Annotated in this window: 85 protein-coding genes, 8 tRNA genes, 2 rRNA genes and 6 pseudogenes (2 of these 101 running past the window's edge); 51 read left to right on the top strand and 50 right to left on the bottom strand. The window is 39.2% G+C overall.

Annotated elements, in window-relative coordinates; translation table 11 throughout:
- From QAP06_RS02550 to pheS, 10 genes are all read right to left on the bottom strand, one after another.
- Positions 1-426 carry the 5' portion of a UDP-2,3-diacylglucosamine diphosphatase gene (locus QAP06_RS02550; protein WP_286466278.1) on the bottom strand. Its footprint begins 333 nt before the window's first position, so 426 of the gene's 759 nt are visible here — the first part of the coding sequence; its start codon is at positions 424-426; its stop codon lies beyond the left edge, outside the window.
- Position 427: 1 nt separating this feature from the next.
- The gene (locus QAP06_RS02555; RefSeq protein ID WP_286466280.1) at positions 428-1,096 is read right to left on the bottom strand and encodes a YggS family pyridoxal phosphate-dependent enzyme; all 669 of its coding nucleotides are present in this window, start codon (positions 1,094-1,096) and stop codon (positions 428-430) included.
- Positions 1,097-1,118: 22 nt separating this feature from the next.
- Positions 1,119-2,969 carry a menaquinone biosynthesis decarboxylase gene (locus QAP06_RS02560; protein WP_286466282.1) on the bottom strand — a complete coding sequence of 617 codons (1,851 nt, stop codon included), beginning with the start codon at positions 2,967-2,969 and terminating at the stop codon, positions 1,119-1,121.
- 9 nt (positions 2,970-2,978) lie between these two features.
- Positions 2,979-4,553: a phosphoglycerate dehydrogenase gene (serA, locus tag QAP06_RS02565; RefSeq protein ID WP_286466285.1), complete on the bottom strand. Its 1,575-nt coding sequence runs from the start codon at positions 4,551-4,553 to the stop codon at positions 2,979-2,981.
- Between the two features lie 15 nt (positions 4,554-4,568).
- Complete coding sequence (locus tag QAP06_RS02570) at positions 4,569-5,117, bottom strand: hypothetical protein (RefSeq protein WP_286466287.1); 549 nt, start codon at positions 5,115-5,117, stop codon at positions 4,569-4,571.
- A 28-nt stretch (positions 5,118-5,145) separates the two neighbouring features.
- Positions 5,146-6,804: a 30S ribosomal protein S1 gene (locus tag QAP06_RS02575; RefSeq protein ID WP_286466289.1), complete on the bottom strand. Its 1,659-nt coding sequence runs from the start codon at positions 6,802-6,804 to the stop codon at positions 5,146-5,148.
- 120 nt (positions 6,805-6,924) lie between these two features.
- Complete coding sequence (locus QAP06_RS02580; protein WP_000403560.1) at positions 6,925-7,749, bottom strand: 4-hydroxy-3-methylbut-2-enyl diphosphate reductase; 825 nt, start codon at positions 7,747-7,749, stop codon at positions 6,925-6,927.
- Positions 7,739-9,028: a 3-phosphoshikimate 1-carboxyvinyltransferase gene (gene aroA, locus QAP06_RS02585; protein ID WP_286466292.1), complete on the bottom strand. Its 1,290-nt coding sequence runs from the start codon at positions 9,026-9,028 to the stop codon at positions 7,739-7,741. The genes QAP06_RS02580 and aroA overlap by 11 nt, the downstream gene beginning before the upstream one ends.
- A gap of 15 nt (positions 9,029-9,043) precedes the next feature.
- A complete protein-coding gene (pheT, locus tag QAP06_RS02590) occupies positions 9,044-11,338 on the bottom strand; it encodes a phenylalanine--tRNA ligase subunit beta (RefSeq protein WP_286466294.1) in 2,295 nt (764 codons plus the stop codon).
- Positions 11,338-12,324, bottom strand: coding sequence for a phenylalanine--tRNA ligase subunit alpha (gene pheS, locus QAP06_RS02595; RefSeq protein WP_286466299.1), 987 nt, complete (start codon positions 12,322-12,324; stop codon positions 11,338-11,340). The genes pheT and pheS overlap by 1 nt, the downstream gene beginning before the upstream one ends.
- A gap of 80 nt (positions 12,325-12,404) precedes the next feature.
- Between pheS and QAP06_RS02600 the strand changes: the two genes are divergently transcribed.
- The 12 genes and pseudogenes from QAP06_RS02600 to QAP06_RS02655 all read left to right on the top strand — a co-directional run bounded on the left by QAP06_RS02600 (position 12,405) and on the right by QAP06_RS02655 (position 23,259).
- The gene (locus QAP06_RS02600; RefSeq protein WP_001100331.1) at positions 12,405-12,719 is read left to right on the top strand and encodes a histidine triad nucleotide-binding protein; all 315 of its coding nucleotides are present in this window, start codon (positions 12,405-12,407) and stop codon (positions 12,717-12,719) included.
- A gap of 18 nt (positions 12,720-12,737) precedes the next feature.
- Entirely contained in the window at positions 12,738-14,060 is a 1,323-nt protein-coding gene (locus tag QAP06_RS02605) for an aminotransferase class V-fold PLP-dependent enzyme (protein WP_286466300.1), read from the top strand.
- Between the two features lie 25 nt (positions 14,061-14,085).
- Positions 14,086-14,676: a DUF3972 domain-containing protein gene (locus QAP06_RS02610; protein ID WP_286466305.1), complete on the top strand. Its 591-nt coding sequence runs from the start codon at positions 14,086-14,088 to the stop codon at positions 14,674-14,676.
- Between the two features lie 102 nt (positions 14,677-14,778).
- Positions 14,779-17,143: pseudogene (locus QAP06_RS02615) on the top strand (molybdopterin guanine dinucleotide-containing S/N-oxide reductase).
- Positions 17,144-17,303: 160 nt separating this feature from the next.
- Positions 17,304-17,792, top strand: a complete 489-nt coding sequence (locus QAP06_RS02620) for a hypothetical protein (RefSeq protein ID WP_286466309.1) — start codon at positions 17,304-17,306, stop codon at positions 17,790-17,792.
- A 10-nt stretch (positions 17,793-17,802) separates the two neighbouring features.
- Complete coding sequence (gene guaA, locus QAP06_RS02625; protein ID WP_286466312.1) at positions 17,803-19,329, top strand: glutamine-hydrolyzing GMP synthase; 1,527 nt, start codon at positions 17,803-17,805, stop codon at positions 19,327-19,329.
- 84 nt (positions 19,330-19,413) lie between these two features.
- Positions 19,414-20,163 carry an HpaA2 protein gene (gene hpaA2, locus QAP06_RS02630; protein ID WP_286466319.1) on the top strand — a complete coding sequence of 250 codons (750 nt, stop codon included), beginning with the start codon at positions 19,414-19,416 and terminating at the stop codon, positions 20,161-20,163.
- Between the two features lie 183 nt (positions 20,164-20,346).
- A tRNA-Pro gene (locus QAP06_RS02635) sits at positions 20,347-20,424 on the top strand.
- A gap of 67 nt (positions 20,425-20,491) precedes the next feature.
- Positions 20,492-20,568, top strand: a tRNA-His gene (locus QAP06_RS02640).
- A 59-nt stretch (positions 20,569-20,627) separates the two neighbouring features.
- Positions 20,628-20,704, top strand: a tRNA-Arg gene (locus QAP06_RS02645).
- An 18-nt stretch (positions 20,705-20,722) separates the two neighbouring features.
- Positions 20,723-20,799, top strand: a tRNA-Arg gene (locus tag QAP06_RS02650).
- A gap of 588 nt (positions 20,800-21,387) precedes the next feature.
- On the top strand, positions 21,388-23,259 hold the full coding sequence (locus QAP06_RS02655) for a mechanosensitive ion channel family protein (RefSeq protein WP_286466329.1): 1,872 nt from the start codon (positions 21,388-21,390) through the stop codon (positions 23,257-23,259).
- Between the two features lie 2 nt (positions 23,260-23,261).
- On the opposite strand, the gene cfaS is transcribed toward QAP06_RS02655, so the two are convergent.
- Positions 23,262-24,431, bottom strand: coding sequence for a cyclopropane fatty acid synthase (gene cfaS, locus QAP06_RS02660; protein WP_286466334.1), 1,170 nt, complete (start codon positions 24,429-24,431; stop codon positions 23,262-23,264).
- 168 nt (positions 24,432-24,599) lie between these two features.
- Here cfaS and metG point away from each other — a divergent pair, with 168 nt between their 5' ends.
- Genes metG through speA form a run of 6 tightly spaced genes read left to right on the top strand, consistent with a single transcriptional unit; the run spans position 24,600 to position 31,835 of the window.
- Positions 24,600-26,552 (top strand): methionine--tRNA ligase, encoded by a 1,953-nt coding sequence (gene metG, locus QAP06_RS02665; RefSeq protein ID WP_286466335.1) that lies wholly within the window; start codon positions 24,600-24,602, stop codon positions 26,550-26,552.
- On the top strand, positions 26,553-27,560 hold the full coding sequence (locus QAP06_RS02670; protein ID WP_286466343.1) for a ferrochelatase: 1,008 nt from the start codon (positions 26,553-26,555) through the stop codon (positions 27,558-27,560).
- Between the two features lie 3 nt (positions 27,561-27,563).
- Positions 27,564-28,349 (top strand): tRNA 5-methoxyuridine(34)/uridine 5-oxyacetic acid(34) synthase CmoB, encoded by a 786-nt coding sequence (cmoB, locus tag QAP06_RS02675; RefSeq protein ID WP_286466348.1) that lies wholly within the window; start codon positions 27,564-27,566, stop codon positions 28,347-28,349.
- Between the two features lie 21 nt (positions 28,350-28,370).
- Positions 28,371-28,799: a hotdog domain-containing protein gene (locus QAP06_RS02680; protein WP_001158316.1), complete on the top strand. Its 429-nt coding sequence runs from the start codon at positions 28,371-28,373 to the stop codon at positions 28,797-28,799.
- 4 nt (positions 28,800-28,803) lie between these two features.
- Complete coding sequence (locus QAP06_RS02685) at positions 28,804-29,973, top strand: glycosyltransferase family 4 protein (RefSeq protein ID WP_000237281.1); 1,170 nt, start codon at positions 28,804-28,806, stop codon at positions 29,971-29,973.
- A gap of 14 nt (positions 29,974-29,987) precedes the next feature.
- The gene (gene speA / locus QAP06_RS02690) at positions 29,988-31,835 is read left to right on the top strand and encodes an arginine decarboxylase (protein ID WP_058338194.1); all 1,848 of its coding nucleotides are present in this window, start codon (positions 29,988-29,990) and stop codon (positions 31,833-31,835) included.
- A gap of 105 nt (positions 31,836-31,940) precedes the next feature.
- On the opposite strand, the gene QAP06_RS02695 is transcribed toward speA, so the two are convergent.
- The 4 genes from QAP06_RS02695 to QAP06_RS02710 all read right to left on the bottom strand — a co-directional run bounded on the left by QAP06_RS02695 (position 31,941) and on the right by QAP06_RS02710 (position 37,875).
- Positions 31,941-32,834, bottom strand: a complete 894-nt coding sequence (locus QAP06_RS02695; protein ID WP_286465827.1) for a hypothetical protein — start codon at positions 32,832-32,834, stop codon at positions 31,941-31,943.
- 102 nt (positions 32,835-32,936) lie between these two features.
- Positions 32,937-34,793 carry a hypothetical protein gene (locus QAP06_RS02700; protein ID WP_286466353.1) on the bottom strand — a complete coding sequence of 619 codons (1,857 nt, stop codon included), beginning with the start codon at positions 34,791-34,793 and terminating at the stop codon, positions 32,937-32,939.
- A gap of 42 nt (positions 34,794-34,835) precedes the next feature.
- Positions 34,836-36,089, bottom strand: coding sequence for a DHH family phosphoesterase (locus tag QAP06_RS02705; protein WP_286466354.1), 1,254 nt, complete (start codon positions 36,087-36,089; stop codon positions 34,836-34,838).
- Positions 36,090-36,177: 88 nt separating this feature from the next.
- Positions 36,178-37,875 carry a DUF262 domain-containing protein gene (locus tag QAP06_RS02710; RefSeq protein ID WP_286466361.1) on the bottom strand — a complete coding sequence of 566 codons (1,698 nt, stop codon included), beginning with the start codon at positions 37,873-37,875 and terminating at the stop codon, positions 36,178-36,180.
- Positions 37,876-38,857: 982 nt separating this feature from the next.
- Here QAP06_RS02710 and QAP06_RS02715 point away from each other — a divergent pair.
- From QAP06_RS02715 to mscS, 3 genes are all read left to right on the top strand, one after another.
- Positions 38,858-41,744 (top strand): 23S ribosomal RNA (locus tag QAP06_RS02715).
- Positions 41,745-41,974: 230 nt separating this feature from the next.
- Positions 41,975-42,092, top strand: a 5S ribosomal RNA gene (gene rrf, locus QAP06_RS02720).
- A 333-nt stretch (positions 42,093-42,425) separates the two neighbouring features.
- The gene (gene mscS / locus QAP06_RS02725) at positions 42,426-43,250 is read left to right on the top strand and encodes a small-conductance mechanosensitive channel MscS (protein ID WP_286466377.1); all 825 of its coding nucleotides are present in this window, start codon (positions 42,426-42,428) and stop codon (positions 43,248-43,250) included.
- Positions 43,251-43,825: 575 nt separating this feature from the next.
- On the opposite strand, the gene ftsZ is transcribed toward mscS, so the two are convergent.
- The 3 genes from ftsZ to QAP06_RS02740 all read right to left on the bottom strand — a co-directional run bounded on the left by ftsZ (position 43,826) and on the right by QAP06_RS02740 (position 48,071).
- Complete coding sequence (gene ftsZ, locus QAP06_RS02730; RefSeq protein ID WP_286466381.1) at positions 43,826-44,983, bottom strand: cell division protein FtsZ; 1,158 nt, start codon at positions 44,981-44,983, stop codon at positions 43,826-43,828.
- Between the two features lie 130 nt (positions 44,984-45,113).
- A complete protein-coding gene (gene ftsA, locus QAP06_RS02735; protein WP_286466382.1) occupies positions 45,114-46,607 on the bottom strand; it encodes a cell division protein FtsA in 1,494 nt (497 codons plus the stop codon).
- Complete coding sequence (locus QAP06_RS02740; protein ID WP_286466388.1) at positions 46,608-48,071, bottom strand: peptidylprolyl isomerase; 1,464 nt, start codon at positions 48,069-48,071, stop codon at positions 46,608-46,610.
- Between the two features lie 129 nt (positions 48,072-48,200).
- On the opposite strand from QAP06_RS02740, the gene QAP06_RS02745 reads away from it, so the two are divergent.
- Complete coding sequence (locus tag QAP06_RS02745) at positions 48,201-49,511, top strand: adenosylmethionine--8-amino-7-oxononanoate transaminase (RefSeq protein WP_286466392.1); 1,311 nt, start codon at positions 48,201-48,203, stop codon at positions 49,509-49,511.
- Positions 49,512-49,625: 114 nt separating this feature from the next.
- Here the strand turns inward: QAP06_RS02745 and gatC are convergent, their stop codons facing one another.
- From gatC to QAP06_RS02760, 3 genes are read right to left on the bottom strand one after another with little or no spacing between them, the layout of a single operon-like run.
- Positions 49,626-49,907 carry an Asp-tRNA(Asn)/Glu-tRNA(Gln) amidotransferase subunit GatC gene (gene gatC, locus QAP06_RS02750; RefSeq protein WP_286466398.1) on the bottom strand — a complete coding sequence of 94 codons (282 nt, stop codon included), beginning with the start codon at positions 49,905-49,907 and terminating at the stop codon, positions 49,626-49,628.
- A gap of 14 nt (positions 49,908-49,921) precedes the next feature.
- Complete coding sequence (gene gpmI / locus QAP06_RS02755) at positions 49,922-51,397, bottom strand: 2,3-bisphosphoglycerate-independent phosphoglycerate mutase (protein WP_286466404.1); 1,476 nt, start codon at positions 51,395-51,397, stop codon at positions 49,922-49,924.
- A gap of 12 nt (positions 51,398-51,409) precedes the next feature.
- The gene (locus tag QAP06_RS02760; RefSeq protein ID WP_286466406.1) at positions 51,410-52,492 is read right to left on the bottom strand and encodes a hypothetical protein; all 1,083 of its coding nucleotides are present in this window, start codon (positions 52,490-52,492) and stop codon (positions 51,410-51,412) included.
- Positions 52,493-52,603: 111 nt separating this feature from the next.
- Between QAP06_RS02760 and glyS the strand changes: the two genes are divergently transcribed.
- The 17 genes and pseudogenes from glyS to QAP06_RS02845 all read left to right on the top strand — a co-directional run bounded on the left by glyS (position 52,604) and on the right by QAP06_RS02845 (position 73,520).
- Entirely contained in the window at positions 52,604-54,706 is a 2,103-nt protein-coding gene (glyS, locus tag QAP06_RS02765; RefSeq protein WP_286466410.1) for a glycine--tRNA ligase subunit beta, read from the top strand.
- Complete coding sequence (locus tag QAP06_RS02770) at positions 54,696-55,991, top strand: TolC family protein (RefSeq protein WP_286466415.1); 1,296 nt, start codon at positions 54,696-54,698, stop codon at positions 55,989-55,991. Before glyS ends, QAP06_RS02770 begins: the two co-directional genes overlap by 11 nt.
- Positions 55,988-57,067, top strand: coding sequence for an efflux RND transporter periplasmic adaptor subunit (locus QAP06_RS02775; RefSeq protein WP_286466420.1), 1,080 nt, complete (start codon positions 55,988-55,990; stop codon positions 57,065-57,067). The genes QAP06_RS02770 and QAP06_RS02775 overlap by 4 nt, the downstream gene beginning before the upstream one ends.
- Positions 57,067-60,126, top strand: a complete 3,060-nt coding sequence (locus QAP06_RS02780) for an efflux RND transporter permease subunit (RefSeq protein ID WP_286466425.1) — start codon at positions 57,067-57,069, stop codon at positions 60,124-60,126. The genes QAP06_RS02775 and QAP06_RS02780 overlap by 1 nt, the downstream gene beginning before the upstream one ends.
- A 10-nt stretch (positions 60,127-60,136) precedes the next feature.
- Complete coding sequence (locus QAP06_RS02785) at positions 60,137-60,418, top strand: DUF3240 family protein (protein ID WP_286466426.1); 282 nt, start codon at positions 60,137-60,139, stop codon at positions 60,416-60,418.
- Positions 60,419-60,860: 442 nt separating this feature from the next.
- The gene (locus QAP06_RS02790; RefSeq protein ID WP_286466428.1) at positions 60,861-61,916 is read left to right on the top strand and encodes a hypothetical protein; all 1,056 of its coding nucleotides are present in this window, start codon (positions 60,861-60,863) and stop codon (positions 61,914-61,916) included.
- A gap of 1 nt (position 61,917) precedes the next feature.
- Positions 61,918-64,253 (top strand): annotated as a pseudogene (locus QAP06_RS02795) (dynamin family protein).
- Positions 64,250-65,863 (top strand): annotated as a pseudogene (locus QAP06_RS02800) (dynamin family protein). The pseudogenes QAP06_RS02795 and QAP06_RS02800 overlap by 4 nt, the downstream one beginning before the upstream one ends.
- 235 nt (positions 65,864-66,098) lie before the next feature.
- A complete protein-coding gene (locus QAP06_RS02805; protein WP_000401704.1) occupies positions 66,099-67,037 on the top strand; it encodes an NAD(P)H-dependent glycerol-3-phosphate dehydrogenase in 939 nt (312 codons plus the stop codon).
- Positions 67,038-67,050: 13 nt separating this feature from the next.
- Positions 67,051-67,947 carry a glycine--tRNA ligase subunit alpha gene (gene glyQ / locus QAP06_RS02810; protein WP_286466435.1) on the top strand — a complete coding sequence of 299 codons (897 nt, stop codon included), beginning with the start codon at positions 67,051-67,053 and terminating at the stop codon, positions 67,945-67,947.
- Between the two features lies 1 nt (position 67,948).
- Entirely contained in the window at positions 67,949-68,680 is a 732-nt protein-coding gene (locus QAP06_RS02815; RefSeq protein ID WP_286466437.1) for a GTP cyclohydrolase I, read from the top strand.
- Between the two features lie 9 nt (positions 68,681-68,689).
- Positions 68,690-69,469 (top strand): zinc ribbon domain-containing protein, encoded by a 780-nt coding sequence (locus tag QAP06_RS02820; RefSeq protein WP_286466439.1) that lies wholly within the window; start codon positions 68,690-68,692, stop codon positions 69,467-69,469.
- Positions 69,470-70,651 (top strand): lipid IV(A) 3-deoxy-D-manno-octulosonic acid transferase, encoded by a 1,182-nt coding sequence (gene waaA / locus QAP06_RS02825; RefSeq protein ID WP_286466441.1) that lies wholly within the window; start codon positions 69,470-69,472, stop codon positions 70,649-70,651.
- A 13-nt stretch (positions 70,652-70,664) separates the two neighbouring features.
- On the top strand, positions 70,665-71,393 hold the full coding sequence (locus QAP06_RS02830) for an RluA family pseudouridine synthase (protein WP_286466443.1): 729 nt from the start codon (positions 70,665-70,667) through the stop codon (positions 71,391-71,393).
- 9 nt (positions 71,394-71,402) lie between these two features.
- Positions 71,403-72,257, top strand: coding sequence for a prolipoprotein diacylglyceryl transferase (lgt, locus tag QAP06_RS02835; RefSeq protein WP_286466452.1), 855 nt, complete (start codon positions 71,403-71,405; stop codon positions 72,255-72,257).
- The gene (rdxA, locus tag QAP06_RS02840) at positions 72,254-72,886 is read left to right on the top strand and encodes an oxygen-insensitive NAD(P)H-dependent oxidoreductase RdxA (protein WP_286466457.1); all 633 of its coding nucleotides are present in this window, start codon (positions 72,254-72,256) and stop codon (positions 72,884-72,886) included. Before lgt ends, rdxA begins: the two co-directional genes overlap by 4 nt.
- A 67-nt stretch (positions 72,887-72,953) precedes the next feature.
- Positions 72,954-73,520 carry a hypothetical protein gene (locus tag QAP06_RS02845; protein ID WP_286466466.1) on the top strand — a complete coding sequence of 189 codons (567 nt, stop codon included), beginning with the start codon at positions 72,954-72,956 and terminating at the stop codon, positions 73,518-73,520.
- Between the two features lie 2 nt (positions 73,521-73,522).
- Here the strand turns inward: QAP06_RS02845 and QAP06_RS02850 are convergent, their stop codons facing one another.
- Positions 73,523-74,179 (bottom strand): CinA family protein, encoded by a 657-nt coding sequence (locus tag QAP06_RS02850; protein WP_286466468.1) that lies wholly within the window; start codon positions 74,177-74,179, stop codon positions 73,523-73,525.
- A 10-nt stretch (positions 74,180-74,189) separates the two neighbouring features.
- Positions 74,190-74,804 carry a recombination protein RecO gene (recO, locus tag QAP06_RS02855; protein WP_286466469.1) on the bottom strand — a complete coding sequence of 205 codons (615 nt, stop codon included), beginning with the start codon at positions 74,802-74,804 and terminating at the stop codon, positions 74,190-74,192.
- A gap of 80 nt (positions 74,805-74,884) precedes the next feature.
- Here recO and accD point away from each other — a divergent pair, with 80 nt between their 5' ends.
- Genes accD through QAP06_RS02870 form a run of 3 tightly spaced genes read left to right on the top strand, consistent with a single transcriptional unit; the run spans position 74,885 to position 77,243 of the window.
- A complete protein-coding gene (gene accD / locus QAP06_RS02860; RefSeq protein ID WP_000505036.1) occupies positions 74,885-75,754 on the top strand; it encodes an acetyl-CoA carboxylase, carboxyltransferase subunit beta in 870 nt (289 codons plus the stop codon).
- 13 nt (positions 75,755-75,767) lie between these two features.
- Positions 75,768-76,220, top strand: a complete 453-nt coding sequence (gene rlmH, locus QAP06_RS02865) for a 23S rRNA (pseudouridine(1915)-N(3))-methyltransferase RlmH (RefSeq protein WP_100982811.1) — start codon at positions 75,768-75,770, stop codon at positions 76,218-76,220.
- Positions 76,221-76,229: 9 nt separating this feature from the next.
- Positions 76,230-77,243, top strand: a complete 1,014-nt coding sequence (locus QAP06_RS02870; RefSeq protein WP_286466484.1) for a LapA family protein — start codon at positions 76,230-76,232, stop codon at positions 77,241-77,243.
- A gap of 377 nt (positions 77,244-77,620) precedes the next feature.
- On the opposite strand, the gene QAP06_RS02875 is transcribed toward QAP06_RS02870, so the two are convergent.
- The 6 genes from QAP06_RS02875 to QAP06_RS02900 form a co-directional block, all read right to left on the bottom strand.
- Complete coding sequence (locus QAP06_RS02875; protein ID WP_014662127.1) at positions 77,621-77,983, bottom strand: hypothetical protein; 363 nt, start codon at positions 77,981-77,983, stop codon at positions 77,621-77,623.
- Positions 77,984-78,297: 314 nt separating this feature from the next.
- The gene (locus QAP06_RS02880) at positions 78,298-79,788 is read right to left on the bottom strand and encodes a Na+/H+ antiporter NhaC family protein (protein WP_286466488.1); all 1,491 of its coding nucleotides are present in this window, start codon (positions 79,786-79,788) and stop codon (positions 78,298-78,300) included.
- Between the two features lie 125 nt (positions 79,789-79,913).
- Positions 79,914-80,001: transfer RNA gene (locus QAP06_RS02885), tRNA-Ser, on the bottom strand.
- Between the two features lie 47 nt (positions 80,002-80,048).
- Positions 80,049-80,123 (bottom strand) — tRNA-Cys (locus QAP06_RS02890).
- Positions 80,124-80,196: 73 nt separating this feature from the next.
- A tRNA-Leu gene (locus QAP06_RS02895) sits at positions 80,197-80,283 on the bottom strand.
- Positions 80,284-80,325: 42 nt separating this feature from the next.
- A tRNA-Gly gene (locus tag QAP06_RS02900) sits at positions 80,326-80,400 on the bottom strand.
- 314 nt (positions 80,401-80,714) lie between these two features.
- Here QAP06_RS02900 and QAP06_RS02905 point away from each other — a divergent pair.
- The 8 genes and pseudogenes from QAP06_RS02905 (at position 80,715) to QAP06_RS02940 (ending at position 89,826) form a co-directional block, all read left to right on the top strand.
- Positions 80,715-81,092, top strand: a complete 378-nt coding sequence (locus tag QAP06_RS02905; protein ID WP_286466491.1) for a RidA family protein — start codon at positions 80,715-80,717, stop codon at positions 81,090-81,092.
- 21 nt (positions 81,093-81,113) lie between these two features.
- Positions 81,114-82,346, top strand: a complete 1,233-nt coding sequence (locus QAP06_RS02910) for an NAD(P)/FAD-dependent oxidoreductase (RefSeq protein WP_286466493.1) — start codon at positions 81,114-81,116, stop codon at positions 82,344-82,346.
- Positions 82,347-82,385: 39 nt separating this feature from the next.
- Entirely contained in the window at positions 82,386-83,738 is a 1,353-nt protein-coding gene (locus tag QAP06_RS02915) for an alanine/glycine:cation symporter family protein (RefSeq protein WP_286466494.1), read from the top strand.
- A 6-nt stretch (positions 83,739-83,744) separates the two neighbouring features.
- Positions 83,745-84,878 carry an alanine racemase gene (gene alr, locus QAP06_RS02920; RefSeq protein ID WP_286466496.1) on the top strand — a complete coding sequence of 378 codons (1,134 nt, stop codon included), beginning with the start codon at positions 83,745-83,747 and terminating at the stop codon, positions 84,876-84,878.
- A gap of 67 nt (positions 84,879-84,945) precedes the next feature.
- Complete coding sequence (locus QAP06_RS02925; protein WP_286466502.1) at positions 84,946-85,716, top strand: amino acid ABC transporter substrate-binding protein; 771 nt, start codon at positions 84,946-84,948, stop codon at positions 85,714-85,716.
- A complete protein-coding gene (locus QAP06_RS02930) occupies positions 85,700-86,413 on the top strand; it encodes an amino acid ABC transporter permease (RefSeq protein WP_286467398.1) in 714 nt (237 codons plus the stop codon). Before QAP06_RS02925 ends, QAP06_RS02930 begins: the two co-directional genes overlap by 17 nt.
- A gap of 67 nt (positions 86,414-86,480) precedes the next feature.
- A pseudogene (locus tag QAP06_RS02935) lies at positions 86,481-88,185 on the top strand (DUF262 domain-containing protein).
- Between the two features lie 261 nt (positions 88,186-88,446).
- Entirely contained in the window at positions 88,447-89,826 is a 1,380-nt protein-coding gene (locus QAP06_RS02940) for an MFS transporter (RefSeq protein WP_286467404.1), read from the top strand.
- A gap of 145 nt (positions 89,827-89,971) precedes the next feature.
- Here the strand turns inward: QAP06_RS02940 and QAP06_RS02945 are convergent.
- The 5 genes and pseudogenes from QAP06_RS02945 to hopE form a co-directional block, all read right to left on the bottom strand.
- Positions 89,972-90,500 (bottom strand): annotated as a pseudogene (locus QAP06_RS02945) (hypothetical protein); the annotation flags it as partial.
- A 226-nt stretch (positions 90,501-90,726) separates the two neighbouring features.
- Positions 90,727-91,629, bottom strand: coding sequence for an SAM hydrolase/SAM-dependent halogenase family protein (locus tag QAP06_RS02950; RefSeq protein WP_286466504.1), 903 nt, complete (start codon positions 91,627-91,629; stop codon positions 90,727-90,729).
- A gap of 243 nt (positions 91,630-91,872) precedes the next feature.
- The gene (locus tag QAP06_RS02955; protein ID WP_100978938.1) at positions 91,873-92,217 is read right to left on the bottom strand and encodes a hypothetical protein; all 345 of its coding nucleotides are present in this window, start codon (positions 92,215-92,217) and stop codon (positions 91,873-91,875) included.
- 20 nt (positions 92,218-92,237) lie between these two features.
- Positions 92,238-93,164: a 16S rRNA (cytosine(1402)-N(4))-methyltransferase RsmH gene (rsmH, locus tag QAP06_RS02960; protein WP_286466511.1), complete on the bottom strand. Its 927-nt coding sequence runs from the start codon at positions 93,162-93,164 to the stop codon at positions 92,238-92,240.
- A 180-nt stretch (positions 93,165-93,344) separates the two neighbouring features.
- Positions 93,345-94,166: a Hop family outer membrane protein HopE gene (hopE, locus tag QAP06_RS02965; protein WP_000395385.1), complete on the bottom strand. Its 822-nt coding sequence runs from the start codon at positions 94,164-94,166 to the stop codon at positions 93,345-93,347.
- Positions 94,167-94,330: 164 nt separating this feature from the next.
- Here hopE and uvrA point away from each other — a divergent pair, with 164 nt between their 5' ends.
- Positions 94,331-97,156, top strand: coding sequence for an excinuclease ABC subunit UvrA (gene uvrA, locus QAP06_RS02970; protein ID WP_286466520.1), 2,826 nt, complete (start codon positions 94,331-94,333; stop codon positions 97,154-97,156).
- A 330-nt stretch (positions 97,157-97,486) separates the two neighbouring features.
- Here uvrA and QAP06_RS07780 read toward each other — a convergent pair.
- From QAP06_RS07780 to QAP06_RS03055, 16 genes and pseudogenes are all read right to left on the bottom strand, one after another.
- A pseudogene (locus QAP06_RS07780) lies at positions 97,487-98,134 on the bottom strand (hypothetical protein).
- A 170-nt stretch (positions 98,135-98,304) separates the two neighbouring features.
- A complete protein-coding gene (gene flgR, locus QAP06_RS02985; protein WP_286466534.1) occupies positions 98,305-99,450 on the bottom strand; it encodes a transcriptional activator FlgR in 1,146 nt (381 codons plus the stop codon).
- Positions 99,447-99,920, bottom strand: coding sequence for a hypothetical protein (locus QAP06_RS02990; RefSeq protein ID WP_286466536.1), 474 nt, complete (start codon positions 99,918-99,920; stop codon positions 99,447-99,449). The genes flgR and QAP06_RS02990 overlap by 4 nt, the downstream gene beginning before the upstream one ends.
- Positions 99,920-102,403, bottom strand: coding sequence for a DNA topoisomerase (ATP-hydrolyzing) subunit A (gyrA, locus tag QAP06_RS02995; protein WP_286466542.1), 2,484 nt, complete (start codon positions 102,401-102,403; stop codon positions 99,920-99,922). Before gyrA ends, QAP06_RS02990 begins: the two co-directional genes overlap by 1 nt.
- Positions 102,404-102,422: 19 nt before the next feature.
- A complete protein-coding gene (locus QAP06_RS03000) occupies positions 102,423-102,809 on the bottom strand; it encodes a diacylglycerol kinase (RefSeq protein ID WP_001279184.1) in 387 nt (128 codons plus the stop codon).
- Complete coding sequence (locus tag QAP06_RS03005; protein WP_286466548.1) at positions 102,802-103,830, bottom strand: hypothetical protein; 1,029 nt, start codon at positions 103,828-103,830, stop codon at positions 102,802-102,804. The genes QAP06_RS03000 and QAP06_RS03005 overlap by 8 nt, the downstream gene beginning before the upstream one ends.
- A gap of 10 nt (positions 103,831-103,840) precedes the next feature.
- A complete protein-coding gene (locus QAP06_RS03010; RefSeq protein WP_286466553.1) occupies positions 103,841-104,032 on the bottom strand; it encodes a DUF262 domain-containing protein in 192 nt (63 codons plus the stop codon).
- 189 nt (positions 104,033-104,221) lie between these two features.
- Positions 104,222-104,722 carry an acetone carboxylase subunit gamma gene (locus tag QAP06_RS03015; RefSeq protein ID WP_001873222.1) on the bottom strand — a complete coding sequence of 167 codons (501 nt, stop codon included), beginning with the start codon at positions 104,720-104,722 and terminating at the stop codon, positions 104,222-104,224.
- 16 nt (positions 104,723-104,738) lie between these two features.
- Complete coding sequence (locus tag QAP06_RS03020) at positions 104,739-107,036, bottom strand: hydantoinase B/oxoprolinase family protein (protein WP_286466565.1); 2,298 nt, start codon at positions 107,034-107,036, stop codon at positions 104,739-104,741.
- An 11-nt stretch (positions 107,037-107,047) separates the two neighbouring features.
- Positions 107,048-109,189, bottom strand: coding sequence for a hydantoinase/oxoprolinase family protein (locus QAP06_RS03025; RefSeq protein ID WP_078248065.1), 2,142 nt, complete (start codon positions 109,187-109,189; stop codon positions 107,048-107,050).
- A 208-nt stretch (positions 109,190-109,397) separates the two neighbouring features.
- Positions 109,398-110,399 carry a lipid A deacylase LpxR family protein gene (locus QAP06_RS03030; protein WP_286466571.1) on the bottom strand — a complete coding sequence of 334 codons (1,002 nt, stop codon included), beginning with the start codon at positions 110,397-110,399 and terminating at the stop codon, positions 109,398-109,400.
- Between the two features lie 124 nt (positions 110,400-110,523).
- Positions 110,524-111,888, bottom strand: a complete 1,365-nt coding sequence (locus QAP06_RS03035; RefSeq protein ID WP_286466577.1) for a TIGR00366 family protein — start codon at positions 111,886-111,888, stop codon at positions 110,524-110,526.
- 18 nt (positions 111,889-111,906) lie between these two features.
- Positions 111,907-112,530 (bottom strand): 3-oxoacid CoA-transferase subunit B, encoded by a 624-nt coding sequence (locus QAP06_RS03040; RefSeq protein ID WP_021303588.1) that lies wholly within the window; start codon positions 112,528-112,530, stop codon positions 111,907-111,909.
- Positions 112,527-113,225, bottom strand: a complete 699-nt coding sequence (locus QAP06_RS03045) for a CoA transferase subunit A (RefSeq protein WP_097694482.1) — start codon at positions 113,223-113,225, stop codon at positions 112,527-112,529. Before QAP06_RS03045 ends, QAP06_RS03040 begins: the two co-directional genes overlap by 4 nt.
- Positions 113,226-113,235: 10 nt before the next feature.
- Positions 113,236-114,411: an acetyl-CoA C-acetyltransferase gene (locus QAP06_RS03050; RefSeq protein WP_286466599.1), complete on the bottom strand. Its 1,176-nt coding sequence runs from the start codon at positions 114,409-114,411 to the stop codon at positions 113,236-113,238.
- A 281-nt stretch (positions 114,412-114,692) separates the two neighbouring features.
- Positions 114,693-115,343: the 3' portion of a 3'-5' exonuclease gene (locus QAP06_RS03055; protein ID WP_286466601.1), read on the bottom strand. 162 nt of this gene lie beyond the right edge of the window; the window shows 651 of its 813 coding nt (coding positions 163-813); its start codon lies beyond the right edge, outside the window; the stop codon is at positions 114,693-114,695.

Here is a 115,343-nt window from a genome sequence, read left to right on the forward strand (position 1 = left end):
AAATCTAGCCCAAGTGGAAGTGAGTTGCGTGATGTAAAATTCATACGCTTTAGTGGTGAATAAATCCCCATGGGCTAGTAAAAAGCGTTTGTTATCATGTTGGAATAATACGGGCTGGTTTTGGCGCTCAAAAACCACCACTTTAGAATTGAATACAAAACGCATGGAAAAATCATGGTTGCCTTCAAAGTAAAAGACTTGTGAAATTTCGCTTAAAGCATGGATTAAACCAATGATTTTTTGCTGCTCTTTGTCTAGGGGTAAATAGCCCACAAGAACATGGAAAATATCGCCCATGAAAAAGACTTGTGGGGGTTTGGCGCGTAAAAGTTCTTTAAGCGTATTGATTAAATGAGGGCTTTTAGGCAAAAAATGCGCATCAGAGATAAAAACAGCCCCGCTTTTAAGTGCATAAGATTCTAGCATCTTACTCTTTGAACAAAAAAGAGCCAATCCTCAAAAGATTCGCCCCACAAGCAATCGCTAATTCAAAATCATCACTCATGCCCATTGAAAGAATACTCGCGTTCTTTAATCGGTCAAAAAGCTTTTTGGTGGTGGTAAAGGATTTCTCAATCTCCTTTTCATCATCAACATGAGCGCCTATACACATAAGCCCCTTAAGTTTGAGATGCTTGCAAGTTTCACTGATTTGAGAATAAATTTCTAGCGTTTCTTCAGGCACCACCCCGTTTTTACTTTCCTCATACGCGCTATTAACCTGTAAAAGAGCGTTTAGATTGACGCCCAATACTTCGCAACGCTTTTCTATCTTCAAAGCGAGTTTTAAAGAGTCTAAAGAATGCAAAAGAGCGGGTTTTAAATTCAAAAGCGCATTGATTTTATTCTCTTGTAAAGAGCCTATCATGTGCCATTCAAGGGGTAAATGCTCTAAAGAGCGCATTTTAGTTTTTAAATCTTGAACTCTATTTTCTCCAAAAGCCCTTTGAGAGCAGTTGTAGTAATGTTGGATAGCTTCTAAGGAAGCGTTTTTTGAAACAGCCACGATTTTGACAATATGGTGCCTTGAATAGGCGATGCGAGCCTTTTCTATTTTGGTGATGAGAGTATCAATCCTTTGGCGGTAATCTAACATAATTCTTCTTTATGGCTATTCTTTATAGATCTTCTTTGTGCGTGCTGAAAGAATGCGTGAGATGGAATTTTTGATTTAAAGTTTCAAAATCTTTTAAAAGCCCTTTCTTTTTCAAATTTTCTATGACTTCCATGGAGCAATTGGTTTCGGTGGGCCATTCTCTAAAATGTTTATCCATAACGCCCTTATTGGTAGCGTCTATAAAAAAACAATGTTTAGAGGTGAGAATATCACGCTTAGCGTCAATATTATTAACGATGCGCCATAACAGCATGTAAGGGTTGTTTAAATCGTTGCTGATATGCTCTACAAAGATGACAATGCGTAAATGCTCTTCAAAACCGAGCAAGTTTTTAGCCAATTCAATGACGCTTTTATCTTTCTTTTCCACGCTAATGAAGCAAATGGGGTTACGGGTGTGCGGGTAGTATTGCTTCAAAAGAACGATATTGGGCATTTTATCTTGTAAAAGCGCTAGTAGGGCGTTATCGTTTAAAAGCGTGGGGTAGGGGGTATTGCTTTTAGAGGTCGCATCAATACCGAGTTTCCCCCCCATAGCGTATTCAGGGCTTGCATGATCTAAAGCGTCGCATATGCCTTGAGAGATGAGAATTTTTTCTTTAGAAAAATTTTCTAATATATACTCAATGATAGCGTTGGTGTCTCTTAGATTGGGAGCGTCTTCATTGACAAAAATCGCATGTTTGACAAAACTCATCTGCCCCACACCCCAAAAAGCATGCATGACTTGCTTGGCATGAGCGTTATAGCGCGTGTGTATTTTGGCTAAAATCAAATTATGAAACACCCCATTTTCTGGCATATAATAATCTATAAGATTGGGGGCGTTCATTTGGAGTAAGGGTAAGAACAAGCGTTCAGTCAAATACCCCATGTATTTGTCTTCTAAAGGGGGTTTGCCCACCACAGTGGCTAAGTAAATGGAATCTTTTTTATAGCTAATGGTTTTGACTTCTAAAACAGGGTAAGGCTCAATGGGGGTATAATAGCCAGTGTGATCCCCAAAAGGCCCTTCAAGCTCTAATTTTTCGCAATCCACAAACCCTTCTATCACAATATCGCAATCTTTTGGCACGCTCAAAGGATTGCTCAAGCATGGCATTACGCACGCTTTTTTTCCTCTCATAAACCCATAGAGCATGAGTTCATAAATCCCATAAGGTAAGGGGGCTGTCGCGCACCATGTGTAGAGCAAATCCCCACCAATAGCGATACTGACGGGCATTTTGACTTTAGCCTTAGCGTATTCGTGGAAAAAGAGTTGGGAGTCTTTATGGATTTGCCAATGCAAGCCTAAATGGTTTTTATCATAAACTTGCAAACGATACATGCCCAAATTCTTTTTTTTATGATCCAAGCTTTGGGTATAGACTTGCCCCATAGTGATAAAAGCCCCGCCATCTTTTTCCCAAGTTTTTAAAACGGGCAGATCCCACAAATTGACTTCTTTATCTTGCTTGATAATGAGATCTTTAGGGCGAGTGGTTTTTTTAGGGAAAATGTGTCTTAAATCCCATAAATCTTTTAAGACTTTCAAACCCTCAGTGAAATTTTTAGGAGCACTAAAGTGCAAGAACGCTTGCATGCGTTGTTGCAGGCTTTCTATGGGGGTTTTTAACAAAAGATCCAGGCGTTTGAAAGAGCCAAAAGCGTTCATTAAAACCGGCATGTCAAAGGTTTTGATCTGGCCATGTTCTTTTCTTATGGGTTGCGTGAATAAAAGGGCTTTGCCCCCATTAGGTTTTTTCGCTTCTATATAGGCTAGATGAGCGATTTCCAAATCCACTTCAAGGGGGGTGTCAATGATTTCTAATTCATCATGTTTTTTTAAAAGCTTTAGAAAATCTCGCATCCAACTACCTTAAATAACCACATAATGAACGCTTAAGCATGCAGGAATATTTTTAAGCTCTTCTAAAACTTCCAAAGAAACTTCTTCATCTACAATAATGAGTGCTAGGGCTTCTTTTTGCGTGTTACGCCCCAAACGAAAATCAGCGATGTTAATGCCATGCCTAGCGAACGCATTCCCCACACTCCCAATAACGCCTGGAATATCTGTATTCCTAAATAGAAGCATTTTACCTTTTGGCTCTATATCAATATGAAACCCATCAATCTCAGTGAGTTTTAAAATATATTCTTCAAACACCGTGCCGCTCACGCTGATTGAACCATTAGCCGCATTTAGAGTTAAAGAGAGCATGTTTTTATAGGGCGAAGCGCTTTCTTTAAGACTAACCTTAATCTCAATGCCTCTTTCTTTGGCCACAAAGGGGGCGTTAATGTAATTGATTTTATCCCCTACAACAGGTTTTAACACCCCCACTAACGCAAAGGCTACAAGGGCGTCTTTGAATTGGTTGATCTCCCCACAAAGACTAAGCTCAATTTTTTGGCACACGCCCTTATGGATTTGACTGGAAAAATAACCCAATTTTTGCGCTAAATTCAAGTAGGCTTTCGCGCTTGCATCAAAAGCTTGCATGGGTAAATTCAAAGCATGCGGGTGGCTTGAACCCCTTAAAGATTCCATAACCCCTTGAGCGGCTTGTTTGGAAATTTCTTCTTGGGATTCTAAAGTGTTCGCGCCAATATGGGGGGTCGCATAAACATTGGGCAAGTCTAAGAGCTTGTTGTGAATGCCAGGCTCTTTAGAAAAGACATCAATGCCAAGCCAACGCACTTTTTTGGTTTCTAAAGCTTCATAAAGAGCGTCTTCATTATAAAGCCCCCCTCTAGCGCAATTGATCAAAATAACCCCTTTTTTCATGCGTTCGATCTCTTTAGCGCCTATCATGTTAATGGTTTCTTTGTTTTTAGGGGTGTGGATAGTGATCATATCGCATTGCAAAATGTCTTCAAAATTTTTTGTGTAAATGACCCCTAAATCAGTGGCTTTTGAAGAAGGGATATAAGGATCATAGGCTAGAACCTCCATTTCAAAGGCTTTAGCCCTAATGCCCACCCTAGAGCCAATATTCCCAAAACCAATGATGCCTAGCTTTTTATTTTTCAATTCCGTGCCATACCAATCTTCTCTTTTCCATAACCTTTGGTGTTTGATTTGATCGTTCGCGCAAGGGAACGAACGCACCGCATTGATCAAATGCGCCATGGTCAATTCCACGGCGGCAATCGTGTTAGCGGTAGGGATATTCATCACTACAATGCCTTTTTGAGAGCAGCTTTCTAAATCAATATTATCCACTCCCACGCCCGCTCTCACGATGGATTTTAAATTAGTTAAGGGTTTTAAAAAATCGCTTGTGATAGGGGTCATGCTACGCGTGATGAGCGCATCCATGGGAGTGAGTTTTTCTAAAAGCTCATTTTTGGGGCATTTGGAATAATCATGCAAGACAATGTCTTTTTGAGCTTCTAAAATTTGAATGCCTTTAGCATGGATGGGGTCGCAAATGGCTACTTGATACATTTTTATCCTTTGAATTTAAAAAACAGCATGATAGCGTATTTTATAATAGTCTAAATCAGCTAAAAAGCGTTCTTTTTTGTTTTTATCTAAATAGATGATGAGGTTAGGTTGGTTTTTGGTGTTATCGTAAGCGTAATCAATTTGTTCTTTCTTAAGGATTTCTTTTAAGCACCACCATTGATAGTCCTTTAAATCCTTAATGATAAGCTTTGAATATTCCCTTTTTTTTTCTTCAAAAGGGATTTCAAAATGATGCTCTATAACAGGGTAATTGATAACTTCTTGCACATCAAGGTTTTGAGAAAGGGCGTTATTGCGATCTTCTTCGTTATGAGAGGCTTTTTCATTATGAGAGGTTTCATCAGGGCTATTTTCTTCTAGGTTGATGTCATGGTTTTTTGCGTCTGTTTGAGAGTAGCTTTTATTTGTTTGAGAGATCGCATTTGTTTGAGAGATCGCATGAGAAGTAGCGGGCATTTCTTTTTTAACGCTTAAAAACAAATAGGCTAAAACGCCAAGAGCGACAGCTAGGGAAATAAAAGCAACAACACTCTTAAATCTCATGCTATTCTTATGTTTTTAAAATCGCTCTTTAGAGTTTTTCTTTAAGAATATCCCCTAAAGTCATTTTATCATCGCTCGTGTTAAAAGCTTGCAATTCTTCTTTTTCTTTTTTGCGCTCTAACCTATACACAGAAGCACGCACCTTGTTGTTAGATTTTTCAATCGCAACCACCACGCATGTGATTTCTTGCCCTATTTTGATTTCATCTTTTTTCAAGGGGTTCAAATCTTCATTTTTGATGAGCACATCAATGCCATCAGCATTAATGAATACGCCAAAATCCTTAATACTCACCACTTTGCCTTGAATCACGCTATCTGTTTTATGCTTTTGAGCGAATTCTTCTGTAGGGGAAGTAACTAGGTGTTTCGCGCTCAAAGAAATCTTTTTATCTTTTTTGTTGATTTTAAGGATTTTCACTTTGATCACATCGCCAATTTTATAGTGGTCTTTGCATTTTTTATCTTTATCCCAAAAAGCGTCGTGATTGTGGAGCAAACCATCCACCCCACCCAGATTCAAAAACGCCCCAAAATCCGTTAAAGTCGCTACTTTGCCTTCTAAAACATCCCCCACTTGGTGTTTGGATTCAAAAACATCAAAAGGCTTGTTAGTGAGTTGCTTTAAAGAAACCCTTAAACGGCGATTTTTTGGATCAATGTCAATGATCTTCACATCAATCTCTTGCCCCACGCTCAAATACTTGCTAGGGTGGCTGACATTTTTATCCCAAGAGATTTCAGAAACATGCAAAAAGCCTTCAATATCATTACCAATATCCACAAACGCCCCATAATTTTCAATATTGCTCACCACCACCTTAATGGCGTATCCGGGTTTTAGCTTGTCTTGGATCTCTTCCCATGGGTCTTCTATGGTCGCTTTTATGGAGAGTGAAAGGCGTCTTTTTTCTTCATCATAAGCGATGGCTTTGACACAGACTTCATCGCCCTCTTTGTAGTATTTTTCAGGGTTTACCGGTCCTTTATGGCTGATTTCAGAATAATGGACTAAGCCCTCAACCCCCTTAACTTCTACAAAAATACCAAAAGGGGTGATCTGGCGCACAACTCCTAACACCGGCTCTGTAGCTTCTAACAATTCTTTAGAAACTTCAAGCTGTCGTTTGTCATTGACTTCAAAGAATCGTTTGCGAGAAATATTGATAGAATGGTTTTCCTTATCCACACGAATGATGCACGCTTTAATGCGTTTGCCGATATGGTTTGCGTCATTCTTTAAAGAAGAGTGCGAGCGGGAGAGAAAATACTCCACGCCTTGAGACTCCACGATATAGCCCCCTTTATTCTTGCCTACAATCTTGCCTTCAATAATGGCGTTTTCATAGTTTTCGCCTAATTCTTCAATTTTCGCTTGAATCTTTTGTTGGGAAATGGCCTTTTTGTAGGAAACGCTAGGATGTTCACCTTTTTCGGACACATGCACGATAATGGGGTCATTTTTTTGATACAGCAACTGCCCCTTTTCATCGGTGATCTCGCTCAAAGCCAAACGACCTTCTGTCTTACCGCCCACGCTCACCATGGCATAACCATCATTCTCATTGATGGAAACGATTAGCCCTTCTTTGATAGTGCCTTTTTCTAGGGTTTCTTCTTTTTTTAAGAGTTCTGCGAAGTTTTCCTCCTCGTCATTAAAGTTCTGATCATCTGGTATCTTGCTCATTGACTGCCTTACTATAAAATAAATATAAAATCCTTAGGGGTATTGTATCCTTTTTTGGCTTACAAAATCGTTTAAAAACTAACAATCAGCGGTTTTTTTAAAGAAAATTTTCAAAATGTGTTAAATCGTGCTGATTTTTTGCTTGACATTTTCTATAATCCAATCCGGCGTGGAAGCCCCAGCGGTAATCCCGCACAATTTTTTATCCTTAAACCACGCTAACTCTAATTCGTTTTCATCTTCTACCAAGTAGCTGTCTTCACAATGCTGTTTGGCGATGCTTAAGAGCTGTTTGGTGTTTGAAGAAGTTTTACCGCCCACGACTATCATAATATCCACTTCCTTACTCAAATCCAAAGCGGCTTTTTGGTTGTAAGAAGTAGCGTTACAAATCGTGTTAAAAATACGCACTTCAGTGCATCTTTCCACCAAATAAGAAGCGATTTGCAAGAGTTTTGGGGTTTGCTTGGTGGTTTGAGAAACTAAAGCCACTTTCCGTTGGAGCTTTTTTTCTTGCAATTCTTCTAAAGAATTGATGACTAAAGCCTGGTTAGTGGCATAGCTGATCACGCCCTTGACTTCAGGGTGGTTAATATCCCCAAAAAGCACGATTTGATACCCTTCTTTGCTCATGGATTCCACAATTTGCTGGGGTTTGATCACATACGGACAAGTCGCATCAGTGATTTTGACCCCCTTATTTTTCAAGTATTCTAAATCCTGCTTAGGAATGCCATGGGTTCTTATGATCACGCTCTTATTTTTAGGGATTTTTTTAGGGTCTTCTTCAATTTTCACATTGAAGTTTTTTTCCAAACGATTGATTTCTTTAGCGTTATGAATGAGCGAGCCAAAAATCAAGCTGTTTTGATTTTTTTCAGCGATTTGTATCGCTCTTTTGACGCCAAAACAAAAACCATAATCCTTAGCCATTTTAATTTCCATTGAGACTCCCTTTTTTGAATAGATTGAGTAAGCGTTTGAATTGCGGGAAAGAAATGTTTGCGCATTCTAAATTATCAATTTCTAAAGGCAATGCTAAAGTTAAAATAGCGAAACTCATCGCAATCCTGTGATCGTTAAAGCTTTGGATAAGGGGGGGTTTTTTTTGAGAAAGGCGCTGTTTTAATTGAGTTATATCTTCTAATCCCTCTATGTAAAATCCGTCTTCAAACTCTTCGCACTCAATCCCTAAAGCTTTGAAATTAGAAACAACCGCTTTAATCCTATCGCTTTCTTTAGATCGTAAATCTTTAGCGTTTTTGACCATGCTTTTGCCTTTTGCAAAAAGCATAGCGATACTTAAAGCAGGGATTTCATCAATAAGGCTGGCGATATTTTGATCAATATTAATCGCTTTTAAAGAGGCATGCTCTATATAAATATCGCCAATCATTTCTAAATCTTTGGATTGAAACGCATACTCTATGGAAGCGCCCATTTTTTTCAACGCTTCAAAAGCTTCTATGCGGGTGGGGTTGAGCAAGACATTTTTTAAAAGAAGGCGGCTTTTTGGCGTAATCGCACAAGCGAGAGCGAAAAAAAACGCGCTAGACGGATCATTAGCTATGGTAAAATCAAAGGCTTCTAGGGGTTTTTCTAGGGGTGAAATCATTAAAACGCCGTCTTGATTTTGAATATCAGCTCCCAAACTTTTAAGCATGATTTCTGTGTGGTTACGGCTAAGCTCATTTTCTTTATAGGCGCTTGTGCCTTGAGCTTGTAAGGCGCTTAAAATAAAAGCGCTTTTGACTTGAGCTGAAGCGATAGGGCTTTCATAATGGCAAGCTTTTAAGGAACTCCCTAAGATCACTAAGGGGGCGAAATGGTTATCCTCTCTCCCTAAAATTTTTGCTCCAAAAGCTTTCAAAGGCTCAATGATTCTTTTCATGGGGCGTGCGTTTAAGGAATTGTCCCCGCTTAAAACAAAAAGGCCTTTTTGAGCGCTTAAAAGCCCGCTGTATAAACGCATACTGGTGCCAGAATTGTTGCAATTTAAAATCTTGTTAGGCTCTTTTATAGTTGTTGGGGGTGTGATTTTAAAAGAATTTTTTGCGGTATTTTCCACTTTAGCCCCTAAATTTTGAGCGATTTCTAAAGAGCTTAAACAATCTTCTCCCATTAAAAAATTCCGCACGAAACAAGGCTTTTGAGCGAGCAAGCTAAAAATAACGGCTCTGTGCGAGAGCGATTTATCGCTAGCGTTAATGTCAAGCTCTATCACATGTTATCCTTTATATTATCCCTTAAGGCGAGCGTTAAATTCTTTTTCTAAAATTTCAAGCGCTTTTTGCACGGCTGAATTGACCTCTTCATCATTTAGGGTTTTTTCTAAAGAATGGATCACGCAACGCACGCTTAAGGCTATGGAATTATGGCTTTCTTTAAAAATATCAAGGGGTAGAATCTCGCTTAAATTAGGGATTTGAGCGTCTTCTAGGGCTTTTTTAATCCTGCTAAAAGCGGTATTCTCATCAATGATTAGAGTCAAATCCCTCACACTGCTAGGGTAAATGCTAAAGGGTTTTAATAGCATGGCGGGGCGTTTGAGTTTAAAAGCGTCTATCTCAGCATAATAGCTTTCAAACAAATCCAATTCCTGGATCACTTTAGGGTGGATTTTAGCGATTACGCCTATAATTTCATTATTTTGAATGATTTTAGCGCTCTGGTAGGGGTGGTTAATGGGGGTTTGAGCGGTTAGTTTTTCCAAGTTGAAATCCCCTATAACTTTTGAAACGCATTCGGCAAAAGAGTAAAAATCCCAAGCCTTGCCCTTAGCATCAGGGTAGCTTTCTTTTTTTTGTAAGCCGCTCGCTAAAAAGCCTAGTTTTTGGATCTCTTCTCTTTTAGAGTTATACACGCTCCCCTTTTCATAAAGGGCTATGCTTTTAAACCCTAAATTTTTATTCCTTAAACTAGCGTCTAAAAGCCCGCAAACAAGGCTCGTTCTTAAGGTGTTTAACTCCGTTGTGATAGGGTTTTGCAATTCTAGGGGATCTTCTAAAACTTCAAAGCCTAGTTTTTGCTGTTTTTCTTTAGAATAAAACACATAATGAATGACTTCTTTAAAACCGCAAGCGAGAGCCTTGTGTTTAAGGTTTTCAAAAAAGCGGTGCGTGTCATAATGGGGGTTTGAATTTTTGTTACTGACGCTATCAAGGGGCTTTGAAATCAAATGATCAATCCCTACAAAGCGTAAGATTTCTTCAGCAATATCTTGGATCGTTTGAATGTCATGCCTGAAATTTGGTGCCACAACCTCTAAAATTTGGGGTTTTGAGTTTGGCTCTTTTATGCTAACCTTAAAGCCTAAACTTTTTAAAATGCCTTGAATTTTTTCTTCCTCTACAGCAAGCCCCAAAATTTCGGTAATGTCTTCAAGTTTGAATTTAAGGGCGCGATCTTTTAAAGAATGTTCGGTTTGTTTGCTTTCTAAAACCGTCGCTTTCAAATGAGCACTTAAAAAATTCAAGCCGTCTGATAAATTAGGGTTGCTCCCCCTAGCGCTTCTATAAATAAGGGCATTGTCTTTTTGAAGCGTTTTATCTTTTAGAATGTGTAATTTTAAAGACAGGCTTACAGGATCAATATAGCTCGCTTCTAAAAGCAAATGCCCGCTCAAATCTTTTTGATCTTGATGTTTTATAGCGATAGTGGAGCGTTTTTGATGGTTGATATAAACGCTTTCAAGGTTATTTTCATCGTTTTTCACGCTCAAATCAATAGGGGTTGCATTCAGGCTATAAGCGTTCATTATTACCCCACTAAAATGCACGCTAAATTCTATGAAATTGTTTAGATCGTTCTCGCTTAAGGCGTTATTGTGAGCGAGCGAAAGTTTGACATTTAAAGGGGTTTTTAAAGAATGGTTGCAAACCAAATAATAAGCCAGATGCGATTCAATATTTTCGCCCGCACTAAGCGTGATCAAATCGCTTTTTGGCGTAAAATTTAAAGCCTTAATAGGTTTTAGGGGCGTGTGATAAAACGCACTAACCTCTCTGGCAATCCCTAAAACGCTCAAGCAATCCCCACGATTGGGGGTTAATGAAATCTCTAAAACATGCGTGTTGAAAGGGGCGTATTCATTTAATTCTTTCCCCAAAACCAACTCCCCAACACTCTCATCTAATTCCAAGATGCCATCATTGATTTTAGGGAAGCCCAATTCAGCGCTAGAGCAAATCATGCCACAGCTTTCAACCCCCCTAAGCTCAGTTTTAGCGATGGTTGTTGAGCCGATTAGCGCCCCATTTAAAGCGACTGGCACGAATTGGTTTGGTGCGACATTTTTAGCCCCACACACGATTGGCAACACTTCTTTGCCAATATCCACTTGACACACGCTGAGTTTTTCGGCGTTTTTATGGGGGGCTTTTTCTAAAACCTTACCCACAACCACATTTTTAGGGGCGATACAAGGGATACAGCTTTCCACTTCTAAGCCTAAGCGGCTCAAATTCTCACAGAGTTTGGCTACATCTTTAGGCGCATCTACAAAAACGCTTAAATCATTGACACTCAGTTTCATTAAAAGCTCTCCAACACCCTCAAATCAGTTTCAAAAAAACTGCGCAAATCATTGATTTGGCAAGTCAGCATAGCCAATCTTTCAATCCCCATGCCAAAAGCAAACCCGCTCATATTCTCATACCCTATGGCTTCAAACACCGCATTATTGACCATGCCGCAACCCAACACTTCTAGCCAGCCTGTGTGCGAGCAAACCCTACAGCCTTCTTGCTTGCAAAACACGCAACTAATATCCACTTCAGCGCTTGGCTCTGTGAAAGGGAAAAAGCTAGAGCGCCATCTTAATTTCACGCCACCAAAGAAATAATGCAAAAAGTCTTCGATCACGCCTTTTAAATGTGTGAAACGGATATTCCCTTTTTGATCCACGACAAGCCCTTCAATTTGATGGAACATGGGCGTGTGGGTCAAGTCATAATCGCACCTAAAGGTTTCGCCTAAACAAATCATCTTAATGGGTGGGGTTTGTTCTTGCATGGTGTGGATTTGCACGGGCGAAGTGTGGGTCCTTAAAAGCTTGTGATCTTTAAAATAGAAAGTGTCTTGCATGTCTCTTGCAGGATGGTAAGGAGGCAAGTTTAAAGCGCTGAAATTATGGAAATCATCTTCCACTAAAGAGCCGATTTCAAGCTTGTATCCTAATGGGGTGAAAAATTCAATGATTTTATTTTTAGTATAATTCAAAGGGTGAGAAGAGCTTGTTTTGATAGCGTTAAACAAGCTCACATCAATTTTTTCTTTTTTCAAGCGTTCTTCTAATTCAAGCTCTATAATAGCCTTTTTTTTCAATTCAAAGGCTCTTTCAAACGCTTGCTTATAATGGTGGATTTCTTTGGCAAAGGCGTTTTTTTCTTCGCCGTTCAGATTTTTGAGTTGGTTGAATTTATCCGCAAAAACCCCTTTTTTACCCAAAGCATTCAAGCGCACTTCTTCTAACTCTTTGCTATTAGTAACCTTTTCTAATCGCTCTATTAAGGTGTGCAATAACGATCCTTATATTTTATTTTTAAAAAGCTATAATACAACTTTAATAAAAGAAAAACCTTAAAAGGGAGCAAAAAAGCATGAATGTGTTTGAAAAAATAATCAAAGGCGAAATCCCTTGTTCTAAGATTTTAGAAAACGAGCGTTTCTTATCCTTTTATGACATTAACCCTAAAGCTAAAGTGCATGCGTTAGTGATACCCAAACAAAGCATTCAGGATTTTAACGGCATCACCCCAGAGCTTATGGCGCAAATGACAAGTTTTATTTTTGAAGTGGTGGAAAAATTAGGCATCAAAGAGAAGGGTTACAAGCTTTTAACGAATGTGGGTAAAAACGCAGGGCAAGAGGTGATGCATTTGCATTTTCATATTTTAAGCGGAGACAAACATTAAAAGCGTTGGTGGTGTTTTGTGCAAGCGTTTTTAAATAGGAGTTTTGCTCCCTTACTCAACCCTAACGAGAATCCTTTAGAGCAAGTTAAATCCAGTATTATTTTAAAAAAAGGGGTGTCTTATTTTGACTGGGGGGCTTCAGGTTTAGCGAGCGTTTTAGTGGAAAAGCGCGTGAAATCTTTACTGCCTTATTACGCGAACGCTCATTCTGTCGCTTCTAAACATGCGATTTTAATGGGCATGCTTTTAAAAGAGTGCCAAGAAAAGTTGAAGCGTTCTTTAAATTTGAGCGATGGTTATTGCGTCTTGAGTGCGGGGTATGGGGCGAGTTCAGCGATTAAGAAATTTCAAGAAATTTTAGGGGTGTGTATCCCTTCAAAAACGAAGAAAAATTTAGAGCCGTATTTGAAAGATATGGCTTTAAAGCGTGTGATTGTAGGGCCTTATGAGCATCATTCTAATGAGATTAGCTGGCGTGAAGGCTTGTGTGAAGTGGTGCGTATCCCTTTAAATGAACATGGTTTATTGGATTTAGAAATTTTAGAGCAAACTTTAAAAAAATCCCCTAACAGCCTGGTTTCTATGAGCGCGGCTTCTAATGTAACCGGACTGCTCACGCCCTTAAAAGAAGTTTCATCATTGTGTAAGAAATATAAGACCACTTTAGCTTTGGATTTAGCGAATTTTAGCGTGCATGCTAACCCTAAAGATTGCGAATACCAAACCGGTTTTTATGCGCCTCATAAGCTTTTAGGGGGTATTGGAGGGTGCGGTCTTTTAGGCATTTCTAAAGATTTGATTGACACTCAAATCGCCCCGAGTTTTAGCGCAGGGGGCGTGATTAAATACGCTAATCGCACACGGCATGAATTTATTGATGAATTGCCTTTAAGAGAAGAGTTTGGCACGCCAGGATTGTTGCAATTTTACAGGAGCGCTCTAGCGTATCAATTGAGAGATGAATGCGGTTTGGATTTTATCCATAAGAAAGAAAACAACCTTTTAAGAGTGCTCATGCATGGCTTAAAAGACTTGCCCGCTATTAATATTTATGGGAATTTAACAGCGAGTCGTGTGGGGGTAGTGGCTTTTAATATTGGGGGGATTTCGCCCTATGATTTAGCGAGAGTTTTAAGCTATGAATACGCTATTGAAACCCGGGCAGGTTGCTCTTGCGCGGGGCCTTATGGGCATGATTTATTGAATCTTAACGCTCAAAAGTCAAGCGATTTTAACGCTAAACCCGGATGGCTTAGAGTGAGCTTGCATTTCACGCATTCCATAAACGATATTGATTATTTGCTGGACAGCTTGAAAAAAGCGGTTAAAAAATTGCGTTAAGCTAAAACTATTTTTAAGGAAAAATTTGGATATTTTAGATTTGAACAAAGCGCAAGCGGTGCAACCAAATGAGCAAGAGGTAGAGGATAAAGAGCGAGAGTTAAAAGAGCCGGTGGTTTTAGAAGATTTGAGCGCTTTAGCATGGCTTGAATTAGAAGAGTTTAGCCGCCTTTCAGGGCTTCCTAAAGAAAGGATCTTGGAATTAGTGAATCTTGGTAAAATCAAGAGCAAAATAAGCCACAACAAGCTTTTAATTGATGCGAGCAGCGGGACAAACGCTTTAATCAAAAAGGTAGAAAATAATTTGATTTCTATGGATATGAACGGGCGTTCTTTAGAACCTGTGTTTATGGAAAAGACCATTAACACGATTTTAAACTTGCATGATAAGGTCATTAGCGCTAAAGATGAAACGATTTCAGCCTTTAAAAATGAAAACATGTTTTTAAAAGACGCTTTAATCTCTATGCAAGAAGTCTATGAAGAAGATAAAAAAACCATCGATCTTTTGCGAGATGAACTCAATCAAGCGAGAGAAGAAATTGAATTTATGAAGAGGAAATACCGCTTGATGTGGGGGAAAGTCGCTGACATGAGCAGCGTGAATAAAAAGTAGTTTAAATTAACGCCCATGCTGAGGGCTTATTAGCGGTAATTTTAGGTGAATCTATGTTAGAATTTGGGGTGTTTTAACAGAATGCAAGCTTGAAGGAGAACCATGTCCATTTCACGCAGAAGTATCCTAACAAAAATCCCAATCGCGCTCGCTAGTGCTAATGTTTTGAAAGCTGTTGGTGTTTTTGAAAAAGTAGAATCCATTCCGCATGCAACGCATTTTGGCCCCTTTATCGCAAAGGTTCAAAATGGAGTAATTAAAGATATTGTCCCCCAAAAGAGCGATTATAACCCTACCATGATGTTAAAAGCGATGGCAGATAGGGTGTATTCAGATAGTAGGGTGAAGTATCCTTGCGTGCGTAAGAGCTTTTTAGAAAACAAAAAAAACCACAAAGAATTGCGCGGGAGAGAAGAGTTTGTGCGCGTGAGTTGGGATGTGGCGTTGGATTTAGCGGCTAAAAAGCTTAAAGAAATCCCTAAAGAAAACATCTATAATGCCAGTTATGGCGGCTGGGGGCATGCGGGTAGCTTGCATCGTTGTCATCATTTAGCATGGCGTTTTTTTAACACGACTTTAGGGGGGGCTATTGGCGCGGCTGCAAGAATAAACCCTATGATTGTAGGGGATGGAAGTTTATTCGCAACAAACCACTCATGAAGAGATGATTAAAAATTGTAAGGTGTATGTCATGTGGGGGGCGGATTTATTCAAGTGCAACCGCATTGATTATTTTGTGCCAAACCATGTCAATGACAGCTACTACCCTAAGTATAAAAGAGCTGGTATTAAATTCATCAGTATCGATCCCATTTATACCGAAACCGCTCAAGCCTTCAGTGCTGAATGGATACCCATCCGCCCTAATACTGATGTAGCGTTAATGCTAGGCATGATGCATTATCTTTATACGAGCAACCAATACGATAAAGCGTTTATCGCTAAATGCACTGATGGTTTTGATAAATTTTTACCCTATTTGCTAGGAGAGAGCGATAATGTGCCTAAGACTTTAGAATGGGCGTCTCAAATCACTGGAGTGAGTGCAGAAAAAATCAAAGAATTAGCGGATTTATTTGTCTCTAAGCGCACTTTTTTAGCGGGTAATTGGGCCATGCAAAGAGCTCAGCATGGCGAGCAACCGGATTGGGCGTTAATTGTTTTAGCCAGTATGATTGGTCAAGTGGGCTTATCTGGTGGGGGCTTTGGCTTTTCTATGCATTATGGAGGAAACGCTCAAGCGAGCTCTGGGGCAAGAATTGTTCCTATGATTTCGCAAGGGCATAATTCTGTAAAAAGCGTTATTCCAGCATCTAGAATTTCTGAAGCGATTTTGAATCCGGATAAAGAAATTGATTTTATGGGTAAAAAACTTAAATTACCTAAAATCAAAATGATCTACAATTGCGGGACGGATTTGTTGGGGCATGAAGCTGATACAAACGAGCTGATTCGCGCTTTAAGGACCTTAGATTGCGTGATCGTGCATGAGCCTTGGTGGACGCCTACGGCAAAATTTGCTGATATTGTCTTTGCTTCCACTAGCACTATGGAAAGAGATGATATTACTTTTGGAGGGAGTTATTCTAAAAATGTGGTTTATGCCATGCGTAAGGTGGTAGAGCCTGTTTATGAATCTAAAGACGATTATGAAATTTTCAGACAGCTTGCTTTACGCATTGGGGGCAATGAAACAGAGCAGAAATTCACGGAATCTAAGAGTTACATGGAATGGATTAAGAGCCTTTATGAAAAAAGCGATGGCCCTACTTTGAAATCGTTTGATCAATTTTGGAGGGATGGCTTTGTGGAGTTTGAAATCCCTGAAAATGCGAGAAAGTTTGTGCGTCATGCGAAATTCAGGCAAGACCCTATTAATAATAAGCTGGATACAGAGAGCGGGAAAATTCAAATTTTTTCTCAAAAATGCGCGGATTTTAAATTGGCCGATTTTAAAGGGCATCCTACTTGGTTTGAGCCAGCTGAGTGGTTAGGCTCTAAAATGGCTGAGACTTATCCGTTCCATTTAATCTCTCCGCACCCAAAATACCGTGTCAATTCACAGCTTGATAACACTTGGGTTAGGAATGTGTATAAAATTCAAGGCAGAGAGCCTGTAATGATCAACGAACTAGACGCTAATAAATTAGGCATTAGGCATGGTGAAATTGTAGAAGTGTTTAACGCTAGGGGGAGGTTGTTAGCAGGAGCGTTTGTAACTAAGAATATCCGTCAAGGGGTTTTGAGTATCCAAAAAGGGGCGTGGTATGACCCAGAAGATGTCAGGGTTAGAAACCCACGATGCAATGGAGGGCATGTGAATACGCTCACTTCTTTGCGCCCCACAAGCAGCATGACACAAGCCATTTCAGCCAATACCGCCTTAGTTAATATCAGAAGACTTAGAAAGTATGAACTGGTCAAGCCCTATCATTCCATTTCAACACCAAGCATTATTGGGGCTTAAAAAAAGTGAACATACTAGCATGAGAGTGTTTTAGAAAGACTTAAACGCTAAAGACTTGACCACTAGCCAAGCTGAAGCGTAATTCTCAATTTTTATATTATAATACCCAATCAATGTGTTTAATTTCTGTTTTCAATATTGACGCTTATAAGGATAAAAGATGAATATTTTTCAAACGAGTTTGAAATGTTGCATGGGGTTGGTTTTGTCTATGGGAGTCTTATTAGGGGATTCTAAAGCTTTTAAGATTAGGGTGGATAAAAGTTTAACCCCGCCCTTTTTGAATGTGCTTTCATTAGCTTTTAAACAAGACATGAGAAAAGAGATCGTTTTTGTGGTTACCAAAAGCAACAAATTGAGTAAAAAGGTGCTTTGTGATTTTGACGCTTTTTTATTGCCTGAGGCTCTGATGAGCGGCATGCCTGAAAAAGCGCTATTCCATAAGGAGTTTTTATTCCAATCTAAAGAAAATAAAACGCTCTATGCGTTTTCGCTGATTGATACTCAATATTGCTCAAAAGGTGGAAATTACAGATACGAATTAGAAAAATTAGAACGCTGGTTTGTGCAAAAAGTGCCCGCATTGGCTGAAAGCTATAGGGTGAATTACAAGAATCAATACAATAAAACACAGATCCCACAAAAATAAAGAATGAGCGATGATTTTAGTATTAGATTTTGGGAGCCAATACACACAGCTGATTGCTAGAAGATTGAGAGAGAGCGGGATTTATACAGAAATAGTCCCTTTTTTTGAAAGCATAGAAAACATTCAAAAAAAAGCCCCTAAAGGTTTGATTTTGAGTGGGGGGCCAGCGAGCGTGTATGCTAAAGACGCTTACAAGCCTAGTGGGAAAATCTTTGATTTAAATGTGCCGATTTTAGGGATTTGCTACGGCATGCAGTATTTGGTGGATTTTTTGGGGGGGGTAGTGGTTGGTGCGAACGAGCAAGAATTTGGTAAGGCTGTTTTAGAAATCACCCAAGATTCTGTGATTTTTGAAGGCGTGAAAACCAAAAGCCTTGTGTGGATGAGTCATATGGATAAAGTCATAGAACTGCCTAAAGGCTTCACTACCCTTGCAAAAAGCCCTAATTCCCCCCATTGCGCGATTGAAAACGGCAAGATTTTTGGCTTGCAATTCCACCCAGAAGTCGTTCAAAGCGAAGAAGGGGGTAAGATTTTAGAAAATTTTGCCCTTTTGGTTTGTGGCTGTGAAAAAACTTGGGGGATGCAGCATTTCGCTCAAAGAGAAGTTGCAAGGTTGAAAGAAAAAATTGCTAACGCTAAGGTTTTGTGCGCGGTGAGTGGGGGCGTGGATTCTACGGTGGTCGCTACGCTGTTGCACAGAGCCATTAAGGATAATTTGATCGCTGTTTTTGTGGATCATGGCTTGTTGCGTAAAAATGAAAAAGAAAGGGTGCAAGCGATGTTTAAAGACTTGCAAATCCCTTTAAACACGATAGACGCTAAAGGAATCTTTTTGTCTAAATTAAAGGGCGTGAGCGAGCCTGAATTGAAGCGAAAAATCATCGGCGAAACCTTTATTGAAGTGTTTGAAAAAGAAGCCAAGAAGCACCATTTAAAAGGCAAAATTGAGTTTTTAGCCCAAGGCACTTTATACCCTGATGTGATTGAATCCGTGAGCGTTAAAGGGCCTTCAAAAGTGATCAAAACCCACCATAATGTGGGCGGACTGCCTGAATGGATGGATTTTAAACTCATAGAGCCTTTAAGGGAATTGTTTAAAGATGAGGTGCGTTTGTTGGGTAAGGAATTGGGCGTTAGCCAGGATTTTTTAATGCGCCACCCCTTTCCAGGGCCTGGACTTGCGGTAAGGATTTTAGGCGAAGTCAGCGAGAGTAAGATCAAACGCTTGCAAGAAGCGGATTTTATTTTTATAGAAGAGCTTAAAAAAGCCAATTTGTATGACAAGGTTTGGCAGGCTTTTTGCGTGCTGTTGAATGTCAATTCTGTGGGGGTTATGGGGGATAATCGCACTTATGAAAACGCTATTTGTTTAAGAGCGGTGAATGCGAGCGATGGCATGACAGCGAGCTTTTCATTTTTGGAGCATTCTTTTTTAGAAAAGGTTTCTAATCGTATCACTAATGAAGTGAGCGGTATCAATAGGGTGGTGTATGATATTACTTCTAAGCCACCAGGAACGATTGAATGGGAATGATTATCTTAAAAAATAGCACTAAAAGTGGGATTTTTTGGGTAAGATTAGGAATTGATTTTAAAGAAAAAGAAAGAAAGGAAGTTAATGAAAAAAGGTAGTTTGGCAATCGTTTTAGGATCGTTATTAGCGAGTGGGGCGTTTTATACGGCTCTAGCTGATGGAATGCCTGCAAAGCAACAGCACAATAATATGGGCGAGTCTGTGGAGTTGCATTTCCACTATCCTATTAAAGGCAAGCAAGAGCCTAAAAATGGTCATTTAGTCGTTTTAATCGATCCTAAGATAGAAGCTAATAAGGTTATCCCTGAAAATTATCAAAAAGAGTTTGAGAAGTCTTTATTCCTCCAATTGAGCAGTTTTTTAGAGAGAAAAGGCTATAGCGTTTCGCAATTTCAAGATGCTAGCGAAATCCCTCAAGACATCAAAGAAAAAGCGTTGCTCGTTTTACGCATGGATGGGAATGTGGCTATCTTAGAAGATATTGTAGAAGGGAGCGATGCGATTAGCGAAGAAAGAGTGATAGACATGTCTTCAGGGTATTTGAACTTGAATTTTGTTGAGCCAAAAAGTGAAGATATTATCCATAGTTTTGGTATTGATGTTTCAAAGATTAAGGCTGTGATTGAAAGAGTGGAATTGAGCCGTGCCAATTCTGGAGGTTTTGTCCCCAAAACTTTTGTGCATAAGATTAAAGAAACCGACCATGACCAAGCCATTAGAAAAATCATGAATCAAGCCTATCACAAAGTGATGGTGAATATCACCAAAGAGTTAAGCAAAAAACACATGGAACATTATGAAAAAGTTTCTAGTGAAATGAAAAAACGGAAGTAGTTTTAAGAAACAAAAAGCTTAAAAATCATTGAGAGCTGTTTTTAAAAAGTAGCTTTTTAAAAGGGTGGGGGAGTTGGAATTAATACAATTTTTGAGTTCCGCTTTTGATTTTAGCGGCATTTTTGAAAAATCACACTCAAAAATCAGAAAATTCAGCTATAATAGTGCTTCATGTGAAAATTTCGGGGCGTAGCGCAGTCTGGTTAGCGCACTTGGTTTGGGACCAAGGGGTCGAAGGTTCGAATCCTTTCGCCCCGACCACTTTTTTGCATAATTTATTGTTCTGTTTAAAATTCTTTGGTAGAATGTCGCTTCCTTTCATTGAATGGTGGGAGTAGCTCAGTCGGTTAGAGCATCAGATTGTGGTCCTGAGGGTCGTGGGTTCAATTCCCATCTTCCACCCCATCTCATTAAATAAGCGTTTTACCAAATTTATATTAGTCGTTTCTTTATTTGAATTGTAAGCGTTCGTAGCTCAATTGGATAGAGCACCAGACTTCGGATCTGGGGGTTAGGGGTTCGACTCCCTTCGGGCGCACCACCTAACGCTAAGTATCATGCGCTTGTAGCTCAGCTGGATAGAGCAACAGCCTTCTAAGCCGTAGGTCGCAGGTTCGAGTCCTGCCAAGCGCACCACTTTTGACATTCTTTAAAGAGGAGTTATGGATTCTTTAGAGTGGGGATTACTCATTTTTTTGATTCTTGTTTTTCTAGTAGGCATAGGATACTACATTTTTATGGTTTTTTCTTCTAAAGATTGATCATCAAAATAGCCCGATTACAAGTGATAGGGTTGGAAATCTCTAAAACACAAATCTTGCATGAAGACATTAATAAAAGCGGTTATAAAAACCTAAAAAATGAGAAATATGTAAGAATAAAAGACATGCACATTATCCGTGACTTTATCGCACCGAACAGGGAAAGCTTTTTGACTACGACCTATGCAAAATCCTACTATAAAAATATTAAATAAAGCAAGACTTGTTAAAAATTAAGGCTGTATTTTAATTGTAAAATGTAAAAATACTCAAAACACATCGCATCAAGCGACATAGCGATCTAAAAAAAGGCTCACAATTGAGCTAAAGCCCGCTTTTTAGGGATAAACAAAAAGCGTTTTCAAATTGCATGGGTAACTTTATGGGGTGAAGCGTTTCTAATTTTTGGTATAATCGCTAGAAATTGTGAGAAAAATTTTATCTTGTTTGAGTGGGGTTTCGCATGCGTTTATTATTGTGGTGGGTATTGGTATTATCGCTCTTTTTAAATCCTTTGAGAGCGGTTGAAGAGCATGAAACAGATGCGGTGGATCTGTTTTTAATTTTCAATCAAATCAACCAGCTCAATCAAGTCATTGAAACTTACAAAAAAAACCCTGAAAGAAGCGCTGAAGTCTCTCTGTATAACACCCAAAAGAATGATTTGATTAAAAGTTTGACTTCTAAAGTGTTGAATGAAAGGGATAAAATTGGCATTGATATCAATCAAAATTTAAAAGAGCAAGAGAAAATCAAAAAGCGTTTGTCTAGAAGCATTAAGGGCGATAATTTCTACACTTTCATGAAAGATAGATTGTCTTTAGATATTTTGTTGATAGATGAAATTTTGTATCGTTTTATAGATAAAATCAGGAGCAGTATTGATATTTTTAGCGAACAAAAAGATGTGGAAAGTATCAGCGATGCTTTCCTTTTGCGTTTAGGGCAATTCAAACTCTACACTTTCCCTAAAAATTTAGACAATGTCAAAATGCATGAATTAGAGCAGATGTTTAGCGATTATGAATTGCGTTTGAACACTTATACCGAAGTCTTGCGTTACATTAAAAACCACCCTAAAGAAGTGCTTCCTAAAAACCTGATCATGGAAGTGAATATGGATTTTGTGTTAAACAAAATCAGCAAGGTCTTGCCTTTCACGACCCATAGTTTGCAAGTGAGTAAGATTGCACTTGCTTTGATGATTTTAGCCTTATTGTTGGGCTTAAGGAAGTTGATCACTTGGCTTTTAGCTTTATTGCTGGATTGGATTTTTGAAATCATGCAACGCAATAAAAAAATGCATGTCAATGTGCAAAAAAGCATTGTTTCGCCGGTTTCTGTCTTTTTAGCCCTGTTTAGTTGCGATGTGGCTTTAGACATTTTCTACTACCCTAACGCATCGCCCCCTAAAGTTTCTATGTGGGTGGGTGCGGTGTATATCATGCTTTTAGCATGGTTAGTGATAGCGCTTTTTAAAGGCTATGGGGAAGCGTTAGTTACGAATATGGCTACCAAAAGCACGCACAATTTTAGAAAAGAAGTGATCAACTTGATTTTAAAAGTCGTGTATTTTTTGATCTTTATTGTCGCGCTTTTAGGGGTTTTGAAACAACTGGGGTTTAATGTTTCAGCCATTATCGCTTCTTTAGGGATTGGGGGGTTAGCGGTGGCTTTGGCGGTTAAAGATGTGTTGGCGAATTTTTTTGCTTCTGTCATTTTATTATTAGACAATTCGTTTTCTCAAGGGGATTGGATCGTGTGCGGTGAAGTGGAGGGCACGGTGGTGGAAATGGGGTTAAGACGCACCACGATCAGAGCCTTTGATAACGCTCTTTTGTCCGTGCCTAATTCAGAATTAGCCGGAAAACCCATCAGAAATTGGAGCCGTCGTAAAGTGGGAAGGCGTATTAAAATGGAAATAGGCTTAACTTATAGCTCCAGTCAAAGCGCTTTACAGCTTTGCGTGAAAGACATTAAAGAAATGTTAGAAAACCACCCTAAAATCGCCAATGGAGCCGATAGCGCTTTGCAAAACGCGAGCGATTACCGCTACATGTTTAAAAAAGATATTGTTTCTATTGACGATTTTTTAGGGTATAAAAACAATCTGTTTGTCTTTTTGGATCAATTTGCGGACAGCTCTATTAATATTTTGGTGTATTGCTTTTCTAAGACGGTGGTTTGGGAAGAGTGGCTAGAAGTCAAAGAAGACGTGATGCTAAAAATCATGGGGATTGTAGAAAAGCACCATTTGAGTTTTGCTTTCCCATCACAGAGTTTGTATGTGGAGAGTTTGCCAGAAGTTAGCCTAAAAGAAGGGGCTAAAATCTGAAATTATTGGTAGATGTATTCTTTGGTTAAGGGGAAAGTGTTATCCACGCTGTTGGTTAAAAGCAATTGGAATAAATCCGCGCTCCCTACCCTAAAGGCGGACGCGCAAGTTCTTAAATACAGATCCCACATGCGGATAAAGCGTTCATCATAGCCGAGTCTTTTCACTTGATCTAGATTGTGGTTGAAGTTGTCTCGCCAAATGTCTAAAGTCTTAGCGTAATGGATGCGTAAGCTTTCAGCCATGAGCAAGTGGAAGTCGCATTCGCTCATCACGCTCATCACTTCTCTTAAAGAGGGCAAGTAGCCGCCCGGGAAGATGTATTTATCCACCCATGCGTTAGTCTTGCCTTCAAAACAGCATAAAATGGAGTGGAGCAAAAACATCCCACCCGTTTTTAACACTTCTTTAACTTTTTTGAAATAAAAGGGCAAATTATCCTTACCCACATGCTCAAACATGCCCACGCTCACTACCTTATCAAAGCGGTACAAACGCCCGTCTAAATCCTGGTAATTCAATAATTTGATCGTTACTTTATTCTCTAACCCTAGCTCTTGGACTCGTTTGTTAGCCTGTTTGTATTGCTCGCTAGAAATGGTGATCCCCATCACTTCCGCCCCGTATTCTTGTGCAGCTTTTACAGAGAGATAGCCCCAACCACAGCCTATATCCAGCAGTTTTTCGCCCGGCTTTAGGTGGAGCTTTTTTAAAGTGTGATCTAATTTTTGGAGCTGGGCGGCATGGAGGGTGTCATCGTCTTTTTTGAAATACGCGCATGAATAGCTTAAGGTTTCATCTAGCCAGATAGAATAAAAGTCATTCCCTAGATCGTAATGTTTAGAAATGTTGGAGCTTTCTTTAAGGGGTTTTTGGATAGCTTTAGCGTTGTCATGTTTGTGCAAATGCTCATAATTGGTTTGCAAATACAAAGAATGCATCACCTCATCCATAGAGCCTTCAATATCAATCACGCCGTCCATATAAGCCTCAGCGATCGTCAAAGACATGTCTTTTTTAATATCGCTAAATTTTAAGGGGCGATGGATTTTAAGGGTGAATTTAGGCGAATGTTCGCCATTCCTATAAACGCTATTATCCCAAAAAACGACCTGATAATCGCCGTTTTTCCACTGCTTGAACATGTTTTTGAGCAAAAATTTTGAAATCATCTGTCTATTCCTTAACTTATTTTTCAATTTTTTGAGCGTTAATTATAATGAATTTTAAGCTAAAAACACCCCACAAATAAGCATAAATGCAACCTCTATTCTCTAAATTTTTAAAAGCATGTTAAAATTAAGAGATTTAAACAAATTTAAGGTAACACGATTATAAAGATGCAAAAATCACTGATCACAACCCCCATTTATTATGTGAATGATATTCCCCATATTGGCCATGCTTATACGACTTTGATTGCGGACACTTTAAAGAAGTATTACACGCTTCAAGGCGAAGAAGTCTTTTTTTTAACCGGCACCGATGAGCATGGGCAAAAGATCGAACAAAGCGCGAGATTGAGAAATCAAAGCCCTAAAGCTTACGCTGATAGCATTAGCACGATTTTTAAAAACCAGTGGGATTTTTTCAATTTAGATTATGATGGTTTTATCCGCACCACAGACAGCGAGCATCAAAAATGCGTGCAAAACGCCTTTGAAATCATGTTTGAAAAAGGGGATATTTATAAAGGCGCTTATAGCGGGTATTATTGCGTGAGTTGTGAGAGTTATTGCGCGATCTCTAAAACGGACAATACGAACGATAAAGTCTTATGCCCTGATTGCTTGAGAGAAACCACGCTTTTAGAAGAAGAGAGTTATTTTTTCAGATTGAGCGCGTATGAGAAGCCTTTATTGGATTTTTACGCTAAAAACCCTGAAGCGATTTTGCCCGTTTATCGTAAAAATGAGGTAACTTCTTTTATTGAGCAGGGTTTATTGGATTTGTCTATCACGCGCACGAGCTTTGAATGGGGCATTCCTTTGCCTAAAAAAATGAACGATCCTAAACATGTGGTGTATGTTTGGTTGGACGCTTTATTGAATTATGCGAGCGCGTTAGGGTATTTGAATGGTTTAGACAATAAAATGGCGCATTTTGAACGCGCTAGGCATATTGTGGGTAAGGATATTTTACGCTTCCATGCTATTTATTGGCCAGCTTTTTTGATGAGTTTGAATCTGCCCTTATTCAAACAGCTTTGCGTGCATGGGTGGTGGACGATAGAGGGCGTGAAAATGAGTAAGAGCTTGGGTAATGTTTTAGACGCTCAAAAAATTGCTATGGAGTATGGGATTGAAGAATTACGCTATTTTTTATTGCGTGAAGTGCCTTTTGGGCAAGATGGGGATTTTTCTAAAAAAGCGTTAATAGAAAGGATCAATGCGAATTTGAACAACGATTTGGGGAATTTGCTGAATCGTTTGCTAGGCATGGCTAAAAAATATTTCAATTATTCTCTAAAAAGCGCCAAAATCACCGCTTATTATTCTAAAGAGCTAGAAAAAGCGCATCAAATTTTAGACAACGCCAATTCTTTTGTGCCTAAAATGCAATTGCATAAAGCTTTAGAAGAATTGTTTAACATTTATGATTTTTTAAACAAACTCATCGCTAAAGAAGAGCCGTGGGTTTTGCACAAAAACAACGAATCAGAAAAACTAGAAGCCTTATTGAGTTTGATCGCAAACGCGCTTTTGCAATCAAGCTTTTTACTCTATGCGTTCATGCCAAAGAGCGCTGTGAAATTAGCGAGCGCTTTTCATGCAGAAATCACGCCCAATAATTACGAACGCTTTTTTAAGGCTAAAGAATTACAAGATATGATTTTACAAGACACCGAACCTTTATTTTCAAAAATGGAGAAAATTGAAAAGACTGAAAAAGCGGGAGAAATCCCACCAGAAAAAAACGAAAAAGAAAAAAAAGATAGAAAAGAAAAAGCCCCACTAAAACAAGAAAACTATATCAGCATTGAGGATTTTAAAAAAGTAGAGATCAAAGTGGGGCTTATCAAAGAAGCTCAAAGGATTGAAAAATCCAATAAATTACTGCGCTTGAAAGTGGATTTAGGCGAAGGTTATTTGAGGCAGATTATTTCAGGGATCGCTTTGGATTATGAGCCTGAAAGTTTGGTGGGTCAAATGGTGTGCGTGGTGGCTAATTTAAAACCCGCAAAGCTTATGGGTGAAATGAGTGAGGGCATGATTTTGGCGGTGCGAGATAGCCATAATCTGGCTTTAATTAGCCCTACCAGAGAAAAAATTGCAGGAAGTTTGATCAGCTAAATGCGATTAGGGGTGAATGAAGCCGTAGAATTGAGTTTGGGCGAATTGCAAAACACGCCCTCAATCAGCTATTTTAATTCTATTGTTTTGTCTTTAAACAAAGTCCAAAAAGGCTCTTTATTTGTAGCCAAAGATCACACTCTCATTCCTAAAGCTTTAGAGTTAGGGGCTTATGGGATTTTATATACAGGAGAATATCCTTTAAGCGATAGGGATGTGGCATGGATCAAGCTTAAAGATATAGAGCATTCTTTGAATCATTTGTTTAAATTTTGTTTGTTGAATGAGCGCGTGGTCGGGGTGCTGTTAAGCCCCATAGAATTAGAGATCGCTTCTAAAATCATCATGAGCGATTTTGTGTGGTGCTTGAAAGAGAGCCTTGAAGATTTATTCATTATAGAGGGGTGTAAAATAGCCTTTTTTGATAAATTGGAGTGGCTCCATTTGTTTTATAAGCAAGAGCGCTTGAAAGAAGATTTAAAGGAAAGCCGTTTAAGCGTTCTCAACCAATCGTTTTTTTGCAACGCTTTAGTCTATGAAAAACAAGAATACGAATTCAAAATGCCATGCATCTTTTTAGAGCCTTTAAAAAGGGTGATTCAATTGTGCGAGAAATTACAAATTGAGTTTGATTTGAATCTTTTAGGCAAAAAAGAATGCCCACTAGATCATTGCAAACCCTTTTTTGTGAATAAAAATTTAGAAATAGCCCCCTATGGTGCAACGGCAAGGGTGGTTGTCGCTGAGGCGTCAAAAGAATTGTTTGAAATGATGCTTCAAAAAGCCCTTGAGACTTTATCGTGGGGGAAAATTGTCGTGTTTTGTCGTAAAAACAGCACGGCTTTCTTTGAAAAAAATAACCCTTATTGTTACACCACTCAAAACAACTTAAAAGAGCAATTAAGAAATTTAGCGTTTAATTTCGCTTTTATTTATGGGATTAGCTCTCATCATTTAGAATCCCTTTTAAACCCCCCTCTTTTTAAAAAAACCCCCACGCTATGGTAAGTCATGCTCATTTGTAACGACAATCTCAATCCAAAAACCCTTTTAGAAGAAATCATGGCGTTAAGGCCATGGCGTAAAGGCCCTTTTAAAATTTCTCAAATCAAGATTGATAGCGAATGGGATAGCTCCATTAAATGGGATCTGGTCAAAAACGCCACTCCTTTAAAAGATAAGGTTGTGGCTGATGTGGGTTGCAATAACGGCTATTACTTGTTTAAAATGCTAGAACATGGGCCTAAAAGTTTGGTGGGGTTTGATCCGGGCGTTTTAGTCAAAAAACAATTTGAATTTTTAGCCCCCTTTTTTGATAAAGAAAAAAAAATCATTTATGAGTCTTTAGGGGTAGAGGATTTGCATGAAAAATATTCTAACGCTTTTGATGTCATTTTTTGCTTAGGGGTGCTATACCACAGAAAAAGCCCGCTAGAGGCTTTAAAAGCCTTGTATCATGCTTTAAAGATAAAAGGGGAGTTGGTGTTGGATACTTTAATCATTGATTCGCCCTTAGACATCGCCCTTTGCCCTAAAAAAACTTATGCTAAAATGAAAAATGTTTATTTTATCCCCAGTGTTGGCGCGCTAAAAGGGTGGTGCGAAAGGGTAGGGTTTGAAAATTTTGAGATTCTTAGCGTCTTAAAGACCACGCCTAAAGAACAGCGTAAAACGGATTTTATTTTGGGGCAGAGTTTGGAAGATTTTTTGGATAAAACAGATCCCTCTAAAACTTTAGAGGGGTATGACGCTCCTTTAAGGGGGTATTTTAAAATGCTTAAACCAAGCAAGCGTTAGTTTTTATAAAGGATTAAGATAGTGCAAGAATCAGTCGTTCGTGTGGATTATGACTCTTTAGAGACTTGTAAGAATTTCAAACCAAGCGTTGGCACTGAATTGGTCGTTTTAGAAAAAGATATAGCCCATGCGCGTTTCAAGGGCAATGAAAGCATGGTGTATGAAGAAAATTTTGTGCATGCCGGGTTTGTGCTGATTGCGTGCAATTATGCGGCCTTGTGCGCGTTGAATAAAAGACACAGCGTGGTGGTTTCTAATAACATCAATTTTTATGCCCCCCTAGAATTGAATCAAGAAGCGCTCATTAAAGCGCAAGTGATTCAAGATGGCGTGAAAAAAGCTGAAATCAAAATAGAGGCGTTTGTGTTAGACATTCAGGTTTTAGAGGGAATGATAGAAATCGTGGTGTTTGATAAAAAGCCTTTTAAATTCAATTTTAAAGAAGAGTAGTTCAATGGTTATTGTTTTAGTCGTGGATAGCTTTAAAGACACCAGTAATGGCACTTCTATGACGGCGTTTCGTTTTTTTGAAGCACTGAAAAAAAGAGGGCATGTTATGAGGGTGGTTGCCCCTCATGTGGATAATTTAGGGAGTGAAGAAGAAGGGTATTACAACCTTAAAGAGCGTTATATCCCCCTAGTTACAGAAATTTCACACAAACAACACATTCTTTTTGCTAAACCGGATGAAAAAATCTTAAGAAAGGCTTTTAAGGGAGCGGATATGATCCATACTTATTTGCCTTTTTTGCTAGAAAAGACAGCCGTAAAAATCGCGCGAGAAATGCAAGTGCCTTATATTGGTTCTTTCCATTTACAGCCAGAGCATATTTCTTATAACATGAAATTGGGGTGGTTTTCTTGGTTTAACATGATGCTTTTTTCGTGGTTTAAATCTTCGCATTACCGCTATATCCACCATATCCATTGCCCGTCAAAATTCATTGTAGAAGAATTAGAAAAATACAACTATGGAGGGAAAAAATACGCTATTTCTAACGGCTTTGATCCCATGTTTAGATTTGAACACCCGCAAAAAAGCCTTTTTGACACCACGCCCTTTAAAATCGCTATGGTAGGGCGCTATTCTAATGAAAAAAATCAAAGCGTTTTAATCAAAGCGGTTGCTTTAAGCAAATACAAACAAGATATTGTATTATTACTCAAAGGCAAAGGGCCTGATGAGAAAAAAATCAAACTTTTAGCCCAAAAACTAGGCGTGAAAACGGAGTTTGGGTTTGTCAATTCTAATGAATTGTTAGAGATTTTAAAAACTTGCACCCTTTATGCGCACACAGCCAATGTGGAAAGCGAAGCGATTGCGTGTTTAGAGGCTATTAGTGTGGGGATTGTGCCTGTTATTGCTAATAGCCCTTTAAGCGCGACCAGGCAATTTGCGCTAGATGAACGATCGTTATTTGAGCCTAATAACGCTAAAGATTTGAGCGCTAAAATAGACTGGTGGTTAGAAAACAAGCTTGAAAGAGAAAGGATGCAAAACGAATACGCTAAAAGCGCTTTAAATTACACTTTAGAAAATTCAGTCATTCAAATTGAAAAAGTTTATGAAGAAGCGATCAGAGATTTTAAAAATAACCCCCATCTCTTTAAAACCCTATCGTAACAAAAGGATAAAAAATGCAAGAAGTCCATGATTATGGGATTAAATTTTGGAGTAATAACGAATTTAAGATAGAAAAAGGCTTGGTTAAAGTTTGTCATGGCAAAAACCCCTCGCTTTTAGAAATCGTTCAAAGCGTGCGCGATAAGGGCTATAGAGGGCCTTTGTTGGTGCGATTCCCCCATTTGGTGCAAAAACAAATCAAAAGCCTGTTTGATGCGTTTTCTTCAGCGATTAAAGAGTATCAATACAGCGGGGCTTTTAAGGCGGTTTTCCCTTTAAAAGTCAATCAAATGCCTTCGTTTGTTTTCCCTTTAGTGCAGGGGGCTAAGGGTCTGAATTACGGGTTAGAGGCCGGGAGTAAATCTGAACTCATTATTGCGATGAGTTACACCAACCCCACAGCCCCTATCACCGTGAATGGCTTTAAAGACAAAGAAATGATTGAGCTTGGCTTCATCGCTAAAAGCATGCAGCATGAAATCACTTTAACGATTGAGGGTTTGAATGAGTTAAAAACCATTATCGCCGTGGCTAAACAAAACGAGTTTTTAGCCTGCCCTAAAATTGGCATTCGCATCCGTTTGCACAGCACTGGCACTGGCGTTTGGGCAAAGAGTGGGGGGATCAATTCTAAATTTGGTCTTAGCAGCACTGAAGTTTTAGAAGCGATGCGCCTTTTAGAAGAAAACGACTTGTTAGAGCATTTCCACATGATACATTTCCACATAGGCTCTCAAATCAGCGATATTTCGCCCTTAAAAAAGGCTTTAAGAGAAGCGGGTAACTTGTATGCAGAATTGCGTAAAATGGGCGCTAAAAATCTTAATAGCGTGAATATTGGAGGGGGGTTAGCCGTAGAATACACCCAACACAAGCACCACCAAGATAAAAACTACACTTTAGAGGAATTCAGCGCTGATGTGGTGTTTTTATTGAGGGAAATTGTGAAAAATAAGCAGGAAATAGAGCCGGATATTTTCATTGAATCAGGCCGTTATATTTCCGCTAACCATGCCGTTTTAGTGGCCCCGGTGTTAGAATTGTTTTCGCATGAATACAATGAAAAATCCCTAAAAATCAAAGAAAATAATAACCCTCCTTTGATTGATGAAATGCTAGACTTGCTTGCTAATATCAATGAAAAAAACGCCATTGAATACTTGCACGATAGTTTTGATCACACCGAGTCGCTATTCACGCTTTTTGATCTGGGTTATATTGATTTGATTGACAGGAGCAACACTGAAGTTTTAGCCCATTTGATCGTCAAAAAAGCGGTGCAATTGCTTTATGTTAAGGATCATAACGATATTTTACGCATTCAAGAGCAGGTCCAAGAGCGCTATTTATTGAATTGCTCGTTTTTCCAAAGCTTGCCGGATTATTGGGGCTTGAGACAGAATTTCCCGGTCATGCCCTTGAATAAATTAGACGAAAAGCCCACCAGGAGCGCGAGCTTGTGGGATATTACTTGCGATAGCGATGGGGAAATCGCTTTTGATTCCACAAAGCCCTTGTTTTTGCATGATATAGATATAGATGAAGAAGAATACTTTTTAGCGTTCTTTTTAGTGGGAGCGTATCAAGAAGTTTTAGGCATGAAGCACAATTTATTCACGCACCCTACGGAATTTAGCGTGGTTTTTGATGAAAAAGGTGATTATGAAGTGGAAGATATTTGCGAAGCCCAAACGATTTTAGATGTGCTAGACGATTTGGACTATGACACTAAAGAAATTGAGCGCCTTTTAAAACAAAAAATTGAAGACAACAACCAACTGGACATGGAAGAAAAGAAAGAAATCATGGGGCGCTTGTATGTCATGCTGAGCGAAAACGGGTATCTGCGCACGATTTCTTAAAGAGCGCTACAAAGGATTTAAACGACTTTAATCGCTATCAATCAATAAAAGAAAAATAAAAGAGAAAAAGAGAGAATAAAAGAGAGCCGCCCCACAGGGGGGGGGTTATTCTTTTAACTCTGCCTCCTCTTTATCTAAATTAGCGAGATGCTCATCAACCTCTTTAGTAGTTGCTAGTCCAATATTGTTAAAAATGTCTTTTAGCAAGTTTTTAGTAAGACCCGCACAGCTTAAACCATACTTATTGATACCGCCATCGCATAAGAGTTGCGCCACAAACATCGCCTCATTTTTGTTTTTAGGTAAAGTCGTAGCCCAAAAACCATCAGGAGAAAAGTCGTTAAGTTCTTTTTCAAACTCCTTATTACCCTCCGCATATCCTTTAATCACGCCACAGAATAAAGTCGTTGCAACTCTATCCAAGTTGTCAAATGTCGTAAGGTCGCATTTTTCCACATCTCGGCTTTCAATCATAGCACTCCACTCCGCGTCGCTATGCTTATTTAAACCCTCCGCATAATAAAGAGCGGTAAGAATGATAGCGACCGCTTGATTACCACTACCCTCAAAAAACATAGGAGAGAATAACGCCCCAAGCCTACTTTTTCTCTCGCTTAAAGTATAATCCTCCGCAATAATCTCAAAGCTAGTCTTATCATCAGTAGTCTTAAATCCAAAAGCGAGTTTAAACCTATCCTCTTTAGGAGTAGTAGTCCTTTCTTTAACACTCGGACCGCTCGTAACGATTTTAATCCCTTTTAACAAATCCTCTCCGCTTGTTTCAGCGTGATTATTCGCAACTTCATTCAAAGGCACTTCCTTAAACCATTTTAAGAATTTTTCGCTATTGAAAGCGTAAGTGGCTTCGTTGCCTTTTTGGCTCCTTAAGGTTACACGATTAAACCCAATATTAATGACTTTAGCCTCCACCACTTTGCCGTTGATTGTGGCTTTGACCGACGCTCCTACTTTTAACTGATTTTCGTTTTGAAAACCCATAAAATACTCCTTGATAAAAAATTTTAAAATCCGCTATAATCATCCGTTCAATGTCCTTTATCTTTTCAGCATGGCTTTTTCCTCCTTGTTGTGGTGTGAATTTTATTTAAAATTTCCATGTCTATTGCCCTTAAGATCGTTTTGAAAGCGGTAAGCGCCATTAAAAATACAGCCAGTCAATATTTCTTCAATTTGCGATAATTCCGCATTTTTTAGCGCTTCTCTGGGCACTTCAACGATCAGTTTAGTTTGCGATAATCGCACACACTCTAACGCTTCCTCTCTAGATTCAAAACTCCCCAATTCCCCAATATGGTTGAGGAACTGCTCGCTCATAGGTCTATCCATGTCAATCACAAGATCAAAGGTAACATAAAGCGACTGAACGCTCAAAGAATCCCCAACAATAAAAGTAAAATTAAGCGTGTCATCAAGCGTGTTGTGTTGGATATTGTCTATTAGCGCGTAGTTAAGCTCTAATTTTTCTACTTGCTTTATCGCTATTACGATGTCTTTAGAAAGAGAAGCGCTGATTTTTTCTAATTGCTTTAACAAATCTTTAGGCGGGATAAAACCACGATCCATATCAGCGTCTATCACGCTTAAAATCGTTCTTTTATCCACTATTTGATGACGCTTTAAATCGCTAGCGATTTTGTTGATTTGAAGGTTTTGTTTATAGCTTTGTTTTGACGCTCTCTCTTTTTCTCGCCATTTAATGACTTCCCTCTCTTCTTGTTCTATGTCCGCAACATCAAAGATTTTAGGATAACCACGATTTTGTTTCATTCTGATAAAACTTTTAATGCTCTCTTCAAGATGTTCGCGAAAATCATCAAAACCACCGCCAGATTGTGGCATATAAAGCGCTTCTATTTGAGTTTTAGCGATTTCATTAAACTCCATGCCGTTATGTTTATCAGGGTGTTTTGAAAAGAATGCGGCTAGTTTGTTTTTAAGAGCGTTGAGGGATTGTTCTAATTGATTGGGTATTGAGAATTTGATGTCTGAGAAGCTATCTTGTGTCTTGTTAAAGTCCTCACCCGGTGAAGCGTTGATTAATTCTATAGAGCCTTTGCTTCCACAATAACAGATCGCTTGTTGGTTGAATATTTGCACTAACACCAATAAATAGTCCATTAAATTAAATACAATAGTAGGCTCATTAGCGAACACCAAAAAGCTCGTTTCTTCATGGGGTAAAAAAGGATCTTGCGGGTTGTCTTTTAAAGAGTTAAGCGTTTGAACAAACCCTATAAAATCACGCTTGCTCTCTAAATACGATTGTAACTTTTTCGCTCTTTCTGTATTTTGCTTGGGGGTGTATCGGTATTTAGCGACAAACTCCTTACTAGACATAAAGTCTTTCACGCTCGCCTTAGCGTTATTTTTTAAAAATCTGTCCATAAAATGCTTCCCCAATAAAAAACAAAGCCTCCTATAAAGGTAATTATTGCCTTTAAAGAAGTCCTTAATCAAAATGGGTTTATCCCAATCCACTTTAACCGATTTGTCCTGCCAATAAAGTAAGCGCGTTCTTAACTGAGCCAGTTTATCAGTGCTAGATTGAATGCAACCGCTTTTAGCTGCCCCTATCAGTAATTTTTGCTCATCATTATTGAAATCTCTGTAAAAAGCGTCTTTAAAGGGTTTAAAGGCTGAGATGATCCCAAAGGGTAGCCCGCTTTTGATTTTCTCACACACCTTTTTAAGATCGCCGCTTTTAGCCGTTTCGTTCTTAATAGCCGAAGACTTCGTGTTAGAAACTTCAAGGGTGCTGTTTTTAGCTTTAGAGGCTTTCTCTCTCCCAATGATCTCCTTAACGAATCGCTTCGCTCCATTTTGAGCCACTTCTCTAGCCACAAAATCCTTTTCAAAATCTTGTAACAAATAGTAGTATCTGGTTGGCTTCCCGTTTTCATCATTCAATAACAATAAAAAATCATAATCCATTAACATGTCAAGTCCTTTTTTAAAATCCATCCTTAGCGTTATTTGACCTTATAAGGCTTGTAAGCTTTTTATCACTTTTTTAAAATCCTCTTTTGCAAAGCTCAACCCAAAAGCTTCCTCATGCCCGCCAGCTTGTATTAAAGGAATGGTTTTAATCTGGCTTAAAAAATCCCCATCACCTCTAGCGCTACCGCTATACCCGTCTTTATTGTCTTTATAGATACAAAGGGAGCGATTGAAAGGGTATTTTTTTAAAAAGTTATTGGCCACTAAACCGCTGATACCCCATTTAACAGAGCAGCTTTCATCTAAAAGAGCCACTAATATTTTGTTGCAAGAAAAAATTTGAGCGTTTTCTTCGCCTTCTTTCACCATTTTCTTTTTAATGTCGTTGTATCTTTTGAATTCCTTAACATTAAAGACGCTTAAGCGTGGATCGTTTATGGGATTGAAATGCTTTAAAACCAGATAATGCAAATAGCTATCATAACAACCCTTAAACTCTCTAGCCCCACTCAAACGGCTTAAAGCGTTGATGTAATTGATGCAATTAAAGCCGTATAAGTTAGAAATCTCATCTAAATCGTCTTGGGCTAAAGAAAGATCTTTGTCTTTGAAAAAGCATTGAATGCGCTCATGTTTAACTCGCACTAAATTCAAAACCATATCCAAATTATCCCCATGATCCAAATCAATGCAATCGCTTAAAAGCGTGATAGCGATCAATTCGTTTTCTAAAGGAGTGGTTTGCGTTTGAAAGATTTGACCAAAGACTAAAGCGCTTGTGAAAGCCCCGCTATAATAGTTAGCGTCTTTTTCATCATTCAGGTTAATGTAGGCGATTTTATTTTTATCAATCAAATCAACTTCAAAACTCTTATGGTGGTCTGTGATGATGCATTGTTCAAAATGTTCTAATAAGATTTTTTGTAATTCTATGTTAGAAACTAAATCTGCCCCCAAATCAGCGCTAAACAATAAGGGGTCTTTTTGAAATTGGTTTTTAATGTGATCTAGGCGGACTAATTGGTTGGTTTTAGGGTTAAAGATGCAAGGTTGAGACAATAAATCATTTATGGCTAAATCAGTGAAACCATAGCCATGCGCATTCCTTAAGGGGCTAAAGAAAAAGAAATCTTTAATACCCAATCTGTAACACATAGACATTAAAACGCTGCCAGCCAACATGCCATCACAATCATTGTCTGTATAGAAAACAATGGGGCGGTGTTGTTTGGCTTCTTTTAAGAAGTCTTTAAAAATCCTTTTCTTTGACATCTTTAATAGCTCTTTTTTAGGCATTGATCACCTCTTTGTTGTTTTGATGCTTAGCAATCTTTAATCATTCTAGATCAAAATCATCTTCACATTCCTCTTCAAATTCTTCTTCTTACCCTTCTATGTGTAAAATGGGCGTGATAATTCCATACAAAAAGTCGTATCGCTCTTGGAGAGACTTCTCATTCCACTTCCTATAGTTGCTATACAATTCTTTAGTGATGTCATAACAGCTAATCACTTTGCTTGGGTCTTTGCCGCCATAAATTTTTCTTTTTTCATCAAAATCCCCATTTAAAGCTTTTGCGTTCTTTTTGCGCTTTAAAAGGGTTAAATTCGCGATATTATTTACCCATTTTTCTCTTTTTTCTTTGTCAAAATCTGCGTTCCATTGACTGCCTTTTTTGGGCTTTTGGGGCAAAATATGCTCCACTTGGGTTTCGGCATCCATAACGATAAAATGAGGTTTCTCTTCATCTGCCATGAAATAATTAGCTAGGGCTAAGACAGGACGCACCCATTTGCTAGGATAAACAGAAGGGCTATCCCATAAGTTATAGCGGTATTGGTTAAAGGTGTTATAAGAGTCGATGTTATTCAATATAAGCTCTTTGATGGTTTTAACGCTCTTATTGCTTTTAACGTTTTTGATAATGTTGATGCTCGTTTGCTTGATGCGCGTGATCGTGCCTCCTGCAATCCAAGTTTGGTAATAATAAGACACCAAAAGCTTTTTCAAAGCGTCAAAATCAGGGTATTTGACATAAAGGGCGGTCGTTAAAATGCTGGCCCAATACCTAGAGGGGAGATACCTCAATAAATAGATGTGTCGGTCTTGTTTTTTTAGCAATGCGGTATAGGCTTTCATGAACTCGCTGACCTCATAGATGAACCCGCAAGCGTCTTTTTTGCTGTCTTTGAATACCTTTTTTAATCCCTTATCGGCTCTCTTTTTAGAAACGCTAGGATCAGCGTACTCCAAATACATGTTAAAAAAGTCTTCCAAATCAATATCTATGCCTTCAACGCTCTTGCAAGCTTCAACCAATTTGTCCCAAGTGGTTATAAAATCCTTACGCTTTTCACTATCTTGTTTGATTTCTTGCATTAAATTGGATTTTAAAATATCAATAGGGCTTAAGGGTTGGCCTCTATCGTTTAGCACTTGAAAGATTTGCATCGCGCTGTCTTGATCAAAACAAATGATCCTGGTCAACCTAATATGTTCATAAAACCACTTGACAAAATCATCCATATCGCTTATTGAACCATTTTCCACGCTCTCATTCAATAGCTCTCTAAAATAATAAGCGTTACGCAAATAAGTGTTTTCTTCAAATTTTTTATTCAACTCGCTCTTTTTAATGTTGTCTTCAAACTCCAAATGGTTTAACACCGTGTTTTCAAAAATGCTATTGTAATTTTGAGCGGTTAAGAACTTCAGACGCTCTTTTTCTTTATCGTATTTATCATAAATACTCCCTTCAATAAAATCTTTAGATTTTTGCTCTAACCTGTGTTTATAAAGCCTTAAAATCGTGCAAGCCAGAATGATAAAACTCGTTAACCGCTGTTGGCCATCCACAACATCCCATCTTTTATCTTTTGGATTTTCAGTGATCACAATAGAGCCGCAAAAATATTCATCTTCTCTATTGTTTGTATAGCTGCCCACTAAATCATCAATCAAAGCCCCTAAATGATCCTTATCCCACACATAAGGGCGTTGGTAATCGGGAACCTGATAAAAATATTCAGCATCCACTAAAATTTGATGGAGTTTTTTTAACTCCACTTCTACTTTTGCCATTATCTTCTCCTTGTATTGAATTTAACTCTGTAAGCCCCACTGATTTAAAAATGGGGCTTATGGAATCAAATGGTTTAAAAAGATTGCGGTGTGGGTTAATGAAAAGGTTAATAGTAGAGGGAATAATAAAGAGTAAAAGATTTTTAAATAGGTTTTGGTAAAAGTGATAAAAGTTATGGTAGCGTTGCTTGAATGATTGAATGATTGAATGATTGAATGATTGAATGATTGAATGATTGAATGATTGAATGATTGAATGCCATTTCTACCCCTTTTTTGAAAAAAAGATAACTCATAGTATTGTATCTAGCGGTATTCAATCAATGGTTAATGGTGCGTATTTATTTTTTAATGATGATGCGTTTTTATCTTATTTTAAATGGTGATGCGTTTGTTTTTATTTAATGATGTGTTTAATTTAATGATGCGTTTTTATTTGATGATGCGTTTATCCTAATATTAAAGCTTTATTCTCTACCCCCATATCCAATCGCTCCCCCATCATTTCCAATAACTTTTATCCATTCCTTTCCAACTCTAAAATTTCTTTCAAACTCTAAAATTTCTTTCAAATCCCAAAAACTTTAAGCAAACTTTAAGCATTGCATGTCTATAATTACATTTCGTTTTTAAAGACAAGCTTTAAAAAGTTCTTTAATTTTAACTCAAACAAGTCATAAAAGCTAAAAAGCTTTAAAGCATAAAAAGCTTACCAGCTGATAAAACTTGGTCATTAAATAAAGATTAGGGATCAAGCATTTTTAGTCTTCTTTAAAGGGTTTAACAGAACGATTATAGCAGGTTTTTAAAGAAAAACGAAGTTATTTGATTTAACATTGTTAATAGCCTATGTAAAAGTAAAGTTAAAACTACAATAACTCTGTCTTATATTCATTAAGGCAGTGGTAGCGCTGAAGAATATTCGTGCAATTGTCGTTATTCATTATAAAAGGGCGGGTTTTAAAGGATATTTTAAAATTTAAAACAAGCTTTTAAGAGCAGATGGCGGATGCCTTGCCAAAGAGAGGCGATGAAGGACGTACTAGACTGCGATAAGCTATGCGGAGCTGTCAAGGAGCTTTGATGCGTAGATGTCCGAATGGGGCAACCCAACTAATAGAGATATTAGTTACTCTAATTTAGAGAGCGAACCTAGTGAAGTGAAACATCTCAGTAACTAGAGGAAAAGAAATCAACGAGATTCCCTAAGTAGTGGCGAGCGAACGGGGAAAAGGGCAAACCGAGTGCTTGCATTCGGGGTTGAGGACTGCAACATCCAAGAAAACGCTTTAGCAGAGTTACCTGGAAAGGTAAGCCATAGAAAGTGATAGCCTTGTATGCGACAAGGCGTTTTCAGGTAGCAGTATCCAGAGTAGGCCAGGACACGAGGAATCCAGGTTGAAGCCGGGGAGACCACTCTCCAACCCTAAATACTACTCTTTGAGCGATAGCGAACAAGTACCGTGAGGGAAAGGTGAAAAGAACCGCAGTGAGCGGAGTGAAATAGAACCTGAAACCATCTGCTTACAATCATTCAGAGCCCTATGATTTATCAGGGTGATGGACTGCCTTTTGCATAATGATCCTGCGAGTTGTGGTATCTGGCAAGGTTAAGCGAATGCGAAGCCGTAGCGAAAGCGAGTCTTAATAGGGCGAACAAGTCAGATGCTGCAGACCCGAAGCTAAGTGATCTATCCATGGCCAAGTTGAAACGCGTGTAATAGCGCGTGGAGGACTGAACTCGTACCCATTGAAACGGGTTGGGATGAGCTGTGGATAGGGGTGAAAGGCCAAACAAACTTAGTGATAGCTGGTTCTCTTCGAAATATATTTAGGTATAGCCTCAAGTGATAATAAAAGGGGGTAGAGCGCTGATTGGGCTAGGGCTGCTCGCCGCGGTACCAAACCCTATCAAACTTCGAATACCTTTTATCGTATCTTGGGAGTCAGGCGGTGGGTGATAAAATCAATCGTCAAAAGGGGAACAACCCAGACTACCAAATAAGGTCCCTAAGTTCTATTCTGAGTGGAAAAAGATGTGTGGCTACTCAAACAACCAGGAGGTTGGCTTAGAAGCAGCCATCCTTTAAAGAAAGCGTAACAGCTCACTGGTCTAGTGGTCATGCGCTGAAAATATAACGGGGCTAAGATAGACACCGAATTTGTAGATTGTGTTAAACACAGTGGTAGAAGAGCGTTCATACCAGCGTTGAAGGTATACCGGTAAGGAGTGCTGGAGCGGTATGAAGTGAGCATGCAGGAATGAGTAACGATAAGATATATGAGAATTGTATCCGCCGTAAATCTAAGGTTTCCTACGCGATGGTCGTCATCGTAGGGTTAGTCGGGTCCTAAGCCGAGTCCGAAAGGGGTAGGTGATGGCAAATTGGTTAATATTCCAATACCGACTATGGAGCGTGATGGGGGGACGCATAGGGTTAAGCGAGCTAGCTGATGGAAGCGCTAGTCTAAGGGCGTAGATTGGAGGGAAGGCAAATCCACCTCTGTATTTGAAACCCAAACAGGCTCTTTGAGTCCTTTCAGGACAAAGGGAGAATCGCTGATACCGTCGTGCCAAGAAAAGCCTCTAAGCATATCCATAGTCGTCCGTACCGCAAACCGACACAGGTAGATGAGATGAGTATTCTAAGGCGCGTGAAAGAACTCTGGTTAAGGAACTCTGCAAACTAGCACCGTAAGTTCGCGATAAGGTGTGCCGCAGCAATGCGGTCTCAGCAAAGAGTCCCTCCCGACTGTTTACCAAAAACACAGCACTTTGCCAACTCGTAAGAGGAAGTATAAGGTGTGACGCCTGCCCGGTGCTCGAAGGTTAAGAGGATGCGTCAGTCGCAAGATGAAGCGTTGAATTGAAGCCCGAGTAAACGGCGGCCGTAACTATAACGGTCCTAAGGTAGCGAAATTCCTTGTCGGTTAAATACCGACCTGCATGAATGGCGTAACGAGATGGGAGCTGTCTCAACCAGAGATTCAGTGAAATTGTAGTGGAGGTGAAAATTCCTCCTACCCGCGGCAAGACGGAAAGACCCCGTGGACCTTTACTACAACTTAGCACTGCTAACGGGAATATCATGCGCAGGATAGGTGGGAGGCTTTGAAGTAAGGGCTTTGGCTCTTATGGAGCCATCCTTGAGATACCACCCTTGATGTTTCTGTTAGCTAACTGGCCTGTGTTATCCACAGGCAGGACAATGCTTGGTGGGTAGTTTGACTGGGGCGGTCGCCTCCTAAAAAGTAACGGAGGCTTGCAAAGGTTGGCTCATTGCGGTTGGAAATCGCAAGTTGAGTGTAATGGCACAAGCCAGCCTGACTGTAAGACATACAAGTCAAGCAGAGACGAAAGTCGGTCATAGTGATCCGGTGGTTCTGTGTGGAAGGGCCATCGCTCAAAGGATAAAAGGTACCCCGGGGATAACAGGCTGATCTCCCCCAAGAGCTCACATCGACGGGGAGGTTTGGCACCTCGATGTCGGCTCATCGCATCCTGGGGCTGGAGCAGGTCCCAAGGGTATGGCTGTTCGCCATTTAAAGCGGTACGCGAGCTGGGTTCAGAACGTCGTGAGACAGTTCGGTCCCTATCTGCCGTGGGCGTAGGAAAGTTGAGGAGAGCTGTCCCTAGTACGAGAGGACCGGGATGGACGTGTCACTGGTGCACCAGTTGTTCTGCCAAGAGCATCGCTGGGTAGCTACACACGGATGTGATAACTGCTGAAAGCATCTAAGCAGGAAGCCAACTCCAAGATAAACTTTCCCTGAAGCTCGCACAAAGACTATGTGCTTGATAGGGTAGATGTGTAAGCGCAGTAATGCGTTTAGCTGACTACTACTAATAGAGCGTTTGGCTTGTTTTTTGCTTTTTGATAAGATAACGGCAATAGAGCATGGATAAGTTACCACTGCCTTACTGAGTGTAAGAGAGTTGGAGTTTTATAAAGACTTTTATACGATTAAACTTTAATGAGAAACAAGATAAAATCTAACTTGTTTTAATTAAAGAGCTATTAACTACCTTCTAAAAACAGCTCCTTATAAAGAGAAAGGGGAGTTAAGGGTAAATGCGTTTTATCTTTAGCTCCCTTTTCCTTGTGCCTTTAGAGAAGAGGAACTACCCAGTTAACCATTCCGAACCTGGAAGTCAAGCTCTTCATCGCTGATAATACTGCTCTTTTCAAGAGTGGGAATGTAGGTCGGTGCAGGGATAGGGAAATGTTTTTTAGTCTTGCTTTTTATTTAATTTTATTATTGACTCATTGTTTTGTTTGTTTGGTGTTTAGTTTCAGTGTTGTTGGTTTACTTTTGGGTTTTAGGGGTTTTATTCAAAGTCTTTTAGAGATTTAAGAAAGCGAGTTTGACAATAAAATAAAATCTAAAATCATAAAATAAAATTTAAAATCCAAGGCGTTAGATTGAGCGTTTGAGTTGTGATAATAAAGTTAGTCCTAAACATGCTAACATGTCAAAACTAGCTACATAACGATAGGATAAGTTATCTTGTCGTTTCTAGCGATTTTGTGATTTGCAAGGAAAAATTTATGGATGAAATTAAAACGCTGTTAGTGGATTTTTTTCCGCAGGCAAAGCATTTTGGGATAATCTTGATCAAGGCTGTCATTGTCTTTTGTATAGGTTTTTATTTTTCGTTTTTCTTACGGAACAAAACCATAAAACTTTTATCCAAAAAGGATGAGATTTTAGCGAATTTTGTCGCGCAGGTTATTTTTATCTTAATCCTTATCATCACCACAATCATTGCGCTCAGCACGCTAGGCGTGCAAACCACCTCTATTATCACTGTTTTAGGAACGGTGGGGATTGCTGTGGCGTTGGCTTTAAAAGATTATCTTTCAAGCATTGCTGGAGGGATAATCCTTATCATTTTACACCCTTTCAAAAAAGGAGACATCATTGAAATCTCTGGCCTAGAGGGCAAAGTAGAAGCACTTAATTTTTTTAACACCTCTTTACGCTTGCATGACGGGCGTTTGGCGGTTTTGCCCAATAGAAGTGTCGCTAATTCTAATATTATCAATAGCAATAACACTGCATGCCGGCGCATTGAATGGGTTTGTGGGGTAGGGTATGGGAGCGATATTGAACTGGTGCATAAGACGATAAAAGATGTTATTGATGCAATGGATAAAATTGATAAAAACATGCCCACTTTTATTGGAATCACGGATTTTGGATCCAGCTCATTGAATTTCACCATTAGAGTTTGGGCAAAGATTGAAGACGGGATCTTTAATGTGCGCAGCGAACTCATTGAACGCATCAAAAACGCCCTAGACGCTAACCACATTGAAATCCCTTTCAACAAGCTAGATATTGCTATTAAAAATCAAGACTCTTCTAAGTGATTGGTGTGAGGCGATTGCAGTAATACTTGAATTTTAAAGGAGTAACCCACATCAAGCGATTTTAAAAACATTTTCATCGGTGCAAATAATTCCAAATGCACTATTGCGAGCGTGTTAGAAAACTCATAAGCCGATGAGCGAGAGTTTTTCACTGATGCGTGCGATCTTTTGAAAAAAGATTATCAAAGAAAGTGATGACTTGTCTGATAAAATCACTGCTACTATCAATTATTTTGATGGGACAAATATTATCTGTATTTGATGAGATGTGAAGCTCCTCAATCAAATCAAAAATGCATTGACTTCTCAAATTTATAACGGAGTTTATGAATTTACGCAAGCATGAAAGCCCTTGGTTTTTGCCAAATGAGTTTCTAGCGCTTCATTAACTATGGGGTGTTTTTGGGATAATTTCCCCCTTTAAAGCACTTTAAAATCCCCCAAACGCTCTAAAAACTAGCACACCCATTAAAATCAAAGCTTTTTAATTTATTCTAAAAAACAAATGAGAGCGAACCTAACAAACCGCTTTATTATAGCCCTATAAAAATAGGGGAGAAAAGCGAGACTTGCAATTAATCTTGCTGAATCCTCATGGTTGTGGGTATGGATAGCTCTTCTTCAGTAGGGATCTTTAAATACTCGCCATTACCCACTTTTCTTGTTTGTTTCACCATAGGCTGAGAGGGCGTAGCGATAGATTCCAAACTCGCTCCACCGCTGTTTCTTTCAGCACCGGTCGCAATGATAGTAACGCGCACATGATCAATGGGGATATTCTCGCTCGTGTGTTGGCCAAACTTCACATCAACATCTTGATGGGCTTGTTCTTGAATAAAATCGCATGCATCAGAATAAGCCATCATAGGATAATCAGGGTGGTGCTCAAAAAAGACAATAATGCTCTTAGCCCCTTCAATAGAAGCGTCATCAAGAAGAGGCGATTGGATCGCATTTTCCACCGCTGCTCTAGCAGAACCTTCGCCAGTGGCTTCACCAATACCCATTAACGCAAAGCCTTTAAAACCAAGAGCGCTCTTTAAATCGGCAAAATCAACATTGATATTACCGGGTTTAGTGATGATGGTAGAAATGCCACTCACAGCCCTAACCAAGACATCATCAACTTCCCTATAGCATTCTGTGGTGCTAGCGTTTTTTTTCATGGTGAGAAGGATTTTGTCGTTAGGGATAACCAAAATAGAATCGCTAGATTGCTCCAATTCTTTCAATCCTTCTTCAGCCCTCTTTCTTTTTTGACTCCCTTCGTATTTGAAAGGCTTAGTAACGATAGCAATCGTGAGCGCTCCCACTTCTTTTGCGATTTTAACGATAGTGGGGGTGGCTCCAGTCCCAGTCCCTCCTCCAAGCCCTGTAGAGATAATGACTAATTTGGCGTCCTTAATCGCTTCTCTGATTTCATTAGCGCTTTCTTCAGCGGCTTTTCTGCCGATATCAGGAACCCCCCCAGCGCCTAAACCTCCAGTGGATTCTTTGCCTAAAAGGATTTTAACCGGAGCGGGATTGTTTTTGAGGTGTTGGCCATCAGTGTTTGTTGCAATGGGTGTAACATCTTGATGCACGCCGTATTCAACCAGGTGTTTAATCATGTTAGACCCCCCACCTCCAACACCGATGACGACAATCTTAGCCCCTTTATAAGCTGGATCGCTTACTTCTTCAATGCTCGCTTGACCAATATTATAATTTTCCATCTCTGATTGATGAACCATAGCCACATTCCCCTTGAGATACGATTTTTGCAAATCTTAAACTTTGATAAATAGCTAAAGGATTATACCATGTTTTCTGGCTTTTGATAACTATCAAGGCGTTTTTATCGCATAAAGAAATGGCTGTATCTTAAAAGAGTTTGGAAATCTTATCAAGGAAACTTTTAAAAAAACCTTTTTGTTCGGTGGGTTTTATAGGCAAGAAGTCATCGTTTTTAGCGGTGTTTAAAGGAGCGTTAGAGGTTTTTAAATCGCTCAAATTCCTTTCTGTGGGCGATGAATGGATATGGGGGGTAGGGCTTGATTGATGGGCTACTCTTGTGTAATCATCGCTTTCATGGTAGCGGATAATCCCTTTAGAGTCTCTTTCGTAATTGGTATGCCCCCCTGCTTTGTATAAAATCAAGCCAACCACGACTGAAAAGCGAGGATCTTTCAAGTCTTCAAACATGCCCATGATATTGTATTTTTCCATAGGAGCGGCCAAACGCACGGGGTAATTAGTGAAATGGGCTTTAGCCAGCTCTTTGATCCCTTTCATTAAAGCCATCCCGCCGGTCAAAACAACGCCCCCACCCAAATGCTCTTCTAAGCCGCTATCTTGAATGCTCCTGTGGATGATTTCAAAAGTTTCTAAAGCCCTTTCCCTCATGATAGTTTGGATTTTACTAAGCGGCACTATATGGCTTTCATTGCCATCTGATCCAGTGGTAGGGATTTGGACATTTTGAGAGGGTGTTTCTTCGCCGCTTTCAAAAGAAAGATCCCCGTATTTGATCTTAACTTCTTCAGCGTAAGGGAATGGGGTGTTGAGCATGTGCGACAAATCCGTGCTTAAATGGTGGGAGCCTACGGGTAAGTATTTGTTATAGCGTATGGAATTGCCGCTATAAATCGTAAGGTTGCATGTCTCTCCGCCCATATCCACGCAAGCCACGCCCAATTCCCTTTCGTCATTAGACAAGGTGGCAATCGAGGCTGCATAAGAATTGATCACGATGTTTTCAATCTCTACCCCAGATTGGATCATGATTTTTTCTAAATTTTCAATGTTGTTTTTTTCTGTATAGATAATGTGGATAAAGACTTCCAAGCGAGTCCCGCTCATTCCTAAAGGGTCATTCACTTCTTGTTTGTCTAAAGTGAAGCGATAGGGGAGGGCATGCAAAATGTGTTTGTCGTTATCCAAGCCTGCTTTAGCACATGCGTTATTGATAGCGCGGCTGATTTCATCAATGGTTACCACATTATCTTTAGTGCTCGCTACACCGGTAACATCTCTAATGCTTTCAGTATAAGCCCCAGAAAAAGAAACGATCGCTTTAGTTTTAGGGTGGTATTCCCCAAAATGGGGCATGGGGTTGTTTTTATCGCCATCAGCATTCAAACCTGCCATTTTTTTAGCGTTATTGATCACTTCTTTAATGGCGCTAGAAGCGTGAGAAAGGCTATTGATACGCCCTCTTTTAATGGCTTTTGAAGTGATTTCTTTGGAGTCTTGATGGGCCGTGCCAATGATGCGCAAAACCCCTTCTTTAAATTCAGCCACTATCGTGCAAATCTTTCTAGAGCCTATATCAACCCCTATAACGATTTCTTTATGTTCCATGATTTCCCCTTGCATTTATTGAATGTATCTGACTATCTTATAGCGTTTTTTCAATTCTTCTATCAACGCTTTATCAAAAAAATCCGTTTTAGTGTTATTGACTAAACGCTGCATATACTGGCTTTCTTCTGCGCTAAATGAGTGGTTGAAATTTTGATCTGTGATTTGATAGAGCACTACTTTATCGCCAATAGCGATAAACCCCTTTTTTTCCTGGCGGTTAAAAAGGGTGTTGATAAACTTAGCGCTTTCTTCTTGGTTAAGCTCATTAATAGTGCCTCCAAAATTAGGGCTTACATAGCCCACGCTTTTGCCTTTAAAATCCTTAAGCTTTTCTTTAGCTAAAATTTGCAACGCCATAAGGGTTTTTTCTTGAGTCAAGCGGGTTTTAAGAGTGCTTTTAGCTTCATCAAAATTTTGCAATTCGTCTTTGGTTTGAGAGACAAGCTGCACTACAATAAAACCATCTTTAAAAGGCTCTGGTTTTAGGATTTCAAGGGGCTTGAGAGTGGCGAGTTTTTGCGTGATTTCAGCAGTATAGGGGGAGTTGTTTTCTTCAAAATCTTGCGTGGTGTAGTTTTGCGCGTTCGCTTTTTTTAGAGCGACATAACTCCTTAAGGCTTTTTCATTCGCTTTTTGCATGCTTAAATCATGCTTGACTTGCTCTTGAACGCTTTTAAAATCCTGTAATTTCCCCTCTTTATCCAAATAAGACACCTTGTTTTTATGGTAGTATTCCTCCAACTCTTTCAAATCGGATTTTTCCAAACTAGCGTCAAAATACAAAGAGCGTGTTTTAAAGCTCGTGGGCTTTTTAAAATCCTTTTTATGGGACTCGTAATATTTTTTCATCTCTTCTTCATTAAGAGAGATTTTAACATCATTAGGGTTTAGGATAAGAATGTCTAATTTGTCTTGCAATTTTGCCCAAAGCGATAGGCTAGATTGCTCCAAAGGGGTAGTGGTTTTGGGGAAGAGAGTGCTGATTTTTTGAAGGATTAAAAGCCTTTCAACGCTTTCTTCAAAATGCTTGGGGCGGTAATGGCTTTGCTTTAAGATATTTTTATACAATTCTTCATCAAAAACGCCATCTTTTTGAAAAACGCTCGTTTTTCTGATCTCTTTCGCCACTTCTTGCTTTGTAGCGCCAAGCCCTAAATCTAAAGCAAGATTTCTCAATAAGGCTTGATTGATGAGCGAATCTAGAGCGCTTTTTTCTAAATGCATGGCTTTGATTTGATCTTCAGTGAGTTCTTTAAAATTAGGGATAGACTCAGCATATGCGTCTTTAAGGCGGCGGTATTCTTGGGCTAATTCTTCTTGAGAAATCTTGATCTGTCCCACTTTGGCAGCGCTATCGCTATCTAAAGAAAAGCTGTATTGCCCCCAGCCTATCATTCCGGCGGCAATAAAAGCGATCGTGCTTATCCATATTGTAACCACTAAATACTTTCTATGATTTTGCATCCATTCAATCATAAGAACTCTAATCCCTTTTAAAAAATCAAAAATGTGAAATTCAGGTTTAAACAACCTTATAGTAAAATCAAATAACCTTATTTTAACCAAAGGTTATTAAAATTATCCTTATTATAGAGAGTTTTTAACATGAATTTTCAAGAAAATTTAGCCACTTTGGATTTGGAATATCTTTGGCACCCTTGCTCGCAAATGCAAGAGCATCAAAATTTCCCCATTATCCCCATTAAAAAGGCTCAAGGGATTTACCTCTATGATTTTAATGATAACGCTTACATGGATTTAATCAGCTCATGGTGGGTGAATCTTTTTGGGCATAATAACGCCTACATCAGCCAGCAGCTTAAAAATCAAATTGATAGTTTGGAGCATGTCCTTTTGGCTTCTTTTAGTCATAAGCCCATCATCACGCTCTCTCAAAGGCTTTGCCAGCTCACTCATATGGACAAATGCTTTTATGCGGATAACGGCTCATCTTGTATTGAAATCGCTTTGAAAATGAGCTATCACGCCCATTTTTTAAAGAATCAAACGCGCCACAAAAAGCTTTTTTTATCGCTCTCTAATTCCTATCATGGCGAGACTTTGGGAGCGTTAAGCGTGGGCGATGTGAAACTTTATAAAGACACTTACACCCCACTATTACTCAAAAATCTCACCACACCCGTGCCTAAAAACGACCATGAAATAGAAAATAGTTTGAACGCTTTAAAGCGTTTGTTGGATAAGCGTCATGAAGAAATTTGCGCTTTCATTGCAGAGCCTCTTTTGCAATGTGCAGGGAACATGCATATTTATAGCGCAAAATATTTAAAACAAGCCGTTTTATTGTGCAAGCAAAAAAATATCCACATTATTTTTGATGAAATCGCTACCGGGTTTGGGCGCACAGGAAGCATGTTTGCTTATGAACAATGCGAGATTGAGCCTGATTTTTTATGCTTGTCTAAGGGGATTAGTGGGGGGTATTTGCCTTTAAGCGCGCTATTAACCCGCAATGAAATCTATAACCAATTTTATGCCCCCTATGAAGAAAATAAAGCGTTTTTGCATTCGCACAGCTACACAGGAAACGCCCTGGCATGCGCATGCGCGAACGCCACGCTGGATATTTTTGAAAAAGAAAATGTTATTGAAAAGAACAAGGCTTTAAGCGGGTTTATTTTTAACGCACTCCAAAACGCGTTAAAACCTTTGATAGAGCAACAAGTGGTGTCTGATTTAAGGCATTTGGGCATGGTTTTTGCCTTTGAAGTCTTCATTCAAACCAAAGAGCGTTTGAGTTTGGCGGTTTTTAAAAAAGCTCTAACCAAAGGCTTGTTATTGCGCCCTTTAAACAACACCATTTACCTCATGCCCCCTTACATTATCACGCATGAAGAAATCAACAAGGCGGTTGTAGGGCTAGTGGAAATTCTTGATGAGTTAAAAAAAGGCTGAAAGCGCTTTTAAAAATAAAATAGTAAAAAGCTTGAATTGGATCAAGCGATAGCTTTTTTCTGTCTGTTTGATTTCAAAAGTTTTTAACTTGATATGAAACCTGTTCAATAAAGCCTATTCAATGATTTTAGGCACAACGAAATAATGATCCTGGCTGTGTTTGTTGTGGCTTAAAATCTCTTTGGCGATGTTAGGTTGGCTTTTGGGCTCGTCTTCTCTTAAAGGGGTGCATAGTTCTGTATCTGTTTTTAGCGCACTAGTTTTTAAAGCGAAAATGTTTTCTACAAAGCCTAAAACCTCCGCTAGATGGCCTTTAACGCTCTCTTTATGTTCGTCTTTAATCTCTAGCATGCTCAATTTTTCTAAGCGTTGCAATAGTTTATCATCAATTTGCATTCTTTTCCTTTAATTTAAAATAGGGGTTCGTCCATCGTTGCTGGGGCTTTAAGGCCCATGAGTTTTAACACGCTGCTAGCGATATTGTTTAAGGCTCCGTTTTTAATGGATTTGACTCCATCTCCTAAAACAAAACAATACACGCTCCCGGCGGTGTGGTTGGTTAAGGGGTTTTGGTTTTCATCTTTCATGCGCTCGCAATTCCCATGATCGCTTGTTAAAAGCATGGCGTAATCCAATTCTTTAGCTAGTGAAAGGATTTCCCATAAACATGCATCCACTGCTTCTACCGCTTTGACACTCGCTTCAAAATTCCCCGTATGCCCTACCATATCGCCATTAGCAAAATTCACAATGATCAAATCCGTGCCTAGTTTCATTTGCTCTAACACCGCAAGGGTTACTTCTTTAGCGCTCATTTCAGGCTTTAAATCATAAGTGGTAACTTTTGGGCTTTGGATAAGCACTCGGTTTTCATTTTTAAAAGGCGTCTCCACTCCGCCATTGATGAAAAAGGTTACATGCGCGTATTTTTCAGTTTCAGCGATATGGCTTTGGGTCAGGTTGTGTTGAGACACCACTTCAGCGAGCGTGTTTTGAACGCTTTCTTTGGGGAATAAAATAGGGTAGGGGAAAGTGTTGTCATAAGGCGTCATGGTAGCGATATGGAGTTTTTTAAAAGCTTGGCGTTTAAAGCCACTGAATTCCTTTTGGCCTAAAGCGCTCACGATTTCTCTAGCCCTATCATTCCTGAAATTGATAAAAATAAAGCTTTCATCATCTTGCATGCCGCAATAATCTTTAAAACAAGCGGGCATAATAAATTCATCAGTGATATTTTTATCGTATTGGCTTTGGATATATTCGCTAGGGCTTAAAGGCGTGTGATTAAGCCCCATTAAACTATGATACGCAAGTTCAATCCTTTCAAAGCGATTATCCCTATCCATCGCATAAAAACGGCCGCCTATGGTAGCGATTTGAATGTTTTCATTGCAGATATTTTGCATGGTTTCTAAATAAGTTAAAGCGCTTTTAGGAGCCACATCGCGCCCATCGGTGATTAAATGCAGACAGACTCTTTTACGGGATTTTTCACACTCTAAAGCTAAAGCGATAAAATGCTCAATGTGTGAATGCACGCCTCCATCGCTCATTAAACCCATAAGATGCACCATTTTGCTTTTTTGGATCGTGTTTAAAAAAGCGGGGTTGTTTTTTAATCCATCGTTTTGAAGGCTTAAAGAAATTCTAACTAAATCTTGATACAGCACCCTACCAGCCCCAATGCACATATGCCCCACTTCAGAATTCCCCATTTGCCCTTCAGGTAAGCCCACGCTCAAGCCATGCGTATCAATCAGGCTATAAGGCAAGGTTTTAAACATCAAGTCATAAGTGGGTTTTTTAGCATGGAAGAAAGCGTTATGATCGCTATCTTTACGATACCCAATGCCATCAGTGATAATCAAAAGAGTTTTTTGCGCCATTTTTAGGACTTTTTAAAGCTCTTGCATGAGAGTGATGTGGTTAGCTAAAATCGCATTCCTTTGCCCTGGAGAGCAATTTTTGCACACTTCTTTATTTTTGGAAGCATTTTTGGAAGCGGTTTTGGTGTTGCTTTTTACATTATTTTTAATATTATTTATATTATTTTTGGAGGAGCGTTTTTGGCCCACTTTAGCCGGTTTTTTGGGGCTTTTTTTAGCGGGTGTAAAATCAGTGCTGTTGGTTTGAGCCAAATACATGGGTTTATCTTTTGCTTTTTCTGGCTTACTGGTTGTTGGCTCGCTAGTTGCCTCTTGTGTTTCTTGGGATTTTTCTGCTTGGGTTTCTTCTGTTTGAGTTTCTTTGGCGCTTAAGGCTTGGGGCATGGCGTTGCCGATAGGGTCTAAATCCAGGTTGCTATTAGCGCTTTTTTGCAATTCTTGGTCATTATTAGACTGCGAATCAAAGATTTTAGATTCTTTCAAACGCCTGATCCTGTCTTGTATCTCTTCGTAATATTTTTCAGCTTCAGCGTTAGACTTTTCGCTCCTTTCCCAACGACTGCCCTTGTTGTAAGATTTAATCATGTCTTTTAGATTGTCATGGTAGCGTGTTTTCCAATAGAGCAACTCTTTTAAAGCCACTTCAGAAGCAAACGCATCGTCTTTAATGAGCAATTCCCCCATCATATTACGCAAAAAGGGGCTATCGTTATGCCCATAGCTTTTTAGAACGCTAGGGATATAAGAATGGTACACGCCCGCGCTCGGATCGGAAAAATTGATTTTATAAACCCCTGCGCATGATTCTTTCCATGCAATGCCTGCCATTTCATAGCCTAAATTTTCTTTAGAGCCGAATTGATAAGCGGCTTTTAAGACTTCTTTTTGCTTAGCGTTAAAGTCTTTAAGGTTATCGCAATTGGTCATCATGACTTTAGTAACGGGCGATTTGGGCTTGTTTTTAATCCCTTTAGCGGGCTTAGGCTCTGTTTTAGTGGGGCTTTCTGTTGCGGCTAAACTTAAAGATGCGCTTAAGGTTGCGCCTAGCCATAAGGCTTTAAAAAGGGTGTGAGTGAGTGGGGTTGAATGTTTCAAAACGCCTACCTTTTGTATTAAGAAATAAACTAAACTAAGTGTAAATTCAAGTATAATTCTAACATGATTTAGTCTTAAAAGTGATTTTGTTTTTTAGGGAGAATTGAGATTTTGCATTCAGATGAATTGTTAGTAGAGATTTTAGTTGAGGAATTGCCCGCACAAGCGTTATTGAATGAATATAAAGAAATGCCTAAAAAACTCCACGCTCTTTTTCAAAAGCGCGCTTTAGAAGTGGGAAATATAGAGATTTTTTACACCCCTAGGCGTTTGTGTTTGTTCATCAAAGATTTTCCTCTTTTAACCCAAGAAACCAAAGAGGAATTTTTTGGGCCTCCCGTTAAAATCGCATGCAACAATGAAGATAAAACGCAAGGGCTGAACGCATTGGGTTTAGGGTTTTATCAAAAATTAGGGTTAAAGGATCACCAGCATTTCCAAACAGCGTTTAAAAACAATAAAGAAGTGCTTTATCACGCTAAAATCCATGCGAAAGAGCCTACAAAAGACTTAATCATGCCCATTGTGTTAGAGTTTTTAGAGGGTTTGAATTTCGGGAAGTCTATGCGTTGGGGCAATGTGGAAAAAAGCTTTATCAGACCCATTCATAATATTTGCGTGTTGTTTAATGGGGAAAATTTTAACGATATTGAAGTCAAAGAGTATGGCTTTAAAACCAAGCAAGCCACGAGAGTGCACCGACAAGAGGGTTTTGATTTTATCCAGGTGGATAGCCCTAAAGCGTATTTTGAAGTTTTAGAAAAAAACCATGTCATTTTAGACCCTAAAAAGCGCGAAGCTAAAATCTTACAAGAAATTAAAGAGCTAGAAACAAAGCATTGCATCATCGTAGAAACAGATAGGGATCTATTAGATGAGGTTGTAGCGATCACGGAATACCCCAGTGCGCTTTTAGGGGAGTTTGACAAGGCGTTTTTAAAATTACCCAGTGAAATCATCACCACTTCCATGAAAGAAAACCAACGCTATTTTGCGGTTTTTAGTCAAAAAAGCCAAGAAAGCCCAACATTACACAACGGCTTCATTGTGGTGAGCAACGCTATCAATAAAGACAAGCAAAAAATCATTGCAGGCAATCAAAAGGTTTTAAAAGCCCGTTTGAGCGATGCGGTTTTCTTTTATGAAAACGATCTCAAAAAGCCTTTAGATAACGCTCCTTTAGAGAGCGTGGTTTTTGTGCAAGGTTTAGGGACTTTAAAGGATAAAATGGAGCGAGAATTAATCATCGCTCAATACTTGACGCAAAAATACGCTCCATCTTTAAACATGCCTTTAGAAAAATCCCTTGAATTGATTGGCCGAGCCGTTAAAATCGCTAAGGCGGATTTACTCAGTGAAGTGGTGTATGAATTTAGCGAGCTTCAAGGGATCATGGGCTATTACTACGCTTTAAAACAAAACGAAAACGAGTTAGTCGCCTTGAGTTTGAAAGAGCAGTATTTGCCCGCAAGCGAAAACGCTCCCTTGCCCTCTAGCGTTTTTAGCGCGATCGTGGCTTTGAGCTTGAAATTAGACAGCCTGTTTTCTCTTTTTAGCGCAGGTAAAATCCCTAGCGGATCTAAAGATCCTTTTGCTTTAAGGCGTTTGAGTTTTGGGCTATTGAAAATCATCGCGCATTATGGGTTAGAATTTGATTTGAAAGCGGATTTGAAAAACCTCTTTGAAAAAGTGGGCGTTTATCAAAACTTTGATTTAGAGATTTTAGAGAAGTTTTTACTGGAGCGCTTTCATAATTTAATAGATTGTAACCCTTCTATTATAAGGAGCGTGTTAAACACCAACGAGCGAGATATTGTTAAAATCATTCAAAAAGTCAAAGCCTTAAAACGCTTTTTAGACGATCCCAAGAACGCTCAAAAAAAAGAGTTGCTTTTTAGCGCTTTCAAACGCCTAGCAAATATCAACAAAGACAGAAACCCTAACGAATCAAGCGAGTTTTCCATAAGTCTTTTCAAAGAATCGCAAGAGTATGCCCTTTTTGAAGCGTTCAATACGATCAAAACAAGCGCTTTTGAGAGTTTGGATAGTAAAATAGAGGCTTATTTTGGTTTGCATGTGCCTTTAGAAGAATATTTTAAAAGCGTGCTGGTCATGGATAAAGATATAGAAATCCAAAAAAATCGTAAAAATTTCTTGTGGGGCGTGTATCAAAGTTTCTTAGAAATTGGGGATATTAAAGAAATTGCGATTTAATTTTTTCAAACGCAAAGTCCAGCGTTTTTGTTTGGGGGTAACTTTTTTAATAAGCGGTGCGGGTGTGCTTGATGCGAAAATCTTTACCCTACAAGAATTTTTTAAAGAAGTAGAAACCAACTCTATGGAGTTGATCGGCAAAAAAGCCGATTTTAAAAGCCGTCTGAACGAACAGCGTTCAATCAATGCATGGGATTTTCCCTATATTGATAATGAAACTTCTATGGTGAAAAACTTCCAAGGCATTATAGAAGCGCAACCCAGAACCCTTTTAATAGTAAGACCCAAGCTCCCATGGGTGAGTTCGCTTTTATCCAAAAGCCTTTCTATTAAAACCATTCAATACGATAAAAGTTATCAATTAAATAAAAATCTCGCTTTTATTGGCGCTAAACGCCTTTATTTGACTTATGTGATGACTAAGGAAAAGTATCAGGTGTATGTGCAACGAGAAGCGAACTTTTATTCGCAGCTCAAAATCGCTAAAGAAAAAGTCAAAGCCGGCAGCATGAGCGAAAAGGACTATATCAACTTCAATAATTCTTATTTGGAATCCAAACTCGCTAAAACCAATGTGGAAACCAAACTCATAGATTTAGAAAAAATGCTAGACACGATGCTAGCGATTGTGGAGCCGGTCAAAGAGGGGGCGCATTTTGACACTTATTTAAACCATTTGCATGATGTCAAGGTGATCGGTTTGGATTTTGAATACGTGCGATTAGAGCCTGAAGCTTTAAAGTTTAAATTGGATCGCTCGTTGTATGTGGATATTTTGGATTTGACGGCTAAAGATTATCAGGTGAATGCGAAATTGGCTAATAGAGATGTGTTTAATGCATTTGAGTTTGGGATTGGCTCTGAAAGCTATAACTCTTCCACTAACCTTTCTATAGAAGTGCGTATCCCTTTACCGGTAACGCCTAAAAACATCTATCAAAAGCGTAAATTCTTGGATTTGCAAAGCGGGACGCTCGCGCAAAATGAAGTGATGAAACGAAACATTAGAATCAACGCCAACTCCTACTTAAACCAGCTCAAAACCAAAGAAGCATACATTGAAACCCAAAAAGAAGCCATTGCCAATAAGAAGCGTTTGATGGAAATGGGGCGCATCGCTTATGAAGCCCAAAAAATCGGGCTTTTTGAATACTTGATTTATCAAAATTCTTACATGGACGCTCTTATTACTCTGGCGGAAGCCAAGATTGAATACATTAATATTAGCGCGCTTTTAGAAGAAACTTTAGGGGAGAGCTTGACCAGATTAGGAGAATTGCATTGAAGCGGGCGTTATGGTGGCTTGTGTTAATGGGTGTTTTTTCAATGGGCGTTTCTTTAAAGGCCAAAGAGTATCCAGAAATTGTTTTAGAAGAAAAAAACTTGCAACCTATGGGGTTAAAGGTTATTAAATTAGATAAAGAAATTTTCAGTAAAGGGCTTCCTTTTAACGCTTATATTGATTTTGATAGTAAAAGCTCTGTGGTGCAGAGCTTGAGTTTTGATGCGTCTGTGGTTGCGGTTTATAAAAGAGAGGGCGAGCAGGTGAAGGCTGGAGATGCGATCTGTGAAGTGAGTTCCATTGATTTGGGCAATTTATATTTTGAATTGCAAAACAACCAAAATAAATTAAAAATCGCTAAAGATATTACTAAAAAAGATTTAGAGCTTTATAGGGCGGGGGTGATCCCTAAAAGGGAGTATCAAACGAGCTTTCTAACCAGTGAAGAAATGGGCTTAAAGGTGGAACAATTAGAGAGCGCGTTTAAAAGCTTTGGCGTGGATCCCAAAAACCCTAAAGGGCAGTATGGTTTTAGGATTGTGGCTAGAGACGGCGGTCTTTTAGCGTTAGCGCCTAAAAATGTGGGCGAGAAGATTTTAGCTTTCACTAGCTATGTGCGTATTTCAAAAAGCGATGATTTGATCGCTCAAATCAAATTGCCTGTAAGCGTTTCTAAATCCATTAGAAGAGATTCGCCGGTCTATAATGAAGAGGGGGAAAAAATCGGGAAGATCCAAAGCGTTTCGGTGGTGTTAGACAAAGGCTCTAACACGATTTTAGCCACCGCTTTATTAGATGAGGGCAATTACCATGTGGGGGAAATGGTAGAAATGTATATTCAAGGCTCTCAACCCAAAGACTCGGTTTTAATCCCTTCAAACGCTTTGATTAGAAACGGAAAGGATTACCTGGTGTTTGTGAGAACGCCTAAAGGTTTTAGGCCTGTGGTGGTTCAAGTTTTAGAAGAGCGCAGCAAGATTTTTATCGTGAACGCTCAAAATTTACACCCTAATGACAGCGTGGCAGTGGGGTCATTGATAGGGTTAAAAGGCATGATCAACAATTTAGGGGAAGAATAATGCTCGCTTCCATTATTGAATTTTCCTTACGCCAGCGAATAATCGTGATTGTTGGCGCGATTCTTGTTTTGTTTTTTGGGACTTATAGTTTTATCAACACTCCAGTAGATGCTTTCCCGGATATTTCGCCCACTCAAGTTAAAATCATTTTAAAACTCCCTGGCTCTAGCCCTGAAGAAATGGAAAACAACATCGTGCGCCCTTTAGAATTGGAGCTTTTAGGGCTAAAAGGGCAAAAATCTTTAAGAAGTATTTCAAAATATTCTATTTCAGACATTACGATAGATTTTGATGACAGCGTGGATATTTATTTAGCGAGAAATATTGTTAATGAACGCTTGAGCAGCGTGATGAAAGATTTACCCATGGGGGTTGAAGGGGGCATGGCGCCCATTGTTACGCCGTTGTCAGACATCTTTATGTTCACCATTGATGGCAATATCACCGAAATAGAAAAACGACAGCTTTTAGACTTTGTGATCCGCCCGCAATTAAGAATGATTAGCGGCGTGGCGGATGTCAATTCTATTGGAGGCTTTAGCAGAGCGTTTGTGATTGTGCCGGATTTTAATGACATGGCAAGGCTTGGGATAAGCATTTCTGATTTAGAAGAGGCTGTGAGAGTGAATTTAAGAAACAGCGGAGCGGGGCGCGTGGATAGGGATGGCGAAACTTTTTTAGTCAAAATCCAAACCGCTTCTTTGAGTTTAGAAGACATTGGCAAAATCACCGTTTCCACTAATTTAGGGCATTTGCACATTAAGGATTTTGCGAAAGTCATCAGCCAGTCTCGCACCCGTTTGGGGTTTGTTACTAAAGATGGCGTGGGTGAGACGACAGAGGGCTTGGTGCTTTCTTTAAAAGAAGCCAACACCAAAGAAATCATCACTCAAGTGTATCAAAAACTAGAGGAATTAAAACCCTTTTTACCGAGCGGCGTTTCCATTAATGTTTTTTATGATCGCTCAGAATTTACGCAAAAAGCCATTGCCACCGTTTCTAAAACGCTCATTGAAGCCGTTGTTTTAATCGTCATCACGCTCTTTTTATTTTTAGGGAATTTGAGAGCGAGCGTGGCTGTGGGGGTGATTTTACCCTTAAGCTTGTCCGTGGCGTTTATTTTTATCAAGATGAGCGATTTGACTTTAAACTTGATGAGTTTAGGGGGGTTGATTATCGCTATAGGCATGCTCATTGACTCAGCCGTGGTGGTGGTGGAAAACGCTTTTGAAACATTAAGTGCTAACACTAAAACCACTAAACTCCATGCGATCTATCGCTCTTGTAAAGAAATCGCCGTTTCAGTGGTGAGCGGGGTGGTGATTATTATTGTGTTTTTTGTGCCGATTCTAACCTTACAGGGGTTAGAGGGCAAGATGTTTAGGCCTTTAGCGCAAAGCATTGTGTATGCGCTTTTAGGCACTTTAGTTCTATCTATCACTATCATTCCTGTAGTGAGCTCTCTTGTCTTAAAAGCCACGCCCCATAGCGAAACCTTTTTAACGAGGTTTTTAAACAGAATCTATGCCCCTTTATTGGAATTTTTTGTGCATAACCCTAAAAAAGTGATTTCAGGAGCGTTTGTTTTTTTAATCGCAAGCCTTTCTTTATTCCCTTTTGTGGGGAAGAATTTCATGCCTGCTTTAGATGAGGGCGATGTGGTTTTGAGCGTGGAAACCACCCCTTCTATTTCTTTAGATCAATCCAGAGATCTCATGTTAAACATTGAGAGTGCGATTAAAAAGCATGTCAAGGAAGTCAAAAGCATTGTCGCGTGCACAGGGAGCGATGAATTGGGGCTGGATTTAGGGGGCTTGAATCAAACCGATACTTTTATTTCTTTCATCCCTAAAAAAGAATGGAGCGTAAAAACCAAAGATGAATTATTAGAAAAAATCACAGATTCTTTAAAAGACTTTAAGGGGATTAACTTTTCTTTCACCCAACCCATTGAAATGAGGATTTCTGAAATGCTTACAGGGGTTAGGGGGGATTTAGCGGTTAAGATTTTTGGAGATGATATTAGCGAGTTGAATCGATTGAGTTTTCAAATCGCACAAGCTCTAAAAGGGATTAAAGGATCTAGTGAAGTTTTAACCACGCTCAATGAGGGCGTGAATTATTTGTATGTAACCCCCAATAAAGAAGCGATGGCGGATGTGGGGATCACTAGCGATGAATTTTCCAAGTTTTTAAAATCCGCTTTAGAGGGCTTGATCGTGGATGTGATCCCTACAGGGATTTCACGCACGCCGGTGATGATCCGCCAAGAGAGCGATTTTGCAAGCTCTATCACTAAAATCAAAAGTTTAGCCTTGACTTCAAAACATGGCGTTTTAGTGCCTATCACTTCTATCGCTAAGATTGAAGAAGTGGATGGCCCTGTTTCTATCGTGCGTGAAAATTCAATGCGCATGAGCGTGGTTCGCAGTAATGTGGTGGGGCGCGATTTAAACTCTTTTGTAGAAGAGGCTAAAAAAGTGATCGCTCAAAACATCAAACTCCCTTCTAGCTACTATATCACTTATGGGGGGCAGTTTGAAAACCAGCAACGGGCCAATAAAAGGCTTTCCACCGTTATCCCTTTAAGCATCTTAGCGATTTTTTTCATTCTTTTTTTCACTTTTAGAAGCATTCCTTTAGCCTTGCTCATTCTTTTGAATATCCCTTTTGCGGTTACCGGAGGCCTTATTGCGTTGTTTGCGGTAGGGGAGTATATTTCCGTGCCAGCGAGCGTGGGCTTTATCGCTCTTTTTGGGATTGCGGTTTTAAACGGCGTGGTGATGATAGGTTATTTTAAAGAGCTTTTGTTGCAAGGAAAAAGCGTAGAAGAATGCGTTTTATTGGGCGCTAAAAGGCGTTTGAGACCGGTGTTGATGACCGCTTGCATCGCCGGTTTGGGTTTGATACCTTTATTGTTTTCTCATAGCGTGGGATCAGAAGTCCAAAAACCTTTAGCGATCGTGGTGCTTGGGGGCTTAGTCACCTCAAGCGCTCTAACCTTACTCTTACTACCGCCCATGTTTATGCTCATCGCTAAAAAGATTAAAATCAATTAAGGGATTTCACATGCTCGCTTTAGAAATTTATATTGATCTTTGTTTGAAAGACGCTCTAATAGATTATTTGTTTGAAAAAGGCTTTGATGATTTTTTTTATGTGGAATGCTATAAATACGCCGCTTCTTCACTGCTTTTAAGCCAAAAAGAACAGGTGAGTGGGCGCAAAGACTACGCTAAATTCAAGCTTTTTTTAAGCGATGAAGTGGCTTTATCTCTAGCCCAAGCGCTAAAAAATCAGTTCGCTTCTAAAGACATGAAATTGTTTTATTCTCAAACGCATGGGTTGTAAAACGCATGGCGTTTTTCATTAAATGCCAATAACTAAAATTTTTAACTTTTTTAAAAAATGGGGTTTTAGTTACTTTGTTTTTGAAACTCATTCTCTTAAGGGGATAGGGGGTATTTTGCACTTAACTCTCCCTCCTTAACCCCCAACTAAATCCCCCTAACCCAAGAAGACCGCTTTTTTCCAAGAGGTTATCGTTTGATTAAAATCAAGCTCTTTTTTTGAGTTTTTTAGTTTTGATTGTGAAAAATCAAGTATAATACCCACCATTAAATGGCACTAGGAGTTTGTAATGACTATTATTCTTAAAAATCCGCTTTCTCTCTCTCTCTCTCTCTCTCTCTAGTCAGCCGCTTTATCTTTTCACCCCCATATAAACCCTATCTATATTTTAGGGATTTTTGCGTCTTGTTTAGATTTTAATTTTTAATATAAAGGATTGGTAATGATTTTACGCTCACAGACGGATTTTGTAAAGTTTTTAGAAGAGGTTTCTCATTATATTGAAGAACAAATCCAGGATCACCTTGATTTGACAACGCATCTTATCCGCTCTGATAAAGACAATAACGCTCTTTTAGAGGTAGCGGATAAAATAGACGCTGAAAAGCTTTTTAGCGCTTTGTATTTGGAACGATTGAAGTTTTTGAACGCCCAGTTACAAAACAGCCTAAAAAGCGTGATTGAAAGCTTTGATTACTCTAAAGAAAAGGCTTTAGAAGAGATCAAAGCTTTGGATTTGGGCGTTAAAGACATTGAAAAAACCTATGAAAAATTAAGGGCTAATTTAGAAGAAGAGTATTCTAGCGTGGCTGTGGTATCTGTGGTTAAAAAAGTTCTAGAAGATGTAAGGGATCAAAAACCTTATTTAGCCTCTTTAATCAACAAGCCTAACGAGTTCAATAGCGAAATAGAAAGCATCATGCAACAAAGCTTGATCAAAAACACGAAATTAGAGATTGAAAAAATTAACCTTTCCTTTTCAAAAGATTTTCATGCGGAATTTGAAAGCCTGAACAACATGCAGCTTTCTAGCGATCTGTCTGTGAATTTAGAGCATAGCCTTGAATTAGGGATCAACGCTTTAAGCGTGATTTTAGCCAAAAACCCGGTTACAAGGCCGTTCGCGCTGATTTTACAAGGGTTAAAACCTCTTTTAAAAGATTTATTGACATTGTTGCCTAATCTCATCGCTGCATTCTTCAGGAATGAAGAAAAAGAGCGGGCGAAATTAGAAAATCTGATTGAAATAAAAGTGATTCCAGAGGTCCAACGCAAGCTTAAAGAAGTTTTGCCAGGCTTGTTTAACGAATGCTTGGAAAATTCCCTAAAATCTCTAAAAGATCGGTGCGAATTAGAAATCACGCACAAGAAACAAGAAATCGCGCTCGCTCAAACAGAAAAAGAAAAACACCTAAGCGATCTAGAAGCGCAAAAACAAATCTTAGAAAACAAGATCAACGCTTTAAGCAATTTAGAACAACAATATTTAAAGGATTAAAATGAACGCTCAAGAACTCATTCAAAAAAGCGCTTTAATTGAAAAAACGCTTCAAAAACAAGGCTTGCAAGAAAGAACGAGGCCTTTTATCAGCGAAAACGCTGTGATCAAAACAGAAGAGTTAGAGAAAACGCTAAAAGAGATGCAAGATACTGATAGGGATCTTTCGGTATCATCGGGCGCGTGAAAGCGGGTAAAAGCTTGCTCTTAAACGCTTTGATTTTTGAGGGTGTAGAGGTTTTACCTAAAGCGGCGACGCCCATGACCGCTAGCCTTACTGTTTTAAAATACGCTCAAAATCTGAGCGCTCTCAAGTGGAGTTTTATAGCCCAAAGGATATTGAAGAGCTTAAAAACGAACATGCAAGGTATGAAAGGGAATTTCAAAGAATGGTTGGTGAAAAAGTCAAAGAACAAAAACAGAGTTTGGCAAATAGGGCTAAAGAGGGATTTAAAGAGAGATTAAATAAGTTTGGCAAATTTCTTAGCATAAACAAAAGCGATAAAGAAGTGCCCAAAGAGAGGATTTTAAGCGATGAAGAAATATTAGAAAAGGCTAGAAAAACTGCTAAAAATACATTAAAAGAGGATACGAGACTCTTTTCATTATACGATCAATACGAAAAAATAAAAAAGAGCGGGCTAACCAACACTGAAAAATTGGATTCGTGCATTCAAGCCAATAGCTTAGAAGAGCTGAATCAAAAATTGCTTCAATTCGTGGGCGCAAACGGGAAGTATATGCCTTCCACTAAAGCGGTGGAAATTTCTTTGAATGACCCCAATCTCAAAAATCTAGAGATCATTGACACCCCGGGCGTGAACGATCCGATTGTCTCAAGAGAAGAGCACACCAAAGCATTGTTGAAAGATTGCCATGTGGTGTTTATCATAAGCCCTTCTGGTCAGTTTTTAACGGATAGCGATATGGGTTTGTTTGACAGGGTTTCTAACAAAGAAGGCCTTCAAGAAATTTATTTTGTAGCAAGCCAAGCAGACAGCGTTGTTTGCGGGATGAGTGTAGCAGCAAAATCGGACCGCCACCTCCCCACAGCCTTAGAAATGGCGCAAAAATCCCTTTCATATTCTTTAGATAAAACCATGGAAGGATTGATTAAAGCTTACCCTAACCAACGAGAGATTTTTGAAAAAGTGAAAAAAATGGCGTCATTTTGACTTCAGGGGTTTGCTACAACTTGTATAAAGATTTCAAAAACAAAGCTTCTTGGGAAAGCAAAAACGAAGACTACCAACTCGCATGGAATAATTTAACAGATTGTTACCCTGACGCTTTTAACAGCGCTGATGCATCTAAAGAAAGCTTGTTGCTCTTAAGTAATATGGGCACGATTAGAGAGCGTTTAGAAAAAGCCGCTCAAAAGAAAGAAGAAATCATTTCTCAAAGGTTGCAAGATTATGCACAAAGCCAAGCGAACAACCTCCATAATTTGATCACGCAGTTATAAAAGACCTAGAAGATGAAAAAAAGAGGATTAAAAACGCTGATATGGGCACGATTAAAAAGCAAATAGAGGCCTATGAAAAGCTCTCTGGTAACATTGAAATAGGGTTTAGGGAAGCGTATGAAGAATTTATCTTTCATTTCATCAAAAACATTAGAGATGGCTTGGAAGAAACCTTAACGAAAGCTATCCAAAAGGCTAAGGTGGGCGCTCAAAACGAAGAGAGAAAAGAGTATTACACTGAAAGAGTGAAGCAAAAAGGTCCTTTTGGAAGCTTTAAAAGAAATTTTTTGTGGTGGGCTGATGATGATGCGGGCTATGATGAAGTAGAGCGCACAAGAGCAGTCATTAAAGCCGGAGCGGTGGTGGATTATTTGAAAGAGATGCATGAAATCTGCAAAAAAGCTTTGAATGACAGCGTTGGATCTTTTAAAATCGTTTTTAAAAAAGAACTCTACGCTAAAGTCTTTCCTGTTTTGCGTCAAACAATCCGTGATGATGATTTGATTGATGAGGTGGCTTTCAAAAAAAGCGTGATGGCTGTTTTAGATTCCATTGAATTTAAAGAGTTTGATTATACTGATAAGATTCCTAGCGAGATGAGAGCACAGACGGGTGATTTAAAAGGCGATGAAGCCGATGCTTTTATACAAAGCGTGGAAATGCATGTGAGAAATTTTAAAGCTGAGACTAAAAAAGATGTGAAAGGCTATATCCAAGGTTTAAGAGAGGCTTTAGAAAGGCAAAACTTAGCCAGCGATACGCTTCAAAAACTTAAAGAAGACATGCAAAACTTAAAAAATCAAGTTCAAAACAAAGAGCAATCCATCGCTCAATTAGACGCAAAAATCAAGGCTTTAAAAGGGATTCAATGAGCGTTAATTTTTTTAAGGGCATTTTTAATGACAATAGCAGGGCTGAAAACCACCAAAACAACCATCAAGTGGACTTAAAAGAGCGTTACGATTTAATCGCTCGTATTTTAAACTCTAGAATCAAAAATGAAGGGCTAGAAAAATACCAAAGCGTCTTAGATAACGAATTTTTAGAGTTCGCTAGCGGCGTGGATTCGCTCAAAGAAAAGGAAATAGCGTTACTGACGCTCCAAGAAATTAAAAAAGAATTGCAATTAGTGGCGAGCTACCCTAGATTGTTCCATAAAAACATGGTTGCGGTGGGGGGAGGGTTTAGCGCGGGCAAATCCACTTTTTTAAACAACTTGTTGGGTTTGAAATTGAAACTCCCTGAAGATATTAATCCCACTACGGCCATCCCCACTTATTGCCTAAAGGGTAAAAGAGAAGTTTTAATGGGGTTTTCTCAAAATGGGGGCATGGTGGAATTACCAAATCTCACTTTTGACCATCAGTTTTTAGAATCCCTTGGCTTTAATCTCAAAGAGATCATGCCTTTCATGCTTTTGAGCGCTCCTAGCGTGCCTTTTGAATTTTTGTGCTTCATAGACACGCCTGGTTTTAACCCTGCCAATCAAGGCTATACGGGTGGGGACAAAGAAGCCTCTAAAGAATCCCTAAAACACGCCAAACACATTCTATGGCTCGTTAGTTGCGAGCGTGGGGGTATTGAAAGCGATGATTTAGATTTTTTGCAAGAATTATACGAAGAATACGGCAAGCAGGTTTTTATCGTATTGAGTAGGGCTGATAGGCGCACCAAAAGCCAATTAGAAGAAGTCGCTAAACAAATTAAAGAGACTTTAGAAGATAGGGGCATTGAGTTTTTGGGGATTGGCGCTTATAGCGCTACAAGGTATTCAGAAATTAAAGAGTTCAGCGAAAAAAGCCATATTTTTGACTCGCTTGAGAAATTTCTAATGAAGTTAAATCAAAGGAGCGAGAAACAAAACGAAATTTTAGAATCTTTATACGAGGTGCATGGGATGTATGAAAAGGCTATTAAGTAAGACGCTAGCCAATTCAAACGCTACCAAAGAGAATTGCGTTCTGTTAGATTGGATTTGATGCAAAAAGGCTTTGATGACTTCAGCGATAAAATTTTTAGAAGAATTGAGATTTTAGAAAAAGAATTTGCTGAGCAAGAGCGATCCAAAAGAGAGAGTTTAGTGCAATTGAACGAAGTGATTGACTTGTTTAAAGAAAGCATTGATAAGGTTTTTGATCGTGTGAGCGCTTTCACTTTTGAAAAATACAAAGAAGAAAACGACGACGAAGAGGACGATGAAGAAAACTACAGAGAGTTTGAAGAAATCAAAGAAATGGCGTTGTATTTTAGGGATCGTGCTTTGTTTTACTTGGATTGGTATGAATTGAGCAAAAAAGAAACCAAAAGATGCAGAAAAAGTGTGGATTATTATAATGAATTGCTCCAATTAGACTATTCTTTAAGAAATCTGTCAAGGCTTAAAGATTTTAAAGAAAGAAATGAGAAAACTTATCAAGACCACTTAAACGATGAAAAGCTTCAAAACAATTTGCGGGAGTGGAGGAGAACAAAACGGCGGTGATTTGGATCGGAGCGTGAAAGGGTTTTAGTTGTAGGGGGGAATGGTTTCAAAATACCCCCTATCCCCTTAAGAGAATGAGTTTAAAGTAAAGCAATTAAAATCCCATTTTTTAAAATTTAAAAAATTTTTTAAACTACCCTCTTTTTAATCAAAGACAGCGTTTTGAATGTAAGGGCTATTTTAAACTTATTATTGTAAAATGGTGAGTTTTACAATCAATGAGATTAGGAATTTAATGGAAATTGCAGTATTTGGTGGCGGGGCGTGGGGGAGGGCTTTAGCCTTTGCTTTTGGAGAAAAGAATGAAGTGAAAATCATTTCAAGGCGGGATTTAAACGAGCCGCTAAAAAAGCTCAATGACGCTTTAATCTCTAAAGGTTCTGCCCCCATAGAGCAAGTGGATTTACAAAGAGGCTTAAAAGCAGCGCTCTATGTGATCGCTATTAGCGTGCAGCACTTAAGAGAATGGTTTCAAAACGCTTCTTTACCCAAAAACGCTAAGGTTTTAATCGCTTCTAAAGGGATAGAGGTGTTAAACAGGGCGTTTGTGAGCGAGATTGCAAAGGATTTTATCGATCCTAATTCTTTGTGTTTTTTAGCGGGCCCAAGTTTTGCGGCTGAAATCATTCAAGGCCTGCCTTGTGCGTTAGTCATTCATTCTAATAATCAGGCTTTAGCGCTAGAATTTGCCAATAAAACCCCCTCTTTTATCAGAGCCTACGCCCAACAAGACATCATAGGGGGTGAAATCGCTGGCGCGTATAAAAATGTGATAGCCATTGCTGGGGGGGTTTGTGATGGTTTGAAATTAGGCAATAGCGCTAAAGCGAGTTTATTATCTAGAGGTTTGGTGGAAATGCAGCGCTTTGGGGCGTTCTTTGGGGGCAAGACGGAGACTTTTTTAGGGCTTTCTGGGGCTGGGGATTTGTTTTTAACCGCTAATTCTATTTTATCTAGGAATTATCGTGTGGGTTTGGGGCTAGCCCAAAACAAGCCTTTAGAGATGGTTTTAGAAGAATTAGGCGAAGTGGCTGAAGGGGTGAAAACGACCAACGCCATTGTGGAAATCGCTAGAAAATACGGCATTTATACGCCCATTGCGAGCGAATTAGCCTTGCTTTTAAAGGGCAAGAGTGTGCTAGAGAGCATGAACGATTTGATCAGACGCGCTTAAAAGGAAAGAGAGCATGCAAGATTTTTCAAGTTTATTATTAAAATTACAAGAGTATTGGAAGAATCAAGGCTGTTTGGTGATCCAGCCTTATGATATTCCTGCAGGAGCGGGGACATTCCACCCGGCCACGCTTTTAAGGAGTTTGGATAAAAAGCCGTGGAATGTGGCGTATGTCGCGCCCTCTAGAAGGCCTACTGATGGGCGCTATGGGGAAAACCCTAACCGCTTGGGGAGTTATTACCAATTCCAAGTGGTCATCAAGCCAAGCCCTTCTAATATCCAAGAACTCTATTTAAAAAGCTTAGAAGTGTTAGGGATAAACCTTAATGAGCATGATATACGATTTATAGAAGACAATTGGGAGAGTCCGACTTTGGGGGCATGGGGGCTTGGCTGGGAAGTGTGGCTTGATGGCATGGAGGTTACGCAATTCACTTATTTCCAGCAAGTGGGGGGCATTGCTTGTAGTCCTATCCCGGTGGAGATCACTTACGGCTTAGAAAGATTAGCGATGTATGTCCAAAAAGTGGAAAATATCCTAGAGATTGAATGGGCTAAAAACAATCATGACAGCGTGCGTTACGCGCAAGTGCATTTAGAAAGCGAATACGAATTCAGCAAGTATCATTTTGAAGCAGCGAGCGTAAAAAGGCTGTTAGAAATGTTTAAAAACGCTCAAGCCGAAGCCTTGCATTGCTTGGAAAACAAGCTCCCGCTGCCGGCCTATGATTTTGTGATGCTATGCTCGCATTTTTTCAATATTTTAGACGCCAGAAAAGCGATTTCGGTGGCTGAAAGGCAAAATTATATTTTACAAATCAGGGATTTAGCGAAAGGGTGCGCCATTCTTTATAAAGAGCAAGAAGAAGAGAGAGAAGAGCGTTTAAAAAACGCTTTAACAAAGGCTTAAAATGGCGTTAGTTAAGGAAGTGTTGAAAGTTTTAGAGTGCCTTTCGCCTTTTGAACTTCAAGAATTGTGGGATAATAGCGGGTTGAATGTGGGGAGTGAAAATCATGAGTTTAGCGAGATTATCGCATGCTTAGAAATCACGCTTAAAATCGCTCTAAACGCTCCCAAAAACGCCCTAATCATCACGCACCACCCTTTAATTTTCAAGCCCTTAAAAACGCTTAATGATGAGGCTTATCCGGGTAATATTTTAAAAATCTTAATCCAAAAAAACATTTCAGTCATTAGCATGCACACGAATTTTGACAAGACGCATTTAAACAAGCATTTCGCTAGCACGCTTTTAGGGTTTGAAAACTTGATAGAAAAAGGACTTATGTTAGTGAAAGAAAACGCTAATATAGAATTTGATGCGTTGGTAAAAAAAATCAAATCTTCTTTAGGGGTGGGATCCTTAGCGTGTGTCAAAAGTTCTCCAATCATTAAAGATTTAGCGTTTGTGTGCGGATCGGGAGCGTCCATGTTCTCTTCTTTAAAAGCGCAAAGCTGTCTGGTTACAGGCGATGTGAAATACCATGACGCTATGATCGCTCAATCTTTAAATATCAGCCTGATTGACGCCACGCATTATTATAGCGAAAGGGGTTTTGCGCTGATTGTGGCTGAAATTTTGCATTCTTTCAATTATTTGGTTACAATAGAGAATTTTAAAAACCCCTTGCAAATCATTTAAAGGAAAGCGATGAACACCCACCTCAAACGATTGATTGAAATTTCGCATTTGGATAAAGAAATTGACTCCTTAGAGCCATTGATCAGAGAAAAACGGAAAGACTTGGATAAAGCCTTGAGTGATAAAGAAGCTAAAAATAAAGCGATTTTGAATTTAGAAGAAGAAAAATTAGCCCTAAAATTACAGGTTTCTAAAAACGAGCAAACCCTACAAGACGCGAACGCTAAAATCGCCAGTATCCAAAAGAAAATGAGCGAGATCAAATCCGAAAGGGAATTGCGCTCTTTAAACATTGAAGAAGATATTGCTAAAGAGCGATCCAACCAAGCCAACAGAGAAATTGAAAACCTGCAAAATGAAATCAAGCACAAAAGCGAAAAACAAGAGGATTTGAAAAAAGAAATGCTAGAGCTTGAAAAATTGGCGTTGGAATTGGAAAATTTAGTGGAAAACGAAGTCAAAAACATTAAAGAAACCCAACAAATCATCTTTAAAAAGAAAGAAGATCTCGTGGAAAAAACCGAGCCTAAAATCTATAGCTTTTATGAAAGGATTAGAAGATGGGCGAAAAACACGAGCATTGTAACGATCAAAAAACAGGCTTGTGGGGGTTGTTTTATTAGATTGAACGATAAGATTTATACTGAAGTGCTAACGAGTGGGGATATGATCACTTGCCCGTATTGTGGGCGTATTTTATACGCTGAGGGCGCATATGAAAACAACGCTCAACCTCCAAAAGAAAGCCAAGAAGAAAGCCAACAAAAAGAAAGCCAAGAATCCGTTTGATTGTTTAAGTTTTTCTACCTTTTATTGTTAACTTTTGGGCATCTTCTTGGTGCGCCTTTTATCTTTTTTTGGAGTTTTAAAGAAAAATACCGCCATTCTTTGAAAGCTCGTTTTTTTCTCAAAGACAATTTTTTAAAAAGCGAGCCGGTTTTTTGGTTTCATGCATGCTCTTATGGGGAGGTCAAATCCTTAGAGCCAATCATTCAAGCTTTAAAAGAGCCGATTTTAATTAGCGTTACCACTAATACCGGTTTTGAATTAGCCGCTCAAACTTACCAGAATTTGGAGCATATAGAAGTGCGTTACTTGCCTTTTGAAACCCTATTATTTGCATGGAAAAAAAACTTAAAACGCTTAAAAACTTTGGTGGTTACAGAAGCGGAATTGTGGTTTAATGTGTTTGATACGGCTCAAAAATTAGGGGCAAAAACCATGCTCATTAACGCTAGAATCAGCGTTCGTTCTTACCCTAAATACCAGCGTTTTTCTTTTTTTTATGCGCTTTTATTCAAACGCATTGATTTGGTTTTAGCGCAAAGCAAGGACGATAAAAAGCGCTTGTTGAATCTAGGGGCAAAAAAAGTGGTGGATTTTTTGAATATCAAGCGTTTTTCAAAGCCTGTAACCGCTTCGTTTTACCCTAAAAACCCAAGCGCTTTAAACATTGTTTTAGCCAGCACGCATGAGGGCGAAGAGGAATTAGGGTTAAAAGCGTTTTTGGAGTTCAAAAAGACGCATAAGAATGCAAGGCTAATTGTCGTGCCGCGCCACCCTGAGCGTTTTAAAAGCGTGCAAAATTTATTGCAAGACGCTTTAAAAACGACTCGTTTTAGTTGGGAGTGTTTTTCTTCAAAAGGTTTTGTGGAATGCGATGTTTTGTTAGTGGATCGCTTGGGGGAATTGAATAACTTCTACAAAATCGCAGATATTGTCATTTTAGGGGGTTCGTTTGTCAAAATGGGGGGGCATAACCCTTTAGAGCCGGCGTTTTTTAATGCGCGCTTGATCACAGGGGAGTATATTTTCAACCAAGTAGCGTTGTTTGAATTAATCAAGCCTTATAAAATCGTTCAAAAAGAGGATCTGTTAGACGCTCTTTTGGATTACAAAAATTTAGGTGTGGCGCATTTTTTAGAAAACGGGCATGATTTAAACGAATTGCTCGCATTCATTAAACATTAAAAAGGATATAAACATGGAAAAAGCTTATAAAATATTGAGCGTTCAAGAAAACATTTCGCATAAAAAAGCCAAAGCTTTGATTGATTTGGGGTTAGTGAGTGTAGGGGGGAAGAAATTGATGGTCGCCAGAAAAGAATTGCCCAAAAACACGCATTTTAGCGTCCAAAAGGTTGAAAAACCCAGCGTGATTTTTGAAGATGAAAACATTCTAGCCCTTTTTAAACCCCCCTTTATAGAGAGCTATGATTTAGCCTCTTTTTTCAAAGGTTGGGTTTTGTTGCACCGCTTGGATAAAGAAACAAGCGGAGTGGTTTTATTGGTGAAAGAAAATTCAGAATTCCACTTAAAAGCTAAAAAGGCTTTTAAAAATAGGGCGGTTAAAAAGGAGTATTTAGCGCTCGCTCAAGGCATTATAGAAGAAGAGCGAGAAATCAACGCTCCCATTCTCACGATTAAGACCACTAAAGCTTTCAGTAAAATCTCTAAAAAAGGGCAAGAAGCGGTTACGATCATCACGCCTTTAAAAATCATCAACAAAAAAACCCTTTTAAAAGTGGGAATCAAAACCGGAAGAACCCACCAAATCAGAGTCCATTTAAAGCACATCAACCACCCCATTATAGGCGATACGCTTTATAATAATGAGCTAGGTTCAGCCAAACGCTTGATGCTCCATGCGCATAAAATCGCATTGCTAGGGTATGAATTTGAAGCGATCCCCCCTAAAGAATTTGAAATTTAAGGATTGGGCATGAACGCTTGGAATACGATTTATGATCAATTTAACCCTATCGCTTTTAGTCTTGGCGGTATTGAAGTGCATTGGTATGGTTTGGCGTATGCGTGCGCGATTGTTATTGCTTTTTATATGGCGTTAAGAATGATCCAAAAAGACCCTAAGCGCTTCCCCATTGAAAGGAAGGAATTTGAGAGTTATTTTCTATGGGCGGAGCTTGGCATTGTGCTAGGGGCAAGGGTAGGATACATTCTTATTTATGAGCCTAATTCCAGCTATTATTTGACGCATTTTTGGCAAATCTTTAACCCTTTTGATAGCAATGGGGATTTTGTAGGCATTCGTGGGATGAGCTATCATGGGGGGTTGGTGGGGTTTTTGATCGCTTCGTATCTTTATAGCCGTAAGGATTTGAAAAAGCTTTTGATTTATTTGGATTTGATTGCGATTAGCCTGCCTTTAGGGTATGTTTTTGGGAGGATTGGGAATTTTTTAAATCAGGAGCTTGTGGGGAGGGTTGTCCCCAAAGACAGCCATTTAGGGCAAATCATAGGCATTATGGTGGATAATGAATTGCGTTATCCCAGCCAATTGATTGAAGCGTTTTTAGAGGGGGTTATCGTGTTTTTAATGGTGATGTGGGCTAAAAAACACACCAAAACGCATGGGTTGCTTATTGTGGTTTATGGCTTGGGGTATTCCTTGATGCGCTTTATTGCGGAATTTTACAGAGAGCCAGATAGCCAATTAGGGGTTTATTTTTTAAATTTGAGCATGGGGCAGATTTTAAGCTTGCTTATGGTAATTGTTTCGTTAGGGATTTTATTGTATGCTACAAAAAATTCTAAAAAAATAAAGGAAAATCAATGAAATTTTTGGATCAAGAAAAAAGAAGACAATTACTAAACGAGCGCCATTCTTGCAAGATGTTTGATAGCCATTATGAGTTTTCTAGCACAGAATTAGAAGAAATCGCTGAAATCGCCAGACTATCGCCAAGCTCTTACAACACGCAGCCATGGCGTTTTGTGATGGTTACGAATAAGGATTTAAAAAAACAAATTGCAGCGCACAGCTATTTTAATGAAGAAATGATTAAAAGCGCTTCAGCGTTAATGGTAGTATGCCCTTTAAGACCCAGCGAGTTGTTGCCACACAGCCACTACATGCAAAATCTCTATCCGGAGTCTTATAAGGTTAGAGTGATTCCGTCTTTTGCTCAAATGCTTGGCGTGAGATTCAACCACAGCATGCAAAAATTAGAAAGCTATATTTTAGAGCAATGCTATATCGCTGTGGGGCAAATTTGCATGGGCGTGAGTTTAATGGGATTGGATAGTTGCATTATTGGAGGCTTTGATCCTTTAAAAGTGGGCGAGATTTTAGAAGAGCGTATCAATAAGCCTAAAATCGCATGCTTGATCGCTTTGGGTAAGAGGGTGGCAGAAGCGAGCCAAAAATCAAGAAAATCAAAGATTGCTGCAATTACTTGGTTGTGATTAAACGAAATTAAAAACTTTTTAACTATAATCAAACCTAAATAATTAAGGTTTAAGAGGTGGTATTTTGTTTAAAAGAATGGTTTTAATCGCTCTTTTAGGGGTGTTTTCAAGCGTTTCATTAAGCGGTAAGAGTCTTTTAAGAGATGATGGGATTTTAGTCTCTGATTTAAAGGGCATGAAATCAGAATTATCTGATGCTCCTGCTTGGGTTTTTGAAGACCCTAAAGTCCCTTATGAAGAGATGGGCGTGGCGTATATCCCTGTTAATAATAAATATTTAGGGATTGAACAAGCGACTTTGAACGCTAAATTGAGCTTGATCGTGGTTTTTCATGAAATCATGATAAAGTATAAAAAACGCTTCATGGAGCAATTCCATGAGTCCGAGCAAACGACTACGAATATCAGCTACGCTATCTATAATTACCTAGCGACTAAGATCCAGGTATCCGACACCTATACGAATTTAAAATCGGAGGTGGCTGTGGTGAAAATCAAGCTAGTGGGTTGCCAGATTGAGCAAATCAAAAGGTATTTAAAAGCGAGCGTTGAAAACCTTAACGATAATGAAATCGCTTACATCGCTAAGGTCGCTCAAAAAGAATTTGGTAGCGTTTGCGCGTTAAGGTAGTTTTATAGCATTCTAGCGAGCATGTTTAGGGCATGCTCTACGCTTTTATTTTGAATGCTTTCTCTGCTCCCTTCAAAAAAACAGCGATCAATTAAAGCTTGAGATCCTAACTTTTGCACACCAATATAAATCGTGCCTACAGGATTAGCCTTGTTCCCCCCATTAGGGCCAGCCACCCCACTGATCGCAAGCGCTAAATTGACTTTAAAATTGAAAAACACGCCTGATAGCATTTCTTTCACGCATTCTTCGCTATAAACCCCAAAGACTTTTAAAGTCGTGGCATTAACTTTCAATAATTCGCGCTTCACCTCTTCATTGTAACACACAACACCCCCCATAAAAACCGCTGAAGCCCCGCTAATGGAAGTGAATGCATGCGATAATAACCCCCCAGAGCAGCTTTCAGCCACCGCAATTTTTAAATCTAAAGATTTCAAGTGCTCTATTAAAGCGTTTGCACTTTTTTTGCGATCGTCTAATTCCACAATATTGGAGTTAAAAAGCGTTTTAAGATAGATTCTCGCTTGTTGGATATTCTCGCCTTTTAATTCAATGCAATCTTCTTTGACTTGAGCGAGAATGTCCAATCGTTCCAATTCTTTTTCAATCAAAATAAAACCGCTCTCATTATCCATATTCAAAAATTTAAATTTCATTTTTAACCTTTCAAAACCCTAAATTCAGCGTGCGCCATAATTCTTCCACTTCTTCTATTTCTAAACCAATCGTGCTTTGAGTGCGAAAAAAAGCTTGGATTTTTTCTAAATCCAGGCTTTTAGTTTTCAAACAAGAGGGGTGCGCTAGAATAAACCCTTGCGCTAAAGCGACGGAACGCTCTAATTTTGCATCGCATAAAAAACAAGAATTGTAACTTTGCAAGCGCCCTTCAAAATTCAAAAGCGTTGCATACATTTCTAAAACCACTCTCAAGGGGTGCTGTTTGGAGAGTTTGTTAGCCCCATCATCTAAAGTGTCAAAATAGATGCTATCCAAAAAATGCACGCCCTCTAAATGCCTAAACAAGAGAGCGCAAAAGCGTTGCCAAAAAAACAAGCGCTCCATTTCTCTTTCCCAAATATAGCCTAAATGCAAAATATTCCTTAACTTGGGTAAAAATTTATCATCGTTTTCTTCTTCAAAATCAATTTTACGCCCCACATTCAGCACGCTATGGCGTTTGCCGTAGAAACGATAGAGGGTTTTGAGCTGGTTTTTGGTTAAAACGCGCACGATCAAATCTTCATCTCTTATGCTTTGTGTTTGTAAAAGAAACCCTTGCATCACTACTCTTAAGCTAATTTTGTTTATTATAAGCAAAACTTGGATACAATCCTAATAAAACTGCAAAATTAAGGAAAAACATGGGATTTGCAGATTTCTTTAAAAATTTTAAGATCAATAAATTGCGGACAGCGCCAAGTAAGGAAGAACAGCCAAGCCATTGGGTGAAATGCCCTAAATGTTATGCGTTAATGTATCATAAAGAAGTGTTTGGCAAATACAGCGTGTGTTTGAAATGCCATTACCATTTCCGCATGAAGGCGGCTGAAAGGATTGAATTTCTATGCGATGTGGGGAGTTTTGAAGAGTTTGACAAGCACTTACGGCCTAATGACCCTTTAAATTTCGTGGATAAAGAGAGCTATAAACAACGCATTAAAAAATACGAAAAAAGGACTAACCGCCCAAGCTCAGTGATCAGCGGTGAGGCTAAAATTAATCGCATGCCTTTGCAGATCGTGGTGTTTGATTTTAGCTTTATGGGGGGGAGTTTAGGCTCTGTGGAAGGCGAAAAGATTGTAAGAGCGATCAATCGCGCGGTCGCTAAAAGAGAAGCGTTATTGATTGTTTCAGCGAGTGGGGGGGCTAGGATGCAAGAATCCACTTATTCGCTCATGCAAATGGCTAAAACGAGTGCGGCTTTGAATCGATTGAGTGAGGCCAAACTCCCTTTCATTTCGCTCTTAAGCGATCCCACTTATGGGGGCGTTAGCGCGTCTTTTGCTTTTTTAGGGGATCTCATTATCGCAGAGCCTGGGGCGATGATAGGTTTTGCAGGGCCTAGGGTGATTAAGCAAACTATAGGGGCGGATTTGCCTGAGGGCTTCCAAACAGCGGAATTTTTATTAGAGCATGGCTTGATTGATATGATTGTGCATAGGAAGGATTTGAAAAAAACTTTGAGCGATTTGATCGCTATGATGATGCATAAGACTTCAAAGATTTTTTAAAGTTTTAACATTGATGCGTTGCGTGGTGTATTCTATCGCTAAAAGTTCGCCTTTAGAGTTAGTGAAAATCTATCAAAAGCAATGCAGGCAATTTGATTGCGAGCTGGAATTAGTGGATTTATTCCCTAAAAATACCGCCAACGCTCAAAAAATCTCTAGAGAACTCGCTCAAAAAAGCTACTCTCTAGCCTTTGAGCCGTATTTAAACCCTAAGGCAAAAAACATTGCTTTACACCCTAAAGCTCAAAGGGGCGATAGTTTTGCGTTTAGTAAAATGTTAGAAAATCATCTTAATATTAATTTTTTTATCGCTGGAGCGTATGGGTTTGAAGAAAATTTTTTAAAGGATTGTCAAGCTTGGAGTTTGAGCGAGATGACTTTTAGCCATGAAGTGGCTAAAATTGTTTTATGCGAGCAAATCTATAGGGCTTTAAGCATTATTTTTAAGCATCCATACCATAAATAGGAGGTGCGCATGCGTTTTTACATTATCTTTACATTTTTGTTCATTGTGGGTTTTGGCGTGTTTGTTTATAGCATCGATCCGCAAGCTTATGGCTTCAATTTAGGGAGCTACAGCTTTAATTTTCCCATTGCCGTATGGCTTATGGGTGTTTTGGGCATGTTCGCTTTTTTTTCATGGGTTTTTTTATTCAAGCACAATCTCAGCCATAAAATCCGCTTATACCATGAAAAAAGGGATTTTGACAAATTGCTCAAACAAATCCTATCTCAAGACACTCAAAAGACTTTTTTAAAAACGAAATTTAAAAGCGATCTCGCTAAAAACCTTTCTCAAATCTTGGCCCGCTATGATTTAAAGGCTGATTTAAACACGCCAAATAGCGGGTGCGAAAAAGTGGATAACCTTTTTAAGCATTACCACAATATAGAAAATAACACTCTTGAACCTAAAGATCACGATAAGCACTCTTTAGCTTATGATCATGCTTATTTTTCTAAACGCTTGAAAGCTTTTATCCATAATGACTTAAAAAACGCCTTTGAAGTTTTAACAAACGTGCAAATCCCTTTGGAATTACGCCGCTACGCTTTTACAGAAATCGCCCAAAAAGGCAGCAAAAAAGAGGTTTTAAAGGCTTTGAATGCGATGCAAGATAACTTGGATAAAGAGTGCGTGAAGTCTTTTTTAAAAGCCTTTTTTGAAAAATCTTTAAACACAGACACTTTAAAGATTTCAGAGCTTTGCAAAAGGGTGGGTTATGACAAGAACGATTATTTAAAGCTCGCGCAAAAAGCACAAAAATTTCTTGTCCCCGATCAATGGTTCCGATTTTTTGAGATTTTAAGCCAAGAAGACGATAAGGCGCAAAAAGCCTTTTTATTCGTGTTGTTGGAATTAGAAATGAACGATCTCGCTAAGGAGCATCTAGCGGTTTTATCCTTTGAAGAATACATGCTTTTAAACGCTTACATGGATTTGAAACAAGAGCATAAAAAAGCTTATAAATTAGAAGCGTTTTTGTAGGGGGTTTGTTTTGCTTCATATTTTTAGGGCAGATAGAAATAGATGATTACAAAAAATTCAAGAAATGGGCTGATGGAGTCGCTCTTAGCACTAAATGATAAGAAGAAAGACACCAATCCTTTAAACCTTGATGGAACTGATCCTAAAAGAAACAACTAAAGCCAAAATACGCTATAACCCACCATAAAAAGTTTTAGTAACCCGTATTTGATAAAAACAAAAGCCTTTTTATTTTCTTCTATGAATTTTTATCCATATCTTGAAAACACTCCACTCAATCAATACGAAGAGTCCTAAGAAGATTTAAAAAAGGCTAAAAAATAAATTTGTGTTTTTAAAAGATAATAAGGGTATTAAAGAATACCCCAAACAACGCTTTAAAAACGCACCACCATAGTGGCCATGTATGAGCCTGATTTGAAGTTGCTAGGAGCACCTTCAGGCAATTTGATATGGAAATACTTTTGACAACCATTGATCGCTTTTTCATAATTTTTAGTGAAAGAATGATGGTGGCGGTTTTCCAAAGGCCCTTTCATGTGTTTGCTCATTAAAGCAGAATGCTTCAATTTGACAAACAGAAGCAAGTTTTCACCGAACAACGACTTCATCGTGAAAGCGAACGCTCGTTTGTAAAATGTCCGTTTGTCAATATCAATCCCAATAATCCCACTTCCAGCCGAATAGACTAAAGGTTTTGAATACAATCTCAGATCATCGCCACTCAAAACGCTCAACAAAATCCCTAAACTTATTAGTGTCCTAACCCCATTTTCTTTCCTTAAGATATAACATTATCCGTTTCACAGATAAGGAAATTTAACTTAAAACACCTTAACGATTGATTAAAAAATTAAAAAAAAAATGTATTTTTTTAAAAAGCGTTACTCTTTAGAGATTTGTGGAGATTTTTATAATTGATGGTTATTTTTGAATAACTTTTTTTAATTGATTGGTAATAAAATAAGACTCTTTTTTAATCCAGTAGGGATCGCTAAAACCTTATTTTAATTTTAAAAAATGGGATTTTTAAATTTTTAGGTCAATGCCCAATTTAAGTTTTTAGATTTTCACCATAAAACCTTTTTAAAAGATAAAACACCCCCACAAGCAAAGCCACACCGATTAAAAGAGCGAGCGAGCGCGAATGCATAAAACTTGCCACCCCCAAACTCACCGCACTGCAAAGCATCGCAATGGTCGCATAAGGAAGTTGTGTGATGAAATGGCTTTGCACCGAACACCCTGCCCCCGTAGCCGATAGTATAGTCGTGTCAGAAATGGGGCTTGTGTGATCGCCATAAACCGCGCCTGAGAGGATCGCTGAAACAATCAAAATAATATCGCTTTCATTGGCCATGCCCGCTCCAATGGGCAGCATGATCGCAAACGCTCCCCAGCTTGTGCCGGTAGAAAAAGCGATAAACCCAGAAATTAAAAAAAAGATTAAAGGCATATACGCATCTCCCCCACTATTTAAAAATCCCTTGCTGATGTGGGCCAAGTAAAGCCCCGTTTGAGCGTCATCTCTGATCACAGGCCCAATAGCCCAAGCGAGCGTTAAGACTAGTATCGCTGGTCCCACACTCTTAAAGCCTTCAACAATAAGTTTAAAAAAACTCCCTTTTTCTAAAAACCTATAAACTAAAAGATAGGTGATAATGAGTGAAAACAGCCCTCCATAAAAGAGCGAAAAACTCGCATCAGTGTTTTTTAAGACCACTCCAGTATAAAAAATCAATGATGAAATGGACACGATCAATAATAAAATAGAAAGGGGTAACAGGCTTAAGGGGGCTAGTTTTGAAGAGCTTTCTTCTTGTTCGCTATAAAAATCCTTCACGCCTATGTTTTGATACTTCCTCATGCTAGGGAGGTTGATTTGCCATAAAATGGTGAGAAAGACCGCAATGAGCGCAAAAATCGCATAATAATTACTGCTTAAGCTTTGCACAAGCACCGAAAAACTATCTTTTAATAAGGGCGAGCTGTCGTTATTCATGATCCCCATAATATACGCCCCCCAGCTAGAAATGGGGACTAATAAGCACACCGGCGCTGAAGTGGAGTCTATAATATAAGCCAAGCGCTCTCGTGTGGAGTTATGGGCGTCGTTTAAAGACTTTGAGATTTGCCCCACGGTTAGAGCGTTAAAATAATCATCTACAAAAATAATAATGCCTGAAAAAAAAGCGATAAATTCGGGGGTTTTAGCGTTTTTAGAGTATTTTTTGGCTTTTTTAACAAAGTTTTGCACGCTACCGGATTTTAAAATCACTTGGCTTAAGATGCCTAAAAAGATTAAAAACCCAAAAACATAAAGGTTGGAAAGATTGAAATGAAGCCCTTTTTCTGGCTCGTAAGTGTAAAAAACGGAAGTGATTTTATGATAAATATATTCTACGAGTTGGGAAAGGTGTAACGAATGCATTAAAACAGCGCTCACTAAAATGCCCACAAATAACGAGAGTGCGACTCTTTTAGTAAAAACCACCATTAAAATAACGCTAAGAGGAACAATGAGGCTTGATGCTGACAATCCCACCGAATAAAATCCTTTAAACTAATCTTTAAATTTCAATTAAAAGAGACAATCAATATTCACAAAATTCTTTGTTAAAAGAAGAGATGAATTTGCCAAAACAAATCGCTTAAAAGATTTTAATCAAGTGGCCGGGAGAGAGGGATTCGAACCCCCGGAGGTATGACCCTCAACGGTTTTCAAGACCGCCGCTTTCAACCACTCAGCCATCTCCCGCTATTTTCATAAAAGTCCCTTACAAAAGTCCCTAAATGACTACAATATGGAGGCGACACCCGGATTCGAACCGGGGAATCAAGGTTTTGCAGACCCATGCCTTACCACTTGGCTATGTCGCCTTAAATTTAACAATAGCACATCTATTGAGATAACAAAATCAAACCATGTTTAATTTGGTTTAATTTGCAACGATGGTGCCCAAAGCCGGACTTGAACCGGCACGGTATTGCTACCGAGGGATTTTAAGTCCCTTGTGTCTACCACTTCCACCACCTGGGCAAACTAAATAGAAAACCATGCTCTAGAAGTTAAATCAAAATATGGAGCGGGAAACGGGGATCGAACCCGCGGCCCCGACCTTGGCAAGGTCGTGCTCTACCACTGAGCTATTCCCGCACTCTTTATTCAAAAGACGATTGTTATTGTATCTAAACTCAATAATAAAAGTCAAGGGCTTATGAAAAATTTCAAAACTGATTTTAAAACCAATCAAAACAGCCAAAACCCCTTTTATTTAAAAAATGAACAATAATGTTTTGAGTTTCCATTCAAACAAAACCCGTTTAAGAATTTCTAAATATGGGTAAAAAATATACAATACCTTATAATAAGATGAAAATTCATGGCGTTTTGCGCTCATTTTTTATTTCTTTATTAATTTGATTGCATAATAATAGCTGACATAACACATCATCATAGGAGTTTCAATCATGAAAGAAGTTATCCATTCAACGCTAGCCCCAAAAGCGATAGGCCCTTATTCTCAAGCTATCGCTACTAACGATCTTGTTTTTGTCTCTGGGCAATTAGGCATTGATGCAACTACCGGCGAATTTAAAGGTGCGGACATTCATTCTCAAACCACGCAATCCATGGAAAATATCAAAGCGATTTTAAAAGAAGCAGGGTTAGGGATGGATAGCGTGGTTAAAACGACTATTTTATTGAAAAGTTTAGACGATTTTGCGGTGGTGAATGGAATCTATGGGAGTTATTTTACAGAGCCTTATCCGGCTAGAGCGACCTTTCAAGTGGTCAAACTGCCTAAAGACGCTTTAGTAGAAATTGAAGCGATAGCCATTAAGTAATCTATTAAAGGGATTATTAGCATGAAAAAAGAAGTCGTGGTAATAGGTGGTGGGATTGTAGGGCTTTCTTGTGCGTATTCTATGCATAAATTCGGGCATAAGGTTTGCGTGATTGAAAAAAGCGATGGCGCAAACGGCACTTCTTTTGGGAATGCTGGGCTTATTTCTGCGTTTAAAAAAGCCCCACTCTCATGCCCTGGTGTGGTGTTAGACACCCTAAAACTCATGCTCAAAAACCAAGCCCCTTTAAAATTCCATTTTGGGCTTAATTTAAAGCTCTATCAATGGATTTTAAAATTCATGAAAAGCGCGAACGCCAAATCCACGCACCGCACCATGGCGTTGTTTGAACGCTACGGGTGGCTGAGTATTGATATATACCATCAAATGCTAAAAGACGGCATGGATTTTTGGTATAAGGAAGACGGGCTTTTAATGATCTACACTTTAGAAGAAAATTTTGAAAAAAAGATTAGAACTTGCGATAACAGTGGCGCTTATAAGATTTTGAATGTGAAAGAAACCAAAGAATACATGCCTATTGTTAATGACAATATCTGCGGGAGCGTGCTTTTAACCGAAAACGCACATGTGGATCCGGGCGAAGTGATGTGCTCTTTGCAAGAATATTTACAAAATGCGGGCGTGGAATTTCTTTATAATGAAGAAGTGATCGATTTTGAGTTTAAAAATAACCTCATTAATGGCGTTATCACGCATAAGGAAAAAATCCAAGCAGAAAAAATCATTCTAGCCACCGGGGCTAACCCCGCTCTCATTAAAAAAACCAAGAACGATTTTTTAATGATGGGGGCTAAAGGTTATAGCATCACCTTTAAAATGCCTGAAGAATTAAAGCCCAAAACCTCTTCTTTATTTGCGGATATTTTCATGGCAATGACCCCACGAAGAGACACCGTTAGGATCACTTCTAAATTAGAATTAAACACCAATAACGCCCTCATTGATAAAGAGCAAATCGCTAACATGAAAAAGAATTTAGCCGCTTTCACGCAGCCTTTTGAAATGAAAGACGCCATAGAGTGGTGCGGTTTTAGACCCTTAACCCCTAATGATATTCCTTATTTAGGGTTTGACAAACGCTATAAAAACTTAATCCATGCGACAGGATTGGGGTGGCTTGGTATCACTTTTGGCCCAGCCATTGGTAAAATCATCGCCGATTTAAGCCAAGACGGAGCGAATGAAAAAAATGCCGATATTATGCTTTTTTCTGCATTTTTTAGGGATTAAGGGATTTCTTTTTAAACCCTAGTTTATTAAGGAGTTTTTATGGAAACGATTGATTCGGTGGTGCGTTTGTTATCTAATTTTGTGTGGGGGATTCCCATGCAAATTTTATTAGTAGGCACCGGCTTGTTTTTAACCTTCTATCTTAGGGGTTTGCAATTCAGTAAGATTTTTTATGCGATCAAAATCCTTTTTGACAAAGAGTCCCAATCCAAGGGCGACATTTCGCAATTTTCCGCCCTCATGCTCTCTTTAGGAGCGACTGTAGGCATTGGGAGTATCGTAGGCGTAGCGACCGCTATCAGCATTGCAGGGCCAGGGGCGGTGTTTTGGATGTGGGTTACCGGGCTTGTTGGCATGGCGACTAAATATTCTGAGGGGATTTTAGCGGTGAAATACAGGGAAAAAGGGGCGTTTGGATACAATGGAGGGCCCATGTATTACATCAAAAACGGCCTTAACATGCCCAAACTCGCCATGGCGTTTGCGATTTTTACGATTATTGCAAGCATTGGCACCGGTAACATGACGCAATCTAATGCGGTTTCTTCCATTTTAAGCGAACAAGCGAACTTGCCCAGTTGGGTTTCAGGCTTATTGCTCACGATTTTAACCGCTTTCATTGTCATAGGGGGGATTAAATCCATTGGTAAATTCACTTCTTACTTAGCTCCTGTGATGGTGCTTTTGTATTTGATCGCTATTATTTATATTATTGTTAGCCATTTTGATTTAGCTATTCAAGCGATCAAACTCATTTTTGAAGAAGCCTTTAACCCTAAACCTGTTGTGGGCGGAGCGAGCGGCACGTTGGTAGCGACGATGATAAAAACGGGCGTGGCTAGGGGGTTGTATTCTAATGAAGCGGGGTTGGGGAGCTCAGCCATTATTGCCGCAAGCGCTCAAACGCGCCACCCGGTGCGTCAAGCCTTAGTGTCCATGCTCCAAACTTTTATTGTAACCTTAATAGTGTGTTCGGCAACAGCGAGCGTGATTTTAATGGCGCCAGAATACAACACCTTGCTCCCTAATGGGGAAAAATTAAGCGCTAATTTGCTCACTTTAAAAAGCACGGAGTATTTTCTAGGCTCATTAGGGGCAGTGGTGATTTTTTTGACCATGATCTTTTTTGCCTACTCTACGATTATTGGTTGGGCTTATTATGGGGAAAAATGCACTGAATACGCCTTTGGTGAAAAAAAAGTGAAATATTACCGCTTGATCTTTTTAGCGAGCGTGATGGTGGGGGCTATGGCTAAAATTGATTTTGTGTGGAATTTAGCGGATCTTTCTAACGGGCTTATGGCTATCCCTAATTTAATCGCTTTGATTTTATTGCATAAAGTGGTTTATTCTGAAACTCGTTGGTATTTTAGCAAGCATTCTAACAAGTAAAATGACATGTTAAAAAGGGCGAGTTTTGTAGAAGTGAATACCGCTTCTTTAAGGCATAATTTTAGTGCAGTCAAAAGCATTGTCCCTAAAGACGCTTGTGTCATGGCGGTTGTTAAGGCGAACGCTTATGGGGTGGGTGCGATTAAAGCGAGCGAAATTTTCTTACAAGAAGGGGCTAATTATTTAGGGGTAGCGGCCTTAGATGAAGCTTTAGAGTTGCGCTCTCATTTTTCTAAAACCCCCATTTTGATTTTAGGCTATAGCCCTAATTCTAACGCTTCCATGTTGATTGATAACGATTTGAGCGCTATGGTTTTTAGCCTTGAACAAGCGGAAGTTTTTTCTCAAATGGCTTTAAAATCTCAAAAACGCTTAAAAGTGCATCTCAAAATTGATACCGGCATGCACCGCTTGGGTTTAGAGCCTAATTTTAAAAGCATAGAAATCATTAAAAAAATCCGCGCTTTAAAAGGCTTGGAAGTGGAAGGGATATTCACGCATTTAAGCAACGCTGACGCTAAGATTAAAACCCATGCTAAAAACCAAATGAAAGCCTTTAACGCTTTTTTAGAGCAGCTTTTAGAACAAAAAATAGAGTTTCAATACCGCCATGCCTACAATTCCGCCGGCATCCTTTCTTTGTGTAACGGGAATGAAAATCGTTTGTTAAATCTCTATCGCCCAGGCATCATGCTCTATGGTTTTTACCCCTCTAATGAAGTTAAGCAATCATGTCCAACCATCTTGAAAAATGTTGTCAGTTTAAAAGCGCAAATCGTTCAAATCAGAAGCGTTAAAAAAGGCGAATTTATTGGCTATGGCGAGCATTTTTATACCAATGAAGAGACTTTAGTGGGTGTTTTAGCTCTAGGGTATGCGGACGGGTTAGCGCGCGCTTTAGGTAATCGCATTCAAGTAGCGATCAACAACCAATTAGCCCCTCTTATTGGCAAGGTGTGCATGGATCAGTGCTTCGTCAAACTCAATGATATTCAAGCCAAAGAGGGCGATGAGGTCATCTTGTTTGGGGATAAAAGCGCTAAAGCTAATGACGCAAGCGAGATTGCTGTGCTTTTAAACACCATTCCTTATGAAACCATCAGCACTTTATCCAAACGCTTGGAGCGTGTCTATATTTAAAATCAAACCATGCAAAATTTTTATTTTGTGTTAGAATGCTTGAAAAAATTTAGGATTAAAATATAAAATGAAAAAAGTTTTATTTTTATTAGTAATAAGCTTTTTGGGGGGTTTTTTGAACGCTTCTGGCTTGTATGAAAAGCTGGTTAATAAAGAAACGATCAGCGTTGGCACAGAAGGCATTTACCCCCCTTTCACTTACCACAATAAAGAAGGCAAGCTCACCGGCTATGATGTGGAAGTGGCTAGGGAGTTGGCTAAAGAGCTTGGCGTGAAAATCAAATTCCACGAAACTTCATGGGATATTATGCTTACAGGCTTGAAATCGGGGCGTTTTGATATGGTCGCTAACCAGGTGAGTTTGACGACTAAAAAACGCCAAGCGGCTTTTGATAAAAGCTTGCCTTATAGCTATTCAGGCACAATCATGCTGGTTAGAAAAGATGAAAACCGCATTAAAGACATTAAAGATATTAAGGGCTTAAAGGCGGCTAACACTTTAAGCTCCACTTATGGGGAAATCGCTTTCAAATACGACGCTCAAATCGTTTCGGTGGATTCTATGGTGCAAGCTTTGTTGCTGGTGGCGCAAAAACGAGCCGATTTGACCTTAAATAGTTCTTTAGCGATCTTAAACTACCTTAACACCCACAAAGATAACCCCTTTAAAATCGCATGGGAGTCCAAAGAAAAAGATGGGGGCGCTTCCTTTGTCATTAACAAGCACCAAGAAAAAGCCTTAGAGCTTATCAACCAGGCGATGCAAAGATTGATAGATAAAGGGGTTTTAAAACGCTTAGGCGAACAATTTTTTGGAAAAGATGTCAGCAAGCCCTAATCTGTCTTTGTTTTTTGAATCTTTAGATTTGAGCAAGGAGCGTTTGGAATTATTATTAGAGGCTTTCTACCCCATGCTAAAAGCCGCTTTTTGCATTTCTTTGCCTTTAGCGATCATTTCTTTTATTTTGGGCTTATTCATTGCGGTTTTTGTGGCACTCATTAAAATCGCGCCCCCTAAACATTTCATTCATAAGGCTTTATTAGCGGGCGTGAATTTCTATGTCTCGCTCATTAGAGGCACGCCTTTATTGGTCCAAATTGTGGTGGTGTTTTATGGTTTGCCCGCCCTTGGGGTTTATATGGATCCAATCCCAGCAGGCATTATTGCGTTTTCTTTTAATGTGGGGGCATACGCTTCAGAGACTTTGAGGGCGAGCTTTCTTTCTGTCCCTAAAGATCAATGGGATTCAAGCTTGAGTTTGGGTTTGAATTACTTGCAAACCTTTTGGCACATCATTTTTTTTCAAGCGCTCAAAGTCGCCACGCCAAGCCTGAGTAACACTTTCATCAGCCTTTTTAAAGAAACTTCTTTAGCTTCTGTGGTAACTATCGCAGAGGTTTTTAGAATCGCGCAGCAAAAAGCGAACGCCAGCTATGACTTTCTGCCTATTTATTTGGAAGCCGCTTTGATTTACTGGCTTTTTTGCTTGGTTTTAGAAGTGATCCAAAAGCGCGTGGAAAAAATCTTAAATTAAGTTGGCTTAATCTAATTTCTTTAATGTTTGATTATAATACAGCCTAAATAAAAATAAGGAGATTCTCATGGGTGTGTTTTTGGATAAGAGCATTAAAGATGTGGTAGATGAATTGAATGTTCGTTATTTTTTGCCTGACATTCAGCGTGAATACGTGTGGCTCAAAAAAGCCGATGAAAAAAAGATAGAGCAACTTTTTGACTCCATTCTTAGAGGCTATCCTATTGGCTCTTTTTTATTTTGGAAATTACAAAAGGAGGATATAGCTAAGAGCGATGAACAAGATAGCGATAAACTCAATTTCCAACTCTATCAATTCATTACAAATTACGATGAGCGAAAGCCCCACAATGAAAAAATCCGTATTGAACAAATTAGGCGTGATGATTTGTCTATTGTCCTAGACGGCCAACAGCGTTTAACCTCGCTTTATATCGGGCTTAAAGGCACTAGAACGCTTAAGAAAAAGAAAGCTAGAAACGATAACCCTAACGCTTATGAAGAGAAGCGTTTGTATTTGAACTTGAAATACCAGCCAAACATGGACAACCCAGAAGACAATTACCAGTTTGAATTTCATGCCAAAACGCCTGAAAACGATAAAAATCATTTTTGGTTTAAGGTGGGGGATATTTTAGAGTTGGGAAGTGGTGTTTGGAATTATGCAAAAGATCATGGCATAGAAGGTAATGCATTTGGATTTACTAGAAACACTAAACAAAGCTTTTCACGACAAACAACTCATTTCATTTTTTGAAGAAACAGAAAAAAATCTTAATAAAGTTCTAAATATCTTTATCCGTGTCAATAGCGGCGGGGTCAAGTTGAGCTATTCTGATTTATTGATGTCTATTTTGACAGCAAGCTTTTCAAGCGATATTAGAGAAAAAATGAATGAGCTAGTGGATACTTTAAAAGATAAAGGTTTTTCAAACATGGGGCAAGACCAGGTGCTAAAAACCTGCTTGCTTCTCATTGGTAAAGACACTACTTTTGAATTAAAAAATTTTAATAAAAAGAATATCGAAGAGATTGAAGAAAATTGGGAAAAAATCACAGATAGCATCTATGACGCTGCAAAACTATTAGAAACTTTTGGTTATGCAAAATATCTGGGTTCAGCTTATATTCTATCCACTTTAGCCTATTTTTATTTTTTAAGACAAAAAATGGATAAAAACGATGAAGAACAAGCCCTAAAATTTGTCCGCAACGCTCAAATCACGAGTTATTTCACTCCTTCAACGGATACAAAATTAAGTATCATAGCTCATAGCATCAAAGAAGCTCGCGCTTTTGAAGCGTTCAACCACAATTTAGCCAAACACCAAACATGCCCTTTAAAAATCACTAATGATGCTATAGAAGACATGATGCGTTCTAGTAGCGATGCTCGAGTTTTTCCTATTTTACAAATCTTATACCCCAATCTGAACTATAAAACCACCACTTTTCATATAGACCATATTTACCCAAAGTCCAAGTTTAAAAAGGAAAATGAAAAATTGGATAAAGATTTCTATGAGTACGGGAATCATTTATACAACCTCCAGCTTTTAGAAGGCACAGAAAACAGTGCCAAAAAGGATAAAGACCCTGAAGTGTGGCTCAAAGAAGAATATAAAAATGAGCAAGCCATAGAAGAGTATAAAAAAAGAAATTATATTGACCCTAAACTAAAATTAGAATGGGAAAATATAAAGGAATTTCGTAAGAAAAGAGAAGAAGCTATCATTGAAAGATTAAAAGAAGTGTTATTACCCCAGTCTTAATAGGGGGTGTTTTCGTGGCTGATACAATCAAGTAAGCGTTTTGACAAAACGGGTAAAACAAAATTTAAATTCTTTTAAGTGATGCTTAATGATAAAAAAGATAAAATGATCCACTTTTTGAACGCTAATAAAATTTCATTTAATGCTTGTTATCTAAAAAATGCCCTTAAGGTGTAAGGTGGTTATAAATTAATCTTATTAATCTTAGTTTCAAAACGACAAATTTAAAATAGGGCGATAGCCTTAGTGAAAGGATAATCAATAAAACATTTAGGCAAAAAAGAGATAAGAACCTTAGGATTATCTTCGCTTGGGGGGACTTTAGAATTTTATGATTTTATCATCTTTGTATTTTTTACGAGTATCATTGCCAAACACTTTTTCCCCAACACGCTCAGCCCTATTTGGTCTGAAATCAACACTTATGGTATCTTTGCTGCAGGCTATCTAGCGCGCCCGCTTGGCGGCATAGTGATGGCCCATTTTGGAGATAAATTCGGCCGTAAAAACATGTTCATGCTCTCTATTTTATTGATGGTAATCCCAACTTTTGCGCTCGCCTTGATGCCAACTTTTAATCATTTTGTGAGTTTTGGCGTTGATAGCATGGGACTTACCCCAAAAAACGCTCATTATCTTGGTTACATAGCTCCTGTTTTTTTGATATTTGTTAGGATCTGTCAAGGCGTTGCTGTGGGTGGTGAATTGCCTGGCGCTTGGGTTTTTGTCCATGAACATGCTCCGCAAGGCCAAAAAAACACTTATATCGGTTTTTTAAGCGCTTCTGTAGTTTCTGGGATTTTGCTTGGGAGTTTGGTTTATATTGGGATTTACATGGTTTTTGACAAGTCTGTTGTTGAAGATTGGGCTTGGCGGGTTGCTTTTGGGCTTGGAGGGATTTTTGGTATTGTTTCTGTCTATTTGAGACGCTTTTTAGAAGAAACTCCTGTTTTTCAGCAAATGAAACAAGACAATGCCTTAGTTAAATTCCCGCTTAAAGAGGTGTTTAAAAATTCTCGCTTTGGCATATTAATCTCCATGCTTATCACTTGGGTTTTAACCGCTTGTATTTTGATTTTTATCCTTTTTGTTCCAAATTTTACCCTCATGCATCCCAATTTTAATTTCACTCCTTTTGAAAAAACCTATTTTCAAATTTTAGGGCTTGTTGGCATTGTAAGTTCTATTATTTTAACCGGGCTTTTGGCCGATAAAATCAAACCACACAAAGTTTGCATGGCTTTTAGCGTGGCCTTTGCCTTTTTTGGCTTTTTATTCTTTAAAGAATTTTATTCTAACGCACCAAGTTTAGTGAATACCATAGTTTTATACTTTTTAGCTTGCTTTTGTGCGGGTATTATGAATTTTTGCCCCATTTTTATGAGCGATGTGTTTAGTGCTAGAATCCGTTTTAGTGGGATTTCTTTCGCTTATAACATAGCCTATGCTATAACCGCTGGCTTTACCCCTCAACTTTCAAGCTGGTTAAACGCAAAAGCTATAGCAGCACCTGAAAGTTTGCAAAGTTATGGTTTAAGCTTTTATATTTTTGTGGTTGCTTTAATTGCTTTTATCGTATCGCTTTTAATGGCGCCAATTTACAACCAATCCAACACCCAACACAAATCGCCCATAACATGAGCGCAAACCTTTGAGTCATTCAATCAAAACTTAGCCGATAGCGTTGGTGGATTTTGGTGATGATGAAATTCTTAACATTCAAAAATTTTTAAACTTATCGTTTTAGATTTCATTTTGTTGTAAAACTCTTAAAAGGGGGTGGGGGGATTCCTCGCGTGTTAGCGTCAGAAACAGAAGTGCTGGTGGCTTCAAATTTTGGAAGAAAGAAAGTATAAGGGCCAATTTTATCAAACGCCTCTTTTAGACTATCAAACGCCTCCCCAGGTAAAACAATCTTAGAGTGTTTGGGGATGGTCTCTATCACCCCTAGATCGATCACATTGCCTTGAGCGTCTGTAAAACTCAGTTTAACATTGCTTAGATTATAAGGTAAGAAATTTTCTATAGTTAATTTACCACCAATATACAGCACTTTAACAGGGAATAAAGATGAAAAGTTTAATTGTGATATGGATTTAGCGTCTGTGAACAAATTAGCCGCTCTTTTTAAAATCGTGTCTGTGGGTAAATAATTATAAGTCGCGTAAGTGTTTTTTTGTGGTGGTGTGTCTTTTTTCTTGCGTTTGCGTGCCTTCTAATAGCCCGGTTTCAAACCCGGCTTCTATGAAAAAGCCATTTTTCTCATTCGCTTCTAAAGCGCTGAATAATAAAAGTGGGATGAATAGTTTTCTCATGGTTATCTCTTTTTAGTTTATAGTGTCTTTATTATACAATTTAAGGGGATGGTTTGTTTATTTTTTGAAAATTAAAGTTTTTACAAGGGATTAGTGTTTCATATTAAAACAAAATTTTAACAACAAGCGTTTGTTTTAGGGCTAATTTAGCATGAATTAGGCTGTGTTAATGAAAGTTTGGTAGTTAAAATCTTTAACTCCTCTCTTAATTTTTCTCAAAAGTGCTTTATTTAGCACACTTCTTGATATCAATATTCCAATCAGCACCGGATTTAATTTGATATTTTTGCGCGAAATCATCCCTATTCAGCGCCACGGAAACATTCAACAAGCTGTTTAAATAAACCAACGGCTGGCCTTCTGGCACATTGCCAAAGCTCGCAACATACGGCATTTTCCCTTCGTATTGTTTCTTAGAACCTTTAAAAATCGTTACACACAGCGTGTCATTGAGTTTGATTTTTGCTTGATTGAGTAATTTATCGCTGATGTTGCTCCAAACATTGCCATATTGAATATCCAAAATCGGGATATTACCCTTCACCTCCCCTTTTGTGGCTTTCGCTTTTTGGTAAGGGATTTCAACAACTTTTGCGGGAAGCTCTTGCCCGACCTGCTCAAATGTGATCGCCCCAGAAGCCAAGCGCGCCCCAGTGTAAGCATACACATCACGACCATGGAAAGTATAGGATTTTTCAGAACCTTTCAAGCGGTTAGCTTTTTCATCAATTTCACGCACGCTATCAATCCCCAAAATTTGCGCTACCAAAGTCAGCGTGCCGTTATCTGGCGAGACGAAATACTGACCGTTTTTAGTTTTCAATACCACTGATTTACGCTTAGTGCCTACGCCCGGATCAACTACGCTCACAAATACCGAACCTTGCGGCCAATAATTAGCGGTCTGATACAAGCGGTAAGCACCTTCCCAAATGTTATACGGAGAGATTTCGTGCGTTAAATCAAAGATTTTAAGATTAGAATCAACGCTGAAAGCGACACCTTTCATCGCCGAAACGGCCCCATCTTTTAAGCTAAAATCTGTTTGTAAAATCAAAGCGTTATCTGCATAAACAGATGATAACCCTATGCACGCTGATAAAAACAACGCTGAAATCGTTTTTTTCATCTGTATTATTTCCTGAATAACAAAAGTGGAGTGGATTGTTTTCTCATGGTTATCCTTTGTTGGATTAAAGTGTTTTTATTATACAATTTAAGGGGGTTGTTTGTTTGTTTTTCACAATTTAAAGTTTTTATAAGGGATTAAAATTTCGTATTGAAACAAAATTTTAAAATAAGTCTTTATGTTAAAATAATTTAAAATGATTGACCATTAATTAAGCTCTCTTAAGGATAGGGGGTTTTTCACTTAAAACGCAATGTCACCAATATTTTCACTATTCTCTATATAGTATTTAAAACGCTCTTTTTCTAATTCGTTTTTTAGGATTTGTTGTTCTTCTAAAAGCAGGCGTTTTTGATCTTCTAGGGTGTTGATTTTACGGCTAATATAATAGATATTATTGCTTAAATAGATTTTAGGCGCTAATAAGGCTAAAAACGCACCCCCAAAAACCAATACCCCTATTAAAGCCATTAAAGAAAGGCCGTGCGAATTTTCATTTGCAGTTCCAGCGAATAATTCTTTCTTTTCACTCTCTTCTATGCGTACAAAGCGTTCTTTTTCGTTTGAAGAATGGGTTTTGATATTCATGGCTTACTCATATAACTTACTCATGGCTTGAATTGAAACACTCTCATTTTAGCGCTTCGTGAACGCCTGTTGTTTTTAATTTCTTCTGGGCTTGGAGTGATGGGCTTTTTGGTTAAAATTTCGCCTAAAGCGTGATTATTAGAGCAAGCGCATTTGAAACTTAAAGGATCGCAAATGCAATTTTTAGCGTAATCTTTAAAAGCGTTTTTCACTAACTTATCTTCTAAAGAATGAAAAGAAATCACGCACAAAATCGCTTCCTTAAGGTTTCTAGCGCATTGTAAAAACTCTTTTAACTCTTCTAATTCGCTATTGACTTCTATGCGAACGGCTTGAAACACCAAAGTCGCTGGATGGATTTTTTTATTTTTAGAAAAAGAGCTTAAAAAATCGCTCAAATCCTTAGCGTCTTTGAAGGGTTTTTTAGCGCGCCTTTCTGCAATTTTATGGGCGATTTTTTTGTATTCTTTGATTTCTCCATAGTCTCTAAAGATTTTTTCTAACGCTATTACAGGATAAGAGTTGATGACTTTTTGAGCGTTTAAATCGCTCTCTAAATCCATGCGCATGTCCAGAGTGTGCGAGTGGAAATTAAACCCTCTGTTATCATCATCAAGCTGTAAGGAGCTCACCCCTAAATCCACTAAAACCCCCTTGATTCGATCGCCATGAATTTCTAGGGCTTCTTTAAAGCGTTTGGCAAACCCTCCACTTAAGAGATTATAACGCCCTTCAAAGGCTTTCAATCGTTCTTTAGCGATTTCTTGAGCGAACTTATCCTTATCAATGCCAATGAGTTTCAGGTGCGGTTTTTGGGATAGAAGGGCTTTAGAATGCCCTCCTAACCCTAAAGTGCAATCAATCAAAACCCCTTCTTCTAAAGGCATGAACGCTTGCAAAACTTCTTGCAACAAAACGCTTTGGTGCAAACTCTCTATTTCTTGCAAACAATCCCCTTAAAACCCCTAGATGAATTTTCCAGATGCCCACCCAATGGTATTGGTTTTGTTGGTTACGCTCAAAAGTTTCTTTATAACCAATTTTAGCTTTTTAAGATGCGAAAACTCAAACTAATAATCCTTTTTAATAAAGACTAAAAAGGGCTTAAAGATACCCTTTTAAAGGGTTTAAAAAGTGTAGTTATACCCTAAATAAAGCGAATAATCCCGTTTCAAATGGTAATAAAGATTAGTAGCGTTAGGACCTGCACTCAAAAACTTGTTGATGAGTAGCGGCACTCTCACGCCAAACTCTACGCCATTATGCTTGTAAATATTGGCTCTCACCCCAAAATTCAACCATACCTGAAAAGCGACGGTTGAAGTTTGGGTGCTATAAGGAGCGTTAGGGTTACAATAAGTAGGGGTGCAAACGTCAGGACCTTTAGCTTGAATGATTTGCTCTTTCCAATAGTTTGCCGCTGAGCTTTTCCAAGTGTTACCGCCGATAGCGACCCCACCAAAAATACCAAAAGAAGCGTTGTCTTTATCAATAATATCAGCTAACAAATCGCTCCCCACACCCCAAGAAACCATATCCAACTGGATTTTATTAGGTGCATAAACTTGCTTACCTAAATCGGCATGCCCATAATCAAAAAGCCCATACACCCTAAAACCAAACCACTTGCTTGTCATATCTAACGACTTGAACTGGAAAAATTTCTTATAACCCACATTCAACCCAAAACCATTCAAAGCCCCATTAGCGTATTTAGAGTGCCAATTGATATTGGTGCCTCCTGGATTATGCTTATTAGCGGTAAGACCTGGGGGGCAACCTACAACACTCCCTGTGCAATCCCCTGTGTTATAAATATTACTATTCAAACGGGCTTGTCCAAGCTGATAATTAGTCCCTATGTAAACACCATCACCTTCGGCTAACAACGAAGAGCTTAAAACTGCGGATAGAAGCCCTAAAGCTACAAACTTTTTCATAAATTCCATTCCTTTACATTCCTATCTTTAAAATTGTCTCATAAAATAATAGCATGTTTATCCTTAATCAAGCAAATATTTTTAACTCTTATGAATAAGAAATGATAATAAAACCATTCTTTTTTGAAGTATAATAGCTCCTTTTAATCCACTTTCTTATTTTAAGGAAACTCTTGCAACATAAAACCATTATGGATAAGATCATTATTCAAGGGGCTAGGGAAAATAATCTCAAAAATATTTTTTTAGAAATCCCTAAAAACCAATTTGTTGTTTTTACCGGATTAAGCGGTTCGGGTAAATCCACTCTGGCGTTTGACACTTTATACGCTGAAGGCCAAAGGCGCTATTTAGAGAGTTTGTCCAGCTATGCGAGGCAATTTTTAGACAAAGTGGGTAAGCCTAATGTGGATAAAATTGAGGGTCTAACCCCTGCGATTGCTATTGATCAAAAAACCACTTCTAAAAATCCTAGATCCACTGTGGGGACGATCACTGAGATTTATGATTATTTAAGGTTGTTGTTTGCAAGGGTTGGGGAGCAATTTTGCCCCACATGTTTAGAGCCTATTAGTTCTATGAGCGCGAGCGATATTATTTCTCAAATCTGTCATTTAGAAGAAAATTCTAAAATCATTATTCTAGCCCCCATTATTAAAGATAAAAAAGGTTCGTTTAACGATAAATTAGAAAGCTTGCGTTTGAAGGGGTATGTGAGGGCTTTTGTTGATGGGGTGATGGTGCGTTTAGATGAAGAAATCCATTTGCACAAAACCAAAAAACACACCATTGAAGCGGTGGTGGATAGGGTAGTTATCAATAGCGAAAATGCTTCACGGATCGCTAGCGCAATAGAAAAAGCCCTTAAAGAAAGCTATGGGGAATTAGAAGTGGAAATCTTGCAAGACAACGCGCCAAGCATAAGAAAGCATTACAGCGAGCATAAGGCATGTTTTAAGTGTAAGATGAGTTTTGAAGAATTAGAGCCTTTGAGTTTTTCCTTCAATTCGCCTAAAGGGGCGTGCGAAAGTTGCTTGGGTTTAGGGACAAAATTTAGCCTAGATATTAGTAAGATTTTAGATCCTAACACGCCTTTAAATCAAGGAGCGATTAAAGTGATTTTTGGGTATAACCGCAGTTATTACGCTCAAATGTTTGAAGGCTTTTGCGAATATAATGGCATTGACACCGCACTTTGTTTTAATGAATTGAATAAAGAGCAACAGGACGCTCTTTTGTATGGGAATGGCACTGAAATCAGCTTTCATTTTAAAAACAGCCCTTTAAAACGCCCTTGGAAAGGCATTATCCAAATCGCTTATGACATGTTTAAAGAGCAAAAAGATTTGAGCGATTACATGAGCGAAAAAACCTGTTCTTCATGCGAGGGGCATCGTTTGAAAGCTTCCAGTTTGAGCGTCCAAGTCGCTGGCTTGAAAATGGCGGATTTTTTAACTAAGCCCATTGAAGAAGTCTATCACTTTTTTAATGATCCCACGCATTTTAGCTATCTTAACGAGCAAGAAAAAAAGATCGCTGAACCCATTTTAAAAGAGATTTTAGAAAGGGTGTTTTTTTTATACGATGTGGGGCTAGGGTATTTGACTTTAGGGAGGGATGCGCGAACGATTAGCGGAGGGGAGAGCCAAAGGATACGAATCGCTAGTCAAATCGGGAGTGGCTTGACAGGGGTTTTGTATGTTTTAGATGAGCCTAGCATTGGCTTGCATGAAAAGGACACGCTCAAACTCATCAACACCCTTAGGAATTTGCAAAGAAAGGGGAACACGCTCATTGTCGTAGAGCATGATAAAGAGACGATTAAGCATGCGGATTTTGTTGTGGATATTGGGCCAAAGGCTGGAAGGCATGGGGGTGAAGTGGTTTTTAGCGGGAGCGTGAAAGATTTATTGCAAAATAACCATTCTACCGCTTTGTATCTCAACGGCACTAAAAAGATTGAGCGCCCTAAATTTGAACTCCCTAAAGAAAAGCATTTTTTAGAAATTAAAAACGTCAATATCAATAACATTAAGAATTTGAGCGTTCAAATCCCCTTAAAACAATTGGTGTGCATTACTGGGGTGAGCGGGAGCGGTAAAAGCTCGCTGATTTTACAAACCCTTTTACCCACCGCTCAAACCCTTTTAAACCATGCTAAAAAAGCTCAGAGCTTGAATGGGGTGGAGATTGTAGGGTTGGAGCATTTAGATAAAGTGATTTATTTAGACCAAGCCCCCATAGGCAAAACCCCACGAAGCAACCCTGCCACTTACACAGGGGTGATGGATGAAATCAGGATTTTATTTGCCGAGCAAAAAGAAGCTAAAATTTTAGGCTATAGCGCGAGCCGTTTTAGCTTTAATGTTAAAGGGGGGCGGTGCGAGAAATGCCAAGGCGATGGGGATATTAAAATAGAAATGCACTTTTTGCCTGATGTGTTAGTCCAATGCGATAGCTGTAAGGGCGCTAAATACAACCCCCAAACTTTAGAAATCAAGGTGAAAGGCAAATCTATTGCTGATGTGTTGAACATGAGCGTGGAAGAAGCTTATGAATTTTTTGCTAAATTCCCTAAAATCGCTGTGAAGTTAAAAACGCTTATAGATGTGGGCTTAGGCTATATCACTTTAGGGCAAAACGCTACGACTTTAAGTGGGGGGGAGGCTCAAAGGATCAAATTGGCTAAAGAATTGAGTAAAAAAGACACAGGCAAAACCCTTTATATTTTAGATGAGCCTACCACCGGTTTGCATTTTGAAGATGTGAATCACCTTTTACAAGTCTTGCATTCTTTAGTAGCGTTAGGCAATTCCATGCTGGTGATTGAGCATAATTTAGACATTATCAAAAACGCTGACTACATTATAGACATGGGGCCTGATGGGGGGGATAAGGGCGGGAAAGTCATTGCGAGCGGCACGCCTTTAGAGGTGGCACAAAATTGCGAAAAAACCCAAAGCTATACGGGAAAATTTTTAGCTTTGGAATTGAAATAGCTTGCATGGGGAAGGTTAGTAGCAATAATAGCCGCTTGATCATGCAAGAGTTAGCAAAGAAGCCATGCCTTTAAAATCCTCGCATGAAAGTTTGAAAGATGAGAAAGCATTAAGGAAAATAGAAACCAAGCCGACACTCTCTAACCATTACAGAAACTGCTATTATCATTAAGTGTTAATCATAAATTATAAAAAATGCTAAAAAACGTTTTTTATAATCAATAGTAAAAAGCTTGATTTTAATGGCACGATAATTTTTGTAGTGCGGTCTTAGGGGTTAAAAAATGATTTTTAATTTAAAAAATAAGAAGATTAAGACCCAACAAGATTTTATTTATTGTTGTTTTCCATCCGCATGATAATCGCTTGAATGGGATCTTTACCGAGAAGGTTGCCAAACAGAGGCCCCATCAACAACTCATAAAACACCTTGCTTGTTATTTTAACGGCTTCTCTCTTTTGAGTCTTTAAGATATTTGGGGAATTGCATTTTAACTTCTCTATCAATCATAGACCCCCACTTTTTATAGCGGAATTTGATCACGAATTTTGTTTCTCGTATCCGGTCTACCTTGTAACTCCTAAACCCAACCTCCAAATATTTCCTCATCAACCACTCAATGTTGTAAGGCCCTCTGTCCAAAAAACGCCTGATATTTGCAGAAAATCCTAAACACTCATTAACCCCTAATTCCTTAACGATAAACAATCTGCAATTGATAAAATCACCATCCCTATCGTTAAGAACATCAATGATTTTATAAGAGCTACCATTGCAGAATGTAAAGCGGTTTTGCTATTCAATCTAACCATCGTTTCCTTATTCAACTGAACAACAACTCCGTTAGTCTCTTTATCCACTCCAACACCAATCGCTCTATAGCCAAATCTATCCACTCTTTTACTCAATTTGTTACACAACAAACCATGCAACTCCTTGTTTTTTAATTTCTTAACAACAAGATCATTCGCTAACATAAAAACTCCCCATTAATTGAACCCCAATCTTTAAATCCCTTTAAGCAAAAATCCCAAATTAAGCGTTTTTAATAAATGCTTTTTTTAATAACTCCATGAAATTATAGCGTGATCACTAAAACTTATTAAACTTACCTAGTTGCAGATGAATGATAAAGAAGCCTTACAAACTACCTTTCCAAAAACAAATCTTTTTCTTGGATTTCTGCTCCTTCGCTTAAAATCGCCGCTCTTTCCACAACGCCTAAAAGCTCTCGCACATTCCCATGCCAAGAGTATTCTAAAAGGCGTTTCGTAGCACTCTTTGAAAAAGATTTTGGCCCTAAATGATACGCATCGCACACTTCTTTAAGCTTGATTTCAGCAATGGGTAAGATCTCTTCAACCCTCTCCCTCAAGGGTGCGATAGTTATAGGCACAATTTGCAAGCGGAAGAACAAATCTTCTCTGAATTCTTTCGCAGCGATTTTTTCTTTCATGTTGGCGTTGGTAGCGGAAATGAAACGAACATCAATTTTAACGCTCTTATTATCCCCAAGGCGCGTGATTTCTTTTTCTTGAACCACTCTTAAAAGTTTGCTTTGCAATTGAAAGGGCATTTCAGCGATTTCATCTAAAAAGATCGTGCCTTTATTAGCGCTTTCAAAAAGCCCCATTTTAGGTGCTGTGGCGTCCGTGAACGCCCCTTTTTGATACCCAAAAAGCTCGCTTTCTAATAAATGCTCTGGGATAGCGGACATGTTGATCGCTATAAAAGGGTGTTTGGAGCGTTGCGAATGCTCGTGGATGAAATGAGCAAAAACCTCCTTACCCACCCCGCTTTCGCCTAATAGCATGACATTAGCGTCCGTGCTTGCGACTTTTAAGGCCTGCCGTTTGCTCTCTTCTAAAGCTTTTGAAGCGGCTAAAAAGCTGTGTTTGTGTGGTTTTTTTAAAGGTTTTTCTAAAGGGTGTTTTTTTTGAAATTCTAAAACTTTTTTGGTGCGATAGATGGACTCTAAAAGCAATTCTGGTTTAAAAGGCTTTTGGAAAAAGTCTTTCACGCCTAAACGAATGGAATCAATGGCTTTATTCAAGGTCGCATTACCGGTAATCACAATGGATTCATACTTGCCTTCTAAAAGGCGTAAAAATTCTAAGCCGTCCATATGGGGCATGTTAATATCCGTGATGACTAAATCAAAGCTTTCATCAAGTTTCGCTAAAGCGTCTTTAGGGTTTTTAAAACTCACAATCTCCAAATCGTCTTGAAGCTCAAAAAAAAGCTCCAGGCTTTTACGCATGTTAATATCGTCTTCTACAATGGCGATTTTCATTCTTCTTCCTTTCTAAAAATATCTAAAAACAGCGCATCTCCCACCAAACTCGCTCTAACGCTTAAGGCTTTGAGGTTAAGAATGCTTGTGGTAGTGGTGCCGTTTTTATAGCTGTGATCATAATGCGTGATAGCGACTTGGCTTTTTAAAATGCAGTCTATGACTCGATCTTTTTCTTTTTTCAATGCTATTTCTAGAAGGAAGCGTTCTAATTTTATTGGGAGCGAGGGATCTTTCAAATTAGGTGGGTTGCGAGTGGTAATGGAGCAACGATAGTCTAAAACATAGGGGGCTGTTTTGATGCGGCTAACGATAGGTTTAGAAACAGAATACTCTTCGCCCATCACTCTAGAATCAACGATTTTCAAGCGATATGAAATTAAAAATTCTTGATCTTCTAGGGGGTTTAGAGCATGCAAAGAAACCCCAAAAAAATACAATAAAAAATACAAGAATGAAAAGAAACGCATCACTCAAATAATGGTGTAGGAGAATTTTCTAAATTTTCTGGCTCTTCTTCTTTGGGGCAAGAATTGGCATACACGACTTTATCGGCGGTGTCTATGAGTTTTACCCCACTAGCGTTTCTTCCGGTTTCTCTAATGTCTTTAATGGAAACTCTGATCATTTTCGCGCTTGCAGTAAGGATCATCAAATCCAAATTTTCATCATCCACGCTGATAACGCCCACTAAATTGCCGGTTTTTTGAGTGAGTTTCATGCCAATGACCCCCTTACCTCCACGAGATTGCTCTCTATACGCTTCGGCTAAAGTTTGCTTGCCAAGCCCGTTTTCACTCACGCTCAAAAGCTTGTTGCCATCATCATTAATAACGACCGCACCGACAACAAAATCGTTTTCATTCAGCCTAATCCCTATAACCCCACGAGCATTCCTTCCCATCTCGCGCACATCTTCTAAAGGGAATTTAATGAAAATACCCAAATGCGATGCGATGAGCAAATGCTTAGCGTTTTTATCCACAACTTTTGCGCCCACTAATTCATCGCCTTCATCTAAAACAATCGCTCTGATACCGCTATAACTCCTATTGCTGCCAAATTCACTCAAATTGGTGCGCTTCACCACGCCATTTTTGGTGAAGAAGGCTAAAGAGCGTTCATCGCTAAAGTCTTTAGTGCTTAGAGTCGCCATGATTTTTTCATCCGGAGCGAGCGAGATTAAATTCACAATAGCTTTACCCATAGCGATCCGGCTCGCTTCTGGGATTTTATAGACTTTTAAATGATACAATTGCCCCTTATTGGTGATAAAGAGCAAAATATCATGCGTGTTAGCCACAAAAAAGTTTTCAATGAAATCGTCTTCATAAGTGCTGCCTGAAAGCTTGCCCTTACCGCCACGATTTTGCTTTTCATAAGCTTTTAAATCCACTCTTTTCACATAGCCTTTATAGCTCATGCTCACCACCATAGGCTCATTAGCGATCAAATCTTCTATGTCAATACTTTCGTAAGATTCTTGAATTTCAGTACGCCTTGGAGAAGAAAATTGCTCTTTGACTTCTAAAAGCTCTGTTTTGACGACTCCATTCAAGCGATCTTCGCTCTTTAAAATGCCATTGAGATCATCAATAAGCTCTAATAAGTTTTGGTATTCTTCTTTGATCTTATCCCTTTCAAGGCCTGTTAAGCGTTGCAAACGCATTTCTAAAATGGCTTTGCTCTGGATTTCGCTCAAAGTGAAACGCTCCATTAAGGCGTTTTTAGCCGCTTCTGGGCTTTGGCTTGTTTTAATGAGTCGCACGATTTCATCAATGTTGTCCAATGCGATCAAATAGCCCTCTAAAATATGCGCTCTAGCCTTAGCCTTTTCCAATTCAAAAATAGTGCGTCTTATAATAATGGTTTTTCTGTGGTTTAAGAAAAGGCGCAACAACTCTAAAAGCGTGAAAATCTTAGGCTCTTTATTGTAAATAGCGAGTAGAATGATGCTAAAAGTGGTTTCCATAGTGGTGAGTTTGTAGAGGTGGTTTAAGACAATTTCACTCATCGCGTCTCTTTTTAATTCAATCACCACTCTAATGCCCTCTCTATCGCTCTCATCGCGCACTTCGCTAATGCCTTCAATTTGTTTTTCTCGCGCTAAATCGCTGATTTGTTCCACTAATTTGGCTTTATTGGTTTGAAAAGGCATTTCATCTAAAACGATGATTTCTTTATTTTTCGTTTTTTCCACATGCACTTTGGCCCGCACTTTCACGCGCCCTCGTCCCGTTTTATAGGCTTCAATAATGCCCGCCTTGCCATAAATGATCCCACCGGTGGGAAAATCAGGCCCTTTGACAAATTCTAAAATTTCATCTAATTCAGCGTTAGGGTTTTCTAAGACATGAATTAAAGCGTCTATGATTTCATCGATCCTGTGAGGGGGGATAGAAGTCGCCATGCCTACGGCGATCCCATTAGCCCCATTGACTAAAAGGTTAGGCAGACGGCTTGGTAAAATATCTGGCTCTTTTAAGGTGTCATCATAATTAGGCACAAAATCAATGGTGTCCTTATCAATATCCCTTAAAATTTCTTCACTCGCCTTAGTCATTCTGGCTTCAGTGTAACGCATCGCTGCGGCGTTATCGCCATCAATAGAGCCAAAGTTGCCCTGCCCATCCACTAATTCCAAACGCATGGAAAAATCTTGCGCCATTCTCACTAACGCATCATAAACCGCGTTATCGCCATGGGGGTGGTATTTACCAATCACATCACCCACGATCCTAGCGCTTTTTTTGTAAGCGACTTTGGAAGTAAGACCTAATTCATGCATCGCATACAAAATACGCCTATGCACAGGCTTTAAGCCATCTCTAGCGTCCGGTAAAGCACGCCCTATGATCACGCTCATTGAATAAGCTAAATAGCTCTCTTCAATAGAAGAATCAATCCCCACTTCTACAATGTTTTTTGTTTCATTGATTAAATTATCTTGCATGTGTCTCCCTAAAATTTAATTACTTCAAATAAAGCGTTAAAAGATAACGCCCCCAAATAAAAGCCCAAAAAATAAGCCCTATCAGTTGGGCTGAACTGGCCATATCTTTAGCCTTTTTGGCTAAAGGGTGGAACTCTTTGCTGGTAAAATCCACAGCCTTTTCAATAGAGCTATTGATCAATTCAATGACCACCGATAAAAAACAAGGCAAGATCAATAGCCCCCATTCTAAAAAATCTTTAGTCAGATAGCTCGCTAGAACGATACAAAAAAGAGCCAAGATGGCAATTTGCCTGAACGCGCTCTCTTCAGCCCATGCGCATTTAAGCCCGTCTTTAGAATAAAAAAGGGCTTTAAAAAGGCGTTTAAACCCTTTAGCTTTGGGGGGAACTTTGAAATCACTCATAGCTTATTTTGTAAGATTGAAAGAAATTCACGCTAAGGCTTTCTAACAAGGCGTTAAAAGTTAGCTTGGTGTTGTCTTTAGCTTGGGCGTTAAGAGCGATTTGGGATCGTTTGTCTTTAGCCATAGAAACAAAGGCTTGCAACAATCCTTTAAAATTTTGTTGGAGTGCTGTATTGTCTTTAAAACGGGATTGGAACAAGGTCATAAAATATTTTTCTAAAGAAGCTAATGCGTTTTCATAAGAGACGCTAGGGGTTTGAGATCGCAAGCTAAAATAAGGGGAAAAAAAGCCCAAACTCTCTTTATTTTGGTGGTAAAAGGACTCTAAAACATTTTTAAGATGGCGTGCTTGGATAGAAACACTCAACTTTGGCACTAAAAAACGCAGTTTGTCTTGCAACTCTTCTATGGCTTTAGCGTCTTTAGAACTCAAGGTTTTAAAAATATTTTTAAGGGATAGATTTTCTTGCACCTCCATTAAACCCTCTTGAAAAAAAGTGTAAGCAAGGATATTTTCCGCATTAGTCAAATCGCATTTTAAATTATCGTTTAAGGTTTTTTCATCTAGAGCGTTGAATTTTAAAGAGCAATTCAAGCGCGTGGGTTTCATTTTTTCTAATAAGATATTCAAATCTTTTAGGGGGATTTGGCTGATTTTTTGCTGAATATCTTGTTCTAAAATAGGGGATTTGATTTGAGAGCTGATAGAAAGGATAAGAGAGCTCTTGTCTAAAGAATTGAGCTTAATACTCAAATTTTTAAAATCCACAATAGGGGAGTTTTGAGAATCTAAAAAACTAAGCTCTTTAGAAACGCATGCAATTTTAAAAAACCCTTCGCATTCAAAAGGAGCGCCTACAATCCCCATGCTCTTAATATGGGGGCGTTGATCCAAATAAGCGTTAAGATAAGCGCTTAAAGATTTCTTAACCGACATGCTAGTAACGAAGATAAACACCCCTAAAAGCACGCAAATTAAAGCCCCAATAACCACCACCCAAGACATGAATTTCTTAGTCAAAAAAAACCCTTTATTTTATTGAAAGTAAAGCGATAGAACCCATAAAATACATTTTCTTATTTTTAGAGGTATTGGCAATATTTTGCAGTAATTTTTCACAATTTTCTTCTTCTTGAGTATCGTTTCGCTGGTGCGCAAGGACAGAAAATATCGTGTTTGTTAGGGCAAAAAAGTCGTTAGCGATGCCTTGTGTTACTTTCATAGCTTTTCCTTTTAGGTGGATCAAAATTATACCGAGTATTGAATCAAAAAAAAAGAAAAAAGCTTAAATTTTTTAATTTGTAGCCAAATTTGTTAGGATTGAAGAAAATTTGCTTGAGTTGAATTAACCCAAGCTTTTTAATGCGTCAAAGAGGCATAAAGCCTCTTCATAAAAAGGATTGAAGCGATTTTAGCGTCTTTCTGGAGGCTGTATGCCTAGCCAATCTTTATAAAACACCTCTATATCAGGCTCAAAATCATGGATCACAGGATACCAAGGAGTTGGGGCTTCAACATCTAAAAGGATGCCGCAATCCGGGCAAATATACTCCCGATACACTTGCCAGTGAGTATCACTGGCTAAGAGTTTAGGATACACCTCTTCCATTTTTTCTGCCGTATCGCGCACATAGATGTTTGCATGCAATTTCCAATTCTCCTCTGGAGCGCAAAACGCATGACCGCATGAACACTTAATAACCCACTTCTTTTGAGGATCTTGCACCACAAACAAATGCGGCCCCAAGGGTAAGACGATTTTGTCATCAAAATCTACCTTATCTTGTAACACCTTCAGATACATTTGGAATCTTTCATGATCTTTAGGCATGCTAAGCATTTTTAAGACAGTGTTCCAATCCAAGTTCCCCTCTACCAAATTTTTAATTTGTTCTTGTGTGTATTTTGACATAACCATTCTCCTTTCTTTATTTCTCATCAACCAACAGAACTGTGCGCACATCAGGCAATTTGCTCAAATCCATCCTGTATTTAGATCCATAGGTGAATACGCCAAGCTCATCTTCTTTCACGCTCCAGCTCTTTGGCAAGTTCCAGAATGTTTTAAAATCGCTTAAAAACTTAGGCGAGAGATCAAAGCTAGTCGCATACATGTGCTTAACTTGTTTGGAAGCCTCTTTTTCAAGAATAGCGTTTCTTTCTTGCTCCATCCATTCTTTTACAGGGATGGATCTAGCCTTTCTGTTTTCAAGAATTTCTTTTCTTCTGGCTTTCGTTTTGGCTTCATCGCCGACCCACACGCCGTCTTTATTCTGGCTCACAATCGCGCCATAAACCTTGTAAGCGTATTCTGGCAATAGCTGTTTGCTGTTTAGATCTTCTAAAATCGCATTCAAATCCCTTTCAATCGGATCGCCAAATCCAGGACCGCCTTTGATGTAATTCAAATACAAGTCATAATTATCAAAGCAGTTCTCGGTGGTGATGCATTGCTTATCCCTTTTGACTTGAGATGCATGAGAAATGTGCTTTTCATAATCTCTATCCATTGGGTTAAAATCGCCCCCCAAAGGCAAGCTGGCGTTATTTTTAATCCTGTTTTTCAAGTCGGTGTTGTGCGCTTCAAACCTATAGCCACTAGCCGCTGGATAGCCCCCCATCATACCCCAATCGCTGTTCATATAGCCATTACCCATAAAGAACATGGTCCAATCATGCGCTCCCCACACCATTCTTAAGGTTTCAAACCCGTTACCGCCTCGATATTTTCCATACCCACCGGTATTGGCTTTGACATTCCTGCCTAGATAAAGAAGAGGCTCTGCCATTTCCCAAATTTCAACATCGCCCATATCGCCTTCTGGATTCCAAATAGCCGCTGCGTGATTCAAGCCGTCTTTTATCGCGCAAGCTCCAGTCCCACAAGAACTCGTCTCAAAGCTATTCACCGCATGGATTTCTCCATCCTGGTTGATACCACCGCCTTGCAGCCAATTGGAAGTGTTAGCGTTCCCGGAATTGACCTCTTCTAAATACCCTCGGCTGTAATACGCTTGAGACAAGCCTCTCCACAAAGCGCTCCAGCCTGATACCAAGAAATGCCACGCATAAGCATGCCCGGTGCGCCTGTCATCTGGATTCATCCAAGTCCCTTTTTTGAGCCTAAATTGAGTGGCGAAATAAGCGCCATCGTTGATGCGAGAAGTGGGTATCAGCGTTTGAGTCATCATCACCCAAATACCGCTAGTGAAAGACACTTGGTTGCAATTAAAAGAGTGCCATCCCCACCTAGACGCGCCATCAAAATCCAATTTCCATGTAGCGTCTTTATTGATAGTGATTTCCACAGGAGAGTGCATGATCGTGTCTAGCTTAGCAAATTCAGAGCACACGCCAATATCTTTATGCGCATAAGGCACATCCACAAACGCTACCTTCCTGTACTTGCCTGGTATGGTCATGGATTTGATCCTAGAGATAAGGCCTCTTCTCCCCTCTTCAATCACCTCATCAATAAATCGCATGTAAGAATCAATGCCATCTTCCTTAATGACTTCCATCACTAAATCCCTAATCATATGGCATCCTGCAATCCTAGTCCTTTCATCTAGAATCCAATATTTAGGCGTGCGAACCGATCTTTGAGATTCATGCAACCAATCTTTAAAGCTTTCATCGTTCGCTCCTGTCTTACGGCAAGTGATCATGTATCCATCCCCAAATCTTTGAACTTGTCCAGTGCTCATTGATCCTGGAGTAACCGACCCGGTATCAATCACATGCGTAACACCGCCTACCCACCCAATCAATTTTTCATCGTGGAAAATAGGCACAAGAGTCATAATATCGCATGGGTGCACATTCCCAATCGCACAGTCGTTATTGGTGAAAATATCCTTGTCATTGATGCCTGGGTTATCTTCCCAATTATTCTCTACCATGTATTTGATGGCCGATCCCATAGTGCCTACATGGATAATGATACCCGTAGAAGTCAGCACGCTATCGCCCACAGCGTTATAAAGCGTGAAGCACAATTCCCCCTCTTGCTCAACAATAGGGCTTGCAGCAATCCTTTTAGCTGTTTCTCTGGCATGCACGATACCGCCTCTTAATTTAGAGAACATCTTCTCATAACCGATCGGATCTCTTTCCTTAAACTCTAGTTTTTTGAGACCATTATAATGCCCTGTTTTTTCTGTCCTGGCTAGGATTTCATCTCTAGCTTGTTTTAAAGTTTTGCCGTTTTTCAATAAATTTGCCATTTTGAACTCCTTTATTTAATTTCTTTCAAGTGGAACAATCGGTGTTTGTCTAGTCTTGTCGCAAAGCCCTTGGGTATCACGAAAGTGGTCGCATCTGATTCCACGATCGCAGGCCCTATGACTTCATTTCCAGGCAGTAATTTTTCCATTTGCCACACATCTGCATCCACCCATTTTTTATGACGATAGAATTTTCTAACGCCTATTTTGGCTTCTTTTGGAGGCGTAGCGCCATGCTCTTTTTCAACCGGAATCACAGGTTTTTGCGTAGCCACAACACCACGCATGATCACGCCGGTCACGCTAAAACCAAGCTCTGGAGAACACGCTGATTCAGAATAAACACGAGCGTAGGTTTTTTCATATTCTTTGACAATCTCTTCCCAATCAGCCACGCTTGCAGCTTTTGACACAGGAGAAGTGATCTCTAAATCATTCAATTGCCCCATATACTGCATCCTGTATCCAGGTCTTAAAATCACATCTTTTTCAGAGAATCCATTGATCTTGAATTCTTCAATCACCTTGAGAGTCAATTCATCCCATGCGTCTTGAATGATCTTGCATGCCTCTATTTTTGACTTGTCTGAAGAATACTGCGGAATGGCAATATCCACGCTCTTGTCGTATCTGTATTCAAAATCAGCGCAAGCGCAACCAAAAGCGCTAAATCCAGCCGCCCACGCAGGCACTACCACATCCTTAAACCCTAAGCCTTCTGTATAGCCATAGGTATGCACAGGCCCCGCGCCACCATATGAAAAGCACACAAAATCAGACGGACTATACCCTTTAGCACTAATATTGGATCGCAAGTATTCTTTAAGATCCAAATCAAGCAACTCAATCACACCCGCAGCCGCATCTTCTACGCTAATGCCTAGCGGATCAGCGATTTGCTCTTTAATGTGTTTTTTAGCCCTATCCACATCTAATTTAATCAAACCGCCTAAGAAATTATCCGGATTCAAATAGCCTAAAACAATATGGCAATCGGTTACTGAAACTGTGTCTAACCCGCTGTCTTTCCAACAAGTGCCAACTCTATACCCCGCGCTGTCAGGCCCTAGTTTGACAGATTGGCTGTGTGGATCAATGCGCACAAAACTCCCTGCACCAGCACCAACAGAATCCATAGCCACAAGCGGTAAGGATAAAACAAGACGCGCCATATCAGGGTCAGAAGCGATATTGAAATTGCTCTTAACGATAAGCGCCATATCAAAGCTCGTGCCGCCAATATCGCTGCATGCAATATTGTCATAACCAAGCGTTTCGCCTAGCAATTTAGATCCAATCACGCCTCCAATAGGACCGCTCACGATCGTTCTAGCGAGCTCTTTAGCTTTCCAACTAATGGTGCCTCCATGCGTTGCCATCACTCTAAGATCAAATTTAGCGCCATGCTCTTTGAAGCGGTTGCTGACTTTAGAGAGTGTCTGTCTGCTTGGCTCAGCCGCATAAGCTTCTAATATAGTGGTGTTCATTCTGTGGCTTTCTTTTCTTTGAGGGTAGTAATCCACCGAAGCGAATACAGGAATATTTTTACCCAATTTTTCAATCTCTTTTAACGCAATATCTCTAACGATCCGCTCGCTTTCAGCGTTTTTATGAGATTGCAACAAGCAAATCACAATGGCCTTTGCACCCGCTTCTAAAAGCTCCTTAACAGCAACTTTAACCTCTTCTTGGCGCACTGGGATAACCACTTGCCCCTTGACATCGGTTCTTTCTGTAACGCCTCTAATCCTTTTTAGAGGAATCAGCGGATCATCATACTTGTGCGTGTTAATATGCAACCTTTCTTCTAGCGCATACCCCAAATAGGATTGCAACGCCCTACCCATAGAATGCATTTGCTCAAAACCCTTATTGCAAATTAGACCCACTTCCATCCCACGCCTTTGGACGACCCGATTGAGCATCGCCGTGCCTGAGTACACACAAGTGACCAACTCTGGATAAACCTTACTCACATCTGATTTCCAATGCGATAAAGCGTCCTGCGAGCTATTATAAATAGCTAAGCTCTCATCTTCTGGGTTGCTTTGGGCTTTACCAACTACGAAACTGCCATTTTCTTTCACAAAAAATGTGTCCGTCATGGTGCCGCCGGCATCAATACCCATCACCTGAACTCTTGCGTCTTTCATTTTTTAGACTCCTTGTATTAAAGTGTTGCTCAAGGTAACCTATCAAGGTAACCTATTTGAATTATAGGACAGATTTTAAAATGAAAATCGTTTTTTTTTTTTTTTTTAAAGCCAATCAGTGAAAATTTAGTGTGTGAAGTGAATAATAGTAATAAGTTCATTCAAAAAAATATCATATAGGGATAAAAATATTAAACCTAATATTAAATCAAAAGGCGAAATTCAATTCTAAAGTGCCGATCTGATGGTGTTTAGGCTGGGATTGAAAGGTTTTACTAATATCAGTGATTGTAAAAGCCACCCTAAAGCTGCGCCACATCATAGCCGCTCCTATTTCACTGCTATAAACAAAGTATTCCAAATTAGCAATGCCCCTAGTTTCAGGGCTGTTGCCTTGAATGAAGATGTTAAGGGGTTGGAAGCGCCCAAAAGCCCCTACAAAAAAATAGATGGAAAATTTATCGCTATAAGGCATGCCTCCATCAAAAGCGGTATTGACTTTATTGACCCCATAATCAGCGTCCAAGTTATACCCAGCCCTAAAGAGCGAGCCTAGTTGGAAATAATCCCTCGCATTACCCAATTCCACATTAAACCCAGGCATTAACTCCATAGAAAAAAAACGAGTCTTTAAAAGGGGGACTTTTTTGAGCAATTGGTAGTGCAATTCAAAGATAAATTCGTTTTTGAGCTGTGTGTTCCAACCATAAAATTGGGGGTCATGGCCCCATTTATGAATGAGGTGCTGCGTTTGAGCGGCCAAAGAATCTTGCCCTGTTGCGCCTAAAGAAAGCGTGAATAATTCCATAAAAGTTTGATGGCGGTTATACACATTCAAATTCACCCGTAAATACCCCCCATAAGGGTGGTTGTCATGCAAATGCACCAGTTTTCTGTTTTTAAGTGAGGGGGTATACATGTCTTGGGCGAGAGAAATGCCAAAACGAGTAACCCTAGGGCTTTTATTGAAAAAACCTAAATACGAAGTCCATTTCATCGCTTTATTTTTAGAAAAATCAAACTCTTTAGTAGAAAAGCCTATTTGATTGCCTGCGGTATAATACTCATCAATGTAAGGGTTGATGTAGCCATCATTTTCAGTCATCAAATTGATAGAATAGCGTTTAGAGGGCGTTAATGGGGTAGGAATATCCTCTTTTGCCCATGCAAACATTCCTAATAATAAACATAAAATAAATTTGAGAAACAAAACACTTCCTCTTAGGTTATTATGGGGTTATTGTAACGAAATAAGGCTTAATTACAAGAGCGTTTAAAGGGTAAAAAAGAAATTCTACCCCATTGAAAAGAGCGTGGTTTTAGGCATAAAAAACTCACACTAAAAAATAAAACACCCCGCACACGACTAAGCCTACAAAAATTAAAGTCAAAACGCAATAGCCCATAATATCTTTAGCGCCCAAACCCGCAATGGCTAAAGCGGGTAAAGCCCAAAAAGGCTGTATCATATTCGTCCAAGCGTCTCCCCAAGCGATGGCCATAGAAACCACGCCCGGATCCACCCCCAAGCTTTGCCCTGCAGGGAGCATGATAGGAGCTTGAATCGCCCATTGCCCTCCGCCAGAGGGGATGAAAATATTGACAATCCCCGCGCTCAAAAAAGTCATGAGCGCGAAAGTTTTTTCATTAGCGATGTGCGTGAAAGCTAAAGAAAGCATTTGCGCTAAAGAATGACCCCCCACGCTATGGCTTGCCATCATCCCCATAATCCCGGCATAAAAAGGGAATTGCAATAAAATCCCAGCCACGCTCCTAGCGGAATGGTTGATCGCTTTCACATAAGCTAAAGGGGTTTTATGGAGAAAAATCCCTAAAAAAAGGAAAATCGTATTGACAATATTTAAACCAAGCCCTCCCCCTTTAAAAAAATAAATACCAAGATACCCAAAACCCAAAAAAACCAAAAGATAAGAAAGCAAAGCGCTGTTTTCCAAAAAATGTGCGATCGTTTTGTCTTGTTGGTGGTCAATGAGTTCTGTTTCCTTGTATTCGTCTTTTAAAAGCTTGGCGTCAATCTCAACAATTTCTTCTTTTTTAGGGTGGATTATTGCCATTAAAAAGGGTAACCCTACAAGAATGATCCCTATGATGATTAAATTATAAGCAGAAAAAATCGTCTGACTGATAGGAATAGCTTTTTCAATCACCCCAGCACTTATTTTGGATAGATTTTCATTTTGGGTGGCAACGCTTAAAGGGATAGAGCCTGATAAACCCCCATGCCAGATGACAAAACCCGAATAAGCGCTAGCAATAAGCAGTCTGTAATCCACCCCTTTAACATTTTTGGCGATCTCTTTTGCAAAAATCGCGCTAATCACTAAGCCAAAACCCCAGTTGATCCAATTAGCGATTAACGATAAAAAAGTAACCAATAATAAAGCCGTATAATACCCTTTAGGTAAAGACGCTAGATATTTTAAAAGTTTTTGGACTGATTTAGCGCTAGCTAGAGCCTGACCCAACACCAAAATAAGAGCCATTTGCATAGAAAAACCCAAAAGCGTCCAAGCACCATTCCCCCAACTAGAAATGACAGAAAAAGCGTCTTGCCCTGTCAAGCAATAAACAAGAACAAACACGACAAACGATAAAAGAGCGACCAAGACAAAGGAGTCCGGCAAACATTTAGACGCCAAAAACACGCACGCTGAAGTCAAATGCCTTAATAAAAACATAAACACCCCTTTTATAAGCTATAGGTGCACTTCAAATTCAGCTTCTGTTTTTTCTTTCACTTGATCAAGGCTGACACCCTCTTGCAATTCCACTAATTTCATGGCGTTATGGGAAAACTCAAACACCGCTAAATCCGTTATCAATTGATGCACCACGCCCTTTCCTGTTAGGGGCAAGGAGCATTCTTTTTTCACTTTAGACTCCCCGTATTTGTTGCAATGCTCCATGATGACAATCACTTTTTTAGCGCCATGCACCAAATCCATAGCCCCTCCCATGCCTTTTATGAGCTTTTTAGGGATCATCCAATTAGCCAAATCCCCATTTTGTGAGACTTCCATCCCTCCTAAAATCGCTAAATCAATATGCCCCCCACGAATCATCGCAAACGAATCCGCGCTGTTGAAAAACGAAGCGCCCGGCACCACGGTCACGGTCTCTTTGCCTGCATTAATGAGATCTGCATCAACGCCCTCCTCTAAAGGGTAAGCGCCAATCCCTAACAGCCCGTTCTCGCTTTGGAAAACGATATTCATCCCGCTCACTTCATTAGCCACAAGCGTGGGCAAGCCTATCCCTAAATTCACATACATGCCCTCTTTTAGTTCCTTTGCCGCTCTTTTAATGATAGCCTCTCTCATTTCGTGCTCCTTGTTGTGATTTTTTCTATCCGTTTTTCAAATTTCTCGCCCTTATAAATGTGTTGCACATAGATTCCTGGCAAGTGTATTTCATCTGGGTCTAATTCCCCAGCTGGGACAATTTCTTCCACTTCAGCGACGCATATTTTTGCCGCCATCGCACACAAGGGGTTGAAATTTCTAGCCGTTTTTCTAAATACCAAATTCCCAAGAGTGTCGCTTTTATAGGCTTTAATAAGCCCGTAATCGCCTGTGATCGCTCTTTCTAAAATATACTCCTTGCCGTTAAATTCCCTTGATTCCTTGCCTTGAGCGATCAAAGTCCCAACACCGGTTGGGGTGTAGTAAGCGGGTATCCCAGCCCCTCCAGCGCGCAAGTTTTCAGCCAGTGTGCCTTGCGGTGTCAAAACGACTTCAATTTCTCCATTCAGCATTTGCGATTCAAAAATCTTATTCTCTCCCACATACGAAGCGATAATCTTTTTAATCTGCTTTTTTTCTAAAAGAATACCAAGCCCAAAGTCATCAACGCCGCAATTATTGCTCACGACAACCAAATCCTTGATGCCTTTCTTATAAATGTAATCAATGGCGTATTCGGGTATCCCGCACAGCCCAAAACCGCCCACTAAAATAGTATCTCCGTCTTTTAATCCGCTCAATGCTTTGTCTAAATCGGTTATAACCTTGTTCATCTCATTCTCCTTATTTTTGTTCCACTACCACTGATAGACCTTGCCCGCCGCCCACGCACAACGACGCGCAACCCACACCATGCCCGCTTCTTTTCATTTCATGCAATAAAGTGACTAATATCCTAGTGCCGCTCGCACCAATAGGGTGGCCAATCGCTATCGCGCCTCCATTCACATTCACTATATTGGGGTTTAATTCAAGCTCTTTTAACACGGCTAGACTTTGCGCGGCGAAAGCTTCATTGAGTTCAAAAAGATTGATGTCATTGAGATTCATTTTGACATTTTTAAGGTTGTTTTTAATCGCAATACTAGGGCATATACCCATTATATCCGGACTGCAACCACCCAAACCAAACCCTTTAATAGTTGCCATGGTTTTTAACCCCAATGCTTGCGCTTTTTTAGCGCTGCATAAAATGATAATACTCGCGCCATCATTGATCCCTGATGAATTTCCTGCCGTTACCGATCCGTCTTTTTTAAAAGCGGGTTTGAGCTTTGCAAGGGATTCTAGAGTCGTGTCTCTAGGGTATTCGTCTTCTTTAAAAACAACCACGCCTTTTTTATTCGCTATTTCAATAGGCGTGATTTCTTCTTGGAATTTCCCTGCATTAATGGCGGCTCTTGCTTTGAGTTGCGATTGGAGCGCGAAAGCATCTTGCTCTTCTCGGCTGATGTGGTATGCTTGAGCGACATTATCAGCGGTGATCCCCATGTGGTAATCATTGAACGCATCCCACAATCCATCATGTATCATGGAATCTATCATGTTCGCATTCCCCATTCTTTTCCCGTCTCGCATGTCAAACGACAAATAGGGTGCTGCACTCATGTTTTCCACGCCACCGCACACCACCACCTCATCGCGCCCAAGCATGATGCTGTCATGCGCTAATTGAATGGCTTTCATAGACGATCCACAAACCATATTAACGCTAAAAGCATTCCTGTCATTAGGAATGCCAGCGTCTAGTTGGATCTGCCTGGCGATATTTTGACCCAAACCAGCACCTAAAACATTGCCTAAAATGACAGAATCCACATCGCTAGGCTTAAGAGCGCTCGCATTCAAAGCGTCTTTAAGCACGCAAACACCCATTTCTCTAGCGCCCACGCTCTTTAGAGAGCCTAAAAAACTCCCTACAGCGCTTCGTTTTGCTGCCACTATAACCACTTCATTCATGTCTTTGCCTTTAAGTTGATTTATCAGTCATAGTATCACTTTTAGGTGATTGACACCCTAACAGGTTGGATTTTGTTTTAGGTTTTGTTTTAGATTGAGGGAGATCCGTTTATTTTTTTCACAAAAATATTATTCTTATCGTTCAATAATTATTGCACAATATAGCTTCAAGTGGGGATCTAAAATCAAGCAGATACGCACTTTAGACTCATGTTTCTCTAACGCTTTAAAAAATTTCTTTCTAAGCAGTCTTTACCTAGTTTCAGGGTTTTAATAGGGTTTTAAGCAAACTCCCTAATCTCTTTCTCTAAAGCGTTAATAAAAACGCTTGAATAGGATTTTTCCTTAGGGAATTTTTCTAAAAAATCGCTCAATAGCCCAAGGTATTGCTCCTTATTTAAAGCCCCTTTTAACACTTCGTATTTTAAAAAAAGCCAGTAGGTGTTAAGCACATCGCTTTGGCAATAGCTGTCAATAACGCCTTTTTTCTCTTTTTGGCTTAAATTAGGGTTGTAATAAATCGCATGCACTAAATCCCCGCTCACATCAAATTTACCAGGAATATTCATCATGGAGCAAACGCCATTTAGATTCAACCCCCTAACGGATCCATAATGGCTCAAGCTATCCATTAAATCCAAATGAAACTGCTCGCTATAACGCACGCGGTAATTTTCCCATTTGTTTTCTTGGTTGTAAAAAGCGTCTAAGGTTAAATTGTATTTAAGGGCTTTGAGCGTGAGTAGGGGCATGTCAAAACCTCTGCCATTGAAGCTTATCAAGCGCGGTTGCTTTTCGTTAAAGTATTTGAAAAAGTCCTCTAAAAGCTCTTTTTCGCTCGTAAAATCCTCTTTATTCTCGTGTTTTTGACCAAAATTCCCCACTTTGATAAACTTCCCGTAATCATCGCCTATGACCGCTGCAATAGAGAT

It is taken from the genome of Helicobacter pylori, assembly GCF_030323545.1.
GTDB classification, from domain to species: domain Bacteria; phylum Campylobacterota; class Campylobacteria; order Campylobacterales; family Helicobacteraceae; genus Helicobacter; species Helicobacter pylori_CO.

What these genes read in the sequence shown, in the direction of transcription:
- QAP06_RS02820 (WP_286466439.1), top strand. Translation starts at nt 68,690, where the DNA reads ATGAACACCCACCTCAAACGATTGATTGAAATTTCGCATTTGGATAAA.
- recO (WP_286466469.1), bottom strand. Translation starts at nt 74,804, where the DNA reads ATGCAAGGGTTTCTTTTACAAACACAAAGCATAAGAGATGAAGATTTG.
- QAP06_RS02695 (WP_286465827.1), bottom strand. Translation starts at nt 32,834, where the DNA reads ATGGGTTTTCAAAACGAAAATCAGTTAAAAGTAGGAGCGTCGGTCAAA.
- flgR (WP_286466534.1), bottom strand. Translation starts at nt 99,450, where the DNA reads ATGAAAATCGCCATTGTAGAAGACGATATTAACATGCGTAAAAGCCTG.
- QAP06_RS03020 (WP_286466565.1), bottom strand. Translation starts at nt 107,036, where the DNA reads ATGGCAAATTTATTGAAAAACGGCAAAACTTTAAAACAAGCTAGAGAT.
- QAP06_RS02805 (WP_000401704.1), top strand. Translation starts at nt 66,099, where the DNA reads ATGGAAATTGCAGTATTTGGTGGCGGGGCGTGGGGGAGGGCTTTAGCC.
- QAP06_RS02850 (WP_286466468.1), bottom strand. Translation starts at nt 74,179, where the DNA reads ATGAAATTTAAATTTTTGAATATGGATAATGAGAGCGGTTTTATTTTG.
- ftsA (WP_286466382.1), bottom strand. Translation starts at nt 46,607, where the DNA reads ATGCAAGGGGAAATCATGGAACATAAAGAAATCGTTATAGGGGTTGAT.
- QAP06_RS02915 (WP_286466494.1), top strand. Translation starts at nt 82,386, where the DNA reads ATGGAAACGATTGATTCGGTGGTGCGTTTGTTATCTAATTTTGTGTGG.
- QAP06_RS02785 (WP_286466426.1), top strand. Translation starts at nt 60,137, where the DNA reads ATGCTCGCTTTAGAAATTTATATTGATCTTTGTTTGAAAGACGCTCTA.
- QAP06_RS03035 (WP_286466577.1), bottom strand. Translation starts at nt 111,888, where the DNA reads ATGTTTTTATTAAGGCATTTGACTTCAGCGTGCGTGTTTTTGGCGTCT.
- QAP06_RS03015 (WP_001873222.1), bottom strand. Translation starts at nt 104,722, where the DNA reads ATGTCAAAATACACACAAGAACAAATTAAAAATTTGGTAGAGGGGAAC.
- QAP06_RS02740 (WP_286466388.1), bottom strand. Translation starts at nt 48,071, where the DNA reads ATGATTGAATGGATGCAAAATCATAGAAAGTATTTAGTGGTTACAATA.
- QAP06_RS02955 (WP_100978938.1), bottom strand. Translation starts at nt 92,217, where the DNA reads ATGAATATCAAAACCCATTCTTCAAACGAAAAAGAACGCTTTGTACGC.
- QAP06_RS02910 (WP_286466493.1), top strand. Translation starts at nt 81,114, where the DNA reads ATGAAAAAAGAAGTCGTGGTAATAGGTGGTGGGATTGTAGGGCTTTCT.
- rdxA (WP_286466457.1), top strand. Translation starts at nt 72,254, where the DNA reads ATGAAATTTTTGGATCAAGAAAAAAGAAGACAATTACTAAACGAGCGC.
- ftsZ (WP_286466381.1), bottom strand. Translation starts at nt 44,983, where the DNA reads ATGGTTCATCAATCAGAGATGGAAAATTATAATATTGGTCAAGCGAGC.
- QAP06_RS02560 (WP_286466282.1), bottom strand. Translation starts at nt 2,969, where the DNA reads ATGCGAGATTTTCTAAAGCTTTTAAAAAAACATGATGAATTAGAAATC.
- accD (WP_000505036.1), top strand. Translation starts at nt 74,885, where the DNA reads ATGGGATTTGCAGATTTCTTTAAAAATTTTAAGATCAATAAATTGCGG.
- serA (WP_286466285.1), bottom strand. Translation starts at nt 4,553, where the DNA reads ATGTATCAAGTAGCCATTTGCGACCCCATCCATGCTAAAGGCATTCAA.
- QAP06_RS02620 (WP_286466309.1), top strand. Translation starts at nt 17,304, where the DNA reads ATGAATATTTTTCAAACGAGTTTGAAATGTTGCATGGGGTTGGTTTTG.
- QAP06_RS02580 (WP_000403560.1), bottom strand. Translation starts at nt 7,749, where the DNA reads ATGGAAATTAAAATGGCTAAGGATTATGGTTTTTGTTTTGGCGTCAAA.
- QAP06_RS02790 (WP_286466428.1), top strand. Translation starts at nt 60,861, where the DNA reads ATGATTTTACGCTCACAGACGGATTTTGTAAAGTTTTTAGAAGAGGTT.
- QAP06_RS02555 (WP_286466280.1), bottom strand. Translation starts at nt 1,096, where the DNA reads ATGTTAGATTACCGCCAAAGGATTGATACTCTCATCACCAAAATAGAA.
- gatC (WP_286466398.1), bottom strand. Translation starts at nt 49,907, where the DNA reads ATGCAAATTGATGATAAACTATTGCAACGCTTAGAAAAATTGAGCATG.
- QAP06_RS02780 (WP_286466425.1), top strand. Translation starts at nt 57,067, where the DNA reads ATGCTCGCTTCCATTATTGAATTTTCCTTACGCCAGCGAATAATCGTG.
- QAP06_RS02950 (WP_286466504.1), bottom strand. Translation starts at nt 91,629, where the DNA reads ATGAAAAAAACGATTTCAGCGTTGTTTTTATCAGCGTGCATAGGGTTA.
- cmoB (WP_286466348.1), top strand. Translation starts at nt 27,564, where the DNA reads ATGCTCATTTGTAACGACAATCTCAATCCAAAAACCCTTTTAGAAGAA.
- hopE (WP_000395385.1), bottom strand. Translation starts at nt 94,166, where the DNA reads ATGGAATTTATGAAAAAGTTTGTAGCTTTAGGGCTTCTATCCGCAGTT.
- QAP06_RS02815 (WP_286466437.1), top strand. Translation starts at nt 67,949, where the DNA reads ATGGCGTTAGTTAAGGAAGTGTTGAAAGTTTTAGAGTGCCTTTCGCCT.
- QAP06_RS02925 (WP_286466502.1), top strand. Translation starts at nt 84,946, where the DNA reads ATGAAAAAAGTTTTATTTTTATTAGTAATAAGCTTTTTGGGGGGTTTT.
- speA (WP_058338194.1), top strand. Translation starts at nt 29,988, where the DNA reads ATGCAAGAAGTCCATGATTATGGGATTAAATTTTGGAGTAATAACGAA.
- glyQ (WP_286466435.1), top strand. Translation starts at nt 67,051, where the DNA reads ATGCAAGATTTTTCAAGTTTATTATTAAAATTACAAGAGTATTGGAAG.
- QAP06_RS02745 (WP_286466392.1), top strand. Translation starts at nt 48,201, where the DNA reads ATGAATTTTCAAGAAAATTTAGCCACTTTGGATTTGGAATATCTTTGG.
- QAP06_RS03000 (WP_001279184.1), bottom strand. Translation starts at nt 102,809, where the DNA reads ATGAGTGATTTCAAAGTTCCCCCCAAAGCTAAAGGGTTTAAACGCCTT.
- QAP06_RS03010 (WP_286466553.1), bottom strand. Translation starts at nt 104,032, where the DNA reads ATGAAAGTAACACAAGGCATCGCTAACGACTTTTTTGCCCTAACAAAC.
- gpmI (WP_286466404.1), bottom strand. Translation starts at nt 51,397, where the DNA reads ATGGCGCAAAAAACTCTTTTGATTATCACTGATGGCATTGGGTATCGT.
- QAP06_RS02830 (WP_286466443.1), top strand. Translation starts at nt 70,665, where the DNA reads ATGGAAAAAGCTTATAAAATATTGAGCGTTCAAGAAAACATTTCGCAT.
- QAP06_RS03050 (WP_286466599.1), bottom strand. Translation starts at nt 114,411, where the DNA reads ATGAATGAAGTGGTTATAGTGGCAGCAAAACGAAGCGCTGTAGGGAGT.
- guaA (WP_286466312.1), top strand. Translation starts at nt 17,803, where the DNA reads ATGATTTTAGTATTAGATTTTGGGAGCCAATACACACAGCTGATTGCT.
- QAP06_RS02990 (WP_286466536.1), bottom strand. Translation starts at nt 99,920, where the DNA reads ATGCGTTTCTTTTCATTCTTGTATTTTTTATTGTATTTTTTTGGGGTT.
- QAP06_RS03045 (WP_097694482.1), bottom strand. Translation starts at nt 113,225, where the DNA reads ATGAACAAGGTTATAACCGATTTAGACAAAGCATTGAGCGGATTAAAA.
- QAP06_RS02575 (WP_286466289.1), bottom strand. Translation starts at nt 6,804, where the DNA reads ATGAGCAAGATACCAGATGATCAGAACTTTAATGACGAGGAGGAAAAC.
- QAP06_RS02670 (WP_286466343.1), top strand. Translation starts at nt 26,553, where the DNA reads ATGCGATTAGGGGTGAATGAAGCCGTAGAATTGAGTTTGGGCGAATTG.
- hpaA2 (WP_286466319.1), top strand. Translation starts at nt 19,414, where the DNA reads ATGAAAAAAGGTAGTTTGGCAATCGTTTTAGGATCGTTATTAGCGAGT.
- QAP06_RS03025 (WP_078248065.1), bottom strand. Translation starts at nt 109,189, where the DNA reads ATGAAAGACGCAAGAGTTCAGGTGATGGGTATTGATGCCGGCGGCACC.
- QAP06_RS03040 (WP_021303588.1), bottom strand. Translation starts at nt 112,530, where the DNA reads ATGAGAGAGGCTATCATTAAAAGAGCGGCAAAGGAACTAAAAGAGGGC.
- cfaS (WP_286466334.1), bottom strand. Translation starts at nt 24,431, where the DNA reads ATGATTTCAAAATTTTTGCTCAAAAACATGTTCAAGCAGTGGAAAAAC.
- QAP06_RS02570 (WP_286466287.1), bottom strand. Translation starts at nt 5,117, where the DNA reads ATGAGATTTAAGAGTGTTGTTGCTTTTATTTCCCTAGCTGTCGCTCTT.
- QAP06_RS02905 (WP_286466491.1), top strand. Translation starts at nt 80,715, where the DNA reads ATGAAAGAAGTTATCCATTCAACGCTAGCCCCAAAAGCGATAGGCCCT.
- mscS (WP_286466377.1), top strand. Translation starts at nt 42,426, where the DNA reads ATGGATGAAATTAAAACGCTGTTAGTGGATTTTTTTCCGCAGGCAAAG.
- QAP06_RS02655 (WP_286466329.1), top strand. Translation starts at nt 21,388, where the DNA reads ATGCGTTTATTATTGTGGTGGGTATTGGTATTATCGCTCTTTTTAAAT.
- QAP06_RS02685 (WP_000237281.1), top strand. Translation starts at nt 28,804, where the DNA reads ATGGTTATTGTTTTAGTCGTGGATAGCTTTAAAGACACCAGTAATGGC.
- QAP06_RS02710 (WP_286466361.1), bottom strand. Translation starts at nt 37,875, where the DNA reads ATGGCAAAAGTAGAAGTGGAGTTAAAAAAACTCCATCAAATTTTAGTG.
- QAP06_RS02930 (WP_286467398.1), top strand. Translation starts at nt 85,700, where the DNA reads ATGTCAGCAAGCCCTAATCTGTCTTTGTTTTTTGAATCTTTAGATTTG.
- alr (WP_286466496.1), top strand. Translation starts at nt 83,745, where the DNA reads ATGTTAAAAAGGGCGAGTTTTGTAGAAGTGAATACCGCTTCTTTAAGG.
- rlmH (WP_100982811.1), top strand. Translation starts at nt 75,768, where the DNA reads ATGCGTTGCGTGGTGTATTCTATCGCTAAAAGTTCGCCTTTAGAGTTA.
- QAP06_RS02600 (WP_001100331.1), top strand. Translation starts at nt 12,405, where the DNA reads ATGAATGTGTTTGAAAAAATAATCAAAGGCGAAATCCCTTGTTCTAAG.
- QAP06_RS02700 (WP_286466353.1), bottom strand. Translation starts at nt 34,793, where the DNA reads ATGTTAATGGATTATGATTTTTTATTGTTATTGAATGATGAAAACGGG.
- lgt (WP_286466452.1), top strand. Translation starts at nt 71,403, where the DNA reads ATGAACGCTTGGAATACGATTTATGATCAATTTAACCCTATCGCTTTT.
- gyrA (WP_286466542.1), bottom strand. Translation starts at nt 102,403, where the DNA reads ATGCAAGATAATTTAATCAATGAAACAAAAAACATTGTAGAAGTGGGG.
- metG (WP_286466335.1), top strand. Translation starts at nt 24,600, where the DNA reads ATGCAAAAATCACTGATCACAACCCCCATTTATTATGTGAATGATATT.
- QAP06_RS02705 (WP_286466354.1), bottom strand. Translation starts at nt 36,089, where the DNA reads ATGCCTAAAAAAGAGCTATTAAAGATGTCAAAGAAAAGGATTTTTAAA.
- QAP06_RS02870 (WP_286466484.1), top strand. Translation starts at nt 76,230, where the DNA reads ATGCGTTTTTACATTATCTTTACATTTTTGTTCATTGTGGGTTTTGGC.
- pheT (WP_286466294.1), bottom strand. Translation starts at nt 11,338, where the DNA reads ATGAAACTGAGTGTCAATGATTTAAGCGTTTTTGTAGATGCGCCTAAA.